At 44.0% G+C, this 101,111-nt stretch carries 85 protein-coding genes and 2 pseudogenes; 35 read left to right on the top strand and 52 right to left on the bottom strand.

Features of this window, described 5'->3' with window-relative positions; all coding sequences use genetic code 11:
- Window positions 1-1,195: 1,195 nt before the first annotated feature.
- Entirely contained in the window at window positions 1,196-1,483 is a 288-nt protein-coding gene (locus tag BCV39_RS04735; RefSeq protein WP_102432501.1) for a hypothetical protein, read from the top strand.
- Between the two features lie 62 nt (window positions 1,484-1,545).
- Here BCV39_RS04735 and BCV39_RS04730 read toward each other — a convergent pair whose 3' ends face one another.
- From BCV39_RS04730 to BCV39_RS04660, 14 genes are all read right to left on the bottom strand, one after another.
- Window positions 1,546-2,310: a hypothetical protein gene (locus tag BCV39_RS04730; protein ID WP_102432502.1), complete on the bottom strand. Its 765-nt coding sequence runs from the start codon at window positions 2,308-2,310 to the stop codon at window positions 1,546-1,548.
- Between the two features lie 178 nt (window positions 2,311-2,488).
- The gene (locus BCV39_RS04725; RefSeq protein WP_102432503.1) at window positions 2,489-2,911 is read right to left on the bottom strand and encodes a GNAT family N-acetyltransferase; all 423 of its coding nucleotides are present in this window, start codon (window positions 2,909-2,911) and stop codon (window positions 2,489-2,491) included.
- Window positions 2,912-3,134: 223 nt separating this feature from the next.
- Complete coding sequence (gene def / locus BCV39_RS04720) at window positions 3,135-3,638, bottom strand: peptide deformylase (RefSeq protein ID WP_102432504.1); 504 nt, start codon at window positions 3,636-3,638, stop codon at window positions 3,135-3,137.
- 93 nt (window positions 3,639-3,731) lie between these two features.
- Window positions 3,732-4,145: an NUDIX hydrolase gene (locus tag BCV39_RS04715; protein WP_102432505.1), complete on the bottom strand. Its 414-nt coding sequence runs from the start codon at window positions 4,143-4,145 to the stop codon at window positions 3,732-3,734.
- A gap of 21 nt (window positions 4,146-4,166) precedes the next feature.
- Complete coding sequence (locus BCV39_RS04710) at window positions 4,167-4,937, bottom strand: GNAT family N-acetyltransferase (RefSeq protein ID WP_102432506.1); 771 nt, start codon at window positions 4,935-4,937, stop codon at window positions 4,167-4,169.
- A gap of 28 nt (window positions 4,938-4,965) precedes the next feature.
- Window positions 4,966-5,796: a GNAT family N-acetyltransferase gene (locus BCV39_RS04705; RefSeq protein ID WP_102432507.1), complete on the bottom strand. Its 831-nt coding sequence runs from the start codon at window positions 5,794-5,796 to the stop codon at window positions 4,966-4,968.
- 108 nt (window positions 5,797-5,904) lie between these two features.
- Window positions 5,905-6,243 carry a DUF952 domain-containing protein gene (locus BCV39_RS04700; RefSeq protein WP_102432508.1) on the bottom strand — a complete coding sequence of 113 codons (339 nt, stop codon included), beginning with the start codon at window positions 6,241-6,243 and terminating at the stop codon, window positions 5,905-5,907.
- 65 nt (window positions 6,244-6,308) lie between these two features.
- A complete protein-coding gene (locus BCV39_RS04695) occupies window positions 6,309-6,632 on the bottom strand; it encodes a hypothetical protein (protein WP_102432509.1) in 324 nt (107 codons plus the stop codon).
- A gap of 59 nt (window positions 6,633-6,691) precedes the next feature.
- A complete protein-coding gene (locus BCV39_RS04690; protein ID WP_102413573.1) occupies window positions 6,692-7,048 on the bottom strand; it encodes a DUF6404 family protein in 357 nt (118 codons plus the stop codon).
- 88 nt (window positions 7,049-7,136) lie between these two features.
- Complete coding sequence (locus BCV39_RS04685; protein WP_017106677.1) at window positions 7,137-7,628, bottom strand: GNAT family N-acetyltransferase; 492 nt, start codon at window positions 7,626-7,628, stop codon at window positions 7,137-7,139.
- Between the two features lie 405 nt (window positions 7,629-8,033).
- A complete protein-coding gene (locus BCV39_RS04680) occupies window positions 8,034-9,356 on the bottom strand; it encodes a hypothetical protein (RefSeq protein ID WP_241902276.1) in 1,323 nt (440 codons plus the stop codon).
- Entirely contained in the window at window positions 9,349-9,939 is a 591-nt protein-coding gene (locus tag BCV39_RS04675) for a hypothetical protein (RefSeq protein WP_133154222.1), read from the bottom strand. The genes BCV39_RS04680 and BCV39_RS04675 overlap by 8 nt, the downstream gene beginning before the upstream one ends.
- A gap of 263 nt (window positions 9,940-10,202) precedes the next feature.
- The gene (locus tag BCV39_RS04670) at window positions 10,203-10,661 is read right to left on the bottom strand and encodes a hypothetical protein (protein ID WP_017107819.1); all 459 of its coding nucleotides are present in this window, start codon (window positions 10,659-10,661) and stop codon (window positions 10,203-10,205) included.
- A gap of 1,414 nt (window positions 10,662-12,075) precedes the next feature.
- Window positions 12,076-14,658 carry a nitrate reductase gene (locus BCV39_RS04660; RefSeq protein WP_102431525.1) on the bottom strand — a complete coding sequence of 861 codons (2,583 nt, stop codon included), beginning with the start codon at window positions 14,656-14,658 and terminating at the stop codon, window positions 12,076-12,078.
- A gap of 473 nt (window positions 14,659-15,131) precedes the next feature.
- Here BCV39_RS04660 and nirB point away from each other — a divergent pair, with 473 nt between their 5' ends.
- From nirB to BCV39_RS04640, 4 genes are all read left to right on the top strand, one after another.
- Window positions 15,132-17,714, top strand: coding sequence for a nitrite reductase large subunit NirB (nirB, locus tag BCV39_RS04655; protein WP_102431524.1), 2,583 nt, complete (start codon window positions 15,132-15,134; stop codon window positions 17,712-17,714).
- A gap of 138 nt (window positions 17,715-17,852) precedes the next feature.
- The gene (gene nirD, locus BCV39_RS04650; RefSeq protein ID WP_048660354.1) at window positions 17,853-18,197 is read left to right on the top strand and encodes a nitrite reductase small subunit NirD; all 345 of its coding nucleotides are present in this window, start codon (window positions 17,853-17,855) and stop codon (window positions 18,195-18,197) included.
- A 143-nt stretch (window positions 18,198-18,340) separates the two neighbouring features.
- A complete protein-coding gene (locus BCV39_RS04645; RefSeq protein WP_102431523.1) occupies window positions 18,341-19,810 on the top strand; it encodes a NarK family nitrate/nitrite MFS transporter in 1,470 nt (489 codons plus the stop codon).
- A 164-nt stretch (window positions 19,811-19,974) separates the two neighbouring features.
- Window positions 19,975-21,765 (top strand): bifunctional protein-serine/threonine kinase/phosphatase, encoded by a 1,791-nt coding sequence (locus tag BCV39_RS04640; protein WP_102431522.1) that lies wholly within the window; start codon window positions 19,975-19,977, stop codon window positions 21,763-21,765.
- 87 nt (window positions 21,766-21,852) lie between these two features.
- Here the strand turns inward: BCV39_RS04640 and cra are convergent, their stop codons facing one another.
- Complete coding sequence (gene cra, locus BCV39_RS04635; protein WP_102431521.1) at window positions 21,853-22,857, bottom strand: catabolite repressor/activator; 1,005 nt, start codon at window positions 22,855-22,857, stop codon at window positions 21,853-21,855.
- Between the two features lie 403 nt (window positions 22,858-23,260).
- Here cra and fruB point away from each other — a divergent pair, with 403 nt between their 5' ends.
- Genes fruB through fruA form a run of 3 tightly spaced genes read left to right on the top strand, consistent with a single transcriptional unit; the run spans window position 23,261 to window position 27,139 of the window.
- Complete coding sequence (gene fruB / locus BCV39_RS04630; protein WP_102431520.1) at window positions 23,261-24,394, top strand: fused PTS fructose transporter subunit IIA/HPr protein; 1,134 nt, start codon at window positions 23,261-23,263, stop codon at window positions 24,392-24,394.
- Between the two features lie 9 nt (window positions 24,395-24,403).
- The gene (pfkB, locus tag BCV39_RS04625) at window positions 24,404-25,381 is read left to right on the top strand and encodes a 1-phosphofructokinase (protein ID WP_102431519.1); all 978 of its coding nucleotides are present in this window, start codon (window positions 24,404-24,406) and stop codon (window positions 25,379-25,381) included.
- A 15-nt stretch (window positions 25,382-25,396) separates the two neighbouring features.
- Window positions 25,397-27,139, top strand: coding sequence for a PTS fructose transporter subunit IIBC (gene fruA, locus BCV39_RS04620; RefSeq protein WP_102431518.1), 1,743 nt, complete (start codon window positions 25,397-25,399; stop codon window positions 27,137-27,139).
- Window positions 27,140-27,308: 169 nt separating this feature from the next.
- Here fruA and BCV39_RS04615 read toward each other — a convergent pair whose 3' ends face one another.
- Together BCV39_RS04615 and yghU are read right to left on the bottom strand one after the other, a co-directional pair.
- A complete protein-coding gene (locus tag BCV39_RS04615) occupies window positions 27,309-27,632 on the bottom strand; it encodes a DOPA 4,5-dioxygenase family protein (RefSeq protein ID WP_052880068.1) in 324 nt (107 codons plus the stop codon).
- Between the two features lie 180 nt (window positions 27,633-27,812).
- Window positions 27,813-28,670, bottom strand: coding sequence for a glutathione-dependent disulfide-bond oxidoreductase (gene yghU / locus BCV39_RS04610; protein WP_102431517.1), 858 nt, complete (start codon window positions 28,668-28,670; stop codon window positions 27,813-27,815).
- Between the two features lie 275 nt (window positions 28,671-28,945).
- Between yghU and BCV39_RS04605 the strand changes: the two genes are divergently transcribed.
- Window positions 28,946-29,290 (top strand): YajD family HNH nuclease, encoded by a 345-nt coding sequence (locus BCV39_RS04605; RefSeq protein WP_017060876.1) that lies wholly within the window; start codon window positions 28,946-28,948, stop codon window positions 29,288-29,290.
- A gap of 180 nt (window positions 29,291-29,470) precedes the next feature.
- Here BCV39_RS04605 and BCV39_RS04600 read toward each other — a convergent pair whose 3' ends face one another.
- Window positions 29,471-29,851: a hypothetical protein gene (locus tag BCV39_RS04600; protein ID WP_048660371.1), complete on the bottom strand. Its 381-nt coding sequence runs from the start codon at window positions 29,849-29,851 to the stop codon at window positions 29,471-29,473.
- 594 nt (window positions 29,852-30,445) lie between these two features.
- Here BCV39_RS04600 and BCV39_RS04595 point away from each other — a divergent pair.
- The 3 genes from BCV39_RS04595 (at window position 30,446) to BCV39_RS04585 (ending at window position 35,961) form a co-directional block, all read left to right on the top strand.
- Window positions 30,446-31,684, top strand: coding sequence for an OFA family MFS transporter (locus BCV39_RS04595; RefSeq protein ID WP_102431516.1), 1,239 nt, complete (start codon window positions 30,446-30,448; stop codon window positions 31,682-31,684).
- A gap of 57 nt (window positions 31,685-31,741) precedes the next feature.
- Window positions 31,742-33,406 (top strand): VRR-NUC domain-containing protein, encoded by a 1,665-nt coding sequence (locus BCV39_RS04590; RefSeq protein WP_102431515.1) that lies wholly within the window; start codon window positions 31,742-31,744, stop codon window positions 33,404-33,406.
- A 200-nt stretch (window positions 33,407-33,606) separates the two neighbouring features.
- Window positions 33,607-35,961, top strand: a complete 2,355-nt coding sequence (locus BCV39_RS04585; protein WP_102431514.1) for a fatty acid cis/trans isomerase — start codon at window positions 33,607-33,609, stop codon at window positions 35,959-35,961.
- 174 nt (window positions 35,962-36,135) lie between these two features.
- Here BCV39_RS04585 and torS read toward each other — a convergent pair whose 3' ends face one another.
- The gene (torS, locus tag BCV39_RS04580) at window positions 36,136-39,153 is read right to left on the bottom strand and encodes a TMAO reductase system sensor histidine kinase/response regulator TorS (RefSeq protein WP_102431513.1); all 3,018 of its coding nucleotides are present in this window, start codon (window positions 39,151-39,153) and stop codon (window positions 36,136-36,138) included.
- A 143-nt stretch (window positions 39,154-39,296) separates the two neighbouring features.
- Between torS and torT the strand changes: the two genes are divergently transcribed.
- Window positions 39,297-40,274 carry a TMAO reductase system periplasmic protein TorT gene (gene torT, locus BCV39_RS04575; RefSeq protein ID WP_230682676.1) on the top strand — a complete coding sequence of 326 codons (978 nt, stop codon included), beginning with the start codon at window positions 39,297-39,299 and terminating at the stop codon, window positions 40,272-40,274.
- A 60-nt stretch (window positions 40,275-40,334) separates the two neighbouring features.
- Window positions 40,335-40,790 (top strand): methylglyoxal synthase, encoded by a 456-nt coding sequence (locus BCV39_RS04570; protein ID WP_017064778.1) that lies wholly within the window; start codon window positions 40,335-40,337, stop codon window positions 40,788-40,790.
- Window positions 40,791-40,876: 86 nt separating this feature from the next.
- Here the strand turns inward: BCV39_RS04570 and BCV39_RS04565 are convergent, their stop codons facing one another.
- Both BCV39_RS04565 and helD read right to left on the bottom strand, forming a co-directional pair.
- Window positions 40,877-41,227: a VOC family protein gene (locus tag BCV39_RS04565; protein ID WP_061038423.1), complete on the bottom strand. Its 351-nt coding sequence runs from the start codon at window positions 41,225-41,227 to the stop codon at window positions 40,877-40,879.
- 87 nt (window positions 41,228-41,314) lie between these two features.
- Window positions 41,315-43,390 (bottom strand): DNA helicase IV, encoded by a 2,076-nt coding sequence (gene helD / locus BCV39_RS04560; protein ID WP_102431512.1) that lies wholly within the window; start codon window positions 43,388-43,390, stop codon window positions 41,315-41,317.
- A gap of 177 nt (window positions 43,391-43,567) precedes the next feature.
- On the opposite strand from helD, the gene yccS reads away from it, so the two are divergent.
- The 5 genes from yccS to BCV39_RS04540 all read left to right on the top strand — a co-directional run bounded on the left by yccS (window position 43,568) and on the right by BCV39_RS04540 (window position 49,122).
- Window positions 43,568-45,751: a YccS family putative transporter gene (gene yccS, locus BCV39_RS04555; protein ID WP_048660380.1), complete on the top strand. Its 2,184-nt coding sequence runs from the start codon at window positions 43,568-43,570 to the stop codon at window positions 45,749-45,751.
- 356 nt (window positions 45,752-46,107) lie between these two features.
- Window positions 46,108-46,269 (top strand): hypothetical protein, encoded by a 162-nt coding sequence (locus tag BCV39_RS23110; protein ID WP_165690294.1) that lies wholly within the window; start codon window positions 46,108-46,110, stop codon window positions 46,267-46,269.
- Window positions 46,270-46,390: 121 nt separating this feature from the next.
- Window positions 46,391-46,711: a hypothetical protein gene (locus tag BCV39_RS04550; RefSeq protein WP_048660381.1), complete on the top strand. Its 321-nt coding sequence runs from the start codon at window positions 46,391-46,393 to the stop codon at window positions 46,709-46,711.
- 161 nt (window positions 46,712-46,872) lie between these two features.
- Window positions 46,873-48,135 (top strand): hydroxymethylglutaryl-CoA reductase, encoded by a 1,263-nt coding sequence (locus tag BCV39_RS04545; RefSeq protein ID WP_102431529.1) that lies wholly within the window; start codon window positions 46,873-46,875, stop codon window positions 48,133-48,135.
- Between the two features lie 75 nt (window positions 48,136-48,210).
- Entirely contained in the window at window positions 48,211-49,122 is a 912-nt protein-coding gene (locus tag BCV39_RS04540) for a LysR family transcriptional regulator (RefSeq protein WP_102431511.1), read from the top strand.
- Between the two features lie 58 nt (window positions 49,123-49,180).
- Here the strand turns inward: BCV39_RS04540 and BCV39_RS04535 are convergent, their stop codons facing one another.
- The 3 genes from BCV39_RS04535 to BCV39_RS04525 form a co-directional block, all read right to left on the bottom strand.
- Window positions 49,181-50,095 (bottom strand): YjjW family glycine radical enzyme activase, encoded by a 915-nt coding sequence (locus BCV39_RS04535; RefSeq protein ID WP_102431510.1) that lies wholly within the window; start codon window positions 50,093-50,095, stop codon window positions 49,181-49,183.
- Between the two features lie 41 nt (window positions 50,096-50,136).
- Window positions 50,137-51,702, bottom strand: coding sequence for a YjjI family glycine radical enzyme (locus BCV39_RS04530; RefSeq protein WP_102431509.1), 1,566 nt, complete (start codon window positions 51,700-51,702; stop codon window positions 50,137-50,139).
- 283 nt (window positions 51,703-51,985) lie between these two features.
- On the bottom strand, window positions 51,986-52,585 hold the full coding sequence (locus BCV39_RS04525) for a methyltransferase (protein ID WP_102431508.1): 600 nt from the start codon (window positions 52,583-52,585) through the stop codon (window positions 51,986-51,988).
- Window positions 52,586-52,748: 163 nt separating this feature from the next.
- Here BCV39_RS04525 and BCV39_RS04520 point away from each other — a divergent pair, with 163 nt between their 5' ends.
- Window positions 52,749-53,627, top strand: coding sequence for a LysR family transcriptional regulator (locus tag BCV39_RS04520; protein ID WP_019825766.1), 879 nt, complete (start codon window positions 52,749-52,751; stop codon window positions 53,625-53,627).
- Between the two features lie 125 nt (window positions 53,628-53,752).
- Here BCV39_RS04520 and BCV39_RS04515 read toward each other — a convergent pair whose 3' ends face one another.
- Complete coding sequence (locus tag BCV39_RS04515) at window positions 53,753-54,103, bottom strand: hypothetical protein (RefSeq protein WP_102431507.1); 351 nt, start codon at window positions 54,101-54,103, stop codon at window positions 53,753-53,755.
- A 288-nt stretch (window positions 54,104-54,391) separates the two neighbouring features.
- Between BCV39_RS04515 and BCV39_RS04510 the strand changes: the two genes are divergently transcribed.
- Window positions 54,392-55,288 carry a cation diffusion facilitator family transporter gene (locus BCV39_RS04510; RefSeq protein ID WP_055319427.1) on the top strand — a complete coding sequence of 299 codons (897 nt, stop codon included), beginning with the start codon at window positions 54,392-54,394 and terminating at the stop codon, window positions 55,286-55,288.
- A 47-nt stretch (window positions 55,289-55,335) separates the two neighbouring features.
- Here the strand turns inward: BCV39_RS04510 and yddG are convergent, their stop codons facing one another.
- Complete coding sequence (gene yddG, locus BCV39_RS04505) at window positions 55,336-56,268, bottom strand: aromatic amino acid DMT transporter YddG (protein WP_102431506.1); 933 nt, start codon at window positions 56,266-56,268, stop codon at window positions 55,336-55,338.
- 166 nt (window positions 56,269-56,434) lie between these two features.
- On the bottom strand, window positions 56,435-57,109 hold the full coding sequence (gene yjjG, locus BCV39_RS04500) for a pyrimidine 5'-nucleotidase (protein ID WP_102431505.1): 675 nt from the start codon (window positions 57,107-57,109) through the stop codon (window positions 56,435-56,437).
- A 235-nt stretch (window positions 57,110-57,344) separates the two neighbouring features.
- Between yjjG and BCV39_RS23105 the strand changes: the two genes are divergently transcribed.
- The 3 genes from BCV39_RS23105 (at window position 57,345) to BCV39_RS04490 (ending at window position 60,011) form a co-directional block, all read left to right on the top strand.
- Window positions 57,345-57,521: a hypothetical protein gene (locus BCV39_RS23105; protein WP_170960783.1), complete on the top strand. Its 177-nt coding sequence runs from the start codon at window positions 57,345-57,347 to the stop codon at window positions 57,519-57,521.
- Between the two features lie 237 nt (window positions 57,522-57,758).
- Complete coding sequence (yiaY, locus tag BCV39_RS04495) at window positions 57,759-58,907, top strand: L-threonine dehydrogenase (protein ID WP_048660391.1); 1,149 nt, start codon at window positions 57,759-57,761, stop codon at window positions 58,905-58,907.
- Window positions 58,908-59,087: 180 nt separating this feature from the next.
- Window positions 59,088-60,011, top strand: coding sequence for a hypothetical protein (locus BCV39_RS04490; protein ID WP_102431504.1), 924 nt, complete (start codon window positions 59,088-59,090; stop codon window positions 60,009-60,011).
- Between the two features lie 101 nt (window positions 60,012-60,112).
- Here BCV39_RS04490 and BCV39_RS04485 read toward each other — a convergent pair whose 3' ends face one another.
- Window positions 60,113-60,547 carry a YccF domain-containing protein gene (locus BCV39_RS04485; RefSeq protein WP_102431528.1) on the bottom strand — a complete coding sequence of 145 codons (435 nt, stop codon included), beginning with the start codon at window positions 60,545-60,547 and terminating at the stop codon, window positions 60,113-60,115.
- A gap of 247 nt (window positions 60,548-60,794) precedes the next feature.
- On the opposite strand from BCV39_RS04485, the gene BCV39_RS23410 reads away from it, so the two are divergent.
- Complete coding sequence (locus BCV39_RS23410; RefSeq protein WP_017060906.1) at window positions 60,795-60,920, top strand: hypothetical protein; 126 nt, start codon at window positions 60,795-60,797, stop codon at window positions 60,918-60,920.
- Window positions 60,921-60,940: 20 nt separating this feature from the next.
- Here the strand turns inward: BCV39_RS23410 and BCV39_RS04480 are convergent, their stop codons facing one another.
- Complete coding sequence (locus BCV39_RS04480) at window positions 60,941-62,017, bottom strand: beta-eliminating lyase-related protein (RefSeq protein WP_102431503.1); 1,077 nt, start codon at window positions 62,015-62,017, stop codon at window positions 60,941-60,943.
- Between the two features lie 303 nt (window positions 62,018-62,320).
- Here BCV39_RS04480 and BCV39_RS04475 point away from each other — a divergent pair, with 303 nt between their 5' ends.
- The 3 genes from BCV39_RS04475 to BCV39_RS04465 all read left to right on the top strand — a co-directional run bounded on the left by BCV39_RS04475 (window position 62,321) and on the right by BCV39_RS04465 (window position 66,628).
- Complete coding sequence (locus BCV39_RS04475) at window positions 62,321-62,941, top strand: NAD(P)H-dependent oxidoreductase (RefSeq protein ID WP_102431502.1); 621 nt, start codon at window positions 62,321-62,323, stop codon at window positions 62,939-62,941.
- The gene (locus tag BCV39_RS04470; protein WP_102431501.1) at window positions 62,938-64,863 is read left to right on the top strand and encodes a monovalent cation:proton antiporter-2 (CPA2) family protein; all 1,926 of its coding nucleotides are present in this window, start codon (window positions 62,938-62,940) and stop codon (window positions 64,861-64,863) included. The genes BCV39_RS04475 and BCV39_RS04470 overlap by 4 nt, the downstream gene beginning before the upstream one ends.
- 541 nt (window positions 64,864-65,404) lie before the next feature.
- Complete coding sequence (locus BCV39_RS04465) at window positions 65,405-66,628, top strand: DUF819 family protein (protein ID WP_102431500.1); 1,224 nt, start codon at window positions 65,405-65,407, stop codon at window positions 66,626-66,628.
- A 204-nt stretch (window positions 66,629-66,832) separates the two neighbouring features.
- Here BCV39_RS04465 and BCV39_RS04460 read toward each other — a convergent pair whose 3' ends face one another.
- The 3 genes from BCV39_RS04460 to BCV39_RS04450 all read right to left on the bottom strand — a co-directional run bounded on the left by BCV39_RS04460 (window position 66,833) and on the right by BCV39_RS04450 (window position 70,063).
- Complete coding sequence (locus BCV39_RS04460) at window positions 66,833-67,414, bottom strand: hypothetical protein (protein WP_102431499.1); 582 nt, start codon at window positions 67,412-67,414, stop codon at window positions 66,833-66,835.
- 313 nt (window positions 67,415-67,727) lie between these two features.
- Window positions 67,728-68,759: an L-threonine 3-dehydrogenase gene (tdh, locus tag BCV39_RS04455; RefSeq protein ID WP_017058545.1), complete on the bottom strand. Its 1,032-nt coding sequence runs from the start codon at window positions 68,757-68,759 to the stop codon at window positions 67,728-67,730.
- A 110-nt stretch (window positions 68,760-68,869) separates the two neighbouring features.
- Window positions 68,870-70,063 (bottom strand): glycine C-acetyltransferase, encoded by a 1,194-nt coding sequence (locus BCV39_RS04450; protein WP_055319414.1) that lies wholly within the window; start codon window positions 70,061-70,063, stop codon window positions 68,870-68,872.
- Window positions 70,064-70,414: 351 nt separating this feature from the next.
- On the opposite strand from BCV39_RS04450, the pseudogene BCV39_RS23485 reads away from it, so the two are divergent.
- Window positions 70,415-70,704 (top strand): annotated as a pseudogene (locus tag BCV39_RS23485) (EAL domain-containing protein); the annotation flags it as partial.
- Between the two features lie 196 nt (window positions 70,705-70,900).
- Here BCV39_RS23485 and BCV39_RS04440 read toward each other — a convergent pair.
- The 6 genes from BCV39_RS04440 to BCV39_RS04415 form a co-directional block, all read right to left on the bottom strand.
- Entirely contained in the window at window positions 70,901-71,632 is a 732-nt protein-coding gene (locus tag BCV39_RS04440; protein WP_170960782.1) for an ABC transporter ATP-binding protein, read from the bottom strand.
- Window positions 71,625-72,908 carry an ABC transporter permease gene (locus tag BCV39_RS04435; RefSeq protein ID WP_102431498.1) on the bottom strand — a complete coding sequence of 428 codons (1,284 nt, stop codon included), beginning with the start codon at window positions 72,906-72,908 and terminating at the stop codon, window positions 71,625-71,627. Before BCV39_RS04435 ends, BCV39_RS04440 begins: the two co-directional genes overlap by 8 nt.
- Before the next feature lie 2 nt (window positions 72,909-72,910).
- The gene (locus BCV39_RS04430; RefSeq protein WP_102431497.1) at window positions 72,911-74,125 is read right to left on the bottom strand and encodes an ABC transporter permease; all 1,215 of its coding nucleotides are present in this window, start codon (window positions 74,123-74,125) and stop codon (window positions 72,911-72,913) included.
- Entirely contained in the window at window positions 74,118-75,446 is a 1,329-nt protein-coding gene (locus BCV39_RS04425) for a TolC family protein (protein WP_102431496.1), read from the bottom strand. Before BCV39_RS04425 ends, BCV39_RS04430 begins: the two co-directional genes overlap by 8 nt.
- A complete protein-coding gene (locus BCV39_RS04420) occupies window positions 75,439-76,572 on the bottom strand; it encodes an efflux RND transporter periplasmic adaptor subunit (RefSeq protein ID WP_055319410.1) in 1,134 nt (377 codons plus the stop codon). The genes BCV39_RS04425 and BCV39_RS04420 overlap by 8 nt, the downstream gene beginning before the upstream one ends.
- A 185-nt stretch (window positions 76,573-76,757) precedes the next feature.
- Window positions 76,758-77,351 (bottom strand): cysteine dioxygenase family protein, encoded by a 594-nt coding sequence (locus tag BCV39_RS04415; protein ID WP_102431495.1) that lies wholly within the window; start codon window positions 77,349-77,351, stop codon window positions 76,758-76,760.
- 373 nt (window positions 77,352-77,724) lie between these two features.
- Here BCV39_RS04415 and BCV39_RS04410 point away from each other — a divergent pair, with 373 nt between their 5' ends.
- Both BCV39_RS04410 and BCV39_RS04405 read left to right on the top strand, forming a co-directional pair.
- Entirely contained in the window at window positions 77,725-78,657 is a 933-nt protein-coding gene (locus tag BCV39_RS04410) for a LysR family transcriptional regulator (RefSeq protein ID WP_102431494.1), read from the top strand.
- Window positions 78,657-79,040: a VOC family protein gene (locus BCV39_RS04405; protein WP_048608779.1), complete on the top strand. Its 384-nt coding sequence runs from the start codon at window positions 78,657-78,659 to the stop codon at window positions 79,038-79,040. The genes BCV39_RS04410 and BCV39_RS04405 overlap by 1 nt, the downstream gene beginning before the upstream one ends.
- A gap of 74 nt (window positions 79,041-79,114) precedes the next feature.
- Here the strand turns inward: BCV39_RS04405 and BCV39_RS04400 are convergent, their stop codons facing one another.
- The 5 genes from BCV39_RS04400 to BCV39_RS04380 form a co-directional block, all read right to left on the bottom strand.
- Window positions 79,115-80,650 carry a PepSY domain-containing protein gene (locus BCV39_RS04400; RefSeq protein WP_102431493.1) on the bottom strand — a complete coding sequence of 512 codons (1,536 nt, stop codon included), beginning with the start codon at window positions 80,648-80,650 and terminating at the stop codon, window positions 79,115-79,117.
- Window positions 80,651-80,761: 111 nt separating this feature from the next.
- The gene (locus BCV39_RS04395) at window positions 80,762-81,112 is read right to left on the bottom strand and encodes a hypothetical protein (protein ID WP_048663368.1); all 351 of its coding nucleotides are present in this window, start codon (window positions 81,110-81,112) and stop codon (window positions 80,762-80,764) included.
- 351 nt (window positions 81,113-81,463) lie between these two features.
- Complete coding sequence (locus BCV39_RS04390) at window positions 81,464-81,859, bottom strand: cytochrome b562 (RefSeq protein ID WP_017100642.1); 396 nt, start codon at window positions 81,857-81,859, stop codon at window positions 81,464-81,466.
- 144 nt (window positions 81,860-82,003) lie between these two features.
- Window positions 82,004-82,750 carry a phosphatase gene (locus BCV39_RS04385; RefSeq protein WP_055319406.1) on the bottom strand — a complete coding sequence of 249 codons (747 nt, stop codon included), beginning with the start codon at window positions 82,748-82,750 and terminating at the stop codon, window positions 82,004-82,006.
- 156 nt (window positions 82,751-82,906) lie between these two features.
- On the bottom strand, window positions 82,907-84,229 hold the full coding sequence (locus BCV39_RS04380; RefSeq protein WP_055319405.1) for a GGDEF domain-containing protein: 1,323 nt from the start codon (window positions 84,227-84,229) through the stop codon (window positions 82,907-82,909).
- 355 nt (window positions 84,230-84,584) lie between these two features.
- Between BCV39_RS04380 and BCV39_RS04375 the strand changes: the two genes are divergently transcribed.
- Window positions 84,585-87,599: an HD domain-containing phosphohydrolase gene (locus tag BCV39_RS04375; RefSeq protein ID WP_102431492.1), complete on the top strand. Its 3,015-nt coding sequence runs from the start codon at window positions 84,585-84,587 to the stop codon at window positions 87,597-87,599.
- 17 nt (window positions 87,600-87,616) lie between these two features.
- On the opposite strand, the pseudogene BCV39_RS04370 reads toward BCV39_RS04375, so the two are convergent.
- Window positions 87,617-88,632 (bottom strand): annotated as a pseudogene (locus BCV39_RS04370) (DMT family transporter).
- Window positions 88,633-88,723: 91 nt separating this feature from the next.
- Here BCV39_RS04370 and BCV39_RS04365 point away from each other — a divergent pair.
- Both BCV39_RS04365 and BCV39_RS04360 read left to right on the top strand, forming a co-directional pair.
- The gene (locus tag BCV39_RS04365; protein WP_102431491.1) at window positions 88,724-89,650 is read left to right on the top strand and encodes a LysR substrate-binding domain-containing protein; all 927 of its coding nucleotides are present in this window, start codon (window positions 88,724-88,726) and stop codon (window positions 89,648-89,650) included.
- Between the two features lie 71 nt (window positions 89,651-89,721).
- Window positions 89,722-90,042, top strand: coding sequence for a heavy metal-binding domain-containing protein (locus tag BCV39_RS04360; protein ID WP_004730185.1), 321 nt, complete (start codon window positions 89,722-89,724; stop codon window positions 90,040-90,042).
- Window positions 90,043-90,150: 108 nt separating this feature from the next.
- Here the strand turns inward: BCV39_RS04360 and BCV39_RS04355 are convergent, their stop codons facing one another.
- Both BCV39_RS04355 and BCV39_RS04350 read right to left on the bottom strand, forming a co-directional pair.
- Entirely contained in the window at window positions 90,151-91,407 is a 1,257-nt protein-coding gene (locus BCV39_RS04355; RefSeq protein WP_102431490.1) for a peptidoglycan DD-metalloendopeptidase family protein, read from the bottom strand.
- Between the two features lie 161 nt (window positions 91,408-91,568).
- Window positions 91,569-92,408 (bottom strand): alkyl sulfatase dimerization domain-containing protein, encoded by an 840-nt coding sequence (locus BCV39_RS04350; RefSeq protein WP_102431489.1) that lies wholly within the window; start codon window positions 92,406-92,408, stop codon window positions 91,569-91,571.
- Between the two features lie 276 nt (window positions 92,409-92,684).
- On the opposite strand from BCV39_RS04350, the gene BCV39_RS04345 reads away from it, so the two are divergent.
- Window positions 92,685-93,200, top strand: a complete 516-nt coding sequence (locus BCV39_RS04345) for a cytochrome b/b6 domain-containing protein (RefSeq protein ID WP_080967654.1) — start codon at window positions 92,685-92,687, stop codon at window positions 93,198-93,200.
- Window positions 93,201-93,277: 77 nt separating this feature from the next.
- On the opposite strand, the gene BCV39_RS04340 is transcribed toward BCV39_RS04345, so the two are convergent.
- The 6 genes from BCV39_RS04340 to BCV39_RS04315 form a co-directional block, all read right to left on the bottom strand.
- The gene (locus tag BCV39_RS04340) at window positions 93,278-93,712 is read right to left on the bottom strand and encodes a hypothetical protein (RefSeq protein WP_102431488.1); all 435 of its coding nucleotides are present in this window, start codon (window positions 93,710-93,712) and stop codon (window positions 93,278-93,280) included.
- A 47-nt stretch (window positions 93,713-93,759) separates the two neighbouring features.
- Window positions 93,760-94,026 (bottom strand): hypothetical protein, encoded by a 267-nt coding sequence (locus BCV39_RS04335; RefSeq protein ID WP_048659121.1) that lies wholly within the window; start codon window positions 94,024-94,026, stop codon window positions 93,760-93,762.
- A gap of 233 nt (window positions 94,027-94,259) precedes the next feature.
- The gene (locus BCV39_RS04330; protein ID WP_102431487.1) at window positions 94,260-96,044 is read right to left on the bottom strand and encodes an ABC transporter ATP-binding protein; all 1,785 of its coding nucleotides are present in this window, start codon (window positions 96,042-96,044) and stop codon (window positions 94,260-94,262) included.
- Window positions 96,038-97,801: an ABC transporter ATP-binding protein gene (locus tag BCV39_RS04325; protein WP_102431486.1), complete on the bottom strand. Its 1,764-nt coding sequence runs from the start codon at window positions 97,799-97,801 to the stop codon at window positions 96,038-96,040. The genes BCV39_RS04330 and BCV39_RS04325 overlap by 7 nt, the downstream gene beginning before the upstream one ends.
- A gap of 229 nt (window positions 97,802-98,030) precedes the next feature.
- Window positions 98,031-98,546 carry a hypothetical protein gene (locus BCV39_RS04320; RefSeq protein ID WP_102431485.1) on the bottom strand — a complete coding sequence of 172 codons (516 nt, stop codon included), beginning with the start codon at window positions 98,544-98,546 and terminating at the stop codon, window positions 98,031-98,033.
- Window positions 98,547-98,559: 13 nt separating this feature from the next.
- The gene (locus tag BCV39_RS04315; protein WP_102431484.1) at window positions 98,560-100,671 is read right to left on the bottom strand and encodes an LruC domain-containing protein; all 2,112 of its coding nucleotides are present in this window, start codon (window positions 100,669-100,671) and stop codon (window positions 98,560-98,562) included.
- Window positions 100,672-101,111 lie beyond the last annotated feature (440 nt).

Raw genomic sequence — 101,111 nt, 5'->3', positions numbered from 1 at the left:
AAGCGGCTTAGTTCAACAGCGCTATTAGACAGAATAATTCTGCATTTTGCTCCTGACACTATTCTGTTTAGTAATCAGAACCGTTCGGGAACTGCCTAATAACTAATTTAATAACAACACCTTACCCGCTTGCTTCTGAAGCGAACATGATGAAACACAGAAATTTTCTATATCGTTTCGGAAAAATGCAGAAAATGACGCAATGTGTGAGTAAGTCGTCATCCTGCAGGTTGATTTCTTCCCCGCCGTCTTAGCATTTTGGTTCCAGAACTGTCGGTAGCATGATGATTAAGCGGCAGTATCGACGTGTGTCTTGCTGATAAATTTACAGAACGACATTCAATTTCGAGAGATGGTATGTGAAACTGGTCGTTTAATCAATCGGTATTTCACACTTAAAGTCAAACTACCTTATTGATACTTCTAACACTTTGACGCCACGTGTAACGATTCATTTCTGGTGACTCACAAAGTCTTGGTACTCGTCCATTTGGCTTAAGTTTTCTATGGCGTTACATCACCACTTTCAACACGCTGGCAGACCTTAGTATTTATCCTTGCAAATTCAATGGTCTTTATCTATCTGAATTCTATATCTAAAGTTCCGCAGCCATGAAGCTTTTTGTGCACTGATAATTTTTGTCATCACGATTAATTTCATGGTGCTTAGTGCTCGGTTAATCCTGCTAGGTACAGTGCCAAACGTTTTGAAGCGCTAGCTTGGCTACAAACATTACTGGCAGCAAAAGCACCGCGTGTTATGAATCGATGATGGATGTGACTGAGACGATTAATCCACTCTACTGTTCGTGTTATGAGCCCACACCGATTCAGCACTAAATACCATGTGTTGTGAATCAATCTTGATCGACGACTCCACACATTAAGCCAATAGCCCCCCCACCACCAGCGAATCCCCCATAGAACGGATAAATCAAAAGCCATCAACAAGTTTAGCTGCGTCAAAAAATGACGGAGCGAGAACGCAGGCGCTAAAAAACTTCACAACCGAGCAAAGGGTTAGTTAGGAGCGTACAGCCCAATAAAACCGGAGGCTTGCACCGTTTTTGCGCATGGTAGAATGAACACAAAACAACAAAAATTTATTGTTATTCGATAATTTTTTGTTGATCTACAAACATTCCGATGTATATTAGCCCCTCAACACCAACCCTAAACTCTTACGAGGTATACAATGAAAAAGGCTTTACTGTTTCTTGCTCTTGGTTCTGTTTCTGTTTTCGCTCACGCTAAAGCAACACAAAATTCCGACCAGATGCTTGCCCAAATCGATAACGTTATTGTTTACGCAGGTGAAAATGTAGACAGCTCAGAAGAGGTATATGAAACGATCAATTCAACTAACTCTGCTGGGTTCGAAAACTGCGCGGTTTATTTACCGGAAGGGGAATTAGAGGCCAGCACGACGATCATTTTACGCCGCACTGAAGATGGCTTTATGTTGGAGTGTGGCTCTAATTAGAACTGACGAATAAAAATACCGACCTTTAGGGTCGGTATTTATTCACTTATTGTCTTAGCTGCCTATGTTGCGGCATGTAAAGCGAGTGACTGAGCAAACTCTCGCATGTGCCTTGCGTTGTCTGCTTTTTCTGCATCACCACATGCTTTTCCGTAGTATTGAATGTTTGGCGAGGAATACACGGGCAATACTTTTTCAGCGTAGGTCATCACGGTGCCCGCTTCCCGGCACAAAGCGCCGAAAGAGTAAGGTTTTATATAATCATGGTTTTCTTGTAGCAACATACCTTTGAGCCAGTAGTCTGGGGTGTCGTTGTGCCACGCCCAAGCCAAGTGGCCCAGTTCATGCTCAAGTACCTCTACCTCTGCAGCAGATGACAGAACCAAAAAGCTGCGGCTTAAATTCAGATCAACCGAACCCACGGCTCCTTCGTCTGAGAACTCGTGGTCTTCAGGAAGAATCAGTGCATAGTAGCTCCCCTCTCGCTGCATGGGTTCCAACACCTCATCACCAACCAACTTGACTAACTGTTTGTGCAGCTTGCTACTTTCCGCATCTTGGAAACCGGAAAGGTCGATTCTCGTGATGCCTGATAATGTTCTCTCCATTGGTATGCACGAGTTTTGAAGAACAAGATTAGAGTAGCCTATCATCTTCTGAATTTTTGACTCGCTCATCGATACGTCAGTAAAGAAGTGAACGGGAGTTTCGACTTTTTCACCCATTTCACAAGGGGCAAGGGTCAGTTCTTCGCCTCTGTGTTTACCAACGAAAAAGAGTGCCACAACACCCAGCAAAGTGCCGCCAACCACGAGGTTTTTCTTCATTATATTCCTTTATTGCCTTATCGCTTTATTACTTACTTTTTATAGCTTCGGTGCTTACTATTTATTGCTTGTGTGCTTAGTTCTTAGTGCTTAGTGCTTATCAAACCATGTTTCGATGAGGGCAAGAGCGTTACACTGCTGCCATCAGTGTCTTGATGATGCTAGTTACATGAACCCATTAAGCTAACGCTTTTTCCATAGACAAGTGCACAATACCTGCTTCCATGAACTCTTCTCCAAATGGCGTGAAGCCCAGCTTGGTATAGAAGTCGATGGCTTGCTTTTGTGAGCCAAGATACACGCGCTTGTAACCGCTCTTCTTCGCTTCATCGATGAGCGATAAAACAATCTTCGAGCCAAGCCCCTGTCCTCTAAAATCTCTCATGATGGCAATACGGCCAATGTGACCGTCGCTTAAAATACGGCCCGTGCCGACACGCTTTCCATCGACAGTCACCACGGCATGAATGGCCGAACTGTCTAACCCATCGAACTCTATTTCAGGTGCGATAGATTGCTCGTTAATAAAAACGTTCTCGCGAATAGAACGAATTGATTGTTCATTTTCACTATCAAAAGCTACATTTTTTACTTGGATCATCATTTACCTTTTGTGAATGTAAAAACTGAATGAAACACGAGTGCTGAACCAAAAGCACTCGCTTGCATATGCAACACAACCAGGGGAACGGACCAACCTATTGAAAAGTCGTATAATATGAAAGGGGTGGCACACTAAATTGAGAAGGACAGCGACAAAACCCAACGCTGATGTGTTGAAATTCACGCGCTGGGTTTGAAGAGATACTGGTTTTTAAGCCGGATTAAGCGTGCGCTTTGAGGTACTTTTTAACTTTTTTCATCGCCATTTGACGCTTTAGTGGCGACAGGTAATCAATAAATAGGTTACCCGATAAATGGTCAATTTCATGCTGTATTACGATAGCGAGAAAGTCATCGCTTTCAATGGTGATTGGCTTCCCTTCTCGGTCGAGAGCAGAGACTACCACAGACGTAAAACGCTCGACATCCGCATAGTAGTCAGGCACTGATAAGCAGCCTTCTTGGCCCAAAGCCTTGTTGGAGCCACTTGCGACTACCGGGTTAACCAAGATTAACGGTTGGTCTCGGCTCTCTGATATATCGATAACCACCACGGCCTCTTTGCGACCGATTTGAGTGGATGCCAAACCGATACCATTATCAGTGGCATAGAGTGTTTCTAACATATCGTCGATGAGTGTTTGTATCGTCGATACATCTTGCACCTCTTCCGCTTTCACTTTAAGCCTTGGATCTGGTGCGGTAAGAATGTCTAAAACTGCCATGCTTTCCTTTGAATTTTCAATTGAATCATTACGTTGTAAAAGAGTGAACAAGATAACCCAATGTTCTTTCAGTACCAAATATGGGCGTTCTGACTAGTCAAAGTTCTTAAAGTTTACCGGCTCCTTCAACAAGTTCACCAAAGGTAAGAACAGAGGTTCTGGCAGTTCATCTAAATCGAACCATTGCCACTGCTTACACTGATGAGGCTCCATAATTTGAGGCTCACCACTAGAACTGGTCGCGACAAGGTACAAGGTGACGTAGTGCTTGCCTTCTTTTTCGAATATGTCGTTGGTAAAGCCGAGCTTCTTAAACGAGCCGACCTCTAAACCTGTCTCTTCAAGGGTTTCTCGCTGCGCGCACTCTTCGATACTTTCACCTATTTCAAGGTGCCCGCCAGGCGTCGCCCAGGTATTCGCACCATGAGAGCCTATGCGCTCGCCAAGTAGAATACGCCCTTCCCGAAAAATGACCGCAGCCACACCTACACGTACTTGATTATTCACTCTTTACTCCTTTGAAACACATTACTCGCTACTTGGTGAGGTATACCCTGTGGTGGTCGCGATCACTTCAAAACCACGTTTGGATACAATGGGTTTACTCATATCAGAAGCATCGATGGTAAGGTATTTAACCCCTCTCGATTTGGCTTCCTCAATGCGTTTGTTCAGTAGCAAACTGTAATAGCCTTTACCTCGAAATGCTTCGATGGTACTTCCGCCCCAAATACCTGCAAACGGGCTATTACCATTAAATATGATCCACGCTGAGGTCACAGGCTGGTCGTCGACATACACGACATAGATAGACACTGAATCGGGAGCGTGCTGTTTAAGGCTGACTAAATGGTTGTAATGCCATTCGAAATCGCCCCCCCAAACTTGCTCTTGGACTTTAATCGCATCGCGAATGCCTTTGCTGTCCGCCACCTCGGTGATCTTACCTTCATCAAAGGGCTCGCAGGTCGCCTTAGACAGGTCCAACACCATGAATGACTCGTGCTCATCCTGCTCAAAACCATTCGCGAGCAATACGGCACTGATGTTCGTTGGTTTGTCGGTACTGTACGTCTTCCATTCAAAACATAGGTTACGCTGCTTAAAGTACGAGAGTTGCTCTTTGACGATAGAGTCTGTGAGGCTTTCATCGAAGTCGAAAAAGGAGATATAGCTACCATGACGATCGTTAGATACGAACTTAGTCAGGTTGTTCTCTATAACCTTAATACCATTGAATGAGTTAAAACGTTTCCGCTCGAACTCGTTGTACTCTTGCATTACATCCGTTGTATTCATAATTTTCTCTTAGTAGATAGCCCTATCTCTAATCTTTACACCATACACTTCGTACGCCAACCGAGCGAAAACCGATCGATTTACAATTTTTGCAACTGGTGCTGTTTGGCATTACGTCGGTTAAAAGTACTTTTGCCCCTAAGGCGATGGCATCTTCGATTCGAGATCTTAACAGCGCCGTTTGGCACCCCTTTGAACGATAGCTCTCTTGTGTATACGCATTGGCAAGTATTGCGTGTTCGTTGTTGATGAAACTCGTCGCCCAAGCGCACGGTTTACCCTCTATTTTCGCAACGTAACAACGGAAAGTATCGGTGCAATAGAGCGCGCGTTTCTGCTGCCAGATTTGGTCTGAACACTCTAAACCTGATGTTTTGAGCAAAGCCAAAAACTCATCGGCATTATCTTGCGTCCATCGCTCAATCGTGACTTTACCTACATCGCTCAACGGTTCTACGCTGGATGTTTCTGCGATCAATGTTTCTGCGCTTGATTTTTCAGTACTCGGCTTTTCTACATAGCCTTCTGCCGATAGCTCTAGAAATTCATGCTCAAAAGCAGGCACAAACTGATGTTTCGATAGCCATGATTTCAGATCTGTTGTTAAAGCGTTAGGCGCAATAGAAATCTCAGGTGAGATACCATCTGCAAATAGCTTGAGGTCCGCCTCTAAGCTCTCGTAATTGCAAGCCCCATCAATGAGGATCTGGTTGTCGTACTTACGTGTTTTATCGATAAAAACAGTGAAGCCATCATCTTCAATTGAAATCAGTTCACTGGCTAAATCGGTTGAAAGGGTTCGCTCGTTATTAAAATAAAAGTATGCGTTATATGCGTCTTTAACTGCTTTAACTTGCATTGTTTTCCTTAACTTGATGGAAACAAAAAGCTCTGTAGAGCCAAAACAACACACGATTAAGTGCTGCGTGTTTTGAATGGTACAGAGCCGATAGGAATACTGCGATTGTTACAGGTTTACTTTTAGCGCACCTGACAAATCCGCGACTAACTTTATTGTTCTAATCACGGCTTGCTTAGAAAGTGGACTGTATAAATGTGGGTAAAGTGCCCCATCATCTTCAGTCCCTACTGGCGCCTCATCTCTTAAGTCTTTAGCAATCGCGCTTTTGTCGATTTCTAGAAGATATACTTGCGTGATTCCCACAAAGAAACAATCTACAATTTTTTGCAGTTGCTCTTCATAAGCAAGGTGGATAAAGCCTTCGCCTTTCAAGGATGCGGGTTCATAGGTTTCTGTACTTTGGTATTCTTTGTAATCACTTTCGGTCAGTAAGTGGTATAGCATTTTTATTTATCCTACTTTCTAAACTTTGAGTCTACTTAAGCCGTTTAGCGGCCACCAAAGTACCTTCAAAGATCGAACTCAGAGTTATAGATTTTGAAAACATTGACTAAAGGTTCCTCCCAGTCGAGGGACTCTCTAAGCTGATCAACAATTGGTTTCACTTGGCTCTTTGCCACGTTGATTTCAATTTTTAATAGCGGGTAATTTTCGACTTTTCCTTTGCTCCCAAACACAGGCGTAGATCCATCAAGCGCTCGGTGAGAACCGATAACAGAACCAATAGCCCAACAGTGATCATAGTTTCCAATTCTATCGACACCCGACTCATGTAAGGTGCTCAAAACTAGATCTTGTTGCTCAGGCGTACAGAAAATCTCTAGTTTATACATCTAATTCAAACTCCTAAATGCCAAGTATTACGAATCATTTTAATTGCTTGTTATTGCGCTTATCCGTAGTTTTTCTTACACCAATTTTCCCAACTCTTTTCACCCAATTTTTTTCGTGCCTTGACGATTCTGAACACATTAACAAGTCCCATAAAGAAACCGAAAATAGCAGATGAAATAAGGTAAGTTTTCCAATGTTCGGGCTCTGAGTGCCAAGTAAACATCCACATCAAAGACCCCCAAATTACGGCCATCGATAATCCATAAATCAAGAATACTTTTTGAAGCGATTGAAACACCATAGGCGTTTGAGACACGTTAGTGTATTTTGACCAAATAAAGGCATTTGGCCTCGTTAAGTCTGCAGGGACGCCCTTTTCAATAAGGTGCTGCTGAATGAATTTCGCCTTGTCCATCTTTACCTCACTATGCCTATGTCACTTGAATTCTATGACTATGCGACGATTTATCGAGAAGTGTTACCCACTAAAGGACTAACCTGGTTCAATGTGTATGAGCTGATTGATACACATTGTTTTCTATTAACGCTCCAGAAAACTCAAAAGTCAGTAAACCTATTCGACTAAAACCTAAATGTTCATAAAAGCCATTCGATTCATTTTCTACCCACGTGTACAGCCAGTATTTATTACCAAACTGATTCTCGATTCCATTCAAAAGCTTTCGGCCTATCCCTTTACCTTTGAAAATGTTATCTACATAAAGTTTTTCTACTTCAAAGCCATTGCCAGGCGTTTGGTAGTGCGATTCAAGGTTAACCATTACGTAGCCTTGAATAACCTCATTTTCTTCACTTACAAACACACGATATTTAGTAGTATTCAATATTTCAAAGAAGTAGGCTGCCGTGAAAGTAGACAAGACATACTCAGCGTATTCAGTTTTGACCCCTTCTCTCGCATATGTGTCTAGCCAGACTTTAATGGACAATGCCGCTAATTTTACACAATCGTCTTTTGTCGCTTCCCTGACCATTTCCTCTCCAAACACAGCAGTTAATAAACTGAATAATTATGAGTTTTATCACTAGAGCATTTCTGTCTAGTAATTAAACCATCTCATACTTAGTTAAATAACTCATTTAATAACAGTACCTTACCAAGATAATCGCATCATACATGACGAAAAGCAGAAGTATTCCGTATAGCTAAAATTGAATGCAGAAATTATGTGAATGTGTGTATTACTTATCATTTTATCCATACACCTCCTTGTTCAGACGGGATAGTTGATTTTAAGTTTGTTTGTGACGCGATGATGGATAGACGATGTGAGGTTCGATAGATGAAAGCTAGCGTTGCCGTGACGAATGGAAAAACGCCAACAGAGCTGTCGGCGTTTGTTTTTCGGCGTGTTGTGTTTATTTAACGAGTGCACACCTTACTCAATACTTGCGGTATATTTTCCCGTTTCTTCGTTTTTAGTAACTAGCACATTAAACAAGTGGTACTCAGGCTTAGAATTTGTCGCTCCACCTAATCTCACACTTTTTGTGCCAAGTGCTCCATTAGTCGTTGAATCAATCTGTACGGTTGCTAACCGGTCATTGGCACCAGAATAGTTCGCGACAGACACTGCATAAAGCCCGGTTTTAAGATGAGTTGGGTCACACGAACTAAAATAATGCTCAGGACCGTACGCCCTAGTATTGTCTACATCTAAATACCCTGATGAGCCTCGCTTGTTGCCGTAATAAACATGAGCCCCACTAGGCTCTGTCACATGAAGATCCGCATCTCCCTTGCCGTCCCACGTTAATTGTGCGGTAAAGAAACCTTGAGTAGCTTCTGCAGGTGGAGCGATAAGTGTGTTCAATGCATCATTGATCTGCGTTCTCACTCTGTTCGATATGTCTAACTTTTGGTTGATGTATATTTCAATAAAACCATGACCGAGAATATCCGTACCACCATTAACACCACTCGGCCTGAACAAGTAGCCTGGAATATTATCTGTAATGTTCGGTACACTGCCCAAAAGTCTTAACCCATTTATCACCAAATCTAGATCAGCCAATGTATGCTCACCATTAATAGACGGTGATGCCGGAGCAACGTGAACAACTTTAACAGAGTCGGCATTTACCTTTGTTGTTGTATATTCGTAGGCCGCATTCGCAAAAAGGTTTCCCTGAGAATGAGCTACAAAAAGTAACTTAAAGCCTTTAAGGACCCAATTATCGATCTTGGCCTGATGTTCTGAATAGTTAGCGGTAGTAGGTGGATTTCCCATCAATGAAGTAAGGCTTTGAATAGCGTCAGCTCGAAATGCATCACCAATAGCTTCATATAGCTCAGCAGTCGAAGAGGCTGTTTCAATAATACTCGACCACCAAGGGCCATCACCTCTTATAATTTCAAAAAAGAGCTCATAACGCCCTTCCAATATATGGTCTTGCTCCAAAAGACGTTGTTCGAAGGTTTCAACAAAGTCTTCAAAACCATCGGTGTAGTTGTAAAAAACCTCATACTGGATGGAATCTCCTGTAGCCGACTTTTCGCCATGGATTCTTTTTAGTTCTTCTTTTGCTCTGTTTGCTCCACTTGGCGTAGTGTCAACACCATTAAAAAAAGCGATGACCACATCGGTGTTTCTACAAATATCTCCTTCAGTGTTTACCTGTGCAGACGCTGAAAAACTCAATATCGATGAGAGGAATAGGCAAATGCTAAAAGATGATATGTATTGAATAACTTTATTCACAAGTATCTCCTTTTGGAATCGACCAGGAGGTACCATCCAAGGCTCTGGCAAAGGCGAGATACGCTAATAATCTTTCTTTTGTATTCGTTGTTATGGACTCAAGCTCTTGGGATACTTGCGCAGGTTGCGTGCTATTATTACTTCCATCAAAGCGGCTATAAATACAATGGTCAGCTTCTGAGAGTTTTCTATTAGCACTTTTGACCGCGTTGATATCTGTTAGATCAACAACCAAAGTATGCTGTAGAGCTTTGGCATACTGTCCGGCTGCCTGTTTCTGGTCCAGCTCGAGGTAGTTATTATCGATATATCTTTCAATATCATCCCTAATGCCATTATCGTCATTATCCACACCAACGAGTGTCGGCTCTCTTTCCAAACTAGGGAGGGTTTCTGGCAACTCCAGCTCTTCTTCTGATACTGGTGCAGCAGGAGGCAACTTATCATTCGGCACCTCCTCTATTTTTCTTAAATCATTACACCCCATAAACATGGAAACTAATGGGACAATTAAAAACCTTATTTTCATATAAATCTGCTTTATTAACTGAAGTGCTAATTCTGACGCATGTCCCTTACTCATTGAGTACAACAAGCAAATAATGCCATGCATAACGAATCATTTTTGTTACTTGAACTTATGTTTATAACTAGCTTTTCGCACATCAAACATGCCTCCCACTTCACCTAGCACGGATATTGAGATCTAGGTTTCCATGTGGAGTTATAGTTGGTAAGTGGCGCTGAAATAGCGGCTAAGCTAGTCGCTGACAAGTTGTCAAAGAACGCCGATATGGTTGTCGGCATTTCCTTATTTAACTCGCTAAATTACTACTATTTATAAAATTAGTATTTTCTACGATTAATAGTGAAGGTAACTTTTGCGTCTCCGGTTACAACATTGAAATAATCAAGTTTTCCGGTACAAATCGCACGATCTCGGTAACTTCTACTCTCATTCTCTGCGATTACTTTTTGAGGCAACATAGTGCCTGTTCGCGGATCGATTAAAGCAACAAAACGGAAATGACAGCGCGGTGCGTCATAGACTGAACTATCACTATACTGATATTCAAAATCAACCAAGCGCACTACATTGGGATAATTGCTAGAGACATTAAAACGGTCACTTGATTTAGCGATAATGGTGTCTTGAGGGTTTGGTGAGTATCTAGATGTTTGATAGTCTTTACTGGTTAATTCTACATCATAGATTCTAGATTCATTCTTAACCTCAACGGCAATATTAGCGAATGCAGAAGAACTTAAAAGTAAGGCTGAAGCAACAATTGCTCTTTTGAACATGGATTTGTCCTTTATATTATTGTTTTAATGATGACTTTTTAATTATTAATAAGTCTTGGATAAATACCCATCTTTTACGTCACACAGGGGAAATCTTCGTCAGAATTTATTTCTAACTTAATTAAGTGTTTATAGATAATAGGCAGCTAAGGCATGACGGAAAACTTAGGTTCTCTGATACAAGAACCCGAATATAACCGTCTCACCAAATTTAAATTTTATATTATTTTTTCTAGATGATAGATCGAAGACATTTTGTTAATACAGGAAGTTAACTCCACCTTTCTTATTTTAAAGTTTGGGTTTTAGAGCCTATCAAAAACCCAATTATTTAGGCTGTTTACCACCCTGGTTATGCCTCATGTCCTAGTGGCATTTCAGTCGTATCAACATTCGTAATGTAGACTCTAAAGTAGACAATAGAGCCAAATATCAATAAAAGAGGGGACAAGATTGATGTGAGTATCCCTGTCGCTACTTCTAACACCGGATAAACCTCTCCGATATACCCAATCACGAAATTAAGGATAAAATTAATGATACCCAGTAACATCGATATTTTAATCAACTTCATAGTGATACCTTTGGTATCTCGCCAACTTTTTTCCAACGCAAACAGTGGAGATTTATTATTTAGTACAGCTTCGAACTCTACGAAACTGTATCGCGCAGCTAGATACAACCCCGGGATAACCAGTGCTATCGTTCCAACTAAAACAATTAAAGAATAAATAATATAAACGATCATTAATCTGGACCAAACTCTCCAAGATACGGAACATTCAATATCATATCCATAGGTAGACGAAGCCATAAAATTGATAAAAATAGCGATTAGATAAGTGTAAATAGAAGAATATACACATAGATATACCGCGTAGGCCCAGAGGTTTTCTGATACAGAAAATGAATGTTCAAGCCACATACCTAAACATGACATCGTGATGATGAAGCCGCCAAAAATTTTAAATATGCTTTTAAAATTTGAGCAAGTGAAATGTAAGCATTCAGATAGAAGAGTTCTCATAAACTGGTCTTTATTTAATGTAATTTGAACAGGATTGATCACCCAATAAGCATTGGGTAGTTCCGAGGCACTTCGCAAAGCAATCTCACCACCGATTAAATTGACAAATAAATCATTTAATAACAGTACCTTACGAAAACCCTGATATCATACACCACTAATAAATAGAAATATTGTATATATTCACGAAAAAATAAAGAAACAGCATGAATATGTGTGTTACTTGTCATTTTTTATATGACTCTTCTGGCGAACCGAGGTATTCGTTCAGTTTTTCATTTGGCACGATGATTGGTAAATATGTTCAGAAATGTTCATCAGAAAACAAAAACGCCGACGTAATTGTCGGCGCTTAACTCTATGTATTAATAGGTTAGAGGTAGTCAGCTACTTTGCCATAGTACTCAAAAACTCGGCTTCAAACTCTTCATCGGCTTCTCGGGTTAGACATTCCACCAGCCATTCGATGCTTTGATGGTCTAGCTTACTGTTCACCACAAAGGCTTGCTTTACACCAGACTGACCCAGCTTTGCAGAACCATAGTTCTTGAATGATTTGTTGCCGTGGTAATGGAGTGATTTGATCGCCTCCGCGTTGGGTTCTGGTAAAGCATCGAGTGTGTTGGCAAGCTGAATCACCAGCTCCATTGGGTTCTTAGATGATGAGATGCGATACAGAAAACCGCCCTCCACTCTTTGGCGAACCCAATAATCAAAGCCGCTGCAATCCATCACCTTGTCGCTGACCAGTGCGGCTTCACTGCGATAACCACACGGCTCTACCACAACAGGTGTGTGTTTGAATTCTGGCTGACCAGAGGCTGCATCGGTATGAGGCAAGATCAAGTCACACGGTTTGCTGTCTTTGGCGGTTGGGGCATTCCAATGAATAGGCATAAACACCTGTTCACGGCGCATCTCTTTGGTTACCACTAAGCGCGCTTGGCACTCGCCTTGTGCGCTGCGCACTTTCACCACTGGGTTTATAGTCGCGTGGTTGAAGGCATCTAGCCCAAATTCATCTAAACCAAGCTCTGCAACCGTATCTGGGTGCATGGCAACAAACGGCTCTGGGGTGTGTTCACCTAAACCCGCAGCCAAGCCTGTGCGGCTCATGGTGTGCCATTGGTCTCGGATTCGACCTGTGTTCATGATAAGCGGGAATTCAAGACTGGTATCGGCAATCGGTTTGTCGTGCTCGACTGCAATAAACTGCGCTTTGCCAGATTCAGTAAAGAACTCACCATTGGTAAACATGCGCTGCTCAATGATCTCTGGTTGATACTCTAATACTGGCCATTGCTGTGGAGTGAGTTCGCCATAACCTTTCTCATCCAGTTGCGTGAGTCCAATTAAGCACAAGTCACGCGCTTTACCTGTTTCATTGCCGAGCGCTGTCATCTCGCAATACTCTTTGAAGATCTCGCCTTCGTGACGGTAATCAAACTGCTCTTTGAATCCCATTTTTTGCGCGACTTCTTTTAATATCCACCAATCAGGTTTGGCTTCCCCTGGGCTTGGTAATATACGGCGTTGGCGTGAGATTCGACGCTCAGAGTTAGTCACGGTGCCCGACTTCTCGCTCCACCCTTGCGCAGGTAACACCACATCAGCCAAGCGAGTGGTTTCAGTATCGGCAATGCAGTCCGACACCACCACAAATGGGCACTTCTCTAATCCGGCTTTGATCTTTTCGCTGTCAGGCAGGCTCACGACTGGGTTGGTTGCCATGATCCATACCGCTTTGATTTTTCCTTCATTCATGGCATCAAACAGGTCAATCGCTTTTAAACCCGCATGTGTGGCTAAGCTATCAGTTTGCCAAAACTCGCTCACGGTTTCGTGTGATTGCGGATCACCAAATTCAAAGTGCGCCGCTAAAGTATTAGCTAAACCGCCCACCTCTCGCCCACCCATCGCGTTCGGCTGACCCGTTACAGAGAATGGCCCCATACCCGGTTTACCGATTTTCCCAGTGGCTAAATGACAGTTAATAATGGCGTTTACCTTGTCGCACCCTTGTGTCGATTGGTTCACGCCTTGAGAGTAAATGGTCAGCACCTTTTCGTTCGATGCAAACAAACTGTAGAACTGTTTTAGCTGCTGCTCTGTTAACCCTGTGAGCTCAGGAACGCTTTTGTCGCCCCAGCCCGATTCGGTATAACGATATTGAGTCGCAGATCGAATCGATTCAGTAAAGCCTTGGGTGTGATTTTCTATGTAGTCGGAATCAAGCTTATCGTTATCATCGAGGTAGCCTAATAAACCATTGAACAGAGCCACATCTGAGCCGGATTCCAATGCCAAGTGAATGTCTGCAATTTCACATGTGTCGGTATAACGCGGATCTATGACAATAACTTTCAATGCAGGGTTGGCTTGTTTCGCGGCTCTTAATCTTTGGAAAAGTACCGGGTGACACCAAGCGAGGTTTGAGCCAGTGATAACGACGACTTCTGCTTGTTCTAAATCTTCATAACAGACAGGAACGGTATCGGTGCCGAACGCGCGTTTATGCCCAACCACACTCGATGCCATGCAAAGGCGAGAGTTACTGTCGATATTGCCACTGCCGATGAAGCCTTTCATCAGTTTATTGGCAACGTAATAGTCTTCGGTAAGCAGCTGACCAGATACATAGAAAGCAACCGAATCGGCCCCAAATTCTTCGATCGTTTGATTGAATTTATCTGCGACTAACTGCGTGGCACTGTTCCAATCCAGTGATTGTTTTTGCTCATTCTGAATATGAGCAGGTTGTGTAAGACGACCTAAAGGCGTGACGGTGTCACCGAGCGCAATCCCTTTAGTACACAGCTTTCCGTAATTAGATGGATGATCTTTATCACCACGTACTTCTAGTTTTCCTAGCGATGTCGGTCTCGCTCCTATTCCACACCCTACACCACAATAAGCACAGGTTGATTTTATCCAGCCGCTGTTTGAATCGGTCATCCGTTTCTCGCTCAATTATCCATAATTGTAATAATTCAAACCAAGCAAATAACACGCCACTTCATAGCAATCAACAAGCAAGAAATATTAATCAATAAAAACAAAAGCTTAACAAAAGAAAACCTATCAAAAATGATCAAAATAGAAATTAACCAAGATAGAAACTTAATTTTTGCACCATCTTGCAGAAAGTTGCACCACAAATGCTCATTTGTATAAATCTAACAAAAAATTTACATACCACTTTAGGGGTAATTGCGTGCCACCCAAATTTTTTAAATAATTGAAAAACATGCATTAATTTTTATTTAAATGAACAAGCCGTAATCTGGCATCCTCCTTGCTCAACTAAAAACCAAGAGTTAGAAAAAACATTTTTTGTTTTTCTTGATGATTATGAATTGAGTGGAATCTCAACCCGGTATTCATTTACTAACTACTAGAAATTAGATGCTAGTGATGATAACGCCGAGAATAAGGAATGGATTATGAGCAAGAAGAAAATCGTCGTTGTTGGTAACGGCATGGTTGGACACAAATTTATCGACAACATCCTGCAATCAGACAGTGATGAATTTGATGTGATTACTTTTAGTGAAGAGCCAAGGTTAGCGTACGACCGTGTTCAACTGACGGCTTACTTTAATGGTAAAAGTGCTGATGACCTGTCATTGACCAGTGAAGAGTATTACCAAAGTAACGGCGTGAACTACTTGTTGAACCAGAAGGTTGCCAAGCTAGACACTGCCAATCAACAAGTCATCACTGAAAGTGGCCACGTTGAAAGTTACGACAAGCTAATCTTGGCGACGGGCTCTTTCCCTTTTGTTCCCCCTATTCCCGGTAACGACCAAGAACACTGTCACGTTTATCGTACTATTGAAGACTTAGACGCAATTGAACTATCAAGCAAAGGTAGCAAGTCTGGCGTGGTGATTGGTGGTGGTCTGCTTGGCTTAGAGGCCGCAAACGCAGTCAAAAACCTTGGCTTAGAAACCCATGTGGTTGAATTTGCGCCTCGCCTGATGGCGGTTCAATTAGATGACGGTGGCGGTGCCCTATTACGCAGAAAAATTGAAGACCTTGGTGTGCAAGTTCATACCGAGAAAGCGACCTCTGAAATAGTCGATGGCGAAAATGCTCGCTACCGCATGAACTTCGCCGATGGCACCCATTTAGAAACCGATATGATCGTATTCTCTGCGGGTATTCGCCCTCAAGATGAGTTAGCAAGAAGCTCTGATGTCGAAATTGGCGAGCGCGGCGGTATTGTCATCAACAACCACTGCCAAACCAATATCGAAAACGTCTACGCCATTGGTGAATGTGCCCTTTGGGATAACAAGATCTTCGGCTTAGTGGCGCCCGGTTATTCGATGGCAAAAATCGCGGCTTCGCATATTGTCTCTGACGGTACTGACGACGCTGCATTCACCGGCGCAGACATGAGCACTAAGCTCAAACTGCTTGGCGTCGATGTTGCCAGTATTGGTGAAGTACACGGCAAGACGGAAAGCGCTCAATCGTATACCTATAACGATGAAATCGAACAAGTGTATAAGCGCCTAATCATCTCAGCTGACGGCACAAAGATTGTCGGTGCGGTATTGGTCGGTGATGCAGAAGCTTATGGCTCGCTACTGCAAATCAAGCAAAACGATATGCCCCTTCCTGAAAACCCATCAGTGTTGATTTTGCCTAATGTGGCCGATGATTCAGGCTCTGCAATGGGTGTTGAAGCTCTGCCTGATAGCGCTGTTATTTGTTCATGTTTTGATGTGACTAAAGGCGACATTAAAGACGCAGTATCTGCTGGCTGCACCACGATGGCTGCACTGAAAGAAACCACCAATGCTTCAACAGGTTGTGGCGGCTGTTCTGCTCTTGCGAAACAAGTTCTCGATAGCGAACTGAGTAACTTGGGTGTTGAAGTCTCTAACGATATCTGTGAGCACTTTGCTTACTCTCGCCAAGAGCTGACTGACATCATCCGCGTCAACAAAATCAAGACCTTTGATGAGCTGTTAGATTCTCACGGAAACGGATTAGGCTGTACCGTGTGTAAACCAGCTGTCGGTTCGATTCTGGCTTCGTACTGGAACGATTACATCCTTGAAGATCAACACATCGAACTGCAAGACACCAACGACATCTACCTTGGCAACATGCAAAAAGACGGTACCTACTCAGTGGTTCCGCGTATTGCTGGCGGTGAAATCACACCGGATAAATTGATCGTACTTGGTGAAGTCGCTAAAGAGTTCGACCTGTACACCAAAATCACCGGTGGTCAGCGTGTCGACTTGTTTGGCGCACAACTTAACGAACTGCCTATCATCTGGAAAAAGCTGATTGATGCAGGTTTCGAAACGGGTCACGCCTACGGAAAATCGGTTCGTACCGTGAAATCGTGTGTGGGTAGCACTTGGTGTCGATACGGTGTCGACGACAGTGTTGGCTTAGCGATTCGACTAGAGAACCGCTACAAAGGTTTGCGCTCGCCACACAAGATCAAGTTTGCGGTTTCTGGCTGTACTCGTGAATGTGCAGAAGCACAATCGAAAGACATTGGTGTTATCGCAACAGACAAAGGTTGGAACCTCTACATCTGTGGTAACGGCGGCATGCGCCCTCGCCATGCAGACCTATTCGCCACTGATTTGGACGAAACCACACTCCTTAAATACATCGACCGCGTTTTGATGTTCTACACACGTACCGCAGACCGCCTACAACGCACATCGGTATGGATGGAGAACCTTGAAGGCGGCATTGAATACCTCAAGCAAGTCGTGATTGAAGACAAGCTCAACGTTGCTGAAGAACTCGAAGCGGACATCGCACTCAACATCGAGAAGTACCAGTGTGAATGGAAAACCACCATTGAAAACCCTGAGAAGATGAAGCGCTTCCAGCACTACATCAACAGTGAAGAAATGGACACTAGCCTCTCTTTCATCAAAGAGCGAGAGCAACGCTTTCCTAAGCCGAGCTTGAGTGATTCTTCGAATTCACAACGCGATGAAAAGCTTGCTAAAGCCGACCAAATCGAAGTTACGGAAGTTTCGTAAACCGAATGGATGGTGAGTGAATCAGTAACAACTAAACCAATATCGATAGTCGACAGTCGCGCAGCCAAAGAAAACTGCTGTCGGCTATCACCCAAATTAAATTGATTATTAGCTTTATGTTTAGACTAGGAGAAAGTCATGGAAAATTGGACAACCGTATGCAGCACCCGCGACCTAACCCCAAACGGGGGAATTTGCGCCAAAGTAGACGATAACCAAGTGGCTATTTTTTACTGCAAGCGTAGCGACACACTTTATGGGCTCTCTAATTACGACCCCATCGGCAAGGCGAATGTGATGTCACGTGGTATAATTGGTTCATTAAGCGGTGAGCCTTACGTGGCCTCACCTTTATACAAGCAGCATTACCACTTAGAAACTGGCGAATGTCTTGAACAGCCTGATCTCAAGCTCGTGAAATTTGAAGTTCGCAAGCAAGGAGAACAAGTTCAAGTTCTCGCACCTCTTGCTATCGCCAGTTAACTCAAACGCCGACACCATCATGCAAACGCTTATCGGCGTGCGCAATTTCGGCACAGGGTTTATGCACATAAAAAGCGTTCGAAGTTCGGAAGTAACGCAGGTGCTAAAACCGGGTAATTTTCCAGATTTAAAGGATTTAAACCATGGATAACACAAAATTTTCGCTGCTTTCATTTACGGGTAAGATGAAGGTCTTACACCTAAGTTGGATGGCCTTTTTCATTACCTTTGTTGTGTGGTTCAACTTTGCCCCACTACTGCAAATGGTGAAAACCACACTTGGTCTTTCTACTGAAGAGATCAAAACACTCCTGATCCTCAACGTTGCATTGACCATTCCTGCGCGTGTCGCGATAGGTATGTTAACGGATAGATATGGGCCGAGGTTGGTCTACTCTTCACTTCTCGCTGTCTGTTCTATCCCTTGTTTCATGTTTGCTATGGCAGACTCTTTCATTCAAGCGGCAATCGCTCGTTTCCTACTCGGTTTCATTGGTGCAGGATTCGTTGTCGGTATTCGTCTTGTGTCTGAGTGGTTCCCACACAACGAACTGGGTACGGCAGAAGGTATTTACGGCGGCTGGGGTAACTTCGGCTCTGCAGCAGCAGCGTTTACACTTCCAACTCTTGCGTTAGCGTTTGGCGGCGAAGATGGCTGGCGTTATGCGGTCGGTATTACTGGCGTAATGAGCTTAGCGTTCTCGTTTATCTTCTACAAAAACGTGTCAGATACACAAAAAGGTTCAACTTACTTCAAGCCAGCTCAAGTAACGGCAATGGAAGTGACATCAAAGGGTGACTTTTTCTTCCTACTTATTATGAAGATCCCTATGTATGCCGCTTTAGCGCTACTGACTTGGAAACTATCACCAAGCAACATCAACATGTTGTCTGACATGGCGGTTTACTCTGTGTATGCAGGTTTAGCAGCACTTTACGTGTACGAAGTGTCGCAAGTTTGGAAAGTAAACAAGAACGTATTCAAAGAAGAAGTACCAGAGATTCACCAGTACAAATTCAAACAAGTTGCGGTACTGAACGTATTGTACTTCGCGACATTTGGTTCTGAACTGGCTGTGGTTTCTATGCTGCCACTGTTCTTCTCTGAAACCTTTGAATTAACACCGGTTCTTGCAGGTATGGTTGCATCGGCTTATGCCTTTATGAACCTAATGTCTCGCCCAGGTGGCGGTTGGATTTCAGATAAATTTGGTCGTAAACCAACACTGCTTATTCTAACGATTGGTCTTGCTGTGGGTTACTTCGCAATGGGTCAAGTAGATAGCACATGGCCTGTATGGCTAGCGGTTGTCGCGGCGATGGCGTGTTCTTTCTTCGTGCAAGCGGGTGAAGGTGCGGTATTTGCGACGGTTCCTCTAATTAAACGACGTATGACAGGTCAAATTGCAGGTATGACAGGTGCTTACGGTAACGTGGGTGCGGTAGTTTACCTAACTGTGTTGTCATTCGTGAGCTACCAAACCTTCTTCTTAGTGATTGCTGCAACAGCGGTACTTGGCTTTGTGACTCTACTGTTCATGGAAGAGCCTAACGGTCAAATCGCTGAAGTAAACGACGACGGTAGTGTGACCTTGATTAACGTATCGAACTAGCCTCAGTACTATGAAGCATTGATATTATTGAATCGGGAGTGGTACCAAGGTGTGTTTCACCACTTTGGTACTGCGTTCAAAGGCTCTAGGTTCACTAGGGCTTTTGTTCTTCCTAGGATGTTCTCTCAAGGACGCAAGAAGAACAGTTAAGAAGAAGAACAGTTATGACAATTTCATTCAGCCAAGGGCAAGTCGTCACGCCGGAATCAAACAACCAACTCACACTCAAGTTTGGTGGTTATTCGAATAAAGGCATACGTGATGAAAACCAAGACGCCATCATCGTAAAACACCCCAAGACTCGTGCTGAGCAAGAGCTAAAAGGCAGTGTTGCATGTATAGCCGACGGCGCAAGTTGCAGTGAACACGGCCAGAAAGCCAGTCACACCAGTGTGATGCAATTCATTGATGACTACTACGCCACGCCAAATAGCTGGAGCATTCAGCGTTCGGCGCAAAAAGTCCTAACGTCACTCAACTCTTGGCTGTTCAACACTTCTGTTTCGAATATTCATCCCGCGCAGCAAGTTAACCATAACGCGCTCGTATCCACCTTTAGCAGTGTGATTCTCAAGTCGAATACCGCACATATATTCCATGTGGGTGACAGTCGAATTTACCTATTAAGAAATGGTGAACTACGCCAACTGACCCGTGACCACACCCGTAAAAATATGGGACAGAAGCATTATCTAACACGCGCCTTAGGCATGGATAACCAACTCAACGTTGACTATCAAACGCTTCCTATTAAAAAAAACGACTGTTTTATCCTGACATCTGATGGTGTACACGAGTTTGTGTCTCCAAATACCTTTAAAGAACACATCGATAAGCCCGGTGTAGATTTCGAATACGCCGCTCAAACCATATGTAACACAGCGTTAAGCCATAACAGTTCGGACAACGTAAGCTGCTTGATTGTTCAAGTCAGTCATCTACCTAAACCTTCGCTCATTGAATTCCATGAGAAGCTGGCTAAACGTGCCATCCCACCCGCGTTAAAACTCGGGCAAAGTATCGACAACTTTATGGTGCTTGAGGTGTTGTATGCAGGTTCAAGAAGCCATGTGTACCGAGTGATGCAGAAAGAGACACAAACAGAGTTCGTGCTCAAAGTGCCTTCAGTTCAATATCATGACGACCCAGCACAGCTGAGAGCTTTCTTTAACGAGCAATGGGCAGGTATCTTGTTAAATAACAAGAAAGTCATGAAGGTTTACCCAACGCCAGAACACTCTCAATTCCTATATCAAATTTGTGAATGGGTTGAAGGGGTGACGCTAAGGCAATGGATGTACGACAACCCTAAGCCTTCGCTCGAACAGGTTCGCGAGATCCTAGAAAAAATCACACAAGGTATTCGTGTATTACAACGTGCCGACATGGTTCACAGAGACTTAAAGCCCGAGAACATCATGATCCAACGCGATGGCAACATCAAAATCATCGACCTTGGTGCGGTGTTAATCAGGGGAATTGAGGAGGGAGAACAAGCAGACAAAGATCCCACGCCACCCGGCGCAGTGAATTACATCGCTCCAGAAAGTATTAAATACAACACGGCCACGACAAGCTCGGATTTGTTCTCTATCGCTGTGATTGGTTATGAGATGCTAACAGGCGAGTTGCCCTACTCTGAGATGAGCGCTCAATCTCTAAAACAATCTCGCCACCATCAATGGGAATACCAGCCGCTGACACAAAAGCGAATAGATTTACCAGCTTGGATTGATTTGGTGTTACAAAAGGCGTGTGCTGAATCACCTAACGAGCGATACCCGATTTTGGGTGATTTTGTCGCCGATCTCTACACCCCCAATCAAAACCTAATGAAACACAAAGCCAAGCAGCCATTGATAAACCGAAATCCAATCCAGTTTTGGAAGGTGTTGGCCCTGTTACTCGGCGTGGTCGCTATTGTAGAGTTAGGCTTATTGCTTAGTCCTAGTTAAAAGCTTAGTCCTAGTTAAAAACTTAGTCCTAGTTAACCGCTTTAGTTCTAGTTAGCTGCTTAGTCCTAGCTAACCGCTGAGCTCAAGCTAACCTCGCTTCACTAAGCTTCTCGGCACCAGTTCGATGCCCGACTGGTAACGTTTTGCTGAAGCGTTCAATGCCAAAGCAAACGCGCTGTCTGCAATAACTTCAAATTGCTGCGGCAGTGAATGAACTTTGAAAGGCAAGAAATCCAATAAACGGTTATCACCAAATGTCGCCAGCTTCACCTGATTCACTAACTCTGGCTTTTCGACCATCACATCAAGCACACCTTCCAGTAAGGTGTAAGACATAGTGACGATCGCATCAGGGACTGTACCTCTAGCAATCCACTCTTCAAACACTTCTCGTCCAGATTCACGGTCAAAGTGCTCACCGTAACCAACAACCGTTGGCTTGTTATCTTTTAGCCCTGTTTGCAACGTATGCGCTTTGTTCGCGGCTTCAAAACCCAACTGACGTTCACGTGAAATGTTCAGGTCTGGCAGTGCACCGATTAAGCCAACGCTGTGAATGTTGTCATCAAGGATTGAATGTGTCAGTTCAAACGCCGCTTCGAAGTCTTCACTGATCACGCAGGCAAAATGTTCATCGTCTAACGGACGGTCAATCGCGATTACGGGTGTACCTGAGTTTTGCAGCTTCAAGTAAAACTCGTTAGCGTCTGGCATAGAGCTCGCCACCAGCAAAGCATCAATACGACGACTTACCAACGCTTCCGCTACTTTACGTTCGGTTTCGGCGTCATCATCAGAACAACCAATCAGGATTTGATAGCCCACTTTACGTGAGTTCTGCTCTATCAATTTTGCTAAACGCGCGTAACTGCTGTTTTCCAGATCAGGAATAATCAAACCAAATGAACGGCTATTACCAGCACGCAGCGATGAAGCAGCATGGTCTGGACGGTAGTTATACTCGTCGACAACCGCCATTACTTTCTGCTGAGTCTTCTCACTGATTCTGTATTTCTGCGCCTTGCCGTTAATCACATAACTGGCTGTCGTTTTCGACACACCGGCTAGTTTGGCAATCTCATCTAGTGTCATATGGGTGACCTGTATTTTGTGCGTAGGATCATATAACCAATCTTCTGATCCTTGGATTAGTTGAATTATATGCTGAATCGATTCAGTATAAAAGCTGAAAGGATTCAGCAAAATCTGAAAAGTGACTTCAATCATCCTTTTGAATGGATTGAGCGTCACTTGTCGTTAATCAGCCTTTCGTTATTTAACTTTCCGTTACTAACGAACCAAACCGAATTAACGACACGCAGCAAAACTATTTTGGTTATCAGAATTGGCTTTGCTGAATTTTTTTACACTGAATGCTGAACCGATTCAGCTAAGATAAAACAAAGAGCAAGCAACGAGTAAAGCTCACTAACATTTGCTCTAGACTGAATCGTAGCGATACACAAATTCTCAAGCGATACGCTAAAGAGGCACCATGCTTAAATTATCAAAATCTGACATCACTCTTGGTCAAACGGCCGATGACAAATTCAAAGCTATCCAGAACATTGCTGGCGACCTAACCGCGAAGGGCTTAGTGGACTCTGGCTACGTTGAAGGAATGCTGAACCGTGAAAACCAGAACTCTACTTTCCTAGGCAACGGCATCGCGATTCCTCACGGCACCACTGACACGCGTAGCCTAGTAAAAGAGACAGGCGTTGCAGTACACCACTTCCCTGAAGGTATTGATTGGGCAGACGGCAACCGTGTTTACGTAGCAATTGGTATTGCAGCGAAATCTGACGAGCACTTAGGCATCCTTAAACAGCTAACTAAAGTTCTAGCGGCAGACGGTGTTGAAGAGAAACTAAAGCAAGCGAAATCAGAAGACGAAATCATCGCCCTACTTAATGGCGAAGTTCAGCTAGAAGCCGACCTAGACGCTTCTTTAGTTCAGCTCCTATTCCCTGCAAGCGACATGATTCAAATGTCTGCAGTTGCGGGCGGCCTGCTTAAGAACACAGGTTGCACAGACAACGCATTCGTTGCTGACCTAGTAACGAAAACACCGACTCACCTAGGCCAAGGCTTATGGTTGTTGGGCAGCGACAAGGGCGTAACTCGCACTGGCGTATCGTTTGTTTCAACGGCCAACCATTGTGAGTTTGAAGGCACACCAGTGAAAGCCTTAGTGGCATTCGCGGCTTGTAACAGCGCGCACCAATCAATTCTGGCAAACCTAAGCAAGATGGTTTTCGAAGGTAAACAGCAACAACTGTTAACCGCTGATGCAGCACAAGTGATTGGCCTTCTAAAAGGTGAAGCGGTTTCTACAGCTTCTCAAGACGATGACAACTGCGCAGTATTCAAAATCAAAAACGCACACGGCCTACACGCTCGTCCGGGCGCAATGCTGGTTGCTGAAGCGAAGAAATTCGAATCAACTATCCGTGTTTCAAACCTAGATGGCGACGGAAAAGAAGTGAACGCGAAGAGCTTGATGAAAGTGATCGCTCTTGGCGTTAAACACGGCCACCAGCTTCAGTTTGTTGCTGAAGGTGATGACGCAGCACAAGCACTTGAATCGATTGGCAAAGCTATCGCTTCAGGCCTTGGCGAAGGTTAAGGAATCGATATGTCTGATAAACAAATCAAAGCCGTTACCGTAACGCTAAACCCTGCTTTGGATCTAACAGGTGCTATCGACGCACTGAATGTTGGCTCGGTTAGCCTAGTAAACAAAGGCTCTCTGCATGCAGCAGGCAAAGGCGTAAACGTAGCAAAAGTACTTTCAGAGCTTGGCGCTAAAGTGACCGTAACGGGTTTCCTTGGTCGCAATAACGAAGAAGCGTTCTGCCAATTGTTCGAACAGATGGGCGCAACTGACCGCTTTATCCGTGTCGACGGTGCAACTCGCATCAACGTAAAACTGGTAGAAAATTCAGGCCAAGTAAGCGACATCAACTTCCCAGGTGTTCCTGTTGATGCTGACGCGATTAAAGCGTTCGAAGAAACCCTATTAGAACTTGCTGAAACGCACGATTACTTCGTAATTGCAGGCAGCTTGCCACAAGGTATCTCTCCTGAGCTTTGCGCTTCTTGGGTTCAACGCTTACACGATTTAGGTAAGAAGGTGCTATTTGATAGCAGCCGTGACGCACTTAAAGCCGGTATCAATGCACAACCTTGGTTAATTAAGCCAAACGATGAAGAGCTGTCTCAGCTGTTCAACGCAGAACTGACAACACGTGACCAATGCCAACACGCAGGCCAAGCCCTAAGTGAAAAAGGCATCGATAACATCGTGGTATCACTTGGCGCTGAAGGCGTGATGTGGCTTAACCAAGGTGAATGGCTACATGCTCAACCGCCACGTATGCAAGTGGTGAGCACGGTAGGCGCAGGCGACACCTTAGTTGCTGGCCTATGTTGGGGTCACATGCAACAGATGCCAAAACCAGAACTTATTAAATTCGCAACCGCCCTATCTGCTCTAGCAGTTTCACAGGTAGGCGTGGGCATCACCAGCCAACAAGAGCTGGATTCAGTACTACAAAATATCCAATTACAGGCGCTTAGTGCTCCAACTAGCCAGTTAGACACAAGCAAATAGGACAAAAGGTTTATTATGAATATTACCATTATCACAGCTTGCCCAAGTGGCGTAGCAAACAGCATCATCGCCGCAGGCTTGTTAGAGCAAGCGACAAAAGCACTGGGTTGGAACGCTGCTATTGAATGTCAATCAAGCGTACTACCTGAATCTCCAGTATCGCAAGACGCTATCGACAGCAGCGACGTTGTTGTTATCGCAGCTAACACAAACGTTGATAAAGCGCGCTTTGTTGGCAAGAAAGTGTACCAAGCGGCTATCTCTGAATGCACTGCAGATGCAAAAGCATTTCTAGAGAAAGCGGCAGCAGAAGCAACGGTACTAGACGCTTCTCAAGTTGAGACTACAGTGGAAGTTACTGGTACTTCTCCAGCGACAGGCAGCAAAAAGATCGTAGCGATTACGGCTTGCCCAACGGGTGTTGCACACACCTTTATGGCAGCTGAAGCGCTTGAAGCAGAAGGCAAACGCCTAGGTCACCAAATCAAAGTGGAAACTCGCGGCTCTGTAGGTGCTAAGAACCAACTGACAGACCAAGAAATCGCAGACGCTGATCTTGTTATCATCGCAGCAGATATCGACGTTCCACTGGATCGTTTTAACGGCAAAGCGCTATACAAAACGACAACGGGTCCTGCACTTAAGAAGACGAAGCAAGAAGTTGAAAAAGCCTTTGCTGAAGCTAAGCCATACCAGCACACAGCTTCTTCAAATTCAGCGCCTGCTGACGAGAAGAAAGGCGTGTACAAGCACCTAATGACAGGTGTTTCACACATGCTTCCTGTGGTGGTTGCGGGTGGTTTGATCATTGCACTATCTTTCGTATTCGGTATCGAAGCGTTTAAAGAAGAAGGCACACTAGCAGCAGCACTGATGACTATCGGTGGTGGTTCTGCATTCGCTCTAATGATTCCTGTTCTTGCTGGTTTCATTGCATTCTCAATTGCTGACCGTCCGGGTCTGGCTCCAGGTCTAATCGGCGGTATGTTGGCTAGCTCAACGGGCGCAGGTTTCCTAGGTGGTATCGCAGCAGGTTTCATTGCCGGTTACGCAGCGAAACTCATTGCCGACAAGGTTCAACTTCCACAATCCATGGAAGCCCTCAAGCCGATTCTGATCATTCCGTTTATTGCGAGTTTGTTCACTGGCCTTGTGATGGTTTACATCGTGGGTGGCCCTGTATCTGGCGTGATGAGCGCAATGACGACTTTCCTAAACAACATGGGAACGTCTAATGCGATTCTTCTGGGTGTGATTCTAGGCGCTATGATGTGTTTCGACCTTGGTGGCCCTGTAAACAAAGCAGCTTACACATTCGGTGTTGGTCTACTGGCTTCGCAAACTTACGCACCAATGGCAGCAATCATGGCAGCAGGTATGGTTCCAGCTCTAGGTATGGGCCTTGCGACTTTCCTAGTGAAAGACAAGTTTGAAGCAGGCGAGCGTGAAGCAGGTAAAGCATCATTCGTTCTTGGTCTATGTTTCATCTCTGAAGGTGCAATCCCATTCGCAGCGAAAGATCCAATGCGTGTTATCCCAGCTTGTATGGCAGGTGGCGCACTAACTGGTGCTCTATCAATGATGTTTGGTGCTCAGCTAATGGCTCCACACGGCGGCTTATTCGTACTACTGATTCCTGGTGCTATCTCTCCAGTTCTTATGTACCTAGTGGCGATTGCAGCAGGTACGGCAGTAACAGGCTTCGGTTACGCAGCTCTTAAAAAGATGAGCAGCGATAAAGTGACAGCAGAGGCTTAATCCCCCTACTCTGTTTAACGGCTAAACCCGTCGAACAGAGGCTCTTGATAACCGGTTTCTTGGTAAACGGTTCCTTGAAACAGAACAAAGGCTCCTCATTTGAGGAGCCTTTTTATTATTCGTGCATTTTCCGGTCGGAATGAGTTAAGTACAATATTGGTATATTTGATTAGCTACTTAGCGTTTCTTCAAAGACACCCAGCTCACGACCAAGCCAAATCGCGCGTACTGTGTGATCCAAAGTTTCTTCACCGCCAGTTACCGGGTGAATAAGCACCGACATATCACCGCGTTCTTGCTCAAGCCACTCGACAATACCCGACTCTTTGTTAGCAAAGTGAATTTCAAACATCGGCATCTTATGCGGGCCAACCAAACGCTGGATTAATGGGAAAGTTTCTAACACATCTTTACGTTCTGAGAGGATTTTCTGACGCAGTGTTTCTGCCTGCTCTGCAAATCGCAAAGGGAAATAGATATGACCGTGGTACATGGCACCATCCTTTAGAATTATGATGTCGCAAGTTTATACCTAAACCGCCTTTAATAGCTAAATCTAAATAGGTGAGCTTGCTTTCGGAAGGATCAATTTGAAATGAGAAAACTAGAGTCTGTTATTCGAAGTAATCAACAACAAACTCTAGTGATGTACAGCGAGTTAATTTTGAAGCGACTAAGGCTTAAGCTTTAAAACTCGGTCAATGTCTTCCGCAGAATGGCGCTCTGGTACTTGCTCCCACTCTTCGCCAAATGAACGGTTAACCACTCGGCCGCGTTGGAAACCTTCGCGCGCTTCTAGTTGCTTCGCCCAGCGCACAACGTTGGTGTAAGACTCAACCTGTAGGAACTCAGCAGCATCGTATATTTTGCCCAGCACAAGGTTGCCATACCATGGCCAGATCGCGATATCAGCGATGCTTAGCTCTTCACCTGCCACAAATGTGTTATTTGCGAGTTGTTTCTCTAACACGTCTAGTTGACGCTTAGCTTCCATCGCAAAGCGGTTAATTGGGTACTCTTGCTTTTCATCAGCGTAAGCATAGAAATGGCCAAAGCCTCCGCCTAGGAATGGGGCAGAACCTTGTGCCCAAAACAACCAGTTAATGGTTTGTGTTCTTGCTGCCCCTTCTTTTGGTAAGAAGTGACCAAATTTTTCAGCTAAGTGCATCAAGATAGATGCCGATTCGAAAACATTAACGTCTTCGTCACCAGACTTGTCGACAAGTGCTGGTATTTTAGAATTTGGATTCACTCCAACAAAGCCAGATGAGAACTGATCAGCCTCACCGATGTTGATCAAGTACGCATCATATTCAGCTTCTTTAACACCCGCCGCTAACAACTCTTCCAGCAAGATAGTGACTTTTTGACCGTTAGGTGTGCCAAGAGAATACAATTGAAAGGCATGGTCACCAACAGGCAGCTCTTTATCAAAGCGAGCTCCAGATTCAGGACTATTGATGTTTGCCCACTTGTTACCACCAGCAGTATCGTTAACCCAAACTTTTGGCGGAGTGTATTGTTCTGACATGATATTTCCTTATTAATATAGGGTCTCACAAACTGATATTAGGTCACATGCCTGTGGTTAAAACCCCTGAATACGATTTATTTTCAAACTGTTAAGCATGGCTTATTCCAGAAAGGCATAACCTGCTTTATGACACAGCACACGTAAAAGATAAGTGCCCAATCAAACCTAAGCCACATAACGGTTAGTACGAAATATGATTTAGTCACGACATGCCTACAGGTTAAAGAAAGCTGTGATAAAATCGGGAGATTACAATTGATAAGGATTTGGCAATGTCTTCTGATTTCACAGGCTCGAGTGCAGCGTATGCTCGCCAAGAGAAAGGCTACCGCGAAAAAGCACTAAAACTGTACCCTTGGGTATGTGGTAAATGTGCGCGTGAATTTGTTTACTCAAACCTCCGAGAGCTTACCGTTCACCACGTGGATCACGACCATACAAACAACCCTGAAGATGGCAGTAACTGGGAGCTATTGTGCCTGTACTGTCACGATCATGAGCATTCAAAATACACTGACCATGAACGTTATGGTGTGGATGCAAAAGCGAGTTTAGATGATCATCAGTCAGCGACACACAACCCGTTCGCCGATCTCGCTAAGATGATGAAGAAGTAACACGCCTTCAGAGTTGTCTTCGGTAGATGGTAACTGTTAGATAATAGATAAATAACAAGAAACCCCAGTATGTCACCATACTGGGGTTTCTTTTATCTGCCGTCACAACCAAATAATAGAGTTCAGGTAAGCAGGATCAAAAAAGCCTTCCGAAGAAGGCTTTATAAGAATCAAATCGAATTATGCTGCCGCTTGTTTGCGAGACTCTTCTACCTGTTTAGCGCGCTTTTTCATCGTCAGTTTATCGCGGTATGCAAACCAAACGTAAGACACAACCACTAAGAAGAACAGGTACGACAACGAGAAAATGAACGGCGATTGAATGATATCGTTCGAGATACCCCAAGAAACACCGATAACCGTCACTGCAATTTTTGCAAAAAAGCCACACATCAATAGCACTAATGCCAACTGTGGGAAACGCGTGCTGCGGAATGCAAGCCAGTAACAACTGCCTACAGCCAATGCCGCGATGTAGAAGCCGAACAAGAAAGAATGAATATGATCAGCCGCTGCTACACCACCAGTAATCGACATCAATAGAATTAAAAATAGTTTCATAATACTCGCCTCGTAATAGACTAGAAACGCATCCTTTCATTTTTGGAATCTCAGTTTGCGTACTATTTTCCCACTTTTTCCCAACAACACAACCCCTCAGATCGAACAAAATGTAAGCAAAAGCACCTTCAAAAACCACTATTAACAATTGGTTAACATATTGTTTCTAATAGAACTCCGTTACTCCTTGTCTCATATGAAAAAAGCACTACTTCGATTTATTTTGTTACACAAATTTAACCTTGGAAATTAATTAAAATTTTTTGCAACTCTGTGATATCCGCACGGAATACGAGTCTACTAAAAATTTATCACCTCGAAATCCCAGGAATAATTGGGTAACAGGGCGAAAAAGAACAAAATAGAAAGGTGTTAAAAACATTTTGAAAACCAATGAAAAACAACCCATTAACAAACTGAATTTAATTTACCAAAAATGGAAAAAGAGATTCCAATCACATTTTTATTGGTTATAATCCGCGCTCTTTTGCGCTATCTGTTGATAAACGCAAACTAATTTTGAAGAAACAATCACAATAACCCGTCTTTAGTTAAGTGGCTCTCCACTAACCGATGACAAAACTGAGAATAAAAATGAGCAAGATTGATAAAGCAACACGTATCCTGCTAGCAGGCTTCTGTATCAACCTTTGTCTTGGCATCCTGTATGCTTGGAGTGTATTTAACAAAGCGCTAGTAACTGAAGCTGGTTGGAGTGCTGCTGAAGCATCTTCACCTTACGCTATTGCAACTATCACATTCTCTGTTTGTCTTCTTGTTGCGGGCATCCTACAAGACCGTATGGGTCCACGTAAGATCCTTATCCTAGGTACAGCGCTTACTGGCCTAGGTATGATTGCTTCTGGTTTCGCAACAACACCTATGATGCTAAACCTAACGTTTGGCGTGATGACAGGTGCTGGTATCGGCTTCGGTTACGCATGTCTTTCTCCATCAGCAATGAAGTGGTTCCATTCTTCTAAGAAAGGTATGGTTAACGGTCTAATCGCTGCTGGCTTCGGTCTTGCTGCTATTTACCTAGCACCACTAACTTCTGCGCTAATCGATAGCATGGGTATCCAAACAAGCTTTATGATTCTTGGTGTTGGTGTACTTGCAATCGCAGTACCTCTAGCGGCAACGATCAACAACCCACCAGCGGATTACACGCCAGCTGAGCCTAAAGTAAAAGAAGGCCAAGCACCTAAAGCGGTTAAGAAGACTGAAGACCTAACGTGGAAAGTAATGCTGAAGACTCCTCAGTTCTACTCTCTATGGATCATGTACGCATTTGCTGCTTCTGTTGGTCTTATGATCATCGGTAACATCACTACGATTGCTAGCGTTCAAGCGAACCTACCAAACGCGGTTTACCTAGCGTCTATCCTTGCTGTATTCAACTCAGGCGGCCGTGTTGCTGCGGGTATGCTTGCAGATAAAATCGGTGGCGTACGTACTCTACTTCTAGCGTTCATCCTTCAAGGCGCGAACATGGCTCTATTCGCTACGTTCAACTCTGAATTCACGCTAATCATTGGTACAGCAATCGCAGCTGTTGGTTACGGTACGCTTCTAGCAGTATTCCCAACACTAACTGCTGAGTTCTACGGCCTGAAAAACTACGGTACTAACTACGGCGTGCTTTACACGGCATGGGGTATCGGCGGCGCTATCGGTGCAGCAGTTGTTGGTTTCTCAATGTCAAACGGCGAAGGTTACGGCCTAGCTTACACAATCTCTGCAGTTATGATGGCAGTGTGTATTGTTCTAGCAATCATCACTAAGCCAATCTCTGAAGCTAAAGTTGCTGAACTAAAAGCATCACAAGCTTAATCAACAGAAAAGATTGAATTTGTTACTGAAGAGCTTAACCTTAGGGTTAGGCTCTTTTTGTATCAAGCGACTTCTCCATTGACGACCGAAACTACTCCCCAACTCTCCCCTACTTATTATCTCGACAACTTCAATCGATTGGTTGAACACGCGCAAACGCTCTACCCTGATCTTCTGAGTGACGATGAGTGCCGTTGGTTGTCTGAATACAAACGTCTTTCTGTTTCAAGCCAATGTTTAATGGTTCGTTTACTTTCTCGTAAAGGCTGTTGGTTTCGCAGCGATAAACTCAACTATCTAGAAATTCCTGACTTAAATAGCACACTACAAGAGCTGAGCGACTCAGGCTTTATTATGTTAAGTCATCCCACAAAGCAACATAACCTCGTAATTAATGAGGTCGAACTCGGATTGCACTTACTCACTAAACCAGAGCTGTTGAATGTATTCCCCGCCCTTAAGAGCAACAGATCTGCCAAGAAAGATAAGCTGTTGTTACTGCTTGATCAGCAGTCTTTCGACCAATTTCGAAACCTAACCTTCGACTGTATTTATGTCGTCCAATCTCAAGTGATTGATGTATTACTGTTGCTATTCTTTGCCAACACCTATCAAGACTTAAGCCAATTCGTGTTAAGCGACCTTGGGTTCAATACCTTTGAGAACTATCCATTAAGCAAACAGCGCCGCTTCTTCACTTCTAGAGATCAACTCAATCAATTGCTCCAGATACGCGATATTCAACGCTTGTATTCAGAAGGTGACCGCAAAGACGGTGAGTTTCTGGAGCTGCTTTTAAACTCGATTTCTGAAGAGTCAGAACACAAAAGCATTGCTAGAAAACGATCGCGATTGATCAATGACCTCGCACGTGACCTAGAAAGGCTTAACCAAAATGACCAAGCTACCTTTTGGTTCAAACAATCGGAACTTCCTCCGAGCAGAGAACGACTTGCGCGCATCTATGACAAACAAGGAGAGTTAGACTTAATGCATGACACTGTCACGCAAATGCAAGCTACTCCATCGGATGTGTCAGAGCTAGAGGTCGCGGTTAAGCTTGAACAGAGGTTATTACGGAAGCAGGGCCACAAGGTCCCTCGCCCTTCAAAGCCAAGTTGCGCGCAGATAAAACTGGAATTAGACCTCAGCCAAACGCGAGTCGAGCTTGCGGTAAAGCAACATTTTGAAAGCCAGGGCTGGGATGTCTACTTTTCTGAAAACAGTTTTCTGTGTGGTTTGTTCGGTTTGGCTTTTTGGGATGTCATTTTCTCTGATGTCGAAGGTGCTTTTATCAATCGTTACCAACATCGGCCACTGGACTTGTATCACTCAGACTTTATAGACAAACGAGCCGAGCAAATTGAAGCTGTGTTCCAAACCCTATCCGAACACGGGCTGAACCACTTACTTGAGAACTACGATGAAAAGCAAGGCATCGCTAATCCCTTTGTTCATTGGAATCATTTCCCTAAAGCACTCATCGAACACAGCACGGAAGCTATTCCTAACACCTTGATTATCGACCTCTTCAAAGTGTTATTGAGTGACTTAAAACTATTTAGAACCGGGATGCCCGATTTGATTGCGTTCAAAGACGAACGGTTTCATTGGATTGAAGTCAAAGGCCCAGGAGATAAGCTGCAAGACAACCAGTGGCGCTGGATCAAAGAGTTTGAGCGATTGTCTGTCCCTTTCTCTGTTTGTTACGTCAATCAATGAGTCTTACTCTTAGCTCATGGCTGTTAGCTCTTAGTGCTTAATCTGGCTGGGTCTAAGCCCTAATTTATGAGCAAAAGCGAGTGACGTGCATCGACAAGTTACTCGGTTCCATCAAGATCTTATCTATAAGATTGTTAGAACATGAGCATTTTCAATCATTTTCGATATAATTAGAGAAAATGCTTAATATATAAATACGTATGAATTTGAAAAAACTCTTCATTTTAGCTTTTGTTAGCGTCTTCTCAGGTTGTGCCGTCTACGCAGGTTTAAACTTCGACGAGTTATTTGGTGAGCAACAAGTACGCGATCGCCAAGCCCCTATTCTTTCGGCTCAAGCACAGCACTTCATTAACGAAGTAAAACCCATCATTGATAACCGATGCGTGGTTTGTCACGCTTGTTATGATGCGCCCTGCCAGTTAAAGATGTCTTCAGTAGAAGGTATAGACCGAGGTGCAAGCAAAGCACTCGTTTATCAAGGTACCCGTTTAACTGCTTCTGCCCCTACTCGCTTGTTTGAAGATGCTATAACCACACAAGAGTGGCGTGATGCGGATTTTCATCCTGTCCTCAATGAGCGTATGCAGAACTCAACCGCTAACCTCGATGCAGGTCTTGTTTCTCGTATGTTGATCCAGAAAGAGAATCACCCTCTACCCGATCAAACCCAGCTAGAAGGTTTCGACTTTTCAACCGACCGAGACCAACAGTGCCCAACGATTGAAGAGTATGCCCAATATGAGAGAGATTACCCAACTTGGGGAATGCCGTATGGGATGCCGAATTTAGATAAAACAGAATACGCAACTTTAATGAGTTGGTTAGAAAATGGCGCGTTGATGAACGACCATATCCCGCTGAATGATGCGGAACAAGAGCTCGTTAATGTCTACGAAAGCTTTTTAAATAAAAGTGACAATAAGAGCCAACTTTCAGCTCGTTACATCTATGAGCACCTGTTTTTATCTCACGTCTATTTTTCTGATTTAGCTCAACCCACACGTTTCTTCACTGTTGTTCGCTCTGCAACACCACCAGGTGAAGCGGTAAAACGCATCACGACTCGTCGCCCTTATGACGATCCAAAAGTAGACCGTGTTTACTACCGCCTGATTCCAGAGCAAGGCAGCATCGTCGACAAAACGCACATGCCTTTCGCACTTAATAAAGAACGTCTACAAAAGTGGAATAACTGGTTTGTCGATGCGAATTACTCAGTAAAACAACTTCCTAGTTACAACATTGATGTTTCTGCTAACCCAATGACTTCGTTTGAAGCGCTGCCAGTAAACTCGCGCTTCCACTTCATGTTGGACAATGCTCAAAACACCATCATGGCCTTTATCAAAGGGCCAGTGTGTCGAGGTCAACTTGCTCTAAACGTGATTAACGATCGTTTTTGGATTTTCTTCATTGACCCCGAGAAAGCCGACTTACCAGAAATAAACGCCTTCTACGCGAGCCAAAAGAAAAACTTAAAGCTACCTAGTGAGCTAGACAGCAATACGGTTCCTGTCACTAATTGGGTAAGATACGCGAAGCAACAAGCACGATACCTAAATGCCAAATCAGACTTCACCAACCAATGGTTTGAAAGTGGCGTAAACCTGGACACTGACATCATTTGGGATGGCGATGGCGTCAACCCAAATGCAGCCCTCACCATCTTTAGACATTTTGATAGCGCATCTGTTGTGCAAGGGTTAGTTGGCACGCAACCTAAGACGGCATGGATTCTTGATTATGCTCTTTTAGAACGCATTCATTATCTTCTCGTCGCAGGCTTCGATGTCTACGGTAACTTTGGCCACCAACTGATTACACGCATGTTCATGGACTTCTTACGCCTTGAAGGTGAAAGTAATTTCTTAACCCTTCTTCCTAAAGACGTGCGACATATTGAACACTCAAGTTGGTATAAAAACCAAAGCACACAATTGAGCGACTACTTGCAGCGTAATATTGCACCTTTTGAACAACCAACCAGTGTGGTTTACAAAACGGCCGATCCTAAACGTGAACTGCTTAACATGATCAAAGATAAGCTCGCACCTGTCCTCGATAATCGCTTTGATATTGTTGAAACAGGTTTTGGTAAAAAGAATGAAGCACTGCTCAATCAAGTGAATTTGATTAAGGGAGAAGGCCTACGTCATGTACCTCAATTAGTCATGACCATGATTGAAGGCGAAAACGGCGAAGAGCAGCTGTTCACCATGATTCACAATAACGCTCACAGCAACATTTCTAGCCTTTTTAATGAAGAAGGTAACCGCGATTATGCCAATGATGACCTTACGCTCGTACGAGGCGTTGTCGGTAGCTACCCTGCGGCTTACCTGTCATTAACCGAGAATGAGATTCCGACTCTGGTTAAAGCGCTACAAAACTTAAACACAGAAGAAGACTACGTGGCTTTGCTAGACAAGTTTGCGGTACGACGCAGTTCTAGCGAGTTCTGGCCATTCAGTGACCGAGTGCATCGTTGGTATCAACAAGACCAACCAATTGAGTTTGGTTTGTTGGATTACAACCGCTTTGAAAATAGATAATAAGTAATAAGCCTTGGTTTTAGTTCTAGCTCTTGGGAGAGATTAGTTTTAAGAGGCTAGTCGTTCTGAAAGAAGGCTCACTTGCTCGATATAAAAAATCCTCTGACGATATTCGTACAGAGGATTTTTTGTTGGTCTTGCTGATTGGGTATTGCTTAAAACAAACTTACACCATTAAGCAGAAACATAAGGGAGGAGAGCCTCTAACGAATCTTTAACCAATTCAGATAAAGCTTGGTCGTTATCTCTGTACTGCAGTAATGGGGCTTCACTTGCTTCAATGCTCTGACATAAACTGTACAGTGCTGATAAACCCAAGCTACCTGCAGATCCTTTAAGCTTGTGCGCCAAAGACTTCACTTCTCGTCCATTATCGGCTTCACTCGCCTCGACTAATTCATTCAAAGTAAGGTTGCTGCTCTCCTCGAAAAGCACAACGATTTGCTTCATTTTCTCTAAACCAAGAATCGATAGGTCACCCTCTATCACTTTGGAATCAATCAGTTTCACCGGAACGTCTCCTTCATCTTGAGAGTCAGTTATAGTAGTGTGCTTAGCCAAAAGTTCAACCATCTGTGTCGAGTACAATTCATCACTGTTCCCCTTAATAACACGGTTACCATTTTGCTTACACACAGCATCATTTGGATCGGGCTGTGGCAACAATAGTGTTTTACCATCGAGTTGAGCAACGATGAGCTGAGAAAGTGCTTCCTTTTCTAGCGGTTTAGGCAAGAAACCATCAAACCCTGAGGCTAAATAACTCTCGACTTCCTCGTTGAACACATGAGCCGATACTGCGATCATTGGTGGTACTTCGCGTATCACGCCTTCTTCATTTTTCTGCTGGTTCGCATCGTCTTTGAGCTGTTGAATTAGCTCGACGCCATCACAGTCCGGTAAGTTAATGTCCACCAGCGCAATATCAAACTCTTGCTCACTGAATATGGCTCTCCCTTCTTGTCCAGTTGTCGCAATCACGACCTCGTGGCCTAGATTATGCAAAAAGCCTTCAGCAACGATGCAGTTTACAGGGTTGTCTTCAATCAGAAGTACTTTAGCTCGAATACAAGCTTCAATGACCGGTACTTTCGTTTCAATTTTCTCACCGGCTTCAAGTGGCAGTGAGAACCAGAACTGGCTGCCCTCGCCTTCTTCAGAATGAACGCCAATATCCCCGTTCATTGCCAACATGATGCTTTTACTGATCGCTAACCCAAGCCCTGTGCCACCCGTTTTGTTGCGACCGCTGTCGGTTTGGGTAAAGGCATCAAACAGACAAGCTTGCTCGCTTGTGTCAATTCCGACACCAGTATCTGACACTTCAAACATCACTCGATTTTCATCTTCGATATCTAAGCTGATAAAGATATCGACCGAGCCACTTTCTGTAAACTTAATCGCGTTACCGACCAAATTATTCAAGATTTGGCTGATTCGAGTTACGTCACCACGCCAATAGCGTTGCACGTCACTTTCAATATGGAAATCAAAATTCAGCTTCTTCTCAGCGGCACGCCCTTCCATCAATTGGTAGGTATCTTGAACCATCTGATGAAGGTCAAACGACGCCGTGCGGATTTCCAGATGCCCCGCTTCTATCTTGGAATAATCCAACACGTCATTCAAAATCGCGAGTAGGTTCTTACCGCTGCGGTTAATGATGTCAGCATAGCCGGATTGCAACGGGTCTAGCCCTGTATCTTTGAGCAATCTTGCAGTACCTAATACACCGTTCATCGGCGTTCGTATTTCATGACTCATCGTCGCAAGGAAAGCGGACTTTGCTCGGCTTGCTTGTTCTGCGGCGTTGCGAGCCTTAGCGTGATTGCCCACCTCGATATTTAGCTTCTCATTGGTCTTCTGCAGCTGATAGGTTCGGTCTGTGACCAACTCTTCTAAGTGTTCTTTGTGCTCTTCAAGTTCGCGTTTCGCCTTTGCTTCACCCACCGCAACCACTTGCAGCGCCTGCGCGGTATTTCTAGCAGTGATGATCGCCTCGCCCATATGAGCCAACTCATCATTACCCTTAACCGAGATATCAATATTCAGGCGACCTTGTGCGATAGACATCAAGGCCGATGAGTATTCAGTAAGGCGTTTCACGACTGAGATATACACCACTCGCCACACGATAAATGCGACGATAACCAAACCAATAACCGAAATCACAGACAGTGACCATTGAGCAAGATTCAACGTGCTGGTCAGCTCATCAACCGCTTTTTTGGTGCTTCGGTTCGAATCATCAACCAGTTGGTTAACTGTTGTATTCAATTGAGAGAACAACTCCAGCGTATTTTGCATCAGAAACTCTGACTTTTTGGTGTTCTCATATTGTTCTAATGAAATATCGAACACGACTTGGCGTTTTCTGAGCTCTTCAAGTAGCTGAGACATCTGCGCTGAACGAGTAGGATCTTCGACCGCTTTAACACGGCGTGCCATGATCCTTAGATTGGATTCAAACTCAGATTGGATTTGATGAATACGCTCAACGTTGGTAACGGTTTGCGTTTCTTCAATTTGGTTAAGCATTTTGAACGCCAGCAAATGCAATTCATGCAGACGCTCTGACAAATCAAGGTCAACCTCTACAAGCGCATCTAAGGCTTGGTAGGCTTTATCCGTTTCTTTGGTTTCTAGCAGGTCATAGATGTGCGTTACGTTAGCAACCGCGATGGTAGCCGTGTTCAAAACTTGGGTTCGCGTCAACTGCTCTAGCTCTTCGGCAAGTAAGCGCATCTCTTCGACACGAGACGACAGCTCTTTGTTTAACCAAAGCTTACGCTCAACCGACACACCCAACTCAGCCAGAGTGTTAATAACGCTTTGAACATTATTTTCGAGTTTGTTAAGAAGTTGAGAATCGAAACTATCGACACCAAGATCTTTGATATGCTGAAGAAGCGACTCAAGTTGGTCGAATAGTACTGTGCCAGCCTTTTTTCTTTGTGCTTCATTTCTCGCATTAGAAAGCGTTTGTACTGACGAAATAATACGGTTACTCAACTCAGAAACCTGACGAGCTTCGATCATGGCAGGAAGCGCCGAATCAACGACGTTTCTTTCGGTTTTTGCTACAAAGCTAAAACCAGAAACACCAATCAATGCAGACAATAGAACCAACAGTGCCATCACTAAGAATGAGGCCAGCAGCTTGCGTCCAATACTCGCTGAAGCTAACAACATAAACTCTAAACCTTAAAACGTTCTTCTTTACCCATGCAGAATACGCTATATTTTGCAGTGTTTCTTATCTAAAACCAATAAAACGGCAATTCATGCTATCTAGATCTTTCGCTTCAAAAATTCTTTTCTCACTATTGGCCTCAGTGACTACTGTCGCAAGTGCTAGCGAGCCTTTGAGCCCAATAAAACCCGCCGAAGCCACATCACACAAAGAGAAAATTTGTGCCATTTATCCGCACCTCAAAGACTCTTATTGGTTGTCGGTAAACTATGGAATGATCTCTGAAGCAGAAAAGCAGCAAGTGGAACTAAGAGTTTTGGAAGCTGGCGGTTACCCCAACGTGGCCAAACAAGCCTCGCAACTGGTGCTTTGCACACAATGGGGAGCCGATGCCATTATTCTTGGCACAGTTTCACCTGATGCTTACCATGACAACCTTACTGATTGGGTTGGCTCAACGCCTGTGTTTGCGACAGTCAATGAGTTAACCGTCAATGAAGAGCAACAAAAGGTATTGAAAGGCACCGTCGGTGTCGACTGGTATCAAATGGGGTTTCAAGTCGGCGAGTTTTTGTCAAAGAGACACCCAAAGGGATCCGGCGAAACGCCTATCGCCCTGCTACTTGGCCCTCAAGCAAGTGGCGGTACAAAGCCTGTTGCACTTGGCTTTTATGATGCGATCAAGTCGAGCGATATCAAAATTGCGATCAGCTATTGGGCAGATAACGATAAAGAACTACAGAGAAACCTAGTACAGCAAGTCATTGAGCAGCCGGATATTAAATATATTGTGGGAAGTGCCGTCGCGATTGAAGCAGCGATCAGTGAGCTACGAGCGGCCGATAAAACAGAAGAGATTGGGTTAATTTCGAGTTACTTAAGTCACGGAACCTACCGTGGTTTACTTCGTAACAAGGTACTTTTTGCACCAACAGATAAAATGGTTGAGCAAGGTCGCTTGTCGGTAAAACAAGCCACGAGTTACTTACGCGGTCAACCTTACGAGCAACACAGCGCACCGATTATCGAGGCGCTGACACCAGCAACACTCAAAGATCAAATTATCGCCGACTCATTGTCACCTTCTGAGTTTCGTCCGGTATTCAGTGTGAATCCTTAGTGCTATATTGGCTGAAGAACTCAAAACAATAAAAACGAAACAACAATTTAGGGAACATTCATGCAAAAAACGACGCGCACTATGCCAACGCACAAGCATATCGCTTTGGTCGCTCATGACCACTTCAAACCTGAGCTACTAAGATGGGTCAAAGAGAACAAAGAAAAACTACAAAAGCACTTCCTTTACGCAACGGGCACGACTGGTTCTCTGCTGAGTAAAGAGACAGGCTTAGCAATCAAGAGCATGATCAGCGGCCCTATGGGCGGTGACCAACAACTTGGCGCGCTTATCTCTGAAGGCAAAATCGATATGCTGATTTTCTTCTGGGATCCACTTAATGCTGTACCACACGACCCAGATGTAAAAGCACTGCTTCGTATCGCAAGTGTTTGGAACATTCCTGTAGCAACCAACCGCGCTACCGCTAACTTCCTATTTAACTCTTCACTGCTTGAAGAAGAAGTGATCATCGAAATCCCAGATTACGAAGCGTATCTTGCTGAACGTACTTAACGCTTAGTTTGACTGAATCATACGTTACATACTAAAAAGCCTGCACAATCGCAGGCTTTTTGTTCGTCTGAATATAGGAATATGGACTACTTGTCACTCCACACTGCCATTTCGTTGCCACTTGGCTCTCTAAAATGGAAGCGCCTACCACCAGGGAAACTGAATATCTCACGGTTTACCTGTCCACCAGCATCCATCACGTCACGTTCAGTTTGCTCAAGATCTTGGCTATAGAAAACCATCAGCGCTGCGCCGTTATCCGTATTCGATGCAAGATTCGCCAAATAGAAGCCGCCCATTAAGCCTTTACCTTCAAAAGCAGAATACTCAGGGCCATAGTCTTCGAAGCGCCAACCAAACACTTGGCTGAAAAACGCCTTAGTTGCTGCGATGTCTTTCGCAGCAAATTCAATGTAGTTAATAGAGCCGTGTTCCATAGCAAACTCCTTATGCTTTATGCGTCTGCCTTGTGATATTAAGGCAGGGCTTGAAGATCTAATATTAGACAATTACGTCAAGTAACATCACTTTTTACGAACAACGGGGTAATCAGAACCATGCAGCTCTTGCACAAAGCCAGAACCGTCACCGCTGTGCGTAATCCATACTTTCTCTTTTGCCCGCGTCATTGCTACATAGAACAAACGACGCTCTTCCGCATAAGGGAACGCGTCTGATGATTCAGTCAATGCGCCATCAATATGCAGCTGTTTCTTCTTGGTCGGGAACTGTCCTTCGTCAACACAAAGAATAATGACAAAGTCCGCCTCTTTACCTTTACTGCCGTGGCAAGTCATGAACTTGATATCAATGGAGGTGAAGATCTTCTTCCAGTCTTCCAACAACTCTGGCTTGTGGTAATGATTACGTCCAAGTAGCAGCACCGATTTATTGGTTTTGCCTTTAGATTGGCGGTTCAATTGGTCGAGGATCTTCTCAACTTCTTTGCTTGGCGCACTGTACACCGCCTTCTGCTTCTGTTGTTTGAAGCTGTTCAATTCTTTCGGCAATTGAATCGGGTTTTCTTGTACAAAGCGATTGGCAACCGCACCTAACTGATTGTTAAAGCGATAAGTGGTATCGAGGTGATGAATCGTCGAGCTCTCAAAGCGGTCTTTAAAGCCGGTCGTGAGATCCACATCGGCGCCTGCAAATTGGTAGATTGACTGCCAGTCATCACCTACAGCAAAAATAGAGGCTTGGTGCTCGGCTTTAGACTGATTGCAAAGCGCCTCAACCAAGGCAAGACGATCTGGCGAGATATCTTGATACTCATCGATCATGATGAACTTCCAAGGCGAGATAAACTTGCCCTTTTCAATATACTGAGTCGCTCGGCTGATCATGGTTGAGAAGTCGATATGATTCTGTTCTTTCAATTCTTTTTGCCACGCTGTCACACATGGCCAACACAGTGAAAGCTCACTGTTAAGACGTGTATAGTCTCGGTGATCAATCAGCTGTTGCTGTACTTCTTTTTTGGTTAAGCCCGACGCATTCAACTGTTCAAGCTGCTTTTCAAGCCAACCAATCAACTTGAGGTTTGAAACGTGGCTACCAAGCTCATCGTCACCGGTTAAATAAGCGATTGGCCATTTAGACAAATGTTTTTGCCAACGTTTAAAGTTGGTCGGTGTCATCCAGTGCTTTTTCAACCAATCAATGCACCATGCTTGGCGTTGATTATCATCGAGCGCGAGTGGAGAAATAACCACGCGTTCGGGTTCAACTTGATTGAGTATCTTTAAACCCAACTGGTGGAAAGTGCTGACTTGCACCTTCTCTGCTGATAAACCAATTTTACTGTCGAGGCGCTGTTTCATCTCTTCCGCCGCTTCACGACCAAAGGCGAGCAATAACAACTCTTCAGCTTGAGCTTGATGGCTTTGCAGTAAATACGCGACGCGAGCCGTTAGAACACTGGTTTTACCTGAGCCTGCACCCGCTAAAATAAGGTTGTGATCATCATTCATCAACACCGCATATTGTTGCGATAAGTTCAGTGGTGACGATTCACATTGAGCGAACAATACTTCCCAGTTTTTTCGCTCGGTCTCTAGCCATTGCTGATTTCTTTCAGCTTGCTTGATTTCCGTTTCAGACAACCATGGCTGCATGCGAGCAATGCGATTTGGCATGCGCTGCGCCGCTTCCTCAAGGGTCATGGTCATGTTTTCTAGACCTGAGTTGACCATATCGACCCAAGTCTTAACTTTAGAATGCGGTAGAAAGGCTGGTAGCTGCTCAAGACGCGTTAATTCGGTTTCCCATTGAGGAACGTGCTCAGCTAGTTGTTCACATTGTGTGTCATGCCACTTCTGATAAGCAGCAACCGATGCGCGTGCAAATTGACGGCATTGATCCCAAGGTAGGCCTTGTACTAACCAACTGCGCTGTGTTCCGTCTTGTTGATTGGCAAAAAATTGTAGCGAGCCCCAAAACAATCCGCGTTTGATCGCGATCTTGCCACTCCAAATAGTAAACGGGATACGCTCTTCACTGCCTACTGAAGATAACAGCAAGCGTGGACCATCAAGTTCAACCTGATGATATTCATTTTGAATAAAAAACTGTGCAGTCTTGTTAGCGCTTAGCTGCATTGGAGTGTGCTCTTAATTGGGAATATTGAATTTATATCATGATGCAATGAGAATTAATAATATCTCATATCTTATCGACGCTTTCATGACCACCTACGGGCAATTATGGATAAGTATCAAATTCTTGTGCTTGATTTCTGTTAGGATTATGGTTTTTAGTGTGTCAAGTGAGCGACTGTGGACTTTTCAGCCAAATTACGCCTCTATTGGGCGAATAAAACCATAAATTACAGCGTATTAATTCTCATCACTCTGCTCGGTGTGGTGGTGCCTGCTTGGTATTATGGACAAAACACACTGATCACGCCTTTGATCTTAGGCGTCATTGCAGCGGCTCTTGCGGAAAGCGATGACAGCTTTACCGGACGCTTAAAAGCACTTACGCTGACCTTTATCTGTTTCGCGGTTGCGGCTTTCTCTATTGAGCTTCTCTTCAATACGCCTTGGCTGTTTGCGATAGGGCTTTTTGTTTCAACTTTCTCCTTTATCATTCTCGGGGCAATTGGCCCTAAATACGCGAGTATCGCGTTTGGTTCTCTCTTAGTTGCCATCTATACCATGCTCGGTGCCCATGAGAGCACCAACCTTTGGTTTCAACCGCTTCTACTGTTAACTGGTGCCGCTTGGTACTACTTCATGTCGATGATTTGGCAGATAGTGTGGCCAATGCAACCTGTGCAGCAAAACTTAGCCACGGTATTCGATCAAATCGGTAATTACATCGATTCAAAAGCGGAACTCTTCTACCCCGTTTCAGACTTGATTCCTCAACCACACCGCATCATTGAAGCCAAGCTCAACGCGAGTACCGTTAATGCACTCAACATGTGTAAAGCGACACTACTTAATCGCTCTAAACGCGGACACATTGATGGACCAAGTGACCGATTTCTTAATACCTACTTCATCGCACAAGATATTCATGAACGCGTAAGTTCAAGCCATTATCGTTATCAAGAACTGGCAAAGCACTTTGAACGTTCTGACGTGTTGTTCCGATTTAAGTATCTACTGGAAGCCCAAGCCACAGCTTGTAAAGAAGTGGCGAGCTCATTGAAAGTGGGCGCTGAATACCAACATGGTGACAAATCTGTACTGGCACTTGATGAGCTGATGTCTTCACTTAACCATCTACACCAACAGAACAAGCCCGAGTGGAAATCGCTGTTAAATCAATTGGATTACTTATTCAATAACCTGGCAACGGTTGAAAAACAGCTATCGAATATCAGTAACCCAGACGCAGAGAAGATTGAAGAAGGTGTATTAGACGACACCAACCCACACACGTTGACGGCAATGTGGCACAAAATCAAAGCCAATCTGCATACCGACTCTATGCTGTTTCGTCATGCGATTCGTATGGCGATCACGCTGACACTCGGCTACGGAATCATCCAAGGGTTTAATATTGAGCGTGGTTACTGGATCCTGCTAACAACACTGTTTGTTTGCCAGCCAAACTACAGCGCAACCCGCCAGAAGCTGACCGCCCGTGTTATTGGTACTGTGGCAGGCCTATTGGTTGGCGTACCGCTACTGACTTTCTTTCCTTCCCAAGAAAGCCAATTGGTGTTCATTGTGATCAGTGGCGTGATGTTCTTTGCTTTCCGAATCAATAACTACGGCTTCGCGACCGGTTTTATCACACTGCTTGTGCTCTTCTGCTTTAACCAATTAGGAGAAGGCTACGCGGTGGTGTTACCAAGACTAGCGGATACCTTTATTGGTTGTGCCCTCGCCGTACTTGCGGTCATTTACGTATTACCGGATTGGCAATCGAAGCGACTGCACAAAGTGATGGCGGATGCGCTCGATTCCAATAAGAATTATCTCGCTCAGATCATTGGTCAATACCGTGTCGGTAAGAAAGACAGCCTCAATTATCGTATCGCTCGTCGTAGTGCCCATAATAATGATGCAAACCTAACTGCCGCTATCAGTAGCATGCTGGTTGAACCCGGTAAGTACCGTACTTCTGAAGATGAGAGCTTCCGATTCCTAACACTCAACCACGCTCTACTCAGCTATATTTCGGCTCTGGGGGCTCACAGAACACGTATTGATGATGAGGCGACACACAAACTGGTGTTAGATGCGCACAGAGTAATCCACGAGCATCTAGACGCTCTAAATGATCAACTCTATTCTCATCAAGAACAGTGTGAAGTGAAAAACGCTTATGACCCTGAACTGGATAAACGTCTGAGTGAGTGGCGAGAAGAAGATGAGAGTTCTGTCAGAATGGTTCTACAGCAGCTCCATTTGATTTATCGAATGCTTCCAGAACTGCATACCTTAGCGACCAAGTTTGCAGTCAAGGTTAAGATCGATAAACCGTTTGAAACAGAAGCTTCATGAGTAACAAACAAAATACTGTAAAAACAAAAAGATAACGCCAATCGCTCACCTTTTGATCACCAGCCGTATTTATACATTGCTTTACCCATACCCCAAACTGGGTAGAGCAATTACTTGCCTACCCTTATGCCACAAGGGTTACAGGAGTTTTTACATTGTAGGAATTCTCTGACTTTGATTGACCAAGCCTTAACTTTGCCTAACATTTCTCGGACAAAAAACGACCACAGGAATTTATAGTTGTCTTAGTTTCAGGAAATTTCAAACACCATTTAATATTCGATTAATCTTGTTTGATTTCCTGTATCAGTAGGCTATGCTCTATAGAGCATATGGATTTGAACTAAGGTCACATTATGAACACACAGCAATTTGAAGCATTTAAGCAGCAAATACAGCTTCTTAGTCCACAGCAATTAAAAGCACTTCAAGGTGAAATCGACGGCAACCTTGAAACGGAGAAGCCTTGTTTGCTTACTGAAGAAGAGTTAAACGCGCTAAATGACCTGTTCAGTTAATAGACAGACATCACTATTTTAGCTTAAGTTCACATTTTCACCGTAAATTTCATCTGTTCACCATTGCGCTCAAAATATCGTCCGCCTAGACTCATTTCATACGTCAATAAAAGGTTCTGCTATGTCGATATCTGGTATTCAATCTGGTTACGCGATTATTCAGCAGTCAACTAACATGGCTGAAGAAGCTGCAATCGAGCTCAACCAAGCCTCCAAACACTCTTTAGAATCCGACGACACTTTCCAAGTTAGCGATCTCAGCTTTAATCAAATAGAGCCTGAACAATCCATTTCCTTTAAAGATAAAGAACCTGAACCCGCTTCATCCTCAACCGATTCCTTGATTAAACTGACACAAAGTGCAAGTTACAACCGCGTTGGTGCGAGTGTGGTTGATCGTCAAAACGAAGCCATCGGTAGCCTTCTCGACATTCATATCTAAATTACACTCAAATACAGCCTATATTTTGCGAAACTTTGCTGCTTTTTGCTTCAACAACCACACAAACTGTAACTCATTATATCAGGCGCTTGTTTCTGGTTTATTACTCGGTAGAATCAGCGCAAACCAATTTTCTGCACAAACTTTACTTCATACTATTTATGCCAAAACTAAATCTGCATCGCCGTGACTATGTTTCTATTTTAGGAGGCGACATCTCCGCAGACGAATTAGAAAAAAAGCTTCAACCTCATTTTGAAAAGCCAGTAAATAAACTGACACCTAGCCCCTACCTGACAGAAAAGAATCTCACACGCCGTTGGACTGCTCTCGATAACTCAGAATCACAAAAAGAGCTACTCGACTCCCATACCGAAAGTCAGATTCAAGCTTATGAAAAAAACATCGAACACTTCATTGGCACGGTTAAAGTGCCTGTCGGTGTCTCTGGCCCATTAAGAGTCAATGGCTTATTTGCTAAGGGCGATTACCTCGTACCACTCGCAACCACAGAGGCAGCGCTTGTCGCCTCTTACAATCGTGGTTCCAAACTGATTACGGCTTGTGGTGGCGCAAGTGCTATGTTGCTCAATGAAGGTGTAACGCGTACTCCTGGTTTCGCATTCCAAGGATTAGTTGAAGCTGGGCAGTTTGTGGCTTGGGCTGTGACTCAATATGACCAATTCAAGATCTTGGCAGAATCAACAACCTCACACGGCAAGCTTACCGACATCAACATCAACATCGAAGGCAACCATGTCTACTTGGTGTTTGAATTTCTAACTGGAGACGCTTCTGGTCAGAACATGGTAACCATCGCAACTAATGCTGTGTTTGAATACATCATTGAAAATACACCAGTTAAGCCTGACCATGCTTTTCTTGATGGCAACTTATCGGGCGACAAAAAAGCCAATACCCAAACCTTACGCAGCGTTCGTGGCAAAAAGGTAACAGCCGAAGTAAACATTCCTGCTGAGCTTGTTGCTAAGTACCTTCACACCACACCAGAGAAGATGGTTCAGTTTGGCCAGATGACCACTGTTGGCGGCGCTCTGAGCGGTACGATTGGTATCAATGCCCACTACGCGAATGCACTAGCAGCGCTCTACATTGCTTGTGGCCAAGACGCAGCGTGTGTTGCTGAGTCTGCGATTGGTATGACTCGTATGGAACTGAACAAAGAAGGCGGTTTATACGCGAGCGTGACCCTACCTAACCTGATGTTAGGGACTGTCGGCGGCGGTACTGGATTACCAAGCCAAAAAGCATGTCTCTATTTGTTAGGACTACACGGTAATGGTAAATCACAAGCCTTAGCCGAAGTGTGTGCTGCGCTGTGTTTGGCTGGCGAGTTATCGATTGTCGGTGCATTCTGTGCAGGCCACTTTTCACGAGCTCACCATAAGCTGGCTCGCAAATAACCTTAATCCGATTTGGCTTGTTCGTTTTTGTCATTCATGCAAAATCACAAGCCAACCTGAATACGTGAGTCACACATGGATTACTTACACTTATCGAGAGTGAGCCTTAAGCACCTCACTGCGCTGCATATTATGCTGAACACCCACAGTGTTACTCAAACGTCTGAGCAGCTTTGTGTCAGCCCTTCGAGTGTGAGTAAAACTCTGTCTCAGCTACGTGGCATCCTAAATGACGAACTGTTCTACCGAGATGGGACCAAGCTCATCCCGACTCCCTTTGCGCTTCAAGTCGCACCAACGGTTCACGCGATTCTTTCTAGCATGAATGGATTGCTCCATCAGAAGAGTTTTAGCCCTCAAGAGTACCAAGGCAGTTTTTCTCTTTCGATGCGCGAAAGTACCTTCGAAGTCTTTGCCTCAAAGATAAGTCGAATCACCACTGAACTCGCACCAAACGCCAAACTCAACATCTATTCGAAACAACAGCTCGGCTTCGATGCTTTGCTTAGCGGCAAGGTGAACTTGATCCTGTTGCCCCATGATATATCTCAGCCGCCGACCGACAACAAAGAGCTGGTTTGGGAAACAATTCTTCCTGACGAGATGGTTTGTTTAATGGGCGCACACCACCCTCTTGCTCAGCAAGAACTGACGGTGGAAGGCTACCTAGATTACAAGCACATTGGGATTTTAGATAACGAACTGTCTCAACCTTACTTTGAGCAAAGCTTGGTACAACGTCACAAACCTAGAGAAATGGCCATATCGGTCGCGGACTTTGGGGCTGCGGCTGTACTTTGTCATCATACTCCCTTCCTGTTCACTTGTTCGAAGCAGTGGGTTAAGCATGCAAAGCAAGCTCAGGGCTTAGTGAGCAAACCCTTGCCTTTTGATTACGGTAAGGTGGCGTACAGCTTAGTGTGGAACAAGCCAAATATGAATGATCAGGCCATCAAATGGTTGCGCGACTTGTTCTTAGAAGCTTAATCCTTTTAATGATTTAACGTTGTTTTAAGCCTGGCTGAGCGTCTAAACAATTTAAAAGCTAGGTATAGACCTCAGGCGTTTGCATAGGTCTTTGAACTATCGTGTAGAGCTTATCGTGAAAGCTCTGCATCTGCTGTTCGGTGCATTTCGGCCAATCTAACGCTTCGCCAATCACACCATGATGTTGAAACGCATTCAGTCGAATTCGAACATCACTTGGTAGAATCTTCAAGTAGCGTCCCACCTGTTCAATTTCATCTTCAAGGTCGCTTTTATTCGGAATATGCAGCAACCTAACTTCGTGCAGTTTTCCTTTATCTGCTAAGTAGTTAATGGTTTCAAATACCCTATGGTTGCCTCTGCCCACTAACCATTGATGTGTTTCCGATTGCCATGATTTTAGGTCAATCATCGCACCATCAAGATAAGGCAATACTCGCTCCCACCCTTGCAGTGACAGCGAACCATTACTATCAATAAAGCACGTGAGATGCGCTAACTGTGGATCACTTTTAATTGCTTCAAACAGTTCGATGATAAACGGCAGTTGCATGGTCGCTTCACCGCCAGAAACGGTGATGCCACTTAAGAAAAACTGATTATGCCTAACGAGTTCAAGTACTTCCGAGACCGTCATTGTGGTAATTTTCGGGCTCGACTTGTGATCGCAGATATCAATGCACTGATCGCAGTTGGTGCAGGCTGCTGGGTCCCACTTCACTTGGCCATCAACCATGTTTAGAGCATCGCTTGGACACCCGCTGATGCAGTCTCCACAGTGGTTGCAGTGATTAATGGTGTGTGGGTTGTGACAGGTTATACAATCGAAATTACACCCCTGTAGGAACAGTACTAAACGATTTCCCGGGCCATCAACACAAGAAAAGGTCAGCACACGGCTGACCTTCGCTTGTTTTTCTGTCTTATTATTTTTAACCCTAGCCATTCGAGTTGTTAGATCAGAAACTTTCATAATTTGTATTGTTTGGTTATGGGTATAGTTATATTAAGGCGCTATTCGTACGTTGGCGACATCTCTAAGCTCGCGACGCGCGGTTTACGTTCTAAAATGCCCGTATTCTTCGCTGCTTCAGCTCCCAAGAAAGTCGTGTTAGTACGCGAACCTTGCTCGTCGTATTTAGCAATGTCTGACAGTTTAATCATGTAGCCCGTCACACGAACTAAGTCGTTCGATGCAACGTTAGCGGTAAACTCACGGTAACCAGCTTGGATTGCGCCTTTGCACAAGTTAAACATCGCTTCTGGGTTAGATTTCACTGTTTCATCGATGGTCAGAATGTCGCTGATACCTGAGGTATAGAACTTGTGGTGACCCGCAGTAGCACGCACGTAAGAGACAGGATCAGGTTCTGTTCCATAAGGGATACGCACACCAGGAGTCACATCTTCATCTAGGCTAATACCGCCTTGAGCATGTAGTAAAGCCTTGCCTTCTAGCCCATATTTCACTTCTGAGTTCTCAACGACCTCAGCCAGTTTTTCAGAGATGCGATGCCCAAGTTGGTTAGCTTGTTCATCATGACCATAACGCCCTGCTTTACCCTCTTTTTCCATCAAGATGTTGACGGCTTCAGCCATGCCGTAAATACCAAACATTGGCGCAAAGCGATCCTCTTCGATCAAACCTTCTTTGGTTAAGAAGCCTTCGAAGAAGTTAGACTCTTCATGTAAGAAGCGGCTACGAGCGTTCATCAACTCAACCATGATGCTACTGTAGTTCGGCAATACTTGTTGTAAGAAATCGACACTTTCCTCAGACTTTAACGCCACTTGTTTCAGGTTCATACGTACTAGCGTATTTGAACCACCCGCCAAAGGTAGAGAGTTGTAACAGCTCACAATACCAAAGCGCTTATCACCGTATGCCGCAGCGTGTGCTGGGTAGTTGGCGATATGTGGCTTGCTGCATTCACAAATGTTGCTTGCTGCATGACGCAACAGATCATCAGGCGTCACTGCAGGGTCGTACATAAAGGTTAAGTTAGGTGCGATCTGCTTGAGCTCAGCATCGACACGTAAAATCATTCGACAGATGATGTTGTCTGTAGGGCCGATATTCACATGCATGAAGGCATCTGGCAGCGTGCGATCCAACATAATCCAGAACAGCTTAAGCTTTTGATAAACCTGCTCTTCCGTTAAGTCGCCAACGAAAGGCATCAACACATCGTCCAGTTGACCTAAGTAAACCGGAATGGAAGTCACTGACGGAACGTGATGATAAAGGATGGTCAGCATGTTCAATGCTTCGTCGAAATTAGTTGCCGCGCTAAGCTCTAAATACTTTGAGCCTTGATGTAAGTATTTAGAATAATCGGGAAGCACATAGCGCGGCTTAAATGGGGCGTGACCTTCAAACATGTCACATAGCACACCTTGTTGTAAGGCTTGCTCTACTTCATTGCTTACCGGCATATACGGTAGGCTAGCTTCAGCTTCTAAGGCAAGATAACTCGATTTCTGTTTTGGAGACAGATTGGCATCTGAAATGATATTGCTAAAGCGTTGTTGTTGCTCTGAAAGTGGTGAAGAAGTAGATGACGCAGATTGGTGGCTCATGATTAAACCCTTAAAATTGTTATGGGCTTATTCTATATCTCACCGTTACATTTCCACTAATGAAATGTATGCAAGACTGCTTTTCCAAAATGGAAATTAGATACTTGAAGTTAGCCGGCATTAAGACACTAGGAATAGGAATAGTCCGTTTAAAACACGAAGCCGTAAAAATAGAAAAACCCACATAACTGGCTTTAAGGCCGTTAATGTGGGTTTCGTTATTTAGGTTAGCGCTGTCAGAGTTAGCTAAAGGCAATACTCTTAATTACACATGATGCAGTAATTACAGGTGAGGAAGTACTTGTTTACGTCCAACACCCATCAGCACTTTTAACTCACCTTGTGGTGTATCAACCGAGAATGGTGTAGAGACTTCAACCACTGCAAAGCCCGCTGCACTCAAGACATTCTCTGAGCGCTGTTGGCTTACGCCATAGTCTTCACTGCCGTTTTCTAAGTACCAATCCCAGTGTACAAACGTGCCGTCATTTTCAAGCAGCGTGTAAATCAGACTGACTGTGTCTTGTAAGTTCGGGATAAAACCACACACCGAAGAGGCTACCACTAGATCAAATTGGTTTCTGAATGCTGGGTGCTGCGCTGCTAGTCCGCGCGATAAAATATCAACAACCGGTTCAACGTTAGGTAGCTCTTTCTTATCTAACTCTTCAATCATCCCTTCGGAGATGTCGAGTGCGATGATCTCTTTTGCTAAAGGAGATATTTTCTGGCTGAGTAGTCCTGTACCACAACCAAAATCAAGGACACGGGTTCCGTTTAAGTCAACGAGCTGTGTTAACTGGTCAAATACGGACTGTGCGAATACTGCGGTCGCGGGATCTTTATCCCAATCAACGGCGTACTCGTCCCATTGTTTCGCCATCATGGCCTCCATCTTTACTTCTTGTAGGTTCGGAACCCCCCCAGAGTAAACCAAATTAGTCAATTCGTCATAGAGTTATCATGCAAAGATGGACTATTTCTAAGATAGTCAGCACAATATTCAGATAATATGCACCAGCCCCCCCGCTTAATATGGAAATGAAATGAACCTTTCTCAAGTCCAAGCCTTTTGTTCCGTTGCTGATTTAGGATCAGTCTCTGAAGCTGCACGCCAGCTAGAATGCAACCGAACTAAGCTCAGCATGTCGATTAAAGCCTTGGAAAAAGAGTTAGATGTCGAGTTGTTTGTACGTAGCGGAAACCACGTTGAACTTTCTGAAGCAGGCAAAGCGATTTACAAAGATTGCGAAGGCCTGTTGGTGACAGCGGCACGTATTAAACAAACCTGCTTGCATGTGTCTGGCGAATTCAACGCCGAGATTTGGATTGCACGAGATGACTCATTACCCGATGAGATGTGGCAGGATTTATCGCACGCTCTCAATAACAAGTACCCTTCGACCTCATTCAACTTCGTTCTCGCGTCGAGCGGCGATTTAGCTAACCTAGTTGAAACTCAGCAAGTCGACTTCGCATTTGGCGTCGATTACGAACGTGTCGATGACCCAAGAATTATCTACAACCCACTTGGTAAGATTCGAATGATGTCTGTTTGTAAGAAAGGGCATGATTTGAGCGCGATGCGACGAGTGTCTGATGAAGTACTAAGAAATTCGATGCAAGCGACCATGGTTTACCTTAATGAAAAGGATAACCCTGAACTTGAGCCCTTCTCGCGCCGTTACATCGGCTTCTCTAGCTTCGACTTTATGTTGGATACGATTTTACGTGAAGAGGCCTGGGGCGTAATGCCAGAACCATTGATTCGTCACTTGCTACGTGAACAAGAGTTAGCGGTGATCAAACACACATATGGCCTGACTCAAGAAGACTACTGTATGTTTACTGCGGCTGGCATGGCCGAACATCCAGGAATGAATTGGTTGGCTGATCAGCTGAGTGATTACTTGTTTGATTTCTAGTTTTAACTTCCCAATATCTAATTTTATCTTCCCAATATAAGATCGGCGCGAGCTATTGCCTGCGCCGCCTTTTGCGGTCTAAGACTGATGCAGCCTAATTCTGATATAACCAAAGACTAAACCGTTTAGAAAACCATTACGTGATCCACTAAGTAGCGTCCATCCTCTTCAACCAATACCATTTCGGCGACAAACTCGCCTTTTGCGATGGTGTAAGCTTGCTTCCAGACAAAGGCGATGGAATCAGAGCGTCTGAATATCGCCACTGGCTCACGCTCAGCAAAAAAGCCATTACTGTGCTGATAATGGTGACACACCTTTTCTAAATATTCTGGCGTAACAATGTCTTTCATTCTTTGAGTAAAGTCTCGACAGTGCTGTTCATGATCAACCTTGGTTGAACCATCCATCAGGTTATCCATGATCGGGTTAGCAATCGCCCACAACTCGTTATCATTGATATCGTCAAACTTCATATCGATTCATTCCTTGTCCATCGCAGTCGCAGCCAAATCTAGAGGACTAATAAGACCTTAGCGACTAATGTGTTTTATTAATCATAAACGATCCTATTTCAGTTGCACATCATCCCCAAAAAACACTCAACGTCAGTTTTATTGACACCCGACTTTCAACTTAAACCACTGAATTTAATGGATTTATATGTATTGGTTAAATAAGACATATAAACATCATCAGATAAAGTTTGTAAAGTTAGCTCAATATTAGAACAATGAAGTTATCAAAAACATCTGGAAAATATTATGTGTGACAGGAAAAGCCAAAACGAAAATCGAGTACTATTGTTCTCAGCCCTTTTAGCATCAGGCTTCGCTATTGGCGGATTGGTGTTGGGTCTTATCGTTGGCTCTCTGGTCATAGTATTTGACGGTGTTTATTCTCTTATCAGCTTACTGTTAACTTTATTGTCACTAGCGGCCTCGAAATACATCAATCGCCCTTCGGACACTGAGTTCCCGTTTGGTCGAGCAATTATCGAACCGATTGTTATTGCCATTAAAGCCGTTGTGATTCTGCTTGTGGTTGGTTATTCACTTTACTCTGCGATTGGTGCCTTGATGACAGGCGGTCGTGAGGTGGATGCTTCTATCGCAACTTTGTTTGGTATTTTCAATGTGTTGGGTTGTGGTTACGCTTGGTGGTACATCGCTAACAAGAGCAAACGTATCTCTTCAGGGCTGGTTCAGGCCGAGTCTAAACAATGGCAGATGGATACACTATTGAGTGTAGCGGTAACCGCTGGTTTCTTAGTAGCATGGTCAATGACGTTTTCACCTCTTGCGGCTTACGCAGTGTATGCCGACCCTATGATGATGTTACTAATGTCTTTCTACTTCATCAAAGTACCTTTCGACATGTTACGTGAAGCAATGCGCGAACTACTTATGATGTCGGCGACCAAAGATATTTGTGATGCAGTGGATAAGAACGTTGTCGCGGTAGACAAAGAAGCGGATCAAGATTTGGAGCTGATGGGTGTGACTAAGGTTGGTCCTGAGCTAAGAATCAACGTTGATATTCATACCAACGACCAACAAGCCATTGCAGTCGATGATATTGAACGAACGCGCCGCCAACTTAAGCGACGCTTATCGAAGATGCCTTATGAACTTCAATTGAATCTCAATATCGCGAGTTAAAAGTCGAAAGTTAAGAACCAAGACTTAACCAATCAATTTCTCGCGAACTAAGACTCTGATTGAACCTTTTTAGAAGCCGACGCCGTAACCGTCGGCTTTTTTTCTCTTGTTACCCACCAGCAAGCCAGTGACCCCACAGTGACCATACACACGCCCTGCCAAAACGTCATGCTCAGTGACAAACCTAAAATCATGGAAGACAGTAAGGTCGCAAAAATAGGCGTGAAATAAGACATAGTCGCTAGGAAGACCATATTGCCGCCAAGTATCGCTGTATTCCAAAGCGCGTAACCTGCGCCCATACACACACCGGCCAGCACTAAGTCAATTGCAGCATTGGTTGTCATCACCATGCCGGTTTCGTTACTCAATGCGTATTTGATCCATAAGGTGATTGCAGTCGCGATAAAGAACAACACAATCGCATTCTGCCCTTTCGCCACTTTCTGAGTGTAATTACAGTAAACCGCCCAAATAATCGCGCCGAAAAACGCCATTGAATAGGTTTTAGGGTTAGTTGCAATATTGGCTGCGATTTGATCAACAGAAAGCCCCTGATCGCCGCTGATACTCCAAGCCACACCAAAGAAGGCTAAGAAGATACTTGGGTAAACCAACCAGTTAATCTTTTTATCGCTAAGCAGCACAGCAAACAACACCGTCAATGCAGGCCAAAGGTAGTTGATAACCGCCATTTCCAAGGCTTGATGTCGGTTGTTTGCCATCCCTAAAGCCAGAGCCAAGAAGATCTCATAACAAACGAATAGAGCACCACCAATCAGCAGATACGACTTAGAGAAGCGTGACAGCTTAGGTAAACCCATAACACAGACCAACAAAATTGAGCTCACCGTATAAAGACTGGCAGCGCCACCGATTGGGCCTAGTTGTTCTGATACGCTACGAGAAAGCGCAATTAAGCAGCTCCAAAGTAAAATGGCAGCAATGCCGTAGCAGCTATGGCGATGAGATTTCAGCACGCCTCTTCCTTTTCTTTATTGTAATGGTCTAATTAAAGCGAGCTTAAAGCAAAGATAGGCTTAAGCACCACTATCGATAACTTGCAGTAGGTAAAAATAAGTAGCCGAGCACATAACTGCACTCGGCTATCAATCATTCACTCAAAAATCTAAAAGCAATTAGCAATTATGCCAATAGAAGTGCTTGCAGGTCAGCTAAAGACTTAACTTGATAATGAGGGTTAATACCCGCTGGCGTTGCCTTTTCTTGACTGTTTAACCAACAAGTTTCAATGCCAAAATCTAGTCCGCCTAGAATATCTGAATGTGGGTTATCTCCGACCATCAATACGCGTTGTTTTGCTGGTAAGCCAACAAGCTTGTGTGCATGTTCAAAGATTTCAGCATCTGGTTTAGCAACACCCACTTCTTCAGAGATGATCACGTGGTCAAAATAGTCTGTCATTCCAGTGCGTTCTAAACGGATAGATTGCAGCTCGGTGAAACCATTGGTAATGATGCCCATGTTCACTTTGCCTTTTAAAGACTCCATCAACTCTTTTGCACCAGGAAGCAGCGAACAGATGTCTGCCATTGCGGTCAAAAATGCACTGTTTAGTTCTGCTGTTGTTGTCTCTAGCTTTGTTGCCCAGCTTTCAAAACGCGCGTGCTTCAGTTGAGCTGCCGTAATGCGCCCATCTTGGTAATCTACCCAAAGTGGTAAATTAACCTCTTGGTAAACCGAATAATCCTGTTCACTAAAGTCCACACCAAAACGGGAGAACATCAGCTTCATTCCTTGAAAAGCATCAAAGTGGAACAAGGTTTCATCCGCATCAAAGAATATCCAATCGTACTTCATTTTCTGTCCTGTTATTCGCGCTGTTGAGCAATGCTGTGTCTGTTTTTATCGTAGTTTTGCTTAATTTTTCTTTTCGCCTTGTAGGCTGGCAATCGCTTTACTCGTAAATCTGTGAGCCTGTATATAAATCTAATAATTTATAGAAAACAAGCCACAAGTCATGATGTATCGCAAATTTTGCCACATATTAAACCAATACCATACAAGAAATACACATTAGGTACCGGGAGGTATTATGAAGCACTTTTTACCGTCATCTGTCATGCTCACCCCTTTTCTTGTCAAATACTATGATGAGGAACCAGAAGACACCCCTAACACTGAAGAGTCACAAGCTCCTCAAATTGAATGCAGTGATAACTCAGAGAAAAGCTCAACCCTGGCTGAAATTGAACCGACTTTCAGTGAATAAGCTTATTTTTCATTGTTATAGAGCGCAATTCTGTTTCTGATCGAGTCAATTTATCACTATCCACTACTGACAAAGAACACACCAGAAAACCATAAAAACGATTGCTATATGAGCCCTATCACAACGACTAACCAGAAAGTGTTAGTTCGAAATCAAAGTTGTTCCAGATCAATGGTCGACCACTTGAATGCCGACAACATGTAGGAAATTAAAAATCATAATTAACGGAGTTTTCCAATGTCTACTGCATTTTACATCCCTACAATCAACTTCATGGGCACTGGCTGTTTGAAAGATGCTGCTGATAGCATCCAGTCTCAAGGCTTTAAAAAAGGTCTGATCGTTACAGATAAGATCCTGAATCAAATTGGCGTAGTTAAGCAGGTACAAGACCTTCTTAGCCAGCGCGGCGTAGACGCAGTTGTATTCGACGGCACTCAACCAAACCCAACCATCACTAACGTGAACGATGGTCTAGAATTGCTGACTGACAACGATTGTGATTTTGTTGTTTCTCTAGGTGGTGGTTCTCCACACGACTGTGCAAAAGGTATCGCATTAGTTGCTTCTAACGGCGGTAAGATTGCTGATTACGAAGGCGTAGACCAGTCTGAAAAACCTATGATGCCTCTTATTGCTATCAACACAACAGCAGGTACAGCATCTGAAATGACACGTTTCTGCATCATCACCGATGAAGAGCGTCACATTAAGATGGCGATCGTTGATAAGCACACAACACCGCTTATCTCAGTAAACGACCCCGAGTTGATGCTTGCTAAACCTGCATCACTGACTGCAGCTACGGGTATGGACGCGCTAACACACGCAATCGAAGCTTACGTTTCTATCGCCGCAACGCCAATTACAGACGCGGTAGCAATTAAAGCAATCGAGCTTGTTCAAGCACACCTAAGAACAGCAGTAGCACACGGCGAAGACATTGAAGCGCGTGAGCAAATGGCTTACGCACAATTCATGGCTGGCATGGCTTTCAACAACGCTTCTCTTGGCTATGTTCACGCAATGGCGCACCAACTGGGTGGTTTCTACGACCTTCCACACGGTGTATGTAACGCTATCCTACTGCCACACGTTCAACGCTACAACGCACAAGTGTGCCCAGAACGTCTACGTGATGTTGCAAAAGCAATGGGCGTGAATGTTGAAGGTATGACAGCAGAACAAGGCGCAGAAGCGGCTATCAACGCGATTGTTCAACTAGCAAACGACGTGAACATCCCAACCGGTATCGCGCAACTTGGTGCTAAGCTTGAAGACATTCCTACATTGTCAGACAACGCACTGAAAGACGCATGCGGTTTTACTAACCCTAAACAAGCGACTCACGAAGAAATCTCAGCAATCTTCGAAGCGGCAATGTAATCTAGATACAAGTCACTTCTTATAACTAAAACAAACGGGCTCACCTTCTGAGTCCGTTTTCTTTTTTCTGTCCACTCCCTTTCAAGTATTCGCCTCTTTACTAATCACTAAAAATTCGCATTGTTGCAATCGCTTGGTTATAGTCAAACTATTGATATGTAGAATAACAAACAGGTTCCATTGAGTCGTAGGATAGCTAGCACCTCATTATTGGCGTCACTCATTTCATACTCAGTTCAAGCAGAGGAACAAAATGAGTGTCACAGTCAGCCGTTAGAAGACGCCCCTGTCGAAAAAGCTTACCATTTCCTGAACAGTAAATTTTGCCAACCTGCGTTGTGGTTTGACAGCTTCTTTGTGGATGACCGAATAACTGAAGACGCTCGTGCGGGTACCTCTGTGCGTTGGTACAACGATTTCATTTACTCAGAAGGCGGTGATGTCGACTACTCAACAAAACTCAAAGCGCGTTTACACCTTCCCTTTGTGAGCAAGCGGCTGAAATTAATCTACGAGTCTGTCAGCGATGAAGAGTTCTTGGATTTTTTTCCGAATGATTCAGATGAATTAGAAAGTGCGTTAGGTCTGCGTTACGACGCGTACGCCAAAGGCTATAGCAGCTTCAATATTAAGGCGACATTACGACCACGCATCGAAGCTCGTTACCGCTTTACCTACCCTCTTACAACCGATGTTGTATTTAGGTTAACTCAGCGTATTTATCAGGAAAAACAAGAAACTGGCGAGATCACTGATATTGATTTTGACCTATCGCTCAGTGATAAGTTCCTGGCCCGATGGTCAAGTTTTGCTGGGTATAACGACGATCTTAAAGGTTGGACCTATGGTACGGGATTAAGCTTGTATCATTACCTTTCTCAAGACCAAGCACTCCAATATAGCGCCACGATTAATGCAACGGATGAGCCTTATAATCACTACGAATACGCTCAGGTTTCGATTACTTACCGGCAGAACGTATGGAAAGAATGGCTGTTCTACGAACTCACTCCTCGTTATCAATGGGAACGAGAACCTTATGAGAAGCACACGGAAGAAGCGAATATCACGCTTCGAATTGAAGTCTTGTTCAATAACGTATAGCGGTTAGATAAGCTTGATAAGACAAACCGAGAACCAAGAGCCAAGAAAAAGCACATCAAATGATGTGCTTTTTAGTTTCAGATAAAGATTAAACTAAATTCTTAACCTTTGTAATTTCTCACTCGTGCAGCTTCCGCTTCGCGCTTATCTACTACGGTTTTACCAATTGGCGCTAAGGAGATAACCGCTAGTTTAAGGTGCTGAATCGCAAACGGAATACCGATGATGGTAATGAAACACGCCACAGCTGACATGATGTGACCAATCGCAAGCCAGATTCCCGCAAATAAGAACCAAATAACGTTACCAATCACACCTAGCGGGCTGGTACCGATGTCAGTTTCATTGGTCAGTTCATCGCGTGAAATCGCTTCCTGACCAAATGGGAAGAATGAGAAGTTACCCATAACAAAACACGCTCTACCCCATGGAATACCAACGATGGTTAGGAATGCGAACAGTCCGAAGAACCACCATGCCAATCCCATAAATACGCCACCAAACAGAAACCAAATGATGTTTCCTATTGTTCTCATGTTGTCTTCTCCAAATCTTTGAATGCTGTTTATTTCATATGCCGAATAAGGCAATACTTGTTCTAATAGGTTCATTATTGTTGAACCTTTATGAACCGCTTATGAATCGCCTACATTTTCTGTGATTGATACACACCACGAAACGCCAAATCCGCATAGGGATCATCGATTTTATTTGATACCATGCTCGTAGATTTTTAGTATCACAAAGCTAAACAGCTACAACAACTAATTTAAGGCCGAATTTATGAACAACACTGAGCAACCTAAAAAGAAAATGAAGAACTGGGTGCCAATCGTCTTCTTCGGACTTCTCAGCACAGTGCCTGTATTCATGTTTTTAGTCGACGTGTACATCAACCAATACATGTAATCAATTCAACTCTTCGTTAATCAAATCAGCTCTTCGTTAATAAAATCAAGAATGTCGATCAGATCATGATCAGGCAGATTCAGTAAGTTATCACCAACATACCATTCAATCTTACATTGGTTTGGCAACTCGCTGATTGCTGGGTTTCCTATCCAAATCTTGTATTTCTTCGCTATGTTGTCTCTCACAATAATACCGTCTTCATAGCTCACTGGTAAATAGAGGTGAAGCATGTTTACTTGGGGTTCCTGCGGGTTCACTTTGAACTGCGGGTAATCTTGTAAGATTTGATAGATTTGCTTAGTACGCTCATACAATGCTGGCATCAACTCAATCCGTTGATCAAACTGCATTGCTGCCGAAACCACGTAAGGCGTGCGATGATAAACATTTCCGCCCTGACGCTTCATCCATGCCGACGCTTTTGCTACGAAAGACTTGTCACCTAATAAGAGTGAACCTCCAAGACCGTTTAACCCTTTGTACAGCGAAACATAAGCCGTATCGAACCCCTTAGCAATCTCGCTGTATGGCTTTTGATAATACGCGCCGCACTCCCACAAACGCGCACCATCCATATGCAGATGAATCGATTGTTCTTTGCAGTACTGCTTTATCGCTTCAAGCTCTTCCCACTCAGGCAGCTGACCACCAATCTCTCGCATCGGTAGTTCATACAATGCCGCGGCAATCTCATCAGGCCAAGCCTTTAAGTCGTCGACATTCCAAGTGCGAAATACGTTGCCGACCGGAAGTACGTTGAATCGATTTTGGAGCTGATACCCTTGGCGTTCATGACGCATGATATGACTCGACTCATGCATCGCTACTACTGGGTTTCTTTTCTCTTGGCACGCAATTTCTAACGCTGTGGGTTGGTTCATAGTGCCGGTAATCACAAACACGGCGGCTTCATAACCAAGCAGTTCTGCGACCTTGTTTTCAAAGCTCTCGATAAACTCGCCATCACCGTAGCTATCATGGCTCACATTATGTGTTTCACACCATTCAGCCATCTGAGCGAATGTTTGTGCAGGTGTCGGTTCTAGATGACCGGAAAGCAACAAATCACATTGTTGACGCAAGTCCATGCTCATACCTTTTCCTTTATTCATTGTCGTACTATGTAGGGTGATTGAATTATTTACGTTAGCCTTCAACAGTGACATAAAGTGCACCTCTTCGCTTTTATTATTAGCGAATAATTAGTTTTACGCAGTCATCGGCTGCGTGGGCCGGAAATATTCAAATTGACGGGTGTTTTATATAATTAAGTCCCTAAAAACACGCGCATCTAACTAGATAAGTATGGGCTAATTCGTTGTTGTTCAACCATTCTTCTATTATTGTATATCTATAATTCCAATAAATATTATTCGTTAATGGACAAAGAGGGCTATATGTCGAAAAATCGAGTTTTGGTGCTATTCGCCCACCCTTCTCAACACCGTTCTGAAGCAAACAAACCCTTATTTGAACAAGCCAAGCGCATTGATGGGGTTACCTGCGTCGATCTCTACGCTGAATACCCAACATTTAAAATCAACATCGACCGAGAACAGAAACGCCTGTTAGACCATGACATCATCATTTTTCAGTTCCCACTATATTGGTACTCAACACCGGCAATTCTTAAAGAGTGGCAAGATCTCGTTCTAGAATACGGCTTCGCTTACGGCACCGATGGCAACGAACTACAAGGCAAGAACTTGTTATGTAGCATTACTGCAGGTGGCAAAAAAGACGCCTACCAAACTGATGGTTACAACCATTTCACGATTCGAGAACTGCTTCACCCAATCGAACAAACCGCTTCTCTGTGTGGGATGAACTACCTCGCGCCCTTTGCGTTATTTGGTTCGCGTACCGCGTTGGAAGAGAACCGCATTCAAGAGCATGTCGATAGCTATAAAGTACTGTTAGAGGCGTTGGTTGCTGGCGAGATCAATATCAAAAAAGCCAGTAAGGCAGAAAAGCTAAACCACTACGTAGAAGAACTAATGGCAGAGGTTAAATCATGACGGGATATTTTCTACAAGCGTTTATCTACTTAGTCGCAGCAGTTATTGCCGTGCCTATTGCCAAAAGACTTGGCCTCGGCTCTGTGCTTGGGTACCTCATTGCTGGTGTTGTGATTGGCCCAATTATTGGTCTCGTAGGTGAAGAGACCACAACTATCCAACACTTTGCCGAGTTCGGTGTGGTTATGATGCTGTTCTTAGTCGGTCTTGAGCTTGAACCTAAGATGCTTTGGGCAATGAGGAACCGACTTATGGGGCTAGGTGGCCTGCAAGTTGGTGGCACGACCGCAATTGTAATGGGTATCGCCCTTTTCTTCGGACAGCCTTGGACCATTGCGCTGACTATCGGTTTGATCTTCGCACTGTCATCTACCGCGATTGTTCTCCAAACCTTTAACGAAAAAGGGCTATCCAAAACAGAAGGCGGCAAGAACGCTTTCTCAGTCCTACTGTTCCAAGATATAGCCGTCATCCCTATGTTGGCGTTTATCCCTCTATTGGCGTTGCCAGAATTAATCGAAGCTGCACAAAGCGCGGTCGCTTCGGCTTCTGATCATCATGAAGAGTTAAGTCTCGTTGCTGGCCTACCCGGTTGGGCTTATGGCCTAGTGATCACAGCATCTATTGCGATTGTGGTGGTCGGCGGACACTTCTTGAGTCGTCCACTGTTCCGCTTTGTAGCAAGCTCAGGTCTGCGTGAAATCTTTACTGCAACCGCACTGATGTTGGTGATTGGTATTGCTGCATTAATGAGCCTAGTCGGCCTATCACCGGCTTTGGGCACTTTCCTTGCAGGTGTGGTATTAGCGAACAGTGAATTCCGCCACGAACTTGAGTCTAACATCGACCCGTTTAAGGGACTGTTACTTGGCTTGTTCTTCATTACCGTAGGTGCAGGCATCAACTTTGATGTTCTATTCAACGACTTTGGTTTGATCATTGGCCTCACCCTTGGCGTTATGCTTCTTAAAGCCTTAGTGCTATTTACGTTGGCATTGATCTTCAAAATCAAAAACAGTGACCGTTGGCTGTTTACATTGAGCTTGGCGCAAGCCGGTGAGTTTGGTTTTGTACTACTAAGCTTCTCAGCTCAAAACCACGTATTACCTGCGGACATCGTCCAAACATTGTCTCTGGTTGTGGCACTTTCAATGTTCCTAACACCAGGGTTATTCATTCTATTTGATAAAGTGATTCTGCCTCGTTACCAACAAAAATCTAACGACCGCGAAGAAGATACTATTGAAGAGAAAGGCACCGTTATCATTGCGGGCATTGGTCGATTCGGTCAAATCGTTAACCGCTTGTTGGTGTCGAACGATGTCAATACGGTGGTTCTGGATCACCAAGCGAACCAAGTAGACTTACTGCGCTCTATCAATATCAAATCTTACTTTGGCGATGCGACTCGTCACGACTTGTTGCATACCGCCGGAATCGAAGAAGCGGCAATGCTAGTAGTAGCAATCGATAACCAAGACTCAAGCGTTGAGTTAGTGAAGTACGTTAAACACACCTACCCTAAAGTAAAAATCTTAGCCCGCGCATTCGACCGTGGTCATAGTTATCGCTTACGAGAAGCAGGTGCAGACTTTGTGGAATCAGAGACCTACCATTCTGCTCTTGAAATGGGCGCACAAGCCTTGCGCTCTTTGGGTCATCATCCATTCTTCGTCGAACAGCAAAAATCGACGTATCAACGCGTAGAGAGCCGTAAGTCTGAAAAGCTTTACCAAGCTTGGTCTGAGGCTGAAGAAAATCCACGCTACGACAACAACTACCGACAAATCTTCATTCACCTTGAAGATGCGATGAAAGAAGACATGAAGAAAGACCGTTCAGACAAACACTCTCGATCTGAACGTGGTTGGACACCACCACCAAAAGGTTATGCAGATGGCTTTGAGGAAGAAGAGTCTTAAGTAGAAGTCTAAGCTACAGCTCTAGATGACCATGCAATGCAACCATCAAAAGCGGCTATTTAAGCCGCTTTTTCTTTCATTTACCCCCTACAAAACGTCAAATGAACATAAGTATCAGGTGCCGAAACTCATAATCCGAGATATTTGTGTGATCTAGCTAAAATTTTTAATTTCTGACCACATAGCAAAAGTGGATTCAATTTTTACATTATTGAAACATTCCAACCCTGCATAAACCACACCATAAACACGGCTATATATGCACTCATTCCTGCCATTCAAACATCCACCCAAATCATAGCGACCACTCTCTAAGGCTTGAGTTACATTGCATATATCTAAATCCGCCGCAAAAGCCCCAACAAACCCATTCACCAATCAAATAAATAACGCACGACATTCACAAATTCAAACCATCAAAATTAACATAAACATTTCAAAGTATGTCTATCGTTACAATTTGTAACGAATGGCAGTTGTCGGTATAGTCCTGCAATTCAAAAAGTGAGACCTTTGCGCTCACCTTAAAGGAGATATAATAATGATTACTAATGATGCTGTAATAATGGGCATGTTAGCTGTTATTCTTGGCGGTGTTTTTATCACGGAAAGTAGCCAAAATAGCGCACTGAAAAAATTCTACTCGTTCGTTCCGGGTCTATTGCTCTGTTACTTTGTTCCTTCTCTATTGAACAGTTTCGGCATCATCGACGCAACAAACTCAAAGCTGTACTTTGTTGCAAGTCGTTACCTATTACCAAGCGCACTCGTTCTACTGATCATCTCAGCTGACCTACGCAAAATCTTCGGCCTTGGCTCAAAAGCCGTCATCATGTTCCTAACGGGTACTGTCGGCATCATCATTGGTGGCCCTTTGGCGATTTTAATTATCGACCAAGTTAACCCTGACCTCGTATCTGGCGATGTATGGCGTGGCCTTACAACTGTTGCTGGTTCTTGGATCGGCGGCGGTGCAAACCAAGCAGCAATGAAAGAAGTATTTGAAGTTGATGACCAACTGTTCTCAGCAATGATTACGGTAGACGTTATCTGTGCAAACATTTGGATGGCTGTGTTGCTTATCATGGCAGGTCGTCAGAAGAAGATTGATGCATGGCTAAAAGCTGACACATCATCTATCGAAGAGCTAAAAGAGACGGTTTCTAAATACCAAGAAGAGAACGCTCGTCCAACAACCACAACCGATCTCATGAAGATCACGGCCATTGCCTTCGGATTAACAGGTCTGGCTCACTTATTCAGTGACATGATTGCACCGTGGATCTCAACCAACGCGCCAGAGCTTGCAAAATACAGCCTAACATCCGGCTTCTTCTGGCTGATCGTAATGGTAACAACGTTCGCGCTGATCGCTTCATGCTTCAAATCTACACGCAGCCTTGAGCACAGCGGCGCGTCTAAAGTTGGTTCAGCGTTCATCTACATCCTAGTTGCAACTATCGGTATGCAAATGGATGTGACTGCTATCTTAGACAACCCAGGTTACTTCTTCATTGGTATCACATGGCTAACTATCCATGCCATTCTAATGATTGTGATGGCGAAGCTTATCCGCGCACCACTGTTCTTCATGGCTGTCGGTAGCCAAGCTAACGTTGGCGGCGCAGCATCAGCTCCTATCGTAGCTGCAGCATTCCACCCAGCATTAGCTCCGGTAGGTATCCTAATGGCGGTACTTGGTTACGCTCTAGGCACATACGGCGCTTACATCTGTGGCCTTATCATGCAGGTTGCTGCTGGTTAATCGAAGCGCTTCAATGAAGTAACACAAAAGGCTGAACGATCATCGTTCAGCCTTTTTCAATGCTGTTTCTATCTTTTGCTTTAATGAGCCTATTCTTATTGCCATTGCTACTTACATGCATAGACTGTTTTGGGAATTTCCAAGTGAAGCAGTCCCATAAGCGAACAGATGTTCATATTCACCCTAACAGTTTAATAAAAATACTTAATGGATAACAGAATTAGACAGATTACTTTCTTCTTTAATTAACGACTCTATTTGAGCTATTTTTTCTTCATATTCTTCTTTTGTAATAACATCTTCATCTAACAACCATTTGAACTTGCCAACCTCAACCTCAGATTCGTTGTCTTGATTCACATGCCCATACCATTCTAGTAGTTGCGATTTTTTACGCGTCTTAAGTTCATTAATAATGAGGTCATGATTTTTATCTTGAATAACTAATATGTTCGCACTATCCGTTTCAAATACCGAATACTTTACTTTTGAAAAATGACTCCATACTAGGAGCATCCCCCCAAGCAGAACTAAAAACCAAAGATTTGGAAAAGCTCCCAAGTAGCTTTCATACAAAATGTCAAAAGCACCGAGTATACACCAAACATAACCAACACTTTGGAACCATTCATTCTGCTCTATCAAAGTCGATGATTTCTTGGGGAAATTGACATAATCTAGATCCCTATCCCCAGTTCCCGACTTAATCTTATATGCAAAGTTAAGATGGTTATCCATAAAGGTAAACGTATATTTGATAGATCTTTTTTTCTGTATTATTTCCATGACATCCAAGCTTTATTTATTTTCTGATTACTAACTAGACTCAATAACAACGTTAATTCACCGTGATGCATAATAAATTCTCACAAATTAAAGCGCAAGCATTCACTCAGAGAATTTCAGACGTATGTAATAAAAGTCTTAACTTAATCAGCCTAAATGTCTTTATTTACCAGCCTTAACAGTTAATGGTAGGTCTAAATGTGGCTCACCACTAAATATGAATAACTAAAATTATTCATCAATTAAAAATGCCTACAAAAAAGGCGACAGTAATAACTGTCGCCTTTCTAATATCTTGTTACTCAGTTAAAGATTATTCCCAATCTAGGATTACTTTACCTGACATGCCAGAGCGCATCATGTCGAAGCCTTTCTGGAAGTCGTCCACTTTGTAGTGGTGAGTGATGATTGGTGTTAGATCTAGGCCAGACTGGATTAGTGAAGCCATCTTGTACCAAGTTTCGAACATCTCACGACCGTAGATACCTTTGATAACCAAGCCTTTAAAGATTACTTGGTTCCAGTCTACTGCCATGTCTGATGGTGGAATACCTAGTAGAGAGATCTTACCGCCGTGGTTCATGTTAGTCAGCATGCTGTTGAACGCAGATGGGTTACCAGACATTTCTAGGCCAACATCGAAGCCTTCAGTCATGCCTAGATCAGCCATTACATCTTCAAGCTTCTCTTCCATCACGTTTACTGCGCGAGTCACACCCATTTTCTTAGCAAGATCTAGGCGGTATTCGTTTACGTCAGTAATTACAACGTGACGAGCACCAACGTGCTTAGCAACAGCAGCAGCCATGATACCGATTGGGCCAGCACCCGTGATTAGCACGTCTTCGCCTACTAGGTCGAAAGAAAGCGCTGTGTGTACTGCATTACCAAACGGGTCAAAGATTGATGCTAGATCATCAGAGATTTCTGCAGGGATCTTAAATGCGTTGAACGCAGGGATCACAAGGAACTCAGAGAACGCACCAGTGCGGTTTACACCAACACCTGTTGTGTTACGACAAAGGTGAGTACGGCCGCCACGACAGTTACGACAGTGACCACATGTGATGTGACCTTCGCCAGATACACGGTCGCCGATTTCAAAACCACGAACTTCTTGGCCGATGCCAACAACTTCACCCACGTATTCGTGACCTACTACCATAGGTACTGGAATTGTGTTTTGTGACCATTCATCCCAGTTGTAGATATGTACGTCAGTACCACAAATTGCAGTTTTCTTAATACGGATAAGAAGATCATTATGACCCATTTCAGGTTTTTCAACCTCGGTCATCCAGATGCCTTCTTCAGGCTTAAGCTTAGAAAGTGCTTTAATTTTCATAATGTTATCCAGTTCATCTCGCCTAACTGTAAGGCGAGAATCAAAAATCTATATGTTCTATTGGGTGTTGTTCTATCTAATCAAAGGACGCAAAAGGCATCCCTTTAAAATTAGATGATAGCCATGTCTTTACCAACTTGGATGAACGCATCGATTGCGCGATCCAGTTGCTCACGAGAGTGTGCAGCAGACATTTGCGTACGGATACGAGCTTGGCCTTTTGGTACTACTGGGAAAGAGAAACCTACAACGTAGATGCCTTTCTCTAGTGCGCGCTCTGCGAACTCAGCCGCTACTTTTGCATCACCCAGCATGATTGGGATGATTGCGTGGTCAGCACCACCCATAGTGAAACCAGCTTCTTCCATGCGAGTACGGAAGTGAGCAGAGTTTTCCCATAGTTGAGTACGTAGGTCGCCAGATTCCGCTAGAAGATCTAGAACGCGGATAGACGCAGATACTATTGCAGGTGCAACAGAGTTAGAGAATAGGTATGGACGAGAACGCTGACGTAGCCAGTCGATCACTTCTTTCTTACCAGAAGTGTAACCGCCTGAAGCGCCACCCATTGCTTTACCAAGAGTACCAGTGATGATATCGATACGATCTACAACGTTGTGGAACTCGTGAGTACCTGCGCCGTTTTCGCCCATGAAGCCCACTGCGTGAGAGTCATCAACCATTACTAGTGCATCGTACTTGTCTGCAAGGTCACAGATAGCAGGAAGGTTAGCCACTACGCCGTCCATTGAGAACACACCGTCAGTTACGATTAGTGTGTGACGAGCGCCAGCTTCTTTAGCAGCGATAAGTTGCTGCTCTAGCTCTTCCATGTTGTTGTTCGAGTAACGGAAACGCATTGCTTTACACAGACGAACGCCATCGATGATAGATGCGTGGTTTAGTGCGTCAGAGATGATTGCGTCTTCTTTACCTAGAATTGTTTCAAACAAACCAGCGTTTGCATCAAAACAAGACGTGTAAAGGATAGTGTCTTCTTTACCTAGGAAAGTAGAAAGCTTTTGCTCTAGTTCTTTGTGAGAATCTTGAGTACCACAGATGAAACGTACTGAAGCCATACCAAAACCGTGCTGATCCATACCATCTTTAGCTGCTTCGATAAGAGCTGGGTGGTTAGCAAGACCTAAGTAGTTGTTTGCACAGAAGTTTAGTACTTCTTCACCAGTCGAGATAGAAACCGCTGCTTTTTGTGCAGAAGTAATAATGCGCTCAGACTTGTAAAGACCTTCTTCTTTAACTTCTTCGATTTGAGTTTGAATCTGTTGGTAAAATGCAGAAGACATTGTTCATTCCTTCCTAATTATTATTCAGCAGCATCACGCGCCGCTTTATGTAGGGATATAAACGATCTCAAAACGATCATTTACACTGTAAAACTTATGCCTATATTCTAGTTGAACATCCCCGTTTCGATTATCCCTTTAGTTGGAAAAACATTAATGAATCACAGGCACTAATAATGGTTCATCCCAGTGACACAGGGCACATAAACGTGTCTTACTTGTTCTTTTTAACGACAAATCACCCTCCATTCCGGTCTAATTTCGCTTTCATATCAAATATCAATTTTTCATCTCAGAACGATATAGTGATGAATTTAGGTTTCTCTCAGAATGTTCGACCGTTACGCCGCTATGCAAATGAGAGACAAACACATGAACCTATCAGACCACATAATACAAGAAGCCTTTGAAAACGACTGGCACACCTGCTTTTATCAGCCAAAAGTAGAATCGAGTGTAGAGAAAGTGACTGGGGGGTTGAAGCTCTGTTTCGCCTAGATATCCCAGAGGAAGACATTTTTTCTCCAGGTGTGTTTATCGATCGTGCGTTTGCATTAGGTTATGAAGAAGAGATCTTCTTTAGCGTGCTTGAGCAATCTCTCACTGAAGTGAAGTCACTGTCTATTCACCTCAACTTGGCAGAATAGAGAGTGATTCACGAAGTCGTTTTAACACTATAGGGAAATTTTCTTTATTAATCTGTTACTTACCTAGCTTTTTTATCAGTGTAGTTCACTCAATATCGTCCGTACAAGATCAGTGTTAAACACTTAAGAAAAAAGCCACTTCGTGAGGAAGTGGCTCTAAGCGAAAGCTGCTTTTTTCTAGGTTCTAGGTTCAGCAATGTTGCCCTTGGTGATCAGACAATACTTTACCGTCTTTGATCGTCACTATGCGCTTAGTTCGTTCAGCCAGCGAATTATCGTGCGTCACGATAATCAATGTTCGGCCCTCAGCATGAAGCTGATTAAACAAAGCCTCTATCTCAGCGCCAGACTTGGAATCCAGAGCCCCTGTTGGCTCATCAGCTAATATAATCTGAGGATCATTAACCAAAGCTCTAGCAATAGCGACACGCTGTTTCTGACCACCAGACAGCTGATTCGGTTTATGGTCAAGTCGATCGCCCAACCCTACTTGTTCAAGTAATGCCGCCGCACGCTTACGACGCTCTTTGGCTTTGATCCCTGAGTACACGAGAGGCAGAGCAACATTGTCCAATGCAGATGCATACTCAAGCAAATTAAAACTCTGGAATACAAAACCAATTTTTTGATTCCGAATACCAGCAAGATCATTAGCACTCAACGCAGCAACATTTTTTCCATCTAGCTGATACTCCCCTTCCGTCGGCTTATCAAGGCAACCCAGCATATTCATCAGCGTTGATTTACCGGATCCTGACGGGCCTAAAATAGACAAAAACTCTCCCTTCTCAATCGAGAGATCGACACCGTCTAATGCACGTATTTCAGTATCACCGTTTGAGTAGTGTTTACCGATATTTGAGAGTTCCACTAAGAATTTGTTAGACATGGTTTCTCCGCTGTCTTTGATCTCATCATTCACTTTGTAGTGCCTCCATCGGAGTCACTTTCGCCGCACGATTAGCCGGAAGCCAAGCCGCAGCGACACCAATAACCACCAACGTCAAAACAACAATGGTGACAACCAACCATGAAAGCTCAGGCACAGGTTTACCAAGACGCTCATAAAACATGTTGCCTTCAAGCTCTAACGAGCGAATTACAGCAATCAGTGTATAAGTGATTACTAAGCCCAATAAACCGCCCATCATCATAGTCATCAATGACTGAACCAGATAATGCATGCGAATCATCCCTGGAGTAGCACCGACCGCCATTCTCACGCCAATATCTCGTGTGGATCGTTTCACCGTTGCATACATCACGTTAGCAATACCTATGCCCGCCACTGCCAAAGTGATAAAACCAATCACACCAAGGAACCCCTGCAGACCAACTAAGAATTGTTGCATCGTTTTTTGTTTGAGGAACATATCCTCAACCTGAACGACCTGCTCATCACTGACACTAGCACCATGTTTGCGCGCAATAACCTGACGAATCGTATCTGCAAGTTTGACTCTGTCGACACCATCATGAGGTTGAACGTTGATACCACTGATATCTCCGTTGATATTAAAACGCTGCCATGTAGAGAAAGGAACAAAGCTCGAATAATTGATGCTATCTCCCTGTTCAACCTTGGCACTGTTTTTCTCTAGTACACCAATCACCGTAAACTCTTGGCTGCCAATTTTTACTGTTTTCCCGACGGGATTAACCTCTAATTTGACAGTAGCAAACCAGCTAAAGCTTTCATTAGGGTTAAACAAATCGGCCGCTAAAAGGTAACCCAACACGATGACTTTGCGTTGTTGCTTTTGGTCTAGAGGATTAAACCAACGCCCTCCTGGACGTGTCTTGAGATTCGTCACCGACTGAAATTCAGTCGTTACCGCTAACGCTTTTTTCCAAGACCCTCGCTCCCCAACAGTAAGTGATTCATCCCACACAGCTGTCGGCACCGCAGCTTTGATGTTAGGCAGAGCCTCTACAACTTTCGTATCTTCTACTGTTAGAGTCAGCGGCTTGCCCTGATGAAAAGATCCATAATCAACCGTAGCCATCCCCACTGATAGATAAATCAAATTACCATTGCCATTTTGTGCCGTTTTAAGCACGCCTTGTCTAATGCCTTCTCCCACCGATAGCATCGCTGAAATACACAAGGTTGCCCACGCAACAGCCAGAACTGTGAGTCCAAGTCGTAGCTTTTCTGCAGACATTTCCTGAAAGATTTGTCTCATCGGTAATAGCATGATTAAGCCCTCGCACTAAGTGCATCAACAGGAGTGAGACGAGACGCCCGTTTTGCAGGAAAGTAAGAGGCTAAGAACGCCAGAATCAGTGTCACCGTTAACGCCATTCCAATCGAGCTTAACGTGATAACAGGTGATCCAATCCATTCTGGTAACGCCATCGAGCCAAGCAAATAAACCGTACCAAAGGACGCCATTAATCCCACGATGGATCCTAAGGTAACTAAGATAAGCCCCTCAATAATAAACTGAGACATGATGGAACCCTGTGTTGCACCAATCGCCAGCCGAACGCCAATTTCTCGAGTTCTTTCCGTAACAGAGAGAAACATGATATTAGCCACACCCAAAGCGCCAACCGCCATAGTCATAGCGCCACTGGTCGTCAGGAATATTTGAATACCACGAAAGATACCGGTAATCACGTCCCCACCCTCGCTAAAGTCGGGCAGATAGACCGCATCTTTATCCGTAGGGTCAAAGTGCATCTGTTTAGCAAAAAAATTAACAATATTACGTCTAAACGATGCGGAATCCATGGCTTCTACAGGCTTTAATAGCAGTTGCCATGGCTTATCGTTCCAGAGATCAAGATAAGTAGTTTGAGGCACAAAAACTCGTCGACTCTCACCGAAAGAGATCCCTCCTTCATTATCGACCATCACACCAATTACGTAGAATGGAATGCCGTTGATCTTAATATGGTCGCCAATGTCGACTCCGCCCATTTGAGCAATTCGATCACCCAATACAGCCACCCGTGTGTGGTTTGCCATATCCGTCACCGAAATATTTCGTGACCCAGGCTGCAACTTATTTTGTGAGATAGGAAAATAAGAGGGAGCAACACCACTCACCATACTGCCAATATTATGCCCTTGAGTATTCGTCACGCTGGTATCCCATTTAAGGTAAACAGCAGACGCCTCTTTAACAAAACCAGCCTGCTGGATCAGCTCAATTTTATCTTGTTCAAGGTTTATTTCGCGCCTTGAGGGCAAGCCCTGCCAAGGTTTACTCGTACTAGAGGGAAACACAACCTGAGTGTCATTGACCAAAAATGAGAAAGACTTCGTTTGATAACGATAGAAGCCTTCCCCTAGCGCCATTAAAACAACAACAGACAGTACGCCCCATGAAATTGCAATAATAGCCAAGGCACTTTTCATCCGATGCGCCAACAACGTTTGCCAAGTCTGAAGAAAAAGATTAACCATGGTGTAACGCCTGAGATATCAGCGCCATCGCTTCATCATCTAATTTACCAGTTGTCTGTAGCAGGCCTATTCTCTGACGCCAATAATCATATAAGTTGGTCTGTAGAAGGAACCTTGAATCAAATAAGCTGTTATGTGCATTGATAACATCTGAGGCTTCTAGGAAACCCGCGTCGTATAACTTTTCTTTGCTACTCAACACCTCTGCGCGAGACGCTACAACATCATGCGCCATTAACACTCGTTCCCAGTTGAGCTTCACTTGAGTAAAGTTCTGATCAATTCGCTTCTTGATGTCTATTTCAACCTTTCGTAAATCCTGCTTAGCCGTCAACAAGTTAAGCGAAGTTTGGTCCACTTTGGCGCGTGTTGAACCATTTAAATCAATAGGAACACTAAGAGTTAAACCCGCGTTAAATTCACCGTTGTCCAACCGATCACTGTCGTTATAGCCCACTTGCCCTTTAACTGTTGGGTAATAACCTCCTTGGGCGGATTTTTTGTCTAGCTTGCGCGCTTCAACGCCTTTTATGGCAACCAGTAATTCAGGGCTATTATTTCTCGCTAACTCAAGCCACTGCTGCTGAGAAGCCACCAGCATAGGAGGCTCAACCAAATTCTCAGTACGAATTTGATCCACCGAATCAGGAGCTTGGTTTATCAGCGCTTCCAGCTCTGACTTTTTACTTTCTAACTCTGCCTTTGCTCGCAGAATATTGGCTTTGTCAGACAACTGATTAGCACGCATCTCTTCCACATCAATCGATTTCACTTTGCCTGCTAGATAGCGTTTTTCGAAGATTTTTAGCAGCTTGCTGCCTTCCTCTAACTTACTGTTAGTTAGCTGTAAGTTACCTTGGGCGCTGCCTATATCGAGATAAACCAGAAGTAACTTAGCCGCCAAATCATTATGTGCTTGAGCCAATTCCAGCTGGGATTTCAGATAATCTGATTGTGCTTTATCTAATTCAGACCAAAGACTACTGTCCCAAATAACCTGAGACAGCTCTGCACCATACCGATTTGAACTACTGCGGTCTTCGCTCCAGTCTGCTGAAGCGCTCGCGCTTAAAGCGGGTAATAAAGAGCTGCGACTTAAATCCACCGAACTCTCGCCGAGTTGAACACCAATTCGGGCTTTCTCGTAATCAGGATCCGTCTGTTTGGCTCGCTGCCATGCTTGTTCAATAGAAAGGGCATATGAAGGACAACTAAGTACAGTTGCTAATAGCAAGCTGCCTATACTCAACAGGGTCGATTTACGAGGTGACAGAGGTTTGTCTAATCGCTGTGAACAACTAAACAGCGCTGGCTTAACCATGTGCTGCCCCCATCATACTGTTGTCGATGACGGTTTCGTCTAACTCCACACCTTCGATGACTTCAACATTGATACCATCTGATAGGCCCAGTTTTACCGCTTGCTTGTGGAAGCCTTGTTCTGAGCTATCTGGGATTAATACGTTAGGGCTGTCGCCTTCAAATTGCAGTGCGCGCTCTGGCAGAGTGAGTACATTTTCTGATTTAACTAGAATTATCTGAGCAGATGATGAGAACCCTGAACGTAACCGGACGTCTTGAGGTATTTTGAGCTCGCCAACTTCGACTTCAAAACCGTTATCAAAACTTTTGCCCGAACTACTATCAGCTGTCGAGTTAAGACTTTCAGACTGAATCGCAATCTTAGTCAGTACCCCTTCTATTTCGATACTTGGATAAGGTGCAACGGTCAGCGTTACTGGCATCCCCGGGGTAAGTTGTGCGGCATCATGCTCACTAACACTGCCCTTAAAAATCAGGCTGTTCATATCGGCCAATGACATCATTTCTGTTGCCGCTTGACTCGATTCAGTAGAAATAATCGGTTCTCCTACCTCGACTTTTCGATTCAACACCGTACCGTCTATCGGAGCATAAATGGTAGAGGTGAGGCGAGAGTTACCTATTGTCGACTCCCCGCTTTGAATCAATTCGAGGTTCTGACGTTTTTGCATAACGTCAGCCTGTGCTGATTTCACATTGGAACGTGCAGTCACATATTCGTCGTAGTTCTTAGGAATGATTTCTTGTTCAACCAAACTCTGCAGATTAGCGAGTTGTTGTTTTGCTGACTCAATGTTCGCCTCACTTCGCATCAACTCTGTCGAGGCATCGGTCAACGCTTTCGGGGTAGGGTTAGGGCGAACCTTAATAAGCGGCTGACCTTGCGTTACGTACTCACCAACACCAGCATAGATTTCACCAACGATCCCGTCGATTTGAGATTTGATAGACACAGAGTGAGCGGGAACGATATACCCCACCGCAACCGCCTGCTTTTCGATCGTCCCCGTGGAGACCGTTAGGGTTGGAAAGGCTTCTGGAGGCGTTGAAGTTTGAAAATAGAAATACGCACCTCCACCTATCAGCGTGGCACATGCCACAGACACTAACCCACGTTTAGTCATAATTTATCCAGCTCATTATTTTATATTTGTGAGCCCTATGACTACCGTGGATATGCGAAGTTCATAAATAGTATAAAATTTTATAATGCATAGCGTTAAAGCAAAATTAAACGACAAACTTTCTACGCCTCCTTTTAGCCTTATCATGACCATTTAAGTAGAAAGTTGTCTCCGTTTAACGCACTTTAAATCTCGTAGGCCCAGCACTCTTGTTGTATGTCGAGCAGCTCCGGCTTACCGCTCTCTAGCTGATAGAGGTGGAATTGGCTTAAAGGGGGCGAATACACATGTAACGTAATGAGCGGTTCATCTCCAGCCTGTAGATTCGATATCTGATGGATATCATTATCTTTACTGACGGTCACACTGCCCTCTTGGAAATGAGTCGACTGAGAAGCAAAAATATGGCCATTAGCCGCCGTTTCAAACAAGGTTTCCGTTGCTTGCCCGTGTAAAATTTTTACGCCACAAGACGTATTCAAATGATCGTGTATTTTACTTCTTTGCCCATTTAGCCAACTCAAAATTAAAACTTCGCAGTGGTCATTCTTGAAAAGTCTTTGTCGGCAGTATGTTTCTTTATCAAAACTCGCCAACGACTTGATCTCTTCTTTACTCAGCTCGATGTTATCCAATATGAACCGAATGGAAGCCAGAGACATAGGTTTATTCGCCAGCTGTATTTGGTCCATAAACTCTTGGAAATTAAGCTCATAATCGTTATTAATTAACGCGGCTAACGCAGGAGATTGCGTTGGGGTAATATCAGTACGTTGCAAAATACTTACCTCTAACTATGTTTTGCTCTTCCGAACTCGAAGTTAAAAGTTCTCTTCGAACGATGAAATATAGCTGATTCGATTCAGCACAAGTTTGGAGGATATTAACACCGTTTAAATGAAATTTAACAAGCAATCACAAGTATTTACATTGATATAACAAAAGCATCTAACAACCAATTGGAAGCAACGGAATTGCCATATTGACTTGAGATTTGAATAACTGAGTAATTTGAAATAGGAACAACAAAAGAACGGCTTCCATCACGGCTACTATTGCGCGTATCAATTGATGAAATTGATTCACAAGTCAGAAGAGATCAATCACAATCAAGGTTATGCTCACTGTTGAAATTAGTCTAACTGGATACTTATGATTAATCCCAAACTCATCGCCTTACTTCCTGATCTCGCCTCGTTCATCTTAGTGGTAAATGAAGGGAGTTTTACTGCGGCAGCAAAACAGCTAGGGGTGACACCTTCAGCGCTCAGTAAGCTGATTACACGTTTAGAGAAAGCACTGTCAGTCAAGCTATTCGAACGAACCACTCGTACGCTTATTATTACTCAGGCAGGCCAATTGGTTTACGACCAGAGCGTTGTCATGATTAACGCTGCACAGCAAGCGGTTGAATTGTCGACCTCTGATCACACAGAACCAGCAGGCTCCATAACAGTAGCGGCGCCTGAAGCTTTCTTAAACTCAGTGCTACAGCCTTTTGTTGTTCCATTTTTAAATCAGTATCCAGAAATCCAACTCAAGTTGAGAGCGGCCGATGGCGACATCGATATTTTACGTCAGGGCATCGACATCGCTTTCCGCCTAACCGATAAGCCCGACGAAAGCTTGGTTTTGAAAGAGCTTGGAAAGACAAACCTCGTGCTATGTGCGAGCCCCGACTATCTGAAAGCCAAAGGAGTTCCTAGCCACCCAACAGACCTTTCTGAACACGATTGTTTGTATCTTGCAGAGACAGACAAAGACCACATTTGGGACTTCCTTAAAGATGATGAATTTCACACGGTGCCCGTCAGTGGGCGGTACGCAGTTAACCACTCGCAAATGCGACTCAAAGGTGTGAAAGAAGGTCTAGGCGTCGGTATTTTCCATGACTTCGTGATTCAAGACGCGCTGGCTGAAGGTTCTGTTGTACAGGTATTAGAAGATTGGACCATCAAGAGTAATTACCATGGCGCCATCGCTATGCAGTTTGCACAAACCAAGTACATGCCCGCCCGCCTGCGCGTTTTCATTGACTACGCGATGGAACACTTGGGTGACAAGCTGGCAGGAGAAATAAACTGATGCTTAAAGGAATACACCACGCGGCAATAATCTGTTCAGACTACGAATTGTCGAAACGCTTTTATACGGAAGTTTTAAAACTTGAGATAATTGCCGAAAACTATCGTGAGGCTCGTCAGTCGTACAAACTTGACCTAGCGCTACCTAATGGCGCTCAAATTGAGTTGTTTAGCTTCCCTGATGCACCAGAAAGACCTAGTTTTCCAGAAGCTCAAGGGCTGAGACATTTAGCCTTTTGTGTTGATGACGTTCAGCAGTTCAAAAGCTATTTGGAAGGACAAGGAATCGACGTCGAACCGATTCGAGTGGATGAGTTTACGGGGAAATCATTTACGTTTTTCGCAGACCCAGACGGCCTGCCGCTAGAGCTTTATCAAATTTAAAGTCTTATTAATAAACAAACACCTTAATAACAAAACAGACCTTCTCAAGTCGAGAAGGTCTGTTTGTGATTCAATTAGCTCAACGCCGTTTTGAACTTCTCAACACGTGAGAACAGTAACCAGTCCAAGAGCATCGCAGCCACAATCGTTGCTCCCGCCAGTGGAAACAGTACCGAAATAACCACCACCGTCACCAAGCCAGCTTTCCATAAGCCTGCATCACCAAACTTAGGTGGTGTACCGAGCTTGCGTTGGCCTGACGGTCTGCGCATCCACCACATCACACCGCCAGTCACTGACACAACGATGAACGCCAAGCAAAACAAGGCATTTAGAAGCTTATTGATGATACTAATGTCACCTTGGTGCAGAGAAATACCAACAGCTAGCGTCTTGGCAATGAAGTTGTAATCTTGCCATGTCACTTCACCCAGAATACGGCCTGAGTATTGGTCTAGGTGTGTGGTGCGATCTTGAGTTGGATCGATGATATCACCGCCCATAGTATTGGCTGTCACCGTGTAAACACCCGTTTCTGAACGTGGGAAATTCACCTTGTAATGCGTGAAACCAAGAGATCGTGCTTTCTCAATAACATCATCAATCGCGAAACTGCTCGCCGCAATGACATGTTGAGAGTGGTCTTCTCCCATCTTAGAGTGATCATGAGGTTCAGACGCCTCTTCCACATGATGAACGTGTGCTGCTGGCTTATCTTGAGACAAAGGCAGTGGTGTTTGCTCCAAGTTCCACGGTAACTCTTCTTCCGAGCCATGGTTAAGTGATGCGTGCGTCTGATCTGACAATGGAATATCGTCCCACATTTGAGCCGGGAAAGTGCTCCATGCTTGAACAAGCTTACCGCCCCAGAAACCTGTCCACGCTAACCCTGATAGGATAAAGAGCAGCAGAATAAGAGATAACGTGCCACCTAAGTTCGCATGCAAGTCTCGCATCAGTACGCGAGGTCCGGATGACACTCTCAGCTTAAGAAAGCCAGCGCGGCTTGCATTGTCTCTTGGTAACCATAGGTAAATGCCACTAACTAACAATAGAATGGATAAACTTATCGCCACTTCAATCAGATAATCCCCCCAATCACCAATCAATAAAGTTCCGTGGATGTCATTTGCCAGTTGATACAGGCTGTCGCTGCGTGGCACCTCACCGACGACTTCACCAGTATATTGATTCAAAGTTGCGAAAACCGATGTGCCGTCTTCCAGAGAGACTGAAAAACGGTTCGCCAAGTCAGGCGCTTTGCTTGGTACAAATTGTGTCACTGAACCTTGCGGATATTGATTCTGCACTGCTGCTAGCTGTTGTGACACTTTAATCGGGTCGCCCGATGCAACAATCTCGATCGCATCGTGATGGAAAGCTAACTCGATTTCATCGTCAAACAACATCATTAAACCAGTAATACTTAACATCAGCATGAAAGGGATAACGAATAGCCCAGCATAGAAGTGCCAGCGCCAGGTGAGAAAGTAGAGAGTTTTATTGCGGTCTTTGTTTTTTATATTGGTTCTCGAACCGGTTGTTGCACTGCTTGTAGACTGCGAAGTCGCTTGTGCTTTCGCAGAGCTTTGAGATTCATTTCTCAACATTATTATTTCCTTTGACACACGCAAACATACCTTCTGAAGAATCAGAAAGTAATCTGAGCATGTTTAACTTTACTTAATACTTTGTTTTTTAATTATTTTAGAAGGTTAGGTTTAAGCAATATCAAAGGGAGGGCCGCGCGGGGCTTGCCTCGTGTAGCGTTCGCTTAGAGCCAAAAAAGCGTAGCTGTCTGAGACAATAGAACTCAGTCGAGTTGTCAGTAGTGTAGTTGGAAGTTCATCTTGGTGAAATGTGGAAAAATGGCTAAACGGACACGGCTTACCTTTGTGAGTATTCGGTTCGCCTTCTTCAATTTGAACCAGTTCAAAGCCGTTGACCGTACACAACGACGCCCATACTCCCGCACTGTTACCATGAGCATTGATAACAGGCATTAATGTCACTAAAGCCCAACTTAACGCTGTGGCAAGTAACATGGAGAGATTGAACGAAGTTCGGCGCATTATTCCAAATCTTTATAAATTCCCCTTATTATGAGGCACTTGCTATATAGGTAAACGTAAAGATTAACATCAGGTTAAAAAATTGAAGCTAACGCACACTCTATTTAGTTAAAAACCGGTTAAAACAGAAGCGCTAAAAAAATATTACGCACCTCAGTGCATCAAACTGATTAGAAAAAAGACAATAAAAAACGCCGCCTACATTTTCCAACAAAGGGAAATATAAGCGGCGTTTTAGAAGTTGAACTTTGTTATCTACTAACTTGTTTTGGTCACTCTAGCGAACAAGGTGGCTATCGGCAGTGATAGCTAAACAAATATAATACTAGACAAACGGAACAAATAAGCGAATTAACCGAAGATCTTACTCCAAATGCTTGGGTTACGCTTCTCATGGTACTCTTCACGAAGGCCGTCAATAGTACGAAGTTCTTGCTGTGCCGATTCTAAGTCACCTTGGTCTAGCTTCTGCTCAATGCTATCCAGTGATGCACTGATCTTTTTGAAGCCTTCCATGAAATTGTCTTCTTTCTCCACAGGGTAAACACCCGTTTTCAGCTCTGCCACTAGCGTATCTAAACGAACGATAGGCTTTTGCATCTCTTCAATGCTCTGAGCTTCTGCCGCTTGTTTGAACGCAAGCTTCATTTCTTGCATGTTTTTCTTAAGGTCAACATTAGCAAATGCGTTGCCAGACAATACTGAAGCAGCGATTAAACCAGATAAAAGGATTGAGCGAGTTTTCATTGTTTCTCCAAGTGAAGCTGTGACTTTGAAGATAGCGCCATCATTACTGTGGCACTTCGACTTTATTATTTTCGGCTAGTGTATACAAAAATCTGTCAGGCACAAAAATTGATTGTATCGAAATGCAAACCCGCCGACATTCTCTTAAATAAGAGCTGAGTATTCTGGGATTTCATTACGACCGCGTAAGGCCAAAAAGGCCAGGAATTGCTTTGGCGAATGGGTAATCACTTTACTCGAATCGACACCCACTTCATCTAACAATGCGGCGACTAAATCCAAGCCACCGACATCTAAACAGAAATGCGCATCGCTCCCTGTTGTAATAAATGCCCCCTTCGCCTTCGCTATTCTTGCAATCTCATAGCAGCGGTCAACACTGCCAACTCGGCTATTGCCTTTGAGTGTGGTGTTGTTGATTTCAATCGCCACGTTGTTCTCAACCGCACATTGAATAACGGCTTCAAAATCGAAATCAAAATTAGGATTGCCCAAGTGGCCAAGCGCATCAATTCGACCGCCCTTAATCACATTCACGAGAGCCTCTGTATGGGTCGCGACATCCGAAGGGCTAAAAACAGGCTCGTGGAAGCTGGCAATCACCCAATCTAGGTTCTTATCAACGCTCGGATGAATGTCGATTTCTCCCTGAGTGTTCATAATGTTTGATTCAACGCCGCGGATAATTGCAACGTCTTCGATAAAGCGAGGAAGCACACGCTGATTACTGAAGAACCAGTAGTGTGGCGCACCTGGCATTGATTCTGAATGATCAGTAGTACAAAACATGTCTAAGCCATTTTGTTTTGCCGACTTGGCATTCTCGATAAGCGTGCTGTAAGCATGACCACTTGCGTATGTGTGGGTGTGAGTATCTACTTTGAGTTCCATGAATCAATGCTCTCTTCGCTTGGTCTAGTCAATCAATTTTGAGTTGGGTTGGTCTAATATAGCTTCTTCAAAAATGCCCAACAGACACCTGCTTAATGTGATGCTGAGCGATTTGAAATCATATACTGTTCATCATTCAGTATTGTTAAAATTAATTCAATCGACAATAACCTGATTTCTCCCGCTATTCTTTGCTTTGTAAAGGCGCTTATCAGCAAGCATAAACAGATCATTTGGCGATGTGCTTTTCGTCGGAACGCATTCCGCTACACCTAGGCTCATCGTTACATGAGAAGCAATGGGTGAGGAACGATGAGGAATCGATTGACTGTGCAAAACCGTTAAGAATGAATTAAGGCGAGCTCTGCTTTGTTCTATAGATGTGCTTGGCAATATAATGGCAAATTCCTCGCCTCCTATGCGAGCAGCAAGGTCTGAGGGACGATTAAAAATTTGCTTCCATAACTTTGCGACTTGTTTAAGGCAAACATCTCCTTGATGGTGGCCATACGCATCATTATATTGCTTGAAAAAATCAATATCACCGATCACTAAGGTTAAAGTTTGCCCTTCGCGTTCACATCTAGACCATTCAGACTCAAACTTTTGATTGAATTTACGTCTATTAGCAAGAGAGGTTAGCTCATCAAAAAGTGCAATCTTTGTGAGATCTTGTTTTTCTCTCTGCAATTGCTCATCACGCAACTCATATTGATACAATGTTGCCAGCAACTCTTTTCTAGGAGCTTTAGTCAAATCCTTTATGGATAGTGGCGAACTAACAAACTTGGCAAAATCTCCCCTAAACAAAAAGTAGAAGATCAGCATTGGGACACTATAGCAGGCCGCAATCAGCAACTTACCCTGTATATTTCCGAATATGATAGAAACGATTTGCGGGCTCAGGCCAAAAGCTAAAACAGGAAACAGTACTCCATCCAAACAAAGGATAAAAACAAAGGCTAGCGTATAGATGAATGCCAACGCTGGTAGGTTGGAAAGGAACTTACTCACTTGTGTAAAAATAAACATCAATAACAATATTTCGAGGAGAATCAAAACCCCTCCAAGAACAAGAACTTTCAACGATACGTCAAAGATGCTGAAAGGGATTGCAAAAGGGTTCAACGCATACTCCGATTCCAGTAACCAAGCCATAAAGTTGAAACCAACAAAGGCAATCAAATCCACAGCTACTACTAACAGAAACATGTGTTTAAAAGTGCTAAAATCCCGCTCAATAATAATGAGCATTATAGTGCTCATCATGAATGCACCATAAGCAATATTTCCGCCTGAAATACTTAAATCTTCGGATAAAGGAAAGGAATAAACTGCACCAGCAAGCCCTCCCACTAAAAGTACAATACTAAGATAGTTATAAAATGCAGCTGTACGCACACGATTTTTTAACGTAGCAAAATACAATGGGAAAATTGAGTATATTCCTACATTGAGAATATAGGCTTCTAACGTCATTACTGTTCCTTCTAGGCTCAACACATACAGCACCTAGATGTTTTATAGATGTGCAAAATAACTGATGATATTAACATAATAACGCTTAATTGATAAAACACTCGGAATGCTTGTTTTTCTAGTCAGGAATATTAATAACACTAGATATGTATTGCCCACATCGAGCCTGTACAGCATCTCGGAGCAACCCTACCAACCACAAGTGACCATTAGCACTTAAAGATAAGGCTTTATTCTCATTTCACTTAGCTATCGGAAGCACGACTTTGTCGCAGCGCCGCCTTAATTGCACCAATTTTTTGCAACCTACCCAAGTTCGTCAATACTTAAACCAGTTCACACGCTGGAGTGTTAGATGAGACGAAGACGTTATCCGCTGAGTATCCACATCACTAGCCTTTTCCTAATTTTGACAACGTTTGTCGGTGCAGTTTTGATATCAATAAGCTATCGGCATTCTCAAGAGCTGCTATTGGGCACAGTTCGTGAGGTCAGTAATGAGCATCGTGATAAACTGGAATCAGTGTTCAAGCAAGCAGTAGCGCCTGTCATCACCACTTTGAACGTGATGGCGGTCAGTCCGTTTGTTAATCAACAAAGCTCCTCTACCGATAAGGAGTCTTGGCTAGCATCAGTCGATATCATCTTCAAACAGAATACTAATTTAGTTGCGCTCTTCTATGGCTCGGAGGATGGCAACTTTAGAATATTCCGGCCCTTGAGCACCAATAAACAAAGGGCCGAAAATAATGCCCCTGCCAAAGCGACCATGATGGTCAGTAGCACTAATTTGGATGGTGAGAACTTTATTACCTACCACGATGGTGCGCATCAGGTCATCAGCACGGTACAAAGCGAGAGTATATTTAACCCAACGACTCGTACTTGGTATCGCAATGCAAAGCCCGATGGTTCAATCCACCTATCCGAGCCCTATCTTTTTTATTTTCTTAAAACCAATGGCATTACACTGTCTAGGCGTTCAGCCGATGGCAAGCATGTGGTAGGCGCCGACTTCACGCTGAGTTCACTCTCTTCTCAGATCAGTGAGCTGGCCTACTCTCCGCAGACCAGACTGGCTCTATTTGACCAGCACTTTAATCTTCTGGGTCAGCATCAACTGGATTTAACGACCTCTAACCTCACCTTCCAAGCTAACCATGACGATACTAATAATGTAAATGGCGCTGGAAAACTCTCTGGTAGTGAGCAGGAGCAGAGCTTTTTCAACATCCCCAAACGAGAGCAAATGGAAGCGTTAAAATCTTCAGTATTGGGGCCGCTAATCTCAGATGAGGAAAAGTTTAACCTCAATCTCAAAAACGTCGAGTACAACCTGAATACATGGGCACTGACCTTAACTCCGGTTGAGCTCACCCAAAACGTGACCCTCTATTTGGCAGAGGCGACACCACACAATGAACTGCTTTCTGACCTCATTTCAATGCGTGACAAACAGGTCGCGGTCGCGATTGGGATGTTGTTTATCTGCTTTGGTATCGTGTGGCTAGTAGCTAATCGGCTGTCCCAGCCGCTTAATACTCTGATGCAGCTTACCGATAACATTGCACGATTCGATTTCCGTCGTACCCATTATCCGAAGAGCATGATCAAAGAGGTAGCTAACCTCGCCCATTCCATCGAATTAATGGAACACACGCTTCATGACCTCATCAACTTACTTCGGGACACGGCAGGGAATCAGGAGTTCTCGATACTTGCCAAGAACATCGCTCACCAAAGCTATCTGATAACCAAGGCCGAAACCATTGTGCTGTTTACTCAATCAGAGAAGAAAGATGTATTTGATACCGCCGCCAACCTAGCGATCATTCCCTTCAAAGCAGACATCAATGACTTCATCAAACACACACCTTGGTTACTGTGTAAACTCAAGTCAGGAGAGACCATCCACCTAAATCGAGAAGACAATGTACTCAACTATTATCAAGACTCTATCTTCAACTCAGACCTGTACTTGTTCCCATTATTGAACCGCGAAAAACTGTTGGTTGGTATTGTGGCGATTGGCTATGAAAGGCCGATTACCAAAGCTCAAGCAGATAAACACGCCTTTTTAAGAGAGTTATTGAGCTTTGCGGAAATAGCCAAAGACAACATTGACCAAATGCAGCAACAGAAAGACATGCTTAATGCTTTTATTGAGCTGATCGCCTCTGCGATTGATACCAAATCCCCATACACTGGAGGTCACTGCCAACGAGTACCCGAGCTGACCAAATGGTTAACCCAAGCGACTATCGATGACGACCGTTATTACCCTCAGTTCTCTCTGGACAACAAGCAGTGGGAAGAGTTGATGTTAGCCGCGTGGTTACATGACTGTGGGAAAGTCACCACCCCAGAGTATGTGGTAGACAAAGCAACCAAACTTGAGACCATTTACGACCGAATCCACGAAGTTCGTATGCGATTTGAACTACTCAAACAACAAGCCGAAACTGACTACTGGAAAGCGATGGCGAATGGTGGACTTCAAGAAGAGCAGCTACAGATCCTAGAACAAACCCTTTCCGACCTCGATGAAGAGTTTGCCTTTGTTGCTCAGTGCAACCTTGGCGGAGAATCAATGACACAAGAACAGTTGGAACGATTGGACCAAATAGCCAAGCGTCAATGGAAACGAACGTTAAATGATCAACTTGGAATATCTTGGGCTGAAAAAGAGAGGTACAACTCGTGGCAGAAATCGTCACAATCTGCCGACGCTAAACCAGATAACAGTGAACAGACATTACCAGTGATGGAACCACTCCTTGCGGACAAGCCAGAGCACAAGATCCCATGGGATAATGGCTTTAACCCAGCAGAATTGTGGCAAGAAGAGTTCGTCCTTAAGCCTGGAGAGGTCAAATACAACCAAGGCGAGCTGCACAATTTGAAAGTCAGTCGTGGCACTCTCAACGAAGAAGAACGCTTCATTATCAATGACCATATCATTCAGACCTTCACCATGTTAAACAAGCTCCCTTACCCACCTTACCTGCAAAATATTCCCGAAATTGCCAGTGGGCATCATGAACGTATTGATGGTAAGGGCTACCCTCGTGGGTTGAGTGAAGATCAATTACCTTTGCCGTCCCGAGCCATGGCGATTGCTGACGTGTTTGAAGCCCTGACTTCCAGCGACCGTCCGTATAAAAAAGGAAAACTGCTCAGTGAATCGCTCAATATCATGACCAACATGGCCACCAGCGGTCATATTGATCCTAAGCTCTATTTACTGTTCCTAGAAAACAGAATTTACAACAAATACGCAGAGCGATTCCTTGCTCCAAACCAACGATGCGAAGTTGATGAGACAAAACATATCAACAAAGTAAAAGAGTATATTCGCTCACTTTTTTAAACCGTTACTGACAAGGTTTAGCGCTTAACTATTGGCTGTAAACCCAACACCGAGCTCTCTTTGGAGTTGCTCGTTGGCTTGGCTGCTTGCCCATCTTTACTACGCTTTTTAGCTAACAAGGTATTGGTGATGCTCGCCACGACAATGAGGTTAATGCCAATCATCTGCTGAGTAGAAAACACATCATCAAAGAATAACCCCTGCCATAACGCGCTAAACAACATGTTTGTAAAAATTAGAGGTGCCAACTGGGAACCGCTATCTGCCAGCTTATACGCTTTGGAACGGAAGATTTGGGTATTGATGGTAAACAGTGCAAGGCCGAAAGCTACGAGAGCAATCCAGCGTAAATCATCAAAAGACAGTAACGCCGACAAGGTTCCTTTCTCTGCACTTTCAAGCACATCAGGCACCGCAGAAACTGAAGTAAACACCACCATTGGAATCACAATGATTGCCGCGACTAAGAAGGTCCACGCATTGAGCTCTGCTGGCGAAAGGCTGGTTTTAGACGCCCGGTACAAGCTCACTTGCGAGCCTGAATTAAACATGCCCGCCATTAAACCAAGCAGCAGTGCTGGTCTAAAGAACTCTGAGCCAAATTCAAACTGCGACCAATCCCCTGCCATCATCACTACACCAACAAAGGTGACAACTAAACACACTATCGTCGTTGTACGAATCTTGGTTCTAAATATTAACTTTTCTAACAATGGAATAAACAGAGGACCAGTGCTGAACAACACTACCCCTTCAACAAGCGTTAAGGTTTGCAGTGAAGTAAGGAAACACCACTGACACGCCACCATAAAGATCGCCCGCATCACCAAAGGTTTCCACATTTCTCGTGTCGGCTTGCTGATTTTGTAAAAGGTCAGAAAAAGAAATAAGAACAGACTGGGTAAAAAAACCGCACAAAACTGAGTAACGAAGTGGGCATCACTTCAGATAGATATTTGGCCATTAAGCCACTTAAAGACAAACTGAACGTCGACAACAACATGAAAGTCGTTGCCTTGGTAATATCAGACATAATTATCACCTCCTATTACACCCATTTTAGTGGCGTGACGTGATGAAAAATAGCGAGTAATATTGACCATAACTGTAAGGAAAACTTACCAATGAAAAAACTCGTTCCGCTTAAATCCGTTTACGCTTTCATTGCCGTTGCTGAAACTGGCAGCATGACTGACGCCGCGCGGGTGTTGTATGTCAGTCACTCAGCGGTAAGCCAATCCATAAAGTCGTTAGAACAACTGGTCAACAAGCCTTTGTTTCAACGAGTCGGCCGTCGTGTTGTTCTTAATGCCGCAGGTAAGCGTTATTACCGCAAAGTCGCGCCCGCACTTGAGCAAGTGATAGAGGCGACCGAAGAGCTTGCCAGAACACCTAACGACCACCGCATTACCCTCAACATGGTCAATTCACTCGCGATGCACTGGTGGATTCCCCGCGTCCCCGATTTCCAAGCTTTTTCTCCCTCACTTGATATCCGTATTTCCACCTTAACTGGCCCTTTTGATCTAGAGCAGGAAGGTGTCGATATTGCCCTTGTGCACGGCAAACCGAATGAATGGGATCAGTATTACAGCGAAAAGCTTGGCGATGATGATCTGGTCTTGGTATGCAGTCCAACTCTGCTAAAAAACCAGAGTGAGTTAAGCGTTCAACAACTCGTCAAACAAAACCCGACCATTGGTGTTTTTAACCTAAGGCGACAACACGACTGGCAGGTATGGTGCGACAATTACCAAATCCCACTGCCTACATTCCATAGCAATCTAACATTCGATGTCTCCATTCAAGCCGTGCAAGCTGCAATTCGCTCATTAGGCGTATTAGTAACGCATCGCTTGTTTGTGAAAGATGATATTAGCCACGGCATGCTGGTAGAGCTTGGCGATCCAGTAGCTAACCCGCACCAAGATTTCTACTTTGTTTGCCCGAAAAACAAATTAAAACAAGAAAGTGTGCTAAAACTGAGAACATGGTTGAGACATGAACTCACACGCTCAGAGACAATAATCAGCGGTGATATTCAGGAATAAAACTGCTCTAGCCCAACTACAGCTAGCCGTTATTCAGCTAGTTACAACGCATCTAACTTACAGAGGCCATTATGATTATTACCACTACACAATCTGTCGAAGGCAAACGCATTGTCGATTACAAAGGGGTTATTGCCGGAGAAGCTATCCTAGGGGTGAACGTGTTCAAAGATATGTTTTCGGGTATTCGTGACTTTGTGGGTGGACGTTCTGGTACCTACGAGAAAGAACTGGAAAAAGCACGTAACTACGCATTCAAAGAGTTAGAGCAGAAAGCGATTGAAGCGGGTGCCAACGCAGTGGTAGGCGTAGATATTGATTACGAAGTACTTGGCACAGGCAATGGTATGCTGATGGTTTCAGCAAGCGGCACAGCAGTGGTTGTGGCTTAGTTGAATCACTCGCTAAATCGTGTGATTACCTAGAAAAAACGCCCCTTAGCTAAATCGTTAGCTAAGGGGCGTTATTGTATTCGTTGGACAACTTAGGCTTGAATAGCTCTAACTTGCACGACCTGCTGGCTCAGAGATCATGGCATCAAAAGAGGCCATTCGAGCCAAAAATTCTTTCCTATCTTTAGGCATAATTGAGCTTGCCATCGGTAAGTTAGCCTTCATCGCATCGACTGCTCGACCACGAACCAATACCTCAAAGTGCAAATGAGGACCTGTGATACGGCCAGTTGCACCTGATAACGCGATTTTCTGACCTCGCTTAATTTGCTGACCTTTCTTTACGAGGAAGCGGCTCAAGTGAAGATAACGTGTCGTGTATACGCTGTTATGTTCAATCACCAAGTATTTCCCGGCATAAGGGTGGTCACGAAGCGCCACAACACGGCCATCACCCGTTGAGTATACGGGTGCGCCCACAGGCGTCGCAAAGTCAGTACCATTGTGTGGCGAAATACGCCCTGTCACTGGGTGTCTTCGTTTAGGGTTGAACGATGAGGTAATTCTTCGGAATTTTCTATCTACAGGGTATCTATCGAAAGCTTGCTCTAGGCTATTACCCTCTCTGTCGTAGAAAAGACCATCAGGCGCAAGAAACGCCGCCACTTCTCGGTTTCTTAATTGAATTGAGATACCTTGAACTTCTGTTTTGCCCGTTAAATGATCATTCGTGTACTGCTCTTTGACCAGTACATTAAAGCTGTCACCTGCTCTTAGTTCACGAGTGAAGTTAACTTTATCTTTCAACGTGCGAGTAATATTGGCTATCTGAGCTGTCGTAAGCCCCGCTTTGTATGCAGATGTTGAAAAGCTACCATGAACACTGCCCGCGTAGAGTTTTTCCTTCCATTCACCAGGCATTTCATGAAATTGGTAGTTAAAGCTTCCATCATCATTTTTCGTAAAGACAGCTTGTTCTACGAGACTTTCATGGAAAATGAGCTCTACGAGTTGTTTGGAGTCACTATCCAACAGCAACTCTAGATGGTCACCAGGCTTTATTGTGTCGAGTTTCAAAGATTCAAGATCCGCTTCCATGACCTTGTGAACCGTTTCATAAGGCAGATTCCACGATTCGAATATATTACTGAGGGTATCCCCAACCTTCACAAAGTAGTGAATTTTGATCATTGAGTTCGAATTGATTTGTGGCGGCGCCTGCTCCTTACCGTCCGTGTGCAGTTCTTGATAAGGCGTGACTTTTATTGAGATTTCTTTTTCTGGTTCAGGATGAAAAGAGAGCAAAGCAGCAAGGGAAAATGCGCTGATGGCAATAACGATCAGGCCAATACGGAGGAACTTCATAAAATACTTAGCGGTTATAACGAGGAACTTAGAAAGTGTTATAACATAACAATTCATTCAAAGAAATAAATGAAATGTAAGAAACCGCAGCGCGATTGGCGTGAAAATATGGTGGGCATGCAAGGCCCACCATCTTAGTTAACACTACTCTTTATCTAGTATTATTCTTCAAGAAGTGCTTCGAAGCGTTCTAAGCCACGCAGCATCTCAAAGTCAGGTTCATCAGCCAATAACTCCCGCATTGAACCACTGGCTTCGATAGAGCGCTCTAAGTCATCGATCGCTTGGCCTTCAGCACCTAACCTTGCGTAAGCACAAGCACGTTGATACAAGGCGTGAGCATTTTGATCGTCCACTTCCAACACGCGATTACATAAGCTCATCGCCCAGTGGTATTCCTGCATGTCCATTGCGGCATCGGCTTTGTAAGTTAGTGCTTCCAAATCACCCGGGCGAACTTTTAAGATCTCATCGTAGATTTCAATTTTCTGCTCGGCGGTTTGAGCATTCTGAGCCCTCAACCATAAATTATGAATTTCATTGATGATTTCGATTTCTCGGTTGTTCTCTGAGATGATTCGAGTCTTACGCTTAAGATCCCTTTCAAGAACGTTAAACTTCTTCTCATAATCTTGGGCTATGTCGTTGAGTCGTCGGTCAGCCATCTCTTTGGTGGTGTGTTTCAACTCTTTGAGTGATTGCCAACCCACCAATGCAATTAGGGAGGCAACACCGGCAATAATGTAGAAGAAGTAGGTTACGGTTACATTGGCGTAATTCAGAGACTTGTCTGCCACAGTCAGTTCCCGGTCAGTCATCTGAATGGTCAAGCGTCTTTCAAGATCTTGCTGTTCCATTCGTAGTTGCTTCAGCTCATCCAAGATATAGCGCTCCATCAGCGGTCTATCCAAATACTCTTGTTCAGAGTACTTAACCTCTTCGCTTGCAAAACTCATCGCGCTGAACACCGAGATAACTGCAATCAATAAGATTCGAAGCATTATACATTCCTTATATATTTATCTTTAGACTAACTGTATCTCGTAATAAGCATACAAGCTAGGAAGTCGACAATTTTGCCATGTCCATATTGGAATTAACACTCTAAAACATCATTGATAATTATAAAACACCTGAAGCAACATCATTAATTTCTAAATTATAAAAATACCGCGTAATACTGTTCTATATAATTAATTCGCGATGCGAATATACCAAAAATTGATTTATTGCATCGAGATGAATCTTATATTAATAACGATCAGAGCGAGGTTAATTTGAATAATCCACGATACGATTTATTAAGCCGTGTACTGCACTGGGTAATGGCTTCTGTAATCATCTACGCAACAATAGCAGGGTATGTGATGCACTATGTCACCAGCCATCCAGAGCTGTTTTCTTTTTTGTCAGTGCTCAACATGTCATTGGCGACCGTTGCGACACCGCTGCTCGTGGTGCGTTATATCTGGAGCCACTTTCGCTCATCGCCAAACATGCCAACCTCTGTGCCTGAAGGGCAAAAATGTGTAGCTAAGCTTGCACATTCTTTGATGTACCTTGTGATGTTTATGGTTTTCAGCACCGGTTACTTAATGCTAAAGGAGCCGTACTCTTTATTTTGGCTAGTGGGCGTAAATAACCTAATTACCAACTCTGCAATCAACGGCTTCTTTTTCTATCTACATCGTGCCAGTTGTATTGTCCTCGCCTGTTTAATTGTGCTGCATATCAGTGCCGCCCTTAAACACCACTTTGTCTCTAAGAACTATGTATTGAAGATGATGCTCTAGAATCAGAGAACTCAGGACGGTTTACACAAACAAAAAAGCCATAGCATGTTCGCTATGGCTTTCTTATTTCAATTCGCTTACTTGGTTTGGGTATCAAGCATCACTTGCCAGTATTCACATTTTGCCAAGAACTCTTTTAAATAAAGTTCTGGGTTAGCAAGCTTCTCGCCGCCTTTAACATCGGCGCCAGTCACTCGCCAAAAGCCTCGAGTTACCAAGTTTCGATGATAAATAAAATCGTTAAGTTCATTTGCCTTCAAAGGAAGCTGCTCACCAAACGTCTGTTCGTATAGGTTCAACGTAGAGGCTTGTTCACTTGAGGTCTCCCTTAAAAAGGTATCCAGATCCAAACCTAATGACTGTTGCTGCTCTTTTGATAATGCTTTAGTTAATTTAGAGATCACAGTAAACAGCGCCAGTTCTACTTTTTGTGATGCTAATAACGACGCACCCAAAAGTGCATGTTCATTGGATACGTGTTGCTCTGTTGATGAAACGGTAGCTGTTGTCACTGTGTTAACCTCAAATAGTCATAATGGATGTTAGGGAGCGATTCCAATTACGCGCTTTTGCTAAACTGGATTTGTTCAGCATCAACAATCATAAAGCCAGTTGCGTCTTCGCTCTTCTCTACTTTTACTAAACCTTTAAAGCCTATTTGCGACAACTTTTTCGCAAGGTGCTCTGGCGCTGTTTCAAAAACAACCGTCATAAAAGGTAAGTGCTCTGCGTCAACAAAGCCATGCTCGTTAAACAGTTCCATTGCTTGAGATAAATGGTCTGAGTCGGTTAATTCAATAATTTCTACAACTTCTTCCAACAACATTTTCGATTCCATATTCGCCAGAAAGTGACTGACACAAGCACTTACGTTTTGCTCGCATACATCCCGATGCCCGAAGACACCCCTTTAGTAGTAGGGGGATCATAACATATTAATAATCGAAAAATATGTTTAATTTCCCTAACCCATTGGGAATATTAGAAAACAATAGAAACTGGTGAAGCATAGACAAGACCAATTCGTCTTATTGAAAGCAACAGCCTGATTTTGGGCAATTAGGCTAACGTAGCTTGAGAATCGCCCGTTTCTACAATCGATTCTTGTAACAAGCCAGCATAAATACCATTGTGCGCCACCAGTTGTTGATGATTACCTTGCTCAACAATTTCACCCTTTTCCAACACCAAAATGGTGTCTGAGTGACGAACAGTACTCAAACGGTGGGCAATCGCAATCACGGTTTTCTCTTTGAACAGACGCTGCATCGCTTTTTGAATGAGATCCTCGGTAATCGAATCTACCGAGCTGGTTGCCTCATCTAGCATCATCAGTTGTCCACCTTGGGCGACAGCTCTAGCGAACGAAATCAGCTGCGTCTGCCCTACCGATAAGTTTGCCCCGTTCTTATCTAGTTGGAAGCCATAGCCTTGAGGCAGTTGTTCAATAAACTTATCGGCATAAACATAACGCGCCGCCTGCTCAATCTCGGTACTTGATAAATGTTCTTTACCTAGTGCGATATTGAACGCAATCGTCTCTTCGAATAAATGCACATCTTGCATCATCATCGAGAACAAATGTGTCGAGTCTTCACTAGAGATCTGCGACAGCTCAATGCCATTCAGCAGTATGCTGCCTTCATAGTCTTGGTAGGTTTTCGAGATCAAACGCAGAATCGTTGACTTACCTGAGCCTGTAGAGCCCACCAGTGCGATTTGATGCCCTTTCTCCAATACAAACGAGACATTCTTTAGAACGTACGGAGCATCATCTTTGTAGCGGAAGCTTACGTTCTTAAACTCAAGGCTTTCAAACTGCTCTAACGGTTTAGCAACCTTCTCTGATGGCAGCAGGTTGCGCCCCTCTTCTTCGGTCGGTTCAACAAACAGCTCTTCGATATGGTCGAACGCGGCAAATGAGCTCTGAATCGAAGTAATCTGTGAGGTGAAGTCTCGAATCGGTACGAACACTTTTTCTAAGGTGTTGATGAACGCAATCAGCACACCCAAGGTGAGCCCCCCTTCTATCACTTGCTCAGAACCGTACCAAATCATTACCGCGATGGTGATGGATGTAATACCAGAAATGAATGAGAACAGAATAGCGTCGTATTTATTGATCTTTTTCTGCGCTCTCAAAAACTCGTCGGTATAGCCTTGGTAACGTTGTTCGACTTGCTCTTCTGCTCGGTACATCTGTACGGTTTTCATACCAAACAGCACTTCTTGCAAGAAGCCAATACCTTGAGCCAGTGACGAACGAGTCACCTTATACAGAGCACGAAGTCGATTTCGAACATGTACAGTCAGATACATGACCGGAGGCATGATGATCAATACGATCAGCGTCAGCTTCCAATCAATTAAGAACATCATGACCAGCAGCGCAATGGTGTTAATGCTGTCTTTTACCAAACCGACAACCGACTGAACAAACGTCTCACCGATGGTTTCTAAATCACTGGTTAGACGCGAGAGCGTGACACCGATTGGTGTATTGTCAAAGTAACTGCGTGGCAATTTCAAAACACGAGCAAACAGAACTGAGCGCATGTCAGTAATCGTGTATTGACCTGTTTTACGTAGGTTATATGCGTAAGTGGTATCCACTACATAACTGACGATTAGTACAGCAACGAGGTAGAAAACGTATTCTAACAGCCCGTCCATATCACCATGACTCAACTGAACGTCGATCACTTGAATAATCAACCATGGGAACAACAAGCTTGTGATGACAGAAAGCGGAAGCATCGCAATGCCCAAAATCGCCGAGCCTTTGTATTTCTTAGCAAACTTAAAGAAATGCTTGAGGTACTTGAGGTCAACACCTTTTAACATGCTGCTGCCTCCGTTTCATTTTGCTGTAGTAGCCATGTCTCGTAGTAGTAATCGCAAGTTTTCAGTAGGGTTTTATGGTCGCCCTTAGCAATCACTTTTCCTTCATTCAACACGATAACTTCATCCATGTATTCAAGTGCATTAACACGATGTGAGACAACAAGAACCGACTGATTTTCCAATCGCTTAAATAGGCCTTCTAAGATTTTTCTCTCAGTCTCGTAGTCAACGGCAGACAGAACGTTATCCATAATGATGAGATCGGTTGGTTGTAATAGAGCACGAGCAATGCTCAAGCGCTGTTTTTGCCCCCCTGACAACATAATGCCCTTCTCACCGACTAAGGTTTGGTCACCTTGCTCAAAGCGCGTCACATCACCGGCTAATTGGCTAAGCTCTAACACTTCATCAACCTGGCTTTTTGCTAGCTCGGTATCGCCGCTACCAAAACGAATATTCGCTTCAACAGTTGCTGAAAACAAATACGGGTCTTGGGTGACGGTTTTAACGTAACGACGTAAATCGCTACGCGAGAAGCTAGTGATATCTCTATCACCAAGCAGTACTGAACCTTGTGGAGTGTCTAAGTGATGGTTCAAACAGTTCACCAACGTCGTTTTGCCCGCACCGATTCCGCCTAACACTCCGACTTTCTTCCCTGCTGGAATATCAAAACTGATGTCATCGAGAATCAGACGCTCTTCACCCGGGTAGCTAAAGCTTAGGTTACGCACGGAGAACGTTTTTCCTTTAAGCGATTTCACATCGAGCTCAGAAAGCTTCTGCTCATCCAACTCTGGGATTTGGGCATTAAGAATAGTTTGTGCGCTTTGAATACCGACCATACCGCGCTGATAAATCGTCGCGATTCGTCCTAATTGCATAAGCGGCATGGCGAGCAAAACTGAGTAAGTTAGGAATGCTGTGATTTCACCTAGGGTCAGTTCCTGTCTCATCAACATAAAACCACCTAGACCTATAATAATGATTTTCATTAGGTCATTGGCGTAATCGAGAACCGGCATAAAGAAGACTTGGATACGCGTGATTTTAAGGCGACATTCAAGTAACAACTGATTCAGCTTCTCAGTCTCCGCTTTTACCCAAGGTGACATCTGCTGGCTTTTAATCAGATCAATCCCAGACAGATAACTCATCAGTTGTGCAGACAAGTTTTGCAGTCGCTTCATATGCTCTAGATGGAGCGTTTTCATGCGCTTAAAGCCCACTCGGAAAATCACGAAAGCGATTGAAATCGGAATGATCGAATACAGGGTTAGTTCTGGCGATATACGCCACATGTATAGCGGCGTTAGCGATAGAGCGAGCAACGCATTAAAGAATTGCAGAAAGCCAACACCAAACATCAAACGAATACCACTTAGGTCATTGTTAATGATTGAGATTAAACGGCCAGAAGCAAAGCGCTCGTGAAAGCTGTTTGGCAAGCGATTCAGTTTTTGTAGAAGAGTGGTCTTAAGTGAAGCTTCTGTAATTCGCCCGGGGTTAAGCGCGTAAATGCGAGACAGAATCCTAACAACGACCATAGCAACCGACATACCAACAACGATCCACACATAGGACTGCAACTGTTGATGTCCACTTGAAGAGGCGTCATCAATCAGATCTATTGCCAATTGAATATAACGAGGGATTTCTACTTGTAACCAGTTAACGAGAAAAATGAACACAACCGCAAGTAAGTACGAGGTGCGATTCATGCGCAAGTAATGGGCAATAAACTGTCTTTTATTCATAACGTTCTTTGTTGAGGGCAGGCATAAAGCGACATAGTGATACTCTTTAATTAGGGTTGTATCACGATGGTAAAGATACACCAAAAACACTTAGTTGACAATATCAACCACATTCCATTATTCGTCAGTCCTATTCATTTTTTGTATTGCAGAAACAACTTTGCCGCCAATATGGCGGCAAAGATATTAATGGTTCGAATATGAAGCGCTAACTAACACTCATACCATGTTAGAGAATCACATCGACTTGGTCATTTTCTATGCTATATGAGTTTCTCACCTCGCTACCCAATGCTGATGGGTACCACACTTCGACCCAAACTTTATCAACATGGTTGGGCAACAATAGCGTTGTTGAAAAGTCAGTGTCTTCATTAATAGGCATTCTTAACACTTGTGAGGTGTAGTCGACAACGTCCCCATCAAACTCAGTGTACAAGCTCATAAAGCCCCGCGAACTTTGTGAACTTGCGACATCGACCGTCACAGCGACTTCCCTCTCAGTTGAGAAATCAAAGTCTTCCGGTATGGTCAGCTCGACCGATCTCAACACTTGTGCCGCAGGCGCGACGCTAGACGTCACTGTGTTATTGCCAGCAGATGACGTGTTGCCTGATGAGGAATCATCCGCTGGTGGGACAGAGCTTGGAGCTGATGTGGTAGAGCCACCACCACCGCCGCCTCCGCCACACGCTGCAAGGAAGACAAGAGTCACACTACTTAGCATTAGTTTTGATAGTTTCATAAATCCTCCTTGATTAATCTTCAGTAGACCAAGTTTTGTCTGAGTTAGGGTTTAGATACCAAGTCGGTTTAGAAGAACCGCCAGACGTCGCCCATTCTGCAAAGTCTGGGAACGCTTCACTGATATCAATGTACTCGGATGGGTGATTCCAAGGAGATGAAATTAAGATACCCCAAGGCATGTTCTGCGTAGTTCTGTAGTATTTTCCACTATCTGGATCTGAATCATCTTGTGCCACACCGTAAAAGTCGCTTACTAACGTACCACGTGACGTTGGTGGAAGATCCGCTGTGTGAATTTCAAGATCTTTACCCGGAGAGCCAGTAAAGCTAGAGCCATGGTAATACCCTTCACCCGGACCGAAGATGAATGGGTCGAAACCACTTAATGGCAGAAGTGAACTCACCGTTGGTTGATCGTCGTCGTTAAACGGTAGTGAGATGCTAAACGTCATTTGATCTGACTCAAGAGACGGATTACAAGATGGGTTGGTACGGTGGAACATACACTCATCGTTAATAGGGATATCATTTTTTAAGTTCAACGAAGCTACAACAACAAGGTCACCTCCTGGTGATGCAACCGATTTGTCTTCGCCCGTAAACGGTGAGATATTCACACGAGTTGCGCCGTTTTTCTGCACTCTGGCGGTCTGCAAGTCGACATCCGACTCATCAAAGCCACTCAATTTCCAACCTAAGCCGTTACCGTAAGAGGCGCCGTAGGCCATGATGCTACCGCTAATATCCATACGTAACACAGCATCATCTTTACTTAGAATGGTGGTTCGGTAATAAACAACAACATCATTTAAATCGAAGTCACCAACTTCAGGCCAGTTATCTTCGAACGCTGCAGTGTAGTAGTTAGAGTGTTGAATTGTGGTTCCCGGATCAGTCACGTTGAACACGTAATCCTCGACTTCCCCGTCACCAACGTAACCATCACTTGGGATGTTAGGGCTGCTCGCTAGACGGAAACGTGTTTGTACAGTCCCCACACTCGCATCATCAGCCACTCGAATTGGAACCACTTGGCCCCCTTCAACAACCGAATGGTTTTTCAAGATTTGTTCATCATCATCGAAAGTACCACTCAAGTCCCAGTCAGCCCAAGCTTGTAGGTAACCATTACCCACAACGTTAACGTTGATGAGACTATCCAACCCAATTTCTAAGTTAGTAAGTAGCGTAATACCGTCGTCATCATTCCCATCAACATCCAAGTCATCACCGTTTGATAAGGCGCCCGGTTGTCCGTCAGAGTCTGTATCGATACTGGCCCCTAGATAAAGCGTTGAAGAGACAGCATGTTCAGCACCATTGCTTGCTTGTAACGTTGCATAAGTGTCCGGCGCATCACCAAAATCAGACTCGTCGGAACTCTCTATCGGATTCGTAAAACCACTTAAATCCCAGTTACCATCAAACGCTGAAAAGATTGGGTTAGGGAAGCCACTGCCACTCGTTGTAACAGTTTCAAACTGAAGGGTAACAATAGAGGTATTTTTGTAGGTAAACTTAACCGCACCTGACGTATCAGTTTCAGAATAATTGGTGCCTGGTCCGGTGAAGAGAACTGAATTGCCATCAGCACTCTCTTCAGCAGTCAAACTGGCACTCGCACTACCTAGCTGGTAACTGTAAAAACCTTCACTTTTAAATACTCGAACTTGCTCTGACTGAACGGGCTCACCATCAATGTCATAGCCAATCATTTCAAATTCAGGAATGGTGTAAGGAACAGAGAACGTACCTGAAAGACCGTCAGTACCATCAAAAAATTCGAACGTATAAATCAGCCCCGCAGAACCAGCAGAATTAGTTTGGTAGAGAAAACCAATATCACCTGACGGTTGTGTTGCGCCTACTTTGTAATTGGGTGCATGAAACAAAAATGTCGCATCACCAAATACGCTACTGGATACCTTAGCATCTATGGTTTTTCCATCGTGTGTACCGACATTTAGAAAATGCATAGAGGCGCCATCGTAGGTTGGCCCCGCCCAACTGCTACTCCCGTTTGTTGACTCTATGTGATTTGAGAAGTCCAAGTCCACCACGCTTGCCTGGACTGGGACACTGACTATTGCGCCAATGAGATAGATAATTTGCTTGTATTTCATAGTTAACCTCGACTTCTTCTTCGCTTAGGCGATTTCCTTGAAAAGTACGTAAACTCTGAACGGCAAAGCTAAATAAACGTCTCCCTAAAATCTGATGCTGCGAGACAAAGGATGTACACTTTTTCTTTTAATGCCGACAAAACGAGTTGCATAAGTAGGTTAAGCAAGAGTGAAGCCAAGTTTTTTTAAACTTAGAAAACAAATCTAACACCATGAAAGTATTAGTTTATTTACCTACATTCTCCTTAGGTTCTAGACCCAATAAACACTATCTTCAAAATAGGAATCAATTTGATGAATGAAGTAACTCAATTTGACAGCTTGTCATAGATAGGAGTGAGAGAAGTAGATTCCAAGCGAATAAAGATGTCGTTCAAACAGCAGGAAGCTGCATGAAACTGGAGAAATAATGACTATTGGCTGTAAGCAAAGTTGGGGGG

It is taken from the genome of Vibrio sp. 10N.286.55.E10 (assembly GCF_002872555.1).
Lineage (GTDB): Bacteria > Pseudomonadota > Gammaproteobacteria > Enterobacterales > Vibrionaceae > Vibrio > Vibrio crassostreae.
Note: the sequence above shows the minus strand (reverse complement) of the source record. Positions and strands in the feature narration are given on the sequence as shown.

Bases quoted from the DNA above. Each gene is read 5' to 3' on its own strand.
- BCV39_RS04525 (WP_102431508.1), bottom strand. From the start codon at position 52,585: ATGGCGAAACAATGGGACGAGTACGCCGTTGATTGGGATAAAGATCCC.
- BCV39_RS23110 (WP_165690294.1), top strand. From the start codon at position 46,108: ATGAACACACAGCAATTTGAAGCATTTAAGCAGCAAATACAGCTTCTT.
- BCV39_RS04510 (WP_055319427.1), top strand. From the start codon at position 54,392: ATGTGTGACAGGAAAAGCCAAAACGAAAATCGAGTACTATTGTTCTCA.
- BCV39_RS04550 (WP_048660381.1), top strand. From the start codon at position 46,391: ATGTCGATATCTGGTATTCAATCTGGTTACGCGATTATTCAGCAGTCA.
- tdh (WP_017058545.1), bottom strand. From the start codon at position 68,759: ATGAAAATTAAAGCACTTTCTAAGCTTAAGCCTGAAGAAGGCATCTGG.
- BCV39_RS04540 (WP_102431511.1), top strand. From the start codon at position 48,211: ATGGATTACTTACACTTATCGAGAGTGAGCCTTAAGCACCTCACTGCG.
- nirB (WP_102431524.1), top strand. From the start codon at position 15,132: ATGAGCAAGAAGAAAATCGTCGTTGTTGGTAACGGCATGGTTGGACAC.
- BCV39_RS04315 (WP_102431484.1), bottom strand. From the start codon at position 100,671: ATGAAATACAAGCAAATTATCTATCTCATTGGCGCAATAGTCAGTGTC.
- BCV39_RS04730 (WP_102432502.1), bottom strand. From the start codon at position 2,310: ATGAAGAAAAACCTCGTGGTTGGCGGCACTTTGCTGGGTGTTGTGGCA.
- BCV39_RS04670 (WP_017107819.1), bottom strand. From the start codon at position 10,661: ATGTTCAAAAGAGCAATTGTTGCTTCAGCCTTACTTTTAAGTTCTTCT.
- BCV39_RS04615 (WP_052880068.1), bottom strand. From the start codon at position 27,632: ATGTACCACGGTCATATCTATTTCCCTTTGCGATTTGCAGAGCAGGCA.
- BCV39_RS04675 (WP_133154222.1), bottom strand. From the start codon at position 9,939: ATGAGTAAGGGACATGCGTCAGAATTAGCACTTCAGTTAATAAAGCAG.
- BCV39_RS23105 (WP_170960783.1), top strand. From the start codon at position 57,345: ATGAAGCACTTTTTACCGTCATCTGTCATGCTCACCCCTTTTCTTGTC.
- BCV39_RS04485 (WP_102431528.1), bottom strand. From the start codon at position 60,547: ATGAGAACAATAGGAAACATCATTTGGTTTCTGTTTGGTGGCGTATTT.
- BCV39_RS04390 (WP_017100642.1), bottom strand. From the start codon at position 81,859: ATGAAAACTCGCTCAATCCTTTTATCTGGTTTAATCGCTGCTTCAGTA.
- BCV39_RS04400 (WP_102431493.1), bottom strand. From the start codon at position 80,650: ATGTTGAGAAATGAATCTCAAAGCTCTGCGAAAGCACAAGCGACTTCG.
- fruA (WP_102431518.1), top strand. From the start codon at position 25,397: ATGAATATTACCATTATCACAGCTTGCCCAAGTGGCGTAGCAAACAGC.
- BCV39_RS04320 (WP_102431485.1), bottom strand. From the start codon at position 98,546: ATGAAACTATCAAAACTAATGCTAAGTAGTGTGACTCTTGTCTTCCTT.
- BCV39_RS04535 (WP_102431510.1), bottom strand. From the start codon at position 50,095: ATGAAAGTTTCTGATCTAACAACTCGAATGGCTAGGGTTAAAAATAAT.
- BCV39_RS04375 (WP_102431492.1), top strand. From the start codon at position 84,585: ATGAGACGAAGACGTTATCCGCTGAGTATCCACATCACTAGCCTTTTC.
- BCV39_RS04530 (WP_102431509.1), bottom strand. From the start codon at position 51,702: ATGAGCCACCAATCTGCGTCATCTACTTCTTCACCACTTTCAGAGCAA.
- BCV39_RS04350 (WP_102431489.1), bottom strand. From the start codon at position 92,408: ATGCTTCGAATCTTATTGATTGCAGTTATCTCGGTGTTCAGCGCGATG.
- BCV39_RS04735 (WP_102432501.1), top strand. From the start codon at position 1,196: ATGAAAAAGGCTTTACTGTTTCTTGCTCTTGGTTCTGTTTCTGTTTTC.
- BCV39_RS04330 (WP_102431487.1), bottom strand. From the start codon at position 96,044: ATGTTAAAAGGTGTTGACCTCAAGTACCTCAAGCATTTCTTTAAGTTT.
- BCV39_RS04335 (WP_048659121.1), bottom strand. From the start codon at position 94,026: ATGTTGTTGGAAGAAGTTGTAGAAATTATTGAATTAACCGACTCAGAC.
- BCV39_RS04570 (WP_017064778.1), top strand. From the start codon at position 40,335: ATGCAAAAAACGACGCGCACTATGCCAACGCACAAGCATATCGCTTTG.
- BCV39_RS04325 (WP_102431486.1), bottom strand. From the start codon at position 97,801: ATGAATAAAAGACAGTTTATTGCCCATTACTTGCGCATGAATCGCACC.
- BCV39_RS04360 (WP_004730185.1), top strand. From the start codon at position 89,722: ATGATTATTACCACTACACAATCTGTCGAAGGCAAACGCATTGTCGAT.
- BCV39_RS04435 (WP_102431498.1), bottom strand. From the start codon at position 72,908: ATGCTATTACCGATGAGACAAATCTTTCAGGAAATGTCTGCAGAAAAG.
- BCV39_RS04450 (WP_055319414.1), bottom strand. From the start codon at position 70,063: ATGTCTTCTGCATTTTACCAACAGATTCAAACTCAAATCGAAGAAGTT.
- BCV39_RS04470 (WP_102431501.1), top strand. From the start codon at position 62,938: ATGACGGGATATTTTCTACAAGCGTTTATCTACTTAGTCGCAGCAGTT.
- BCV39_RS04405 (WP_048608779.1), top strand. From the start codon at position 78,657: ATGCTTAAAGGAATACACCACGCGGCAATAATCTGTTCAGACTACGAA.
- BCV39_RS04690 (WP_102413573.1), bottom strand. From the start codon at position 7,048: ATGGACAAGGCGAAATTCATTCAGCAGCACCTTATTGAAAAGGGCGTC.
- BCV39_RS04520 (WP_019825766.1), top strand. From the start codon at position 52,749: ATGAACCTTTCTCAAGTCCAAGCCTTTTGTTCCGTTGCTGATTTAGGA.
- cra (WP_102431521.1), bottom strand. From the start codon at position 22,857: ATGACACTAGATGAGATTGCCAAACTAGCCGGTGTGTCGAAAACGACA.
- BCV39_RS04475 (WP_102431502.1), top strand. From the start codon at position 62,321: ATGTCGAAAAATCGAGTTTTGGTGCTATTCGCCCACCCTTCTCAACAC.
- helD (WP_102431512.1), bottom strand. From the start codon at position 43,390: ATGCAGCTAAGCGCTAACAAGACTGCACAGTTTTTTATTCAAAATGAA.
- BCV39_RS04565 (WP_061038423.1), bottom strand. From the start codon at position 41,227: ATGGAACACGGCTCTATTAACTACATTGAATTTGCTGCGAAAGACATC.
- BCV39_RS04585 (WP_102431514.1), top strand. From the start codon at position 33,607: ATGAATTTGAAAAAACTCTTCATTTTAGCTTTTGTTAGCGTCTTCTCA.
- BCV39_RS04395 (WP_048663368.1), bottom strand. From the start codon at position 81,112: ATGCGCCGAACTTCGTTCAATCTCTCCATGTTACTTGCCACAGCGTTA.
- BCV39_RS04425 (WP_102431496.1), bottom strand. From the start codon at position 75,446: ATGGTTAAGCCAGCGCTGTTTAGTTGTTCACAGCGATTAGACAAACCT.
- BCV39_RS04515 (WP_102431507.1), bottom strand. From the start codon at position 54,103: ATGAAGTTTGACGATATCAATGATAACGAGTTGTGGGCGATTGCTAAC.
- BCV39_RS04355 (WP_102431490.1), bottom strand. From the start codon at position 91,407: ATGAAGTTCCTCCGTATTGGCCTGATCGTTATTGCCATCAGCGCATTT.
- nirD (WP_048660354.1), top strand. From the start codon at position 17,853: ATGGAAAATTGGACAACCGTATGCAGCACCCGCGACCTAACCCCAAAC.
- BCV39_RS04710 (WP_102432506.1), bottom strand. From the start codon at position 4,937: ATGAATACAACGGATGTAATGCAAGAGTACAACGAGTTCGAGCGGAAA.
- BCV39_RS04725 (WP_102432503.1), bottom strand. From the start codon at position 2,911: ATGATCCAAGTAAAAAATGTAGCTTTTGATAGTGAAAATGAACAATCA.
- BCV39_RS04410 (WP_102431494.1), top strand. From the start codon at position 77,725: ATGATTAATCCCAAACTCATCGCCTTACTTCCTGATCTCGCCTCGTTC.
- BCV39_RS04705 (WP_102432507.1), bottom strand. From the start codon at position 5,796: ATGCAAGTTAAAGCAGTTAAAGACGCATATAACGCATACTTTTATTTT.
- yjjG (WP_102431505.1), bottom strand. From the start codon at position 57,109: ATGAAGTACGATTGGATATTCTTTGATGCGGATGAAACCTTGTTCCAC.
- BCV39_RS04380 (WP_055319405.1), bottom strand. From the start codon at position 84,229: ATGACGTTAGAAGCCTATATTCTCAATGTAGGAATATACTCAATTTTC.
- BCV39_RS04480 (WP_102431503.1), bottom strand. From the start codon at position 62,017: ATGAGCATGGACTTGCGTCAACAATGTGATTTGTTGCTTTCCGGTCAT.
- yghU (WP_102431517.1), bottom strand. From the start codon at position 28,670: ATGTCAGAACAATACACTCCGCCAAAAGTTTGGGTTAACGATACTGCT.
- BCV39_RS04430 (WP_102431497.1), bottom strand. From the start codon at position 74,125: ATGGTTAATCTTTTTCTTCAGACTTGGCAAACGTTGTTGGCGCATCGG.
- BCV39_RS04605 (WP_017060876.1), top strand. From the start codon at position 28,946: ATGTCTTCTGATTTCACAGGCTCGAGTGCAGCGTATGCTCGCCAAGAG.
- BCV39_RS04545 (WP_102431529.1), top strand. From the start codon at position 46,873: ATGCCAAAACTAAATCTGCATCGCCGTGACTATGTTTCTATTTTAGGA.
- torS (WP_102431513.1), bottom strand. From the start codon at position 39,153: ATGTTGTTAGCTTCAGCGAGTATTGGACGCAAGCTGCTGGCCTCATTC.
- BCV39_RS04685 (WP_017106677.1), bottom strand. From the start codon at position 7,628: ATGGTCAGGGAAGCGACAAAAGACGATTGTGTAAAATTAGCGGCATTG.
- BCV39_RS04640 (WP_102431522.1), top strand. From the start codon at position 19,975: ATGACAATTTCATTCAGCCAAGGGCAAGTCGTCACGCCGGAATCAAAC.
- fruB (WP_102431520.1), top strand. From the start codon at position 23,261: ATGCTTAAATTATCAAAATCTGACATCACTCTTGGTCAAACGGCCGAT.
- BCV39_RS04600 (WP_048660371.1), bottom strand. From the start codon at position 29,851: ATGAAACTATTTTTAATTCTATTGATGTCGATTACTGGTGGTGTAGCA.
- BCV39_RS04595 (WP_102431516.1), top strand. From the start codon at position 30,446: ATGAGCAAGATTGATAAAGCAACACGTATCCTGCTAGCAGGCTTCTGT.
- BCV39_RS04645 (WP_102431523.1), top strand. From the start codon at position 18,341: ATGGATAACACAAAATTTTCGCTGCTTTCATTTACGGGTAAGATGAAG.
- BCV39_RS04385 (WP_055319406.1), bottom strand. From the start codon at position 82,750: ATGGAACTCAAAGTAGATACTCACACCCACACATACGCAAGTGGTCAT.
- BCV39_RS04695 (WP_102432509.1), bottom strand. From the start codon at position 6,632: ATGTATAAACTAGAGATTTTCTGTACGCCTGAGCAACAAGATCTAGTT.
- BCV39_RS23410 (WP_017060906.1), top strand. From the start codon at position 60,795: ATGAACAACACTGAGCAACCTAAAAAGAAAATGAAGAACTGGGTGCCA.
- BCV39_RS04465 (WP_102431500.1), top strand. From the start codon at position 65,405: ATGATTACTAATGATGCTGTAATAATGGGCATGTTAGCTGTTATTCTT.
- BCV39_RS04420 (WP_055319410.1), bottom strand. From the start codon at position 76,572: ATGACTAAACGTGGGTTAGTGTCTGTGGCATGTGCCACGCTGATAGGT.
- yiaY (WP_048660391.1), top strand. From the start codon at position 57,759: ATGTCTACTGCATTTTACATCCCTACAATCAACTTCATGGGCACTGGC.
- BCV39_RS04365 (WP_102431491.1), top strand. From the start codon at position 88,724: ATGAAAAAACTCGTTCCGCTTAAATCCGTTTACGCTTTCATTGCCGTT.
- BCV39_RS04460 (WP_102431499.1), bottom strand. From the start codon at position 67,414: ATGGAAATAATACAGAAAAAAAGATCTATCAAATATACGTTTACCTTT.
- def (WP_102432504.1), bottom strand. From the start codon at position 3,638: ATGGCAGTTTTAGACATTCTTACCGCACCAGATCCAAGGCTTAAAGTG.
- pfkB (WP_102431519.1), top strand. From the start codon at position 24,404: ATGTCTGATAAACAAATCAAAGCCGTTACCGTAACGCTAAACCCTGCT.
- BCV39_RS04700 (WP_102432508.1), bottom strand. From the start codon at position 6,243: ATGCTATACCACTTACTGACCGAAAGTGATTACAAAGAATACCAAAGT.